Genomic DNA, 108,592 nt, shown 5'->3' on the forward strand with positions numbered 1-108,592 from the left:
ATCTCGAAATCAAGAACTCAAGTCCATTGCAGAACGTCAAACGGTGTAACCGCTTGCTTCATCCGATGATTAAGCAGGCCCACCTAACAGACGTTCCACGCCGAAAGCAGCCGAAGAAAGATTCGAGGTAGCGTCCGCGCGACCAGCGGTCCGAAGGCCCCGGTAGTAGCGTGAGAGCGCCGCTCTCACCGACTTATACTCTGCCTGCCGGCTTCGCGTGGAGTCGCCCGGTTCTTCCGAGCGCCGCAGGCGCTCGGGGTTTTTCAGCTGTGTTTTTGCGACGAGTGGTTCCCGCAGTGAGCGAAGCGAGCGAGGAAACCCGAGTCGGAAAAAGATGGTTTAGAAGAACTCGTCGAGGCCGCTCTGCATGTCGTCTTCCTCTGCCTCCTCGCTCTTGGCGGACTCGTCTTCCTCTTCGTCGACGAAGACGTCCTCCTCTTCTGCTTCCTCCTCGCTCTGCTCTTCGCCGTCCGTCGCCTCGGTTTGGCCCTCGAAGGCCCCACCTGAGTGCTCGACGGCGGCCGCCTCGCGCTTCGCCTCGGCGTCGGCGACGATGTCCTGCACCTTGTTCGTGTCCTCCCCGCTGCCCGTGATGAAGGAAACGTGTTCTTCCTCCAGTTCGTAGGTGGCGGCCATCGCGACGGTGAGGTCGCGGGGCTTGCAGTGATGCGTCATCGCGGCGAGGAACGGCATGACCTCGCGGCGGGCCGTGGCCATCGAACAGCCGGACTGCTCGGCGATTTTCCGCGCGATGTAGTCGCGGGTGTTCCGGGTCCCCTTCGTCCGGCCGAGCTTCGACCAGAACGACGGCGGGCCGTAGCGCGTCCACCCGCCCTTCTGTTCGCGGCGGGCAGCCGCGGTGCCGGCGGCGACGTTGTCGGTGGCGTAGCGCCAGTAGGAGTAGTCCTGTGTCGCGCGCACGCGCCCGAGCCATTTGTCGGCGTTCGCGAGGAAGGCGTAGGCGTCCGCGAGCTCCGAGCCCGAGTAGTCCTTCGGGACGTTGTCCTCCACCCAGTTGAGCAGGTCGTCCGGCGTCTCGTCGACGTCGTAGGCCGCGTAGAGCGACTCCTCCGCGCCCTTCTCCTTGAAGACGTCGTCGAGGAAGTCGAAGATGCCCTCGGTGGTGTCGCGGTCGCCGGTGACGATGTCGTCCTCGGTCAGGACTTCGGTTTCCTCGGCGAGTGCCTGCAGGTCGTTGATGGCCGAGCGGAGGTCGCCCGAGTTCTTCTGCGCGAGCGCGTCCAGCGCGTCGTCCTCGTACTCGATGCCCTCGCGCCGGCAGATGTCCCGGAGGACGGGAACGATGGAGCGCCGCGAGACGTCGCGGAACTCGATCTCCTGGCAGGCGTTCCGGAGGGCGTTCGACATGTCGTAGTAGTCGTTCGCGATGAGCACCATCGGCTGGGTCGCCTCCTTCACGAGGCGCGTGACGGCGCGCGCACCCCCGCGGTCGGCGTTCCCGTGGATGTTGTCCGCCTCGTCCATGACGACGAGCTTCTTCCCGCCGGAGCCACCCCCGAGCGTCCCCGACTTCGCGGCCTCGCCGGCGACGCGCTCGATGACGTCCTTCGTGCGGGTGTCGCTCGCGTTCAACTCGATGACGTCCCAGCCCATGTCGTTCGCGAGCGCGTGCGCCGCCGACGTCTTCCCGACGCCCGGGCTCCCGTGGACGATGACCGCCTCCCGGTGGTCCTCCCAGGTTTGGGCCCACTCCTTCAGGGCGTCGCGGGCCTTGTTGTTCCCGCGGACCTCGGAGAGGGTGCTCGGGCGGTACTTCTCCGTCCAATCAACCATTAGGCGAAAAGAGGCGCGAGACGCGTTTAGTGGTTCCGTTCGCCTACTGGCCGTCGGCGGCGACGTAGGTGACGGGGCAGGGCGCGTTGAGGATGACGGACTGGGCGGTGGAGCCGAAGACGGCCTTCCCGGTGGGCGAGCGCGGGCGGCCGGCGACGAGCACCCGGTCGGCGTCGACGTCGCCGGCGATTGCGACGACTTCCTCGGCGACCACGCCGACGGCACCCCGAATCTCGTGGGCGACGCCGTGCGCCGCGAGCGTCTCGGCGAGCGACCTGAGGCGTTCGTGGTCGGCGAGGACGTCGTCGATGTCATCGCGGCTCGCGTCCGGGTGGCCGAGGCGTTTCGCGGTGTCGATGAACTGCTCGCCGGAGAGGACGTACGCGAGGACGACGGTGGCGTCCGCGGGCCCCGCGACCTCTATCGCGGTGGCGAGGAGGCGCTCCGCGGCCACATCGCTGACGTCCGGGTCGAGTGCGACGACGACGGTGTCGAAGTCGGTGTCCATACGACCGGGTCGGTGCCGGGAGGAGTTAACGCTACGCCTCGACTCTCAGCGCTCTACGATGGTCCCGTTCGCGCCGACGGCGACGTGCGGGTCGCCCATGACGACGCCGTGGAGCGTCGTCTCGACGGGGGAGGCCTCGTCCCAGAGACCGAGCCAGCGCGCGACCGTGACGCCGCCCGGAATATCGTGGCCGGGCCGGTGGAGGATCGTCCCGCCGGCGCCGACCGCGTGGATGCAGCCACACGACCCCATCTCGATGTCGTAGAGCGTCTTCTGGGTCGGGTCGGTGCGCCCCCATCCACCGTCGGCTTCGAGGTGGAGCGCGCCGCCGGCGACGCGCGTCTGCCCGCCGGTGACGGTGACGTCGTAGAGTCCGCCGTCGACGTCCTCGACGCCGACGCGCTCCCAGCTCGTCCCGTCTGTCGTCTCGAAGACGCTGCCGTTCGCGTCGACGAGCGCGCCCGTCGTCGCGTCCCGCATCGCGAGGCCGCGAACCGACGCGCCGCTCCCGGGCGTGACGTGTGTCCACGTCCGCCCGTCGTCGGCCGACCCGGTGGAGACGTGGACGTGGCCGGAGGCGTCGCCGACGTGGACCGCGGCGTCGGCGCCCGAACCGGAGACAGCGACGCTCGTGAACTCGTTCGTCACGTCGTCGGGTGCGCGATAGGACACGAATTCGTTCGTCGAGACGTCGAGTTCCGCGAGCGCGCCGCTCGCGCCGACGACCCAGAGGCGCGTCCCGTCGTCGGTGGCGGCCGCCGCGGCGAGGTTCGACCCGTTCCCGTCGGGGCCGTTCGCCGTCACGGTGCGCCAGGCCGCCTCGCCCGGCGCACGCTTCCCGTTCGACTCGCGTTCGATGACGACGCCGCCACCGCCGACGGCGTACGTCCCGCCAGCAGTGTGCGCGACGTCGGTGAGCGTGCGGTCGGTCGGCGACTCGACTGCCTGCCACCCGCCCGTGTCGCTACTCGCGGCGCTCGCGGTACCGGCCCCAGCGGTGCTGGCGGCGACGCCGGTGCCGACGGCGCGCAGGACGTCGCGGCGGGAGAGTTCGGTCATCGTGTCCAGCGGTTGTGCCCCGCCGCGTTTCAGGATGGCGGCCGTCCCGACACAGTCCTGTCCGACAGCTGAAACCGCGCGCGCCGATGTCGCGAGAGCGTGCCCGCACCGGTTGCCTCCCGACGTTTCCGAGTTGACACGTAGCCACAAACGATTTCGACGCGCACCGCGAACGACCCACTCATGTCCGCCTCCACACAGGACCGCGACGTCCCGTGGGTCCCCGCCGCCGTCACCGGCATCGTCGCGTTCGTCGTCGAGTACCTCGTGGTCTATCTCTGGCAGGCCAACCGCGTGCGAGAACAACTCTCCGGGCTGAACGCCATCATCGAGCTCCTCGGTGGACAGGCCATCCCGGCGTGGAAAGCCGTCGGCTGGCTCTTCTACAACGCCCACTTCGTCTCGTTCACTCACCCCGCCCTCGGGGGCGGTCGGACGGCCACGAACCTCATCGCGAACGGCGACGCCCCCCAGTTGCTCTACGTCCTCCCGCCGCTCGTCCTCGTCGTCGCGGGCTACCTCCTCGTCCGCTACGTCAGCCTCGGCGACCCGACCGAGGGTGCGCTCTGTGGCACCGTCCTCTCGCTCGGCTACGCGATTCCCGCGTGGGCCGGCGTCTTCGCCGTCCGCATCACCACCGACAGCAGCTGGATGGGCCCGGACCTCGTCACCGGCCTCGTCCTCGCCGGCGTCGTCTATCCCGTCGTCTTCGGCGCCATCGGCGGCGCGATTGCCGCCGCGACGAGCGACTGACCGCCAGCCTCTCTTTTCCAGTCCCCGAATTCAGTTCCGGCGCGTGACGCCTCCGGTCCCGCCACCGATGTCGGCACGCGTCGACTAACGGGTTCGACAGGTCCGATACGACTTAGGCCCCGCGGCGGATGGGAGTGGGTATGGACTCGGACGCGCGCGCCGGCCTCGCCGAGCGCATCGCCGGCGAAATCACGCTCAGCGACGACCCCGGAGCCACCCTCCGTAAGTGGCGCACCGACTTCGACGTCTCGCAGACCGAACTCGCCGACCAACTTGACGTCTCCTCGTCGGTCATCTCCGACTACGAGAGCGGACGGCGCGAGAGCCCCGGTATCGGCCTCGTCTCCCGCCTCGTCACCGCGCTCCTCGACATCGACGAGCGCCGGGGCGGCGACCGCATCCGCCAGTACGCCCGCGTACTCTCCGCCGGCTTCGAGAGCGACGTCGTCCTCGACCTCCGCGAGTATCCGACCGCCATCCCTCTCGCGGACGTCTACGACGCCATCGACGCCACCGAAATCGTCGAAGGCGACCGCGACCGCGTCAGTGGCCACACCATCATCGACAGCATCCGCGCCATCACGCGCCTCTCCAGCGACGAGTTCTATCGTCTCTACGGTCAGTCCACCAACCGCGTGCTCGGCTTCACCGGCGTCTCCCGCGGTGAATCCCCGCTCGTCGCGCTCCGCGTCGTCAACCCGACGCCGAACGCCGTCCTCCTCCACGGCCTCGAGGAGGAGGACCTCTGGGAGCACGCACCCAAACTCGCCCAGCGCGACGGCTTCTCGCTCGCCGTCTGCAACACCCCCATCGACGAGATGCTCGACTCCCTCCAGGCGCTCGCGGAGTAGTACCTCGGCGTCGACCCTCGGAAAAAATCGCCCGGCCGTTCGGTCGCGCGGAGCCCGCCTTATTGCACAGGCAACTCCCGAGTTGCCTGTGCGGTTCGCGAGACGCGGAGCGTCTCGCGTTATTCCACGTACCGGTACTTCCGCTCGTTCATCGGGCCCCAGCCGTCGAAGACGAACTCGTCTTCGGGGGTCGTGAACGGTTCGAGTTCGGACTGCTTCTCGTGGTTGTGGCGGTCGTGGACCTGCTCGTACTCCTCGAAGGTGAGGTCGTAGCGACGGTCGATGCGGTCGAAGATGGCGAGGTCGTCGAGTTCCTCGCGCCAGCCGTCCTGAACTGTCTCGGCGTGAATCTCGGCCTGCGCGCCGGAGCCGTAGGAGCCGACGAGCAGTTCCTCGCCGGCGAGGTCGCGGTCGGCCTCGGCGGCGTGATAGAGCGCCGCCATCCGCGCGAGGTGGACGGAGCCGGTGTACCAGTTGCCGACGTGCTCGCTGATGGCGAGCGTCGGCTCGATGTGCGCGTCGTACCACGCGCGGTACTCCGGTTGCTCCTTCAGGTCGTCCATGTAGTCGCGGATGGCGTCGTCGAACGCCTCCTCGTCCTCGTAGTCCTCGCGGCGGGGCTGGCGGCCGATTTCGTCGGCGAGGTCGTCCTCGACGTCGGTGTCGCGAATCGTGTGCCGGTAGGCGAGGAGCGCGGCCTTCCGCACCATCCCCGGATAGGGCGTGTGGAACGGCGCGTAGGCGTAGTCGTCGGGGCCGACCTTGCCGGCGACGCTCTCGAAGTCGACGAGCGCCTCGCGCATCCGCGCGAGATACACCTGAATGGAGCGCTTGCCATCAACGCTCGGGAACTGCTGGTTGGGCTTGAGGAAGTCCGTCTCGTCGGCGGAGCCGTAGCCCTGCTCGGTGGAGAGCGTGACGAGACTCGGGTCCTCGGTAACCCACATCGCGACCGCACCCGCGCCCTGCGTCGCCTCGCCGGCGTCGCCGCGCGCGTAGAGCGCCGTGTCGCTCGCGATGACGAGCGCGCCCCGCCCGCGGTTGCGTCCGGCGCGAATCCAGTTGCAGGCGTCATCGAGGCTCTGCGTGCCGGCGATGCAGGCGAACTTCCGCTCGCCCTTGTTCGCGTGGTGGAAGTCGCCGTCGTAGACCTGCTCGAGACAGCCCGCGATGTACGTCGAAACGGGCTTGGAGTTGTCGAAGGCGGACTCGGTGGCGACGTCGATGCGCCCGACGTCCTCGGGTTCGAGGTCCTTACGCTCCATGAGGCGATAGGCGGCGTTCGCACCCATCGTCACGATGTCCTCGTAGGCGTCGGGGAACGAACTCTCGTAGAGCCCGAGCCCCTTCGTGTACTTCTCGGGGTCGTCGCCCTTCCGCGGGGCGAACGTCTCGGCGAGGTCGAGCGCCAGTTTCCCGGTCCAAATCTCGACCGCGTCGATGCCGACGGCTGTCATGGCCGAGTATTCACGAAACGCGCATATGGGTTTGTCGATGAGACGCTTCGACGGACGACGAACCGGGTCAGGACGGTGTGACGGTGTATGACTTCGTCGTCCGTGTCCCGTTTACGTCGAAGATCACGCTGACCGTCAGCGAGGTCCCCTTCATGTTCACCTTGCTCCCGTCGCTCCGCTGGAAGGCGTAGAAGGAGAGGGACGCGGCGTCGCCCGGTTCGACCGTCACCGGCCGAGTGAGTGAGCGTGTCGTCCCGATGACGTAAGCGTCGCTGCCACCGTCGCCCGCCTCGTAACGGCCGCTAGTCGTCGGCGACTCGACGAAGATTTCGTGCTGGCCGAGTTCGTTCTGACCGCCGTTCGTCTCGCGGATGCGGTCGGCGCTCCCGGCGTCCGTCACGTTCAGCGCGACGATGTTGACCGTGTCGTCACCGACGTTCGCGAGGTCGAAGGTCACACCGTCGTTCCCCCAGAACGTCCGGGCGTTCCCGGTGGTCATCGAGGCAGTCCCCCCACCACCCGAGCCACCGCCGCCGTCCGTCGACCGGTTCGTCACCGTCATGTCGATGGCGACGCGCTGGCGTGGTGCGTTGTTCCACACCGACTCGTTCCCGAACCCCGCGTAAATCGTCACGGGTGTGTCGCCCGGCACCGAGTCCGGCGCGTGATACTTGAGCGTTACCTCGCCCTTCGCGTTCGTCACGTCGCCGTTCGGGAACGTGATTTCGCCGTCCTCGGGCGTCGAGGTGTTGACGTCCACGCCGCCCACCGGGTTGTTGTAGCGGTCCCGGACCTGTATCGTCGCCGTCGCCGACCCGCCCTCGGGGAGCGTCGCACCGTTGCCCGAAACCGTCGTCACGTACTCCGGACCCGGGTCCCGAACGTTCCGTCCGACGCCGACGCGCGCGAGCTGCAGGACGTACGTCCCGGGTTTCAGCCGCACCTCGACGGTGGCGTTCGTGCCGTCGCTGACGTTCAGGACGCGTCCCTCGGGTGCCGTCTGGTCTTCGAGCAGCTTCGCCCACCGTGATGCCGGAAGTCGTGACGGGATCGAGAGCACGAGCGGGCCGGCGCTCCGGTTCGTCACCGTCACCTCGTGGTAGGGCGCGCTCGAGGGCTGCGGGTCGACGCTCTGCGCGCGCACGCCCGACTCCCTGTAGTCGCCGGTGAGCGTCACGAGCGTCACGCGATTGCCCGCCAGCATCGACTGGTCGGTCACCGTCAGATTCGTGCGCCCGAAGTCGTTGTAGACGAGGCCGTTCGCGTAGACGGTCCGGGGCGCCTCCCGGTACTCGTTGTAGTCGGCGTCATACGCGAGGCGTTTCGTGTCGAAGGAGAGCGTCCCGTTCACGTACTGCGCCGTCTCCTCGTCGGTCGCGCGGATGTTCCGGACCGAGAGGTTTGCCGTCATCGGCTGCGTCCGTAACGTCCCCGTGACGGGCGGCGGGTTGACGAAGAGCACGCGCGTCGGGTAGCGCATTCCGAGCGTCACAGAGACCGGCTGGGCGTTCCCCGACGCGGCCGTCCGCAGGATTCCGTTCCGGACGTCCACCAGCTGGTCTTGGACCTGCTGGCTGTGCTGATACTCGAGTTGCTTGTTCTCGGCGGGGACGACCTGCGCCTGATAGAGCGAGAGCGAGATAACGAGGATGCCGAATAGTAACACGGCTCCGACGACGCCGGCAACGGCCCTCCTGTCCCTCATCGCCCGAAGGCAGCCACGCCACGCTCGTAAAACCCGTGGCCCGGCCGCGCTACTCGTCTTCGTCCTCGATGACTTCAGGGTCGGCGAGGGCGCTCTGGAGGCTGTCGAGGCCGCTCAACCAGTCCGTCAGCGGGCCGTACTCAAGTTCTTCGGTGATGCCGAGGTCGATTTCCTCGCCCTCGAAGAGGCGCGAGCCCGCGCAGGCGGCGAGTTCGAGCGCGCGGTCGAACTCCTCTTCGCGCTCGGCGGACGCCGCCGCCTCGACGTACTCGTCGACGCTCGCCTCCTCGGCGGGACCGTTCGAGACGTAGACGTCCGCGGAGTAGAACACCGCGACGAGGCTCGTCTGGACGCCCTCGACGAGCATCTTCTTGTCCTGGTCGTCGAATTCCGGCTCCTCGAGGACGACTTCGCGGATGGACGCAAGTTCCTCGAGCGCCTCCTCCTCGTCGAGTTCGTCGTTCTGGTAGGCGGAGACGATTTTCGCCACCGCGATGGCGACGTCGTCCTGCAGGTTGTAGAGGAGTCGCGCGGAGTCCTCGTCCTCGGGGTCGAGTTCCTCGTCGCGGAGTCGGTCGAGCCAGTTCTGCCAGCGCTCGTCGGAGTAGAATTCCTCCTCGATATCGCTCATACCCATACGTCCTGCGCGCGGGACAAATGCCTTTCCTATGTGGGACGGACCTGTGGGCGTCGCGCACGCCGCTGCCCGCCAGCCGCCTACGCGAGCGTCCCCTCGGTGTCGATTCCGTAGACGGCGTCGGGAGTCTCGACGTGCGCGTGCCGCACCGCCTCCTCGTGGCCGTTCTCCAGCAGCCAGTCCACGCGCCGCGGGACGGTCTTCGGCCCCATCACCGCACCCGGCCGGTCCGGGTCGTCGACGTAGTCCGTCTCCATCAGGAACGGCTCGCCCGACTCGACGGCTTCCGTGAGGTAGCCCTTCTCGCACATTACGGAGGGCGTCACACCCGCGCACTCGCCGCTCGCGTAGTGTTTCACGACGCGCTCGGGCGGCTGGCCGGCGTCCTCCGCCCACGCCTCGACGTCCGTCAGGTCGTCGGTGGCCTCCGTGTGGAGTTGGAGCGCGACGCCGGTCTCCGCCGCGCGCTCGAGCGCGTGCCGGAGGACGCGGTTCGACGCCTCCCACACCGCCTCGGAGACGTCGTAGTGCGGGCGGCCCGACTTCAGCGCCACCGCCGCCCCGTCGGCGGCGTACTCCGCGGCGACGTCGAGACCGGCACACATCAGCTCTGCCGCCTCGTCGGGCGTGAAGTCGCGCTCGCCGACGAGCCGCGAAATCAGGGTCGGATGGACGCCGAGGACGGGCCACGCCGTCCCGCGCAGCTCCTCGCTCGCGTCCGCAACGACGTCGAGCGTCTCCTCGAATACCGCGCGGAAGTCCTCGCCGACGTCGGCCTCGACGCCGAGGTGCCACGACGGCTTGTTCACCACGAGCAGGTGCGTCCCGCCCGAGCGCGCGAAGTCCTTCACCGCCTCGACGCCGCGGGCGTGCCGCGGGTCGAGATGCAGGTGGTCGTCCAGTACGGGCGTTCCGAGGTCACGCATACCCGGGCGGACGCGCGCCCGGCGTGAAAAAGAACCGTTCCCTCACTCCTCGCGCGGCGACCCGCCGAGCGCCGCCGCGAGGTTCTCGCGCATCGCCGCCACGTCCTCGACCTCCGTGCGCAGTTCGCGGACGTCCGCCCGGAGCGCGCGCACGTCGGCGCGGATGTCGTCCTGCCCCTCCCGGACGTCCGACGCGAGCGCGCCCAGGTCGTCCTCGACGCGCGAGACGCGCCGGTCGAACTGCGCTTCGAACTCCTCGCGGGACTCCCGATCGTCCACGACGTCCGCGTGCAGGTCGGCGAGCGACTCCTCGACGGACTCGAGCTCGTCCGTGGACGCCAAGTCGTCGCGCTCCTCGAGGCTCGCAATCTGGCTCCGGAGCGACCCGACGTGGGCCTCCAACTCCTCGAGCGAGTCCTCCGTCTCGCGCACGAACCCGTCGGCCGCCCCGTAGTCGTCGATGACGTCCTCGAGCGCGTTCGCGTACGCGCCGAACTGCTCGACGCGCGACTGCAGGTGGTCGAGGCGGACGCCGAGACTCGCCGTACCGGACTCCGCGTCCGCTTCGTCGTCGGCGTCGGCAGCCTCATCCGCGTTGTCCTCCAAGATCGCCGCGCGCAGCGCCTCTCGATCCGACTCGGAGATGTCGCCCGCTTCGAGCTCCGCGACGAGGCGCGCGACGACGCTGTCCGAATCCTCCTCCGTGCCGGCGTCGACGGACTCGGTTTCGGCGGCTTCGGCGTCCGCGTCGCTCACGTCGGCAGCGGCGGTATCGGTGTCCGGGTCGGCCGCCTCGCTCTCGGCGGGTTCGGTGTCGGGTGCCGCCTCGGTTTCGTTGCTCTCGTCGCCGGACGCCTCCTCATTGACTTCGCTGGACGCCGACACTGGCACTTCCTCGTCGGCGACGGGTTCGGCGTCGTCCTCGTCAGGGAGGTCCGACAGCGACGAGTCGGTTGCTTCGTCTTCGGTGCTTTCGGCGTCATCGACGGTTTCGGTGTGCGTGTCCACGTCTGTGTCGGCTTCGGCGTCCGCGTCAGTCTCGGCGTCGGTCTCCGCGCTCGTCTCGGCTTCGGTGTTCTCGTCGGACTCAGCGTCGCTCGCTGCCCCCTCGCCGCGCCCCGTTTCCGTCTCGTCTTTCGCATCCGCGTCGGGGCTGTCGTTGGCTTCCTCCACTTCGTCGGGGACGACGGTGACGCCGCTCCCGTCGGCCTCAGCGCCGTCCGGCTCCACCTCGGGTTCCGCCTCGACGATGAGGCTCCCCTCGTCCGGCGTCTCGACCGGATCGGTGACGACTTCGTTCGTCGGGTGTTCGGCTTCCGGCGCGGTCCCGCCGAGCGCCTGTCGAATCCCGCCGAAGAAGCCGGACTCGTCTTCCTCGGGGAACAGCGACACGCCCTCATCGATGGTCGACGGCGACACCGGTACGACGGCCTCGATGACCGGGACCGTCTCGAAGCCCGCATCAGCGGCGACGACGCCGAGCACGACCGTCGTCGACGTCTCCGGACGGACAATAGCCTCGAACGTCACCTCGTCGCCCTCGAACTCGGAGACGTGCGGGCTGAACTCCGGGTGGAAGCCGACGTCGTCCCCGCCGAGACCGGCCGGCAGGTCGTCGCGCACGCGGACGCCGACGGCCTCGTCCTCCGTCGAGAGGTCGTACGTCGCCGTGACACCCGACGATTTCCGCTCGACCGTGCGGGTCAGCGTGACCGGGCCACCGGAGACTGCGACCGGTGCGTCTTCAGAGTGAACTCCCTCGCTCATGTATATGAGAAGGAATGACAGGAGCAAAACCCTCGGCTGAGTATCAGAATTCGATACGGGCGCCGATAGGCCCGCAGTCGCCCGATTACTCCTCGGGTGTCTCCAGGACGAGCGCGTCGTCGGCGGCGTTCCGCAGGGCGTCCGAGCGGCCGTGCTCGCCGGGCGCGATGGCGAGTGTCTCGACGCCGTTCGCCGACGCCTTCTCGAGGACGGGCTTGAAGTCGGTGTCCCGGGAGGCGACGGCGAGCAGGTCGACGTGCTCGCTCAACACGAGTTCGGTGGCGTCGACGGCGAGTTTCACGTCCACGTCGCCGCTCGTCACGCGGACGTCGTAGCCCCGCGCCTCGCCCGCCTGAATCAGGCCGGGGGTGGCGTGCTCGTCGAGGTAGAGGCGTGCGACGACGAGTCGCCCCTCCTCGCGCGCCGCCTCAAGCACGTCGTCGAGGTCGACGTCGAACTCGTCGCGGAGGACGTTCGGGCCGTCCACGAAGAGCGCGACGCCGCGGTCCGAACCGCCGCCCGAGAAGGCGTCACGGAGCCGTTCCATACACCCCCTGGGGCACCGTCGGGTAAAGCCATGACGAATCGACCGGGCGCGTCAGCGTGCGACGCGCACGCCGTAGTCGTCCCGCACGTACCAGACGCAGAAGAGCGCGATGAGCACAGCCGTGCCGACGAGGAACGTCATGCCGCCCGGCGACTCGAGGAAGTTGAGGCCAACACCGAGGAGTTGCTGGAGAGCGTCCGTTATCGTCCTGAGGAGCGTGGGGTCGCCGGCGGGTTCCGTGGAGGTGGCGGAAACGCTGTAGGTATCGGCGGACCCAGCGCTGGCCTGCACCTCGGGCCCGCTCGCTGCGGGCGCGAGGACGTCGGCGAGGCCGTTCACGAGGACGCCGAGGAGCGCGAGAACGCCGACGGCGCCGAACAGCCGTGAGAGCGACGCCGAGAGCGAGCGGCCGTCCTCGCCCTCTCGTGCGCCCGCGTAGACGACGAGTGGGCCGTTCGTCGGCGCGTACACCTTCATCTCGCGGCCCTGCGCGGAGTACCACGTCTCCGAGACTTCCACGAGGCCGGCGTCCCGGAGCTTGTTCACGTGGTACGTCGCGTTCTGGAGACTCGTGTCCACCTGCTCGGCGACGTCCGAAGCCGTACACGGCTCCTCGTAGAGCGTCTCGAGTACCGCGCGCGACGTCTCCGAGGAGAGCGCCGCGAACACCGAGTCGGCCTCAGACTCCCCGATGCCAACGAGTTTCGGCTCCCGTTCGCGCTCGGTGCCCTCCGAAGTGGGTTTGAGCGGGAACAGTTCCTTCATGCTCATACAGGGACGTATCGCCGTCACCGCGTATAAGGTGTCGCGAGGGTTCAACGACGACTGTAGTCCCATCGGCGGGGGTTCAGTAACGGCTGTCGTCCCGTGGCTCCTCTGGAACTACGAGCGGCGAAAACGTTAGGGCGCCTCCGCCCGCGCTTCCCGTATGGCTTCCCGGACGCCGCCGCTCCACGACCGGCACGCCGAGGCGGGCGCGAGGTTCACCGACTTTGGCGGGTGGGAGATGCCCGTCGAGTTCGACGGCATCCGCGACGAGCACGCGGCCGTCCGCGAGTCTGTCGGCGTCTTCGACGTCTCGCACATGGGCGAAATCACGGTGTCGGGCCCCGACGCCGCCACGCTCGTCCAGCGTCTCACCACGAACGACGTGGAACGCCTCGACCCCGGCGACGTCCAGTACGCGATGCAGACCGACGAGGACGGCGTCATCGTCGACGACACGCTCGTCTCCCTGCTCCCGGACGGCGAGACCTACCTCTTCGTGCCGAACGCCGGCCACGACGCCGAAGCGATGGAGCGATGGACGGACCACCGCGACGACTGGGGGATCAAGGCCGACGTCGACAACGTCAGCGACGAGCGCGGGATGCTCGCCGTGCAGGGCCCGGACGCCGTCGACGCCGTGGCGGCCGAGACGGACGCCGACGTCGCGGCGCTCTCACGTTTCGAGGCGGCGACCGCCACCGTCGCGGGCGTCGAGTGTCTCGTCTCCCGAACGGGCTACACGGGCGAGGACGGCTTCGAACTCGTCTGCGACGCCGGAGCGTCCGAGACGCTCTGGGACGCCTTCGTCCCCACCGCCCAGCCCTGCGGGCTCGGCGCACGCGACACCCTGCGGACGGAGATGGGCTTCCTGCTCTCCGGGCAGGACTTCCACCGCGAGGAGAACCCGCGGACGCCCTACGAGGCGGGCGTGGGCTTCACTGTCGACCTGTCCCACGAGTTCGTCGGGCGTGCCGCTCTCGCCGCCCAGAAAGAGGCGGGTGTCGCGGAGCGCTTCGTCGGTCTCGTGCTGGCGGAGCGCGGCGTCCCCCGGCACGGCTACACCGTCACGGCGGACGCGGACGGCGAGGCGGAAATCGGTGAGTTGACGAGCGGCACGATGAGCCCGACGCTCGGCGAGCCGATCGGCCTCGGCTACCTCGAGACCGACTACACCGACCCCGGCACGACCGTCTACGTCGTCATCCGCGGCGAGACGAAGCGCGCAACTATCACGGAGCCGCCCTTCATCGACTAACAGTATGAGCTTCGACGTTCCCGAGGACTGCTACTACCTCGAGTCGCACGAGTGGTACCGCCCAGCCGACGGCCGCGTCGGCATCACCGACTACGCGCAGGACGAACTCGGCGACGTCGTCTTCGTCGACCTCCCCGAGGTGGGCGACGCCGTCGAGGACGGCGAGCAGTTCGGCGTCGTCGAGTCCATCAAGGCCATCAGCGACCTCTACGCACCCGTCACGGGCACCGTCGCGGCCGTGAACGACGGACTGGAGGGCAAGCCGGAACTCGTCAACGACGACCCCTTCGCGGACGGATGGCTGCTCGAACTCGAGGACGTCCCGGAGGACGCCGTCGAGGACCTGCTCACGCCCGCGGAGTACCGCGAGCAGATCGAGTGAGAATCTCGGGCTGACCCGAGGTATCTTGGTGCCTCCGCTCGCAGACACCCGCATGCTTCCGCGGACGCACGCGGCGACGGGGAGTGATGCGGCGTGAGTAGTGCCGGCCGGAGTCCGGCTGACCCATGCTCACCTACGAGGGGGTTCGCGTGAGCGGAACACCGTACGCCCCGCACACGGCCGAGGACGTCGAGACGATGCTCGCGGCGCTCGACGCCGAGAGTGTCGATGCGTTGTTCGACATTCCCGACTCAGTCTGGTTCGACGGCGAGTTCGGCATCGAAGGCCGCTCCGAGCAGGCGGCGCGACGCGACGTGGGGCGAACACTCGCGGAGAACGCTGACCTGACGGAGTTCCTCGGGCGCGGCCACTACGAGCACTACGTCCCCTCGCTCGTGGACGATTTGGCCTCGCGCTCGGAGTTCCTCACCTCCTACACGCAGTATCAACCTGAGGTCGCGCAGGGCTTCCTGCAGGCGCTCTTCGAGTACCAGTCGCTCCTCGTGGAGTTGACCGGTCTCGACGTGGCGAACTGCTCGATGTACGATGCGGCGACGGCGCTCGCAGAGGCGGCGCTCCTCGCCGCGCGCGTCCGCGAGACGACGGGCGACACGGTGGTCGTGCCGGACAGCCTTCGCTCGGAGCACGAGAGCGTCCTGCGGAACTACCTCGAAGGCGCGGACCTCGGCATCGAGACGGTGCCGATGGCGGGCGGGACGGTGGACGTCGCGGCGCTGGAGACCGTCGTGGACGACGACACCGTGATGGTCTACGCGGCGACGCCGACGACGCGTGGGACCATCGAGGAGGAACTAGACGCTATCGGTGCCGTCGCGCACGAGCACGACGCGCTCTTCTGCCTCGGCTCCGACCCGGTGGCGCTCTCGGTCCTCCAGCGCCCCGCGGACGTCGGCGCGGACGTCGTCGTCGGCGACGCGAGCGTCCTCGGCCTCGGTGCCGCCTACGGCATGGGGCTCGGGCTGTTCGCCTGCCGCGAGGCGTACGTCCGGCAGGTACCCGGACGGCTCGTCGGCGCGAGCACGGACGCCGCGGACAAGCGCGCGTACACGCTCACGCTCCAGACGCGCGAACAGCACATCCGCCGGGAGCGCGCCACCTCGAACATCTGCACGAATCAGGCGTGGCTCGCGTTGCGCGCGGCGATACACGCGGCGTGGCTGGGGCCCGACGGTCTCGTGGACCTCGCGGAGCGGATGGTCGAACTGCCGCGCGAGCTCGCCGGCGAGTTGGACGCCATCACGGGCGTCCGTGCACCCGTCCACGACAGACACCACTTCCGGGAGTTCGTCACGCACACCGACCAGCCGGCGGGCGCGGTGGCGGACTCGCTCGAAGCCGCGGGGTTCGCCGTCCACGTCGTCGGCGACCACGAGGTACAGGTCTGCGTGACCGACGCGAACGAGGCGCACACCGACGAGCTGGTCGCCGCCTTCGAGGAGGCCGCATAATGGACGAGTACGAGCAAGCCCGCTATGCGGGCGACGAGGCCTACGAACCCCTGCTCTCGGAGAAGGACGAGACGACCGTCGCCGTCACGGACTCGCCGCTCCCCGACGACCTCACACGCGACGAGGTGACGCTCCCGAAGCTCTCGGAACCCGAACTCGCGCGCCACTACGTCCGACTCTCCCAGATGAACTACGGCGTCGACACCGGGCCGTACCCGCTCGGGTCGTGTACGATGAAGTACAACCCGACGTTCACCGAGGACGTCGCCGCCCATCCGGGCGCGGCCGTCCACCCAGACCGCTCGGCGGGGAGCGTGCAGGGGACGCTCGAACTGCTCCACTCGCTGCAGGACTACCTCGGGCGCATCGGTGGGATGGACGCGGTGACGCTCCAACCGCCCGCGGGCGCGGCGGGCGAGTTCGCGGGCATCGCGGTCGCGCGCACCTACCACGAGGCGAACGGCGAGGGCGACCAGCGCCGCGAAATCGTCGTGCCGGACAGCGCACACGGGACGAACTTCGCGACCGCGGCGCTCGCGGGCTACGACGTCGTCTCGCTTCCGTCCGGGGCCGACGGTCGCGTCGACCTCGACGCACTCGAGGCCGCGGTCGGCGAGGAGACGGCGGCGCTGATGCTCACGAACCCGAACACGCTCGGGCTCTTCGAGCGCGACATCGAGGCAATCGCCGACGTCGTCCACGACGCCGGCGGGTTGCTCTACTACGACGGCGCGAACCTGAACGCGCTCCTCGGGCGCGCCCGGCCGGGCGACATGGGCTTCGACGTGATGCACTTCAACGTCCACAAGACGTTCGCGACGCCGCACGGCGGGGGCGGCCCGGGTGCGGGCCCGGTCGGCGTCACCGACGAACTCGCCGAGTTCCTCCCGCGGCCGCAGGTCCGCGAGACGGATGACGGCGATTACGAGCTGTTCGAACCGGCCAACTCCATCGGGAAGGTCCACGGACAGGTGGGCAACTGGCCGGTGCTCGTGAAGGCCTACGCCTACCTCGTGCGCCTCGGTGACGCGGGGCTCCGGGACGCCTCGGGGAAGGCGGTGTTGAACGCGAACTATCTCGCGGAGCAGATCCCCTACGAGGTGCCCTACGGCCCGTTCCACCACGAGTTCGTGGCGTCGGCGGGCGAGCAGGACGCGGCGGACGTGGCGAAGCGGATGCTCGACTACGCAGTCCATCCGCCGACGACGAAGTGGCCGGAGACGGTGCCGGAGGCGTTGATGACCGAACCCACGGAGTCTGAGGGGGTGCGCGGCCTCGACCAGCTCGCGACGGCGTTCAGCCGGGTGGCCGCGGAGGACGAGGAAACGGTGGCGAGCGCGCCCGAGAAGACGGCGGCGCGGCTCATCGACCAGACGTCGGCGGCGCGCAACCCGCGGCTCTCGTGGCACGCGCTCGGCGAGAACGAGTGAAGCGAGTGTGCCTAGGCGGTCAGCACTCGCAGGCGGCGTTCGTGCTGCATTGGGTGCCACACGAACACGCCGAGACGGTTTCGCAGGTGCATTCGCAGGTCGTACACTGACAGTCGCCGTCGTTCGTACAACAGCAGGACATTGGTGGATTCCTCCACCCGTTCCTACCCCGCTCACGTATTTAATTCTCTAGACTAACTGTTGAAAATTATCCGTCGGCGAGCGTATTTAACCCGGTCGCGGGCGTAGTGCCCGACGCCCCCCATGTCCAAAGTCCGCATCCGCATCCTCTGGGAAGACAACGGCGTCACCGAGCAGGCCCGCGAGCACGCGAAGACGGCCGCCCGCCACGTTGCCGACCAACTGCCCGACGGCTACGTCACCTACGACGGCATCGAACGCTACGACGGGCCGGAGACGCGCCTCACCGACCGCGTCGGCCTCGCGAACACCGTCGACGAGTACATCCAGTCCCAGTACGACCCCGCAGACGTCGAGGACGTCGTCTTCTGCTTCCTCACCGAGGGCAACCCCTTCGAGTACCTCGAGGACGCCATCAGCTCGCTCACCGTCTCGAAGCTCATGGGTGCGGGCTACGCCTCCCGGACCGTCGGCGCGCCCGACGAGGACTACTCCTACGGCCTCGCCGTCGTCAACACCTACGTCGAGTCCTTCGTGCAGGCCGTTCCCGTCCCCTACGACCCCGCGAACGCCGTCCCCGTCACCACCGTCCACGAGATCGGCCACTCGCTGATGTCCGGCGTCGACGCCCCCACCGAACACCACCTCGGCACCGAGAAGTACGCCGAGAACGGCGACCACGGCGTCGTCACGCCGATGTCCTACTGGTACGACCACCAACTCCACACGTGGGCGAACAACCCGCTCGAAGTCGAGGACACCGACGTCGAACCCTCCGACCTTACCGAGAGCACGACCGCCTTCTCACAGCGCTCCCGCGACGAAATCGTCCAGCACATCGACTACTGGTTCTCGTAGCCCGAATCCGCACGCTGAAACCCCTCGGGCCCCTTCGAGTGGGTAGATGGCGCACCGATTCCGCTGGACGCACACCCTCGCCGACGGCTCGGAGAGTACCGTCACGCGCGTCGTCGGCGACCACGAAACCGGCGACGCGCCGGCGACCGACGACACGGGCAGCGACGCCGCTCCGGACGTCGAGTCGGGCCCGCGCCGCCGCTACGACTGGCGCCTCCCCGAGTCCCTCCCCGTCGAAACGCCGGCCGACGACGTCACGCTCGAGCGCGACGGCGCGCGCGTCACCGTCATCGTTCCCGACGGCGTCGGCGCCGCGCACGTCCGCGTCACCACCGACGCCGGGACGAGCCGCCTCACCCTCCTCGACCCGACAGTCGGCGGCCACCTCACGGACGCCCTCCGCGGCGACGATGAGGCGGCGCACGCCCTCGCGAACGCCTTCGGCTCCGCGGTCGCCGCCGTCCACGCCTGCGCGGCCACCCTCGACATCGAGGGCATCGTCGACCTCGTGGACGCCCTCGCGAGCGCCGACGGCGACGCCTCCGACGACCTGCACGCGCGCCGCTACGCGCTCTGTCGCGCCGCCGCGCTCGGGACGAACGGCCTCGCGCTCGCTCGGGCCGCCGAGTTCGAGCGCCTCGCGGAGGGTCTCGACTCGGTCGCCGACATCGGGGATGTGGACACCCTCGATGCCCTCGGCGACCTCGTCGCCGTCCACGGCCTCGAACCCGTCCGCGACCTCGGTTACGACCTCGTTCGGCTCGCCCACCGCGAGGACGGCCGCTTCGAGGCATACTGGCTCGCCGCCGTCGCACGCGGTAGGCCCGACGGGGCCACCGAACGAGCGAGCGCGAGCAACGCAACACGCGAGCAAGACGGCCTTGAGGCTGCCCGCGACGTCGCGAGCGGCCGCGGTGCGGACGGGGAGTACGGCCGCCTGAAGGACCGCGCCGCCGACGCCGACTACCACGAGCGCGGGGCCGCGTGGCGCGCGCTCTGCGGGCCCGCGAGCCGGCGCTCGCGCTCCGAGTTCGCCTACGTCCTCGCGAACGCCTGCTACTGGACGGGCGAGGTCGGGCGGACGGACGCCCGCGCGGACGAACTCTGCTACGACGGCGCAATCGCGGCTGCGCGGGCGGAGGGCATCGAGTGGATTACCGCCCACGCCCGCTACGAGCGCGCCCGCGCCGTCGGCCACCGCCATCGGAGCGCGCGCAACCACGCCTTCGCCGTCGCGGCGTTCGAGCGTGCTCGGGCCGTCGCCGTGGAGTACGACTACGACGGGCTTACGCCGTGGGACCCGCTCTACAGTCGCACCGTCGTCGCGTCGAACGCGGCGTCCGCGCGCGGCGACCACACGGCCGCCGTCCGCATCCTCGAGGAGGGGCGCGACGAAATCGCGGCGCTCGACCCGCCGGCGGAACGCTTCGAGGAAATCCGGCATCACCTCGACGGCCAGCGGCACGAGCGTCTCGCGCTCGTCGCGCGCACCGAGGAGGACGGCGCCGTCGAGACTCACCTCGAGGCCGCGCGCGAGCACTACGCGGCCGTCGGCTTCGAGCGTTCGCGTGAGCGCATCGACTCGAAACTCGAGGACGCCCGCCGCGAGGACACGAGCGACCGTCGCGCACGCGCGACGGGCCGCGCCGGGCCGAAGCCACGCCCGCCGACCGACACCCGCGGGCCGTCGCTCGCGGACATCCCGGACCTCCACGACCGCCTCACCGAGACCGACCCGACCGCCGTCGGGAGCGCCGACCCCGGCGTCGTCGAGCGCGACCCGTGGGACGACCCCGAACCCGGCCCGGGACGGGGCTACTGACGTCCCGTCAGGTCGCCGACAATCGTTCTTCGTCGCCGCACCGCCGCGAGCGACGGCGCCCGTTGCCGTGCGCGTCGCTGACCGCCCGGATCGGATTTTGTATCGTCACATGAGGTGTACGGCTGTCGGAAGCGGTGGTGAGCACCGAGACACTCGCCCTCTTACTTACCCCGGTACTTACACCGAAAGATGGCAGACGCAGACTCCACCGGAGCGCCGTCCCGCCTCGGGCGGCTGCTCTTCGCGGGCGGTCTCACCGTCCTCGCGGCACTGAACCTCAAGAACCTCGACGGGCGTATCGCCTACGCGGACGCGAAGGGCGTTCCGAAGCCCGACCAACTCGTCCCCGCCGCGAGCGGCCTGCTCCTCGGCGGGAGCCTCGGAATCGCGAGTTGGACGCTCCCCCGTCTCTCCGCGGCGAGCATCGCGACGTTCTTCGCCGGCGTCACCCCGATGATGCACGACTTCTGGAACGTCGAGGACGGCACGGAAGACGAGTTCATGTCGTTCCTGCAGAACCTCGCGATGTTCGGCGCCGCCGTCGCGTTCTTCCGGCGCGCGAACGAAGAATAGGGCTGTCGCTTCTTCTCCCGTTACGCCGTCGAGCTGTCGATGTCGCCGTTGACGCGGACGAACCCGTAGTCACACTCCGGGCAGTACCACTTCGTCTTCAGACCGATGTGGAGGTTCGTCGCCGCGGCGCGGTAGAACGTCTGCTCCTCGTCGCACTCGGGGCAGGTGTGCTCGAGTTCGGTGGCCATACGGACGCATCGGACAGGCAGGGTGTTTAACGTATCGGGACTCCGCGACGGCCGACGGGTCGCCTCGGGGAACACCTATGGGTGCGGCGTCCCTCCCGTCGCGTATGAGTCTCACGCTCTACGCACTCGAGGGCTGTCCGTACTGCCAGAAGGTCCACGACGCCCTCGACGAGCACGGCATCGACTACGAGACGGAGTGGACTGGAGCGCTCCACTCCGAGCGCGACGAGGTGAAACGCGTGAGCGGCCAGCGCGCCGTCCCCGTCCTCGTCGACGAGGAGCGCGGCGTCACGATGCCCGAGTCCGCGAACATCCTCCAGTACGTGGAGAAGACGCTCGCGGGGGACGCGTGACCGTATCTTCACCGTGCGGTCGCGAAGCGACCGTGCGCATGCTCCCGTCGCATCCGATGGTGGAGAAGACGCTTGCGGGGGACGCCTGAGAGACGTGACGATATACACGGGCCGCGGCGACGAAGGCCGCACCGACCTCCGGGGTGCAGAACGCGTCTCGAAGACGGACGCCCGCATCGAGGCCTACGGGACGGTCGACGAGGTGAACTCGCTGCTCGGCGTCGTCGCGCCGACGGGCTACGACGACGTGGACGAAGCACTGACCGCCGCGCAGAACCACCTCCACATCGCGCAGGCGGACCTCGCGACCCCCGACCCGGACAATGGTGACCACCGCGTGCAGGAGTCCCACGTTGAGGAGGTCGAGTCGTGGATCGATGACGCCGACGAGGAACTCGACCCGCTCACGAACTTCGTCCTCCCGGGCGGAAGTGAGGCGGGCGCGAAACTCCATCACGCGCGCTCGGTCGCGCGCCGCGCGGAACGCCGCGCGGTCGCGCTCGCCGAGGAAGAGGCGGTCAACGAGACGGTGGTCGTCTACCTGAACCGCCTCTCGGACGCGCTGTTCACGCTCGCGCGCCTCGTGAACGCCCGCGAGGGCGTCCACGAGGACGAACCGACCTACTGATTCTCCCGCGTCGGCGCGAGCCCCCGTACCTCGCGCTCGACGACGTCCGCGTATCCCCCGAACGTGAGTTTGCGCCGCGGGACGCCCGTGAAGGTGAGCGTCTGCACGCCGAGGAGCGGGCGCTCGGCGTCCGACCCGAGGCGACGCACCGCTTCGCCGACGGCAGTCAGCAGTTGACCGGTCTCCTCGACGTCGCGCGCCGCCGCGACGCCGCCCACGGGATAGGGGAGTTCGACGAGCACCTCGCCGTCGCGGACGACGGCCCACCCGCCGCCCATCTCCTCGACGCGCGCGACCGCGTGCCGGAGGTCCGCGTCGTCGACGCCGAGGCCGAGAATGCCGGGTGTCTCCCACGTCACCGTCGTCGCGAGCGCGCCCGCCTCGATACCGAACCCGGTGCAGAAGCCGACGAACCCGGTGTCGCCGTCGAGCCGGTCGAATAAACCGATTTTCGCGATATCGTTCGCGGGGTCGGCCCGCAACTCGGCCTCAACGTTGCGGGGTTCGACTGTCGCCGGCCCGGAGAGGAGGCCCTCGTCGTACGCGATGGCCTCGACCTGACCGTCGGTGGCGGCGGCCGCGGGGACGCGCCACGCCTCGGGGTCGGGTGCCTCGACCGCGTCGTAGAACTCCTCGGGGTAGTCGTGCGGGCGCGGGCCGACCTGCACGTCGTGGTTGTGGACGACCACCTCGCCGTCCGCGACGACGGTGGCGACGTCCACCGTCTCGAGGTCTTCGAGCACCACGACGTCGGCGTCGCTCCCCGGCGCGAGCGTCCCCTTCCTGTCGAGGCCAAAATGGCGCGCGGGGTTCAGCGTCGCCATCCGGAGGGCGTCCGCCGGGTCGATGCCGGCGTCGATGGCGCGCTCGAGGACGGCGTCCATCCAGCCCTGGTCGAGCAGGTCGTGGGGCCACATCCCGTCCGTGCAGAGCGAGAGCTCGGCCGCGCCAACCGTCTCGTAGGCCTCGGCGAGCGCGTCCAGGTCGTCGCGAATCGACCCACAGCGCCCGACGGCGTGCACGCCGTTCTCGACGCGCTCGATTACTTCCTCGGCGGTAATGGCCTCGTGGTCGTCCGTGACGACGCCGGCGAACGCCTGATACGTCGCGCCGCGACAGCCGGCGCCGTGGCCGGTGACGGTCTTCCCGAGGTCGCGGGCGCGCTCGTAGAGCCGCTCGGCGGGCGGGTCCCGGCCGACGACGTGGACCCACGCGCTCTCGCCGACACCGACCACGCGCGGGTCCTCGAGGAGGGGTTCGAGCGCGTCGCCCGCGTCTTCCTCCGCGGGCCCGAACGTGTCGAAGAGCTGCTGGGGCGGAATGGCGGCACGCACGGTCACCGGGAGGTCGGCGACGGCGTCGAGGAACGCCTCGACGCCACGGGCGCCGTACGCGGGGCCGAAGCCCGAGACTTCCGTGACGACCGATGTCGTTCCCCCGCGGAGCGCGTAGTGGTAGGCCGACTCGAACGTCTGGTGGAGGTCGAGGTGGGTGTGCGCATCGACGAACCCCGGGACGACCGCGCGGTCCGTCGCCTCCACGACCGTCGTCTCGGAGCCGATGACGTCCGCGGCGTCCTCGGGGAGCGCCGCCACCGTCCCGCCGACGACGGCGACGTCCACCGCGTCGAACGTCCGGGACTCCGGGCGGAACACCCGCCCGCCCCGAACGACGAGGTCCGCGTTCGCCTCGCCGAGTGCCACTGCCTCCACGTCGGTCACGTCCGTCCCTCCGTCAGTCGCGTCTGCGTCATACCCGAGGCCACACCCGACACCGACAAACCGCTTGTGGGGTCACCTCGGCGCGACGACACGGCCGAACACTCCTGTCGCCTCTGTGGCGACCCGAAGGACTTCCGAAGACACCCGTTCCACCTCGGTGTGCTGCCTCCCACGCCCTCACCGGCGTCGTCGCCCGCCGGGCCGAATAAGACAGCCTTAAGTTTTCGCTCCCGCTACCGAGACACAGCGGGTCGGTGGTCTAGTCTGGTTATGACGGCTCCTTCACACGGAGCAGGCCGGCGGTTCGAATCCGCCCCGACCCATTCGTTCTCCTGACGCTTCCGAAGGAGCGACTGCGTCCCCTCGTCTAGTCACAGCGGCACGCGTTTCGGCGGCCAGACTTTTCCCGCATCCCTGAGTCCCACCGGATAATGGCTCTGCCACCGATATCGACGGGTATGCTGGTCGTCTTCGGCCTCGTGCTCGTGGCGCTGGTGTTGTTCGTCACGGAGGCGGTGCCGTCGGACATCACCGCTGTCGGGGTGTTGGTGGCGCTGGCGGTGCTCGAACCGTACACGGGCGTCTCGGCGCGGGACGCGATTTCGGGGTTCGCGAGCTCGGCGACCATCACCATCGTCGCGATGTACATTCTGAGTCGGGGCGTACAGGAGACGGGTATCGTGGAGCGCCTCGGCGTCCATCTGGCGCGCGTGACACGCGGCGACGAGGGCCGCCTGTTGGCGGCGACGGTGGGGACGACGGGCGTCTCGGCGGGCATCGTGAACAACACGCCGGTCGTGGCGGTGTTCATCCCGATGGTGTCGGGGCTTGCGGAGCGCGCGAACGTCTCGCCGTCGAAACTCCTCCTGCCGCTCTCGTATGCGGCGATGCTCGGCGGGACGCTGACCCTCATCGGGACGTCGACGAACCTCCTCGCGAGCGATTTCGCGCGCCAGATTCCGGGGCGTGGCGCCATCGGGATGTTCGAGTTCACGCCGCTCGGCATCGTCGTGTTCCTCGTGGGCGCGGCCTACCTCCTGACGGTGGGGCGGCGCCTGACGCCGGCGCGCGTGCCGGTGGACGCGGAGCTGACCGAGGAGTTCGACGTGGAGCGCCACCTCGTCCGCATGGACGTCCCCGAGGCGTCGTGGCTGGTGGGGCGACGCGTCGACGAGGTGCGCGAGGAATTCGCGGAGCAGGGCGGCCTCGACGTCGACGTCCTGCTCCTCGAGCGTGGCGAGGAGGCGTTCCACGCGCTGGCGTCCGACCAGACGTTCGCGGCGGACGACGTGCTGACGATGCGCGCGAGCGAGGAGACGGTCGACCGGCTCGCGGACCGTTACGGTCTGCGGCGTCGCCGGCAGGAGGAAGTCTCGACGGCGGACTTGACGACGGAGTCGAGCACGCTCGCGGAGGTCGTGGTGCTCGCGGACTCCCGGCTCGTCGGCGAGACGCCGGCGAGCGCGCGGCTCACGGAGCAGTTCGATTCGACGGTGCTGGCGCTTCAACGCGGCGACACCCTCATCGCGGACGTGGAGAACACGGAGTTCCGCGCGGGCGACTCGCTCCTCCTGCACACGACGCTCGCGGACGTCGAACACTTGCAGGACAGGGGGGACGTCGCGCTCGCGCATCTCCCGGAGGGCGCGCTGGACGTCATCGAACCGGAGGCGGACGAGGAGGAAGTCGCGCCGCTCAGCCCCAAAACCCCAATCGCGCTCGGCATCATGGGCGCGGTCGTCGTGCTCGCGGCGCTCGGCCTCGTCCCCATCGTCATCGCGGCGCTCGGCGGCGTCGTCGCGATGGTCGTCTCGGGCTGTCTCTCACCGTCGGACGCCTATGATGCGGTGAGCTGGAACGTCATCTTCCTGCTCGCTGGCGTCCTGCCGCTCGGCATGGCGATGCAGCGGACGGGCGGCGCGGCGTTCATCGCGAGCCTGCTCGTCCAGAGCGCGGACGTCCTCCCGGCCGTCGCGGTGCTCGCGCTCTTCTACCTCCTGACGGGTGCGTTCGCGAGCGTCATCACGCCGGTCGCGAGTGTCGTCCTGATGAGTCCCATCGCCATCGACACGGCGACGCGCATCGACGCCTCGCCGTTCTCCTTCCTGCTCGCCGTGATGTTCGCGGCGTCGGCGGCATTCTCGACGCCCATCGGCTACCAGACGAACCTGATGGTGTACGGGCCGGGTGGCTACACGTTCACGGACTACGTGCGCGTCGGCGGGCCGCTCCAGTTGCTCCTCGCCGTCGTCGTCACGCTCGGCATCGCGGTCTTCTTCGGCGTCTAGCGCGCGGCAAGCTCGAGCGCGAGCGATTCGAGGCGCTCGCGTTCGTCGATGACGTCGAGCCAGCGCTCAGGGAGCGCGTCCGCGCCGAAGCGCGCGCCGGCGACGGCACCCGCGACGGCACCCACGGTGTCGGTGTCGCCGCCGCGGTTGACCGCGGTGACGATGGCGTCCTCCGCACTCTCGGCGCAGAGGGCGTCGTGGAGCGCGGTCTGGAGCGTGTGGACGACGTAGCCCGTCGTCCGCAACACCGCGATTTCTCGGCCGTCGGCGACGGGAGCGAGGGCGTCGAGGAGTTCCGCGGGTGCGTCCCCGCGCACGGCGTCGAGCGCGTCGGCGAGCGGGTCGGCGGCGTCGCCGAGGAGGCCCGCGATGGTTCGGTCGAGAACGACACAGCCGTACGTACAGCGTGGGTCGGCGTGCGTGATGCGCGAGACGTCCCGACTTACCCGGTCAAGCGCCTCAGGGTCGTCGTGGTAGGCGACGGCGACCGGTGGGGTGCGCATCACGCTCCCGTTGCCGGCGTTGCTCCCTTCGGGACTCGCCTCCCAGACGCGTTCGCCCGCCTCGTCCCACGCGTCGCCGCGCTGGAGGCGCTGGAGCGCGCGCCGCGTCATCCCTCCGACGTCGAAGGGCCCCGACTCGTACCACGCGACGAAGCGCTCGGCGACGTCGGCGCCGTCGAAGCCGTCGCACGCGCGGAGGCTCTCGGCGACGCAGAGCGCTTGGTCGGTGTCGTCGGTGAGCGTGCCCGCGGGCTTGTTCCACGTGCCGTGGCCGACCATCTCGGTGAGCGTGCCGTGTCGCTCGGCGATGCGCGCGCCGCTCTCGAACTCGACGGGACGCCCGAGGGCGTCGCCGCACGCGAGTCCGAGGAGCACGCCGCTCGCGCGGTTCTCGTCCATGTCGTCCCGTCTCGTGTCACGAGACAAAAGTGTACGGTCCGTCCGCGGACGGCGCGCGTGCGAGGCGAGCTATCTCTCGACGGGGTCGTGGCGCGTGCGATAGCCCCACTCCGTCTCCGCGACGTCGCGCACGCTGTAGAGGAGGAGGTCGCGCTCGCGCTTCGTCTTCACGGGGACGTCGTAGTGGGTGGCGTCGTAGGCGAACTCGCCGTCGAACTCCGAGACGAACTCGCGGTGGCGCTCGAGGCGCTCGCGGGCGACGCGCTCCGTGAACGCCTCGACGTCGGTGAGCCGGTCGGCGAACGCCGCGACGAGACCCTCGTCGAGCTCGTAGCCCACGGAGTCGCGCGCGCCCGCCATCGCCGCGAGCGTCGTCGTCCCGGTGCCCCAGAAGGGGTCGAGAACAGTGTCGCCACGGACGCTGAACATGTGGACGAGTCGATAGGGAATCTCGAAGGGGTAGGCGGCGGAGCGTTCGCGCGCGCCGCGCGCCGCCGGGAGGCCCTGTCGGGTGCCTGTGACGTCCGTCCAGACGTCGCTGAACCACGTGTTGCGCTCCTCCCAGAAGTAGGCGGAGGCGTAGCGGTCCGGGTCGTTCGGCGGGAACGAGCGGCTCTCGGGCCCGTTGCGGAAGACGAGGACGTGCTCGTGTTCGAGCGTCACGTAGGCGTTCGGCGGGAGCGTTCCCGATCCCATGAACTTCGTCGCGCTGTTGGTGGGTTTGCGCCAGAGCACCTCGGGGAGCGGGTCGAACCCGCGCTCGCAGAAGGCATCCGCGACGCGCGCGTGGTTGCGGTAGACTCGAAAGGAGTCCGCAATCGTGCGGGTGGCGTCGCCGACGTCGACGCAGGCGATGCCACCGGGGACGAGGACGCGCTCGACTTCGTCCCAGACGGCGTCGAGGACGCCGTGCATCGCTTCGTAGGCACGCTCGCCGTCGCCGTCGTCGAGGGCGTCGGCGACGGCGGGGTCGGCGTCGGCGAACAGGTCGTCCCACATCTCGACCATCGGGTAGGGGGGCGAGGTGACGACGAGTTCGACGCTGTCGTCGTCGAGGGCGGCGAGGTCCCGCGCGTCATCGGCGACGACGCGGTGGGTAGTCTCCATACGTTCAGCGTGGCGCGGCCGCAGGGTTAACGGTTCGGGGTGCTATCGCCGCGCGCCCGGTTCGGGCTTCTCCCAGTCGAGGACGCCGAGGACGTCCCGGAGGAGCCACAGGCCGAGGAGGTAGACGACGACGGCGGCGATGACGAGGACGCCGAGCGCGCCGACGACGCCACCGTAGTAGAAGAGTGCGTAGGCCGTCGTCGGGTCGCTCGGCCGGAGGGCGACGCCGACCCCGGCGAGGACGAAGCCGGCGAGCCAGAGGACGGCACCGGCCGTGCTGACGACTGCGAGTTCCGGGTGGGCGAACCGGTAGAAGAACCCGGGGAGGCGACGCCGTTCCGACGAATCCGACATACGCGACGCTCGGGACGCGAGCGCCTTCAACCTCCCGGGACGGGGGCGGCCTAACTATGTTGGCCCGGAGCACTTCACTGCTCCAGCCGTACACGTTTGACACGATGCCCACGGACGAGAGCCGTCGCCACGAGACCCGCGCGGCGTTCGCCGTCCGGACGGGTACGACGCCGGCCCAGTTCGTCCTCGATGCGCTCGCCGAGAGCAGTGGACGGCTGTGCCAGCGTACCCTCGTCGAGCGCTCCGGACTCACCGAATCAGCCGTCTGCTGCGTCCTCGCCGACCTCGAGGACCGCGGCCGCATCACCCGAGTCCGCGTCGGTGGGCGAAACCTCGTCTTCCTCCCCGAGCACGCACCCGACTCGCTCGACGACTGAGTCGCCGTCCACGCGAGCACACGAAATATGACCACGTATCCCTCGACCGACGCCCTCCCGGACCTCCTCACGGACTCGGGGGTCCTCCAGTCGTTCGTCCGCGACGCCGACGACGCCCTCATCCTCCTCGCACCCGACGGAACGGTCGTCTACGCGAACGACGCGACCAGCGACCTCTGGGGATACGCGCCCGCTTCACTCACCGGGGGCCCCGTCGCGTCGCTCCTGCCGGGCACCGAGGCTGGGGAGGGGTACGACCGCTTGCGTGCGCTCGCGCGCGACCCCGACGACGTCGAGTGGGGCGACGGCGAACTCACTCTCGAAGACGCCGACGGGGAGGCCGTCCACGCGTTCGTCGACCTCCACGATGTCGCGGAAGCAGACGGCGACTATCTCCTCGCGCGCTGGCGCGACATCACCACGCGCCGTCGCCGCGAACGCACGCTTGAGCGTCTCGAACGCGTCGACGCGCTCGTCCGGGACGTCACGCAGGCCGTCATCGACGCGGACGACCGGGGAACCGTCGAGGAGACCGCGTGCGAGCAACTCGTGGCGACCGACCCGCACGTCTTCGCGTGGTTCGGCCGGCCGCGTCTCACCTCCGCGGACGTCGAACCGGTCGCGTGGGCGGCCGGCAACGCTCGCGCGTCGAACTACCTCGACGTCGTGGAGGTGACGACGGACGACACGGCCACCGGACAGGGGCCGACCGGGCGCGCGCTCCGTACGAAGTCAGTCGTCACCGTCGACGACGTGGATACGGACCCACGCTTCTCGCCGTGGGCGGGCACCGCGCGCGAGCACGGCTTCCGGTCGAGCGCCGCGGTTCCCGTTGCGACCGGCGACACCGTCTACGGCGCGCTCTCCGTCTACGCGGACGAGGCTCACGCGTTCGACGAGGTAACGGACGCACTCGCCGAACTCGGCCGCCTCGTCGCGAGCGCCATCGAGGCGAGCGAGCAGCGCAAACTCCTCTACGCCGACCGCGTCCTCGAGCTCGAACTCCGCGTCACCGACACCGGCGGCCTCATCGGCGCGACGGCCGCCCTCGACTGTACGCTCACGCTCGAGGGGTTCGTCCCCGACGACCCCGCCGTCCTCTACGTCGACGTGGACGGCGTCGACCCGCAGCGACTCCTCGACCATGCCGGCGACGCCCTCGAACACGGCCGCGTCGTCCACACGCACGAGGAGCGCGCCGGCGGCCTCGTCGAGGCGGCGCTCGCCGACGGCGACATCGTCGCCACGCTCGCGGACGCCGGCGCGCGCGTCCAGTCCGCCGTCGTCGCGAGCGGCGACGGCCACTTCGTCGTGCGGGCCGCCCCGGACGCGGACGTCCGGGGTATCGTCGACCACGTCCGGCGCATCCACCCGAACGCCGACCTCGTCTCGAAGCGCGAAGTCGACCGCCAGCGCCGCCCGTTTACGGACGTCCGCGGCGAAGTCCACGACCGCCTCACCGACCGCCAGCACACCGCCCTCCAGACCGCCTACTACGCGGGCTACCTCCGGTGGCCCCGCGAGTCCAGCGGCGAGGACGTCGCGGAGACGATGGGTGTCTCCCCGCCGACTTTCTACCAGCACTTCCGCGCCGGCGAACGGAAACTGTTCGACGCGTTCTTCGGGGAATAGGTCGTGCTACGCGCGACCAGACGCCGACCGCTGAGCGACGGGAGCGACCCGCTCGGTTGCCTCCTGCACGCACAGCGCCGCCGCTCGGCGTGCGTTGAAAGAAGTGAGACAGTCGGGTGAGGACCTCTACAGGAGGTCTTCGACGTGCTCGGCGACTTCCTCGGGGGTGTCGCCGACGGGGACGCCCGCGTCGTTGAGGGCGTTGATCTTGGACTCCGCGGTGCCCGTACCGGAACCGGAGACGATGGCGCCGGCGTGGCCCATGCGCTTGCCCGGGGGCGCGGTGCGGCCGGCGATGAAGCCGACGACGGGCGTGTCCATGTTCTCCGCGATGTACGCGGCGGCCTCCTCCTCGTCCTCGCCACCGATTTCACCGCACATCGCGATGACGTCGGTGTCGGGGTCGTTCTCGAACTCCTCGAGGGCGTCGATGAACGACGTGCCGATGATGGGGTCGCCGCCGATGCCGATGGCGGTGGTCTGGCCGATGCCGCGCTCGGTGAGGCTGTCGACGACCTGGTAGGTGAGGGTGCCGGAGCGGGAGACGAGACCGACGTTCCCCTCGGAGAAGATGTTCCCCGGGAGGATGCCGAGCTTCGCCTCGCCGGGCGTGATGATGCCCGGGCAGTTCGGTCCCTGCAGGCGCGTGTCGACTTCCGTCAGACGCTTGTTGACCTTCGCCATGTCCTGCGTCGGGATGCCCTCCGTGATGGCGACGACGAGGTCGAGGTCCGTGTCGAGGGCCTCGAAGATGGCGTCACCGGCGAACGCCGGCGGCACGAAGACGACGGAGGCGTCGGCGTCCTCCTCCTCGACGGCTTCCTCGACGGTGTCGTAGACGGGGACACCGGCGACTTCCTGGCCGCCCTTGCCGGGCGAGGTGCCGGCGACGATGTTCGTGCCGTACTCGATCATCTGTTCGGTGTGGAACTTCCCCTCGCCGCCGGTGATACCCTGAACGACGACGCGGGTGTCTTCGTCGACTAGAATGCTCATTGTTCGTCCTCCGCGTATTCGACGGCGCGCTGAACGGCGCCTTCGAGGGTTTCTTCGACCGTGACGAGCTCGTCGTTGAGGATTTCGCGTCCCTCCTCGGCGTTCGTCCCGGCGAGCCGGACGACGACCTTCTTCGGAATCTCGTCGAACTGCTCGAGGGCCTCGTTGATGCCCTTCGCGACTTCGTCACCGCGCGTAATACCGCCGAAGATGTTGAAGACGACGGCGTCGACGTTCTCGTCGGAGAAGACCATGTCGAGGGCGTTCGCGACGCGCTCGGCCTTCGCGCCGCCGCCGATGTCGAGGAAGTTCGCGGGCTTCCCGCCGTAGTAGTCGACGAGGTCGAGCGTCGTCATGACGAGACCCGCGCCGTTGCCGATGATGCCGACGTTGCCGTCGAGGCGGACGTAGTCGAAGCCGTACTCGTTGGCCTTGGCTTCGAGTTCGTCCTCGGCGGCCTCGTCCTCCATCTCCGCGAGGTCGGGGTGGCGGAAGAGGGCGTCCTCGTCGATGTTGAGGACGGCGTCCGCGGCGATGACCTCGTCCTCCTCGGTAATCATGAGGGGGTTGATTTCGGCGTCGGAGGCGTCCTTGTCCTCCCAGAGGTCGTAGAGCGTCGTGAGAATGCTCGCGACGTCGCGAGCGACTTCCTTGGGGACGCCGGCGTCGTAGACGACCTTCCGGGCCTGATAGGGATGCATGCCGAAGGCGGGGTCGATGTGCTCCCGGGCGATGGCCTCGGGGTTCTCCTCGGCGACCTCCTCGATGTTGACGCCGCCCTGCGTGGAGACCATGGCGACGGGCTTGCCCTCGCCGCGGTCCATCGTGACGCCGACGTAGAGTTCGTTCTTGAAGTCGACGGCGCCCTCGACGAGGACCTTGTCGACGGTGTAGCCCTTGAGGTCCATACCGATGATGTCCTCGGCGGCCTCGCGCGCTTCCGTCGCGTCCTCGGCGAGTTTGATGCCGCCAGCCTTCCCGCGTCCACCGACGTGGACCTGTGCCTTCACCGCAACCGGGTACCCGATTTCCTCGGCCTGCTCGACGACCTCGTCAACGGTGGTCGCGAGCGCGGACGGGGGCGTCGGGATGCCCGCGTCGGCGAAGACGTCCTTCGCCTGGTATTCGTGCAGCCTCATTTGTGACTCGCCTCGTAGGTTTCCGAGAGGGTGAGTTAGTGTTTCCGGAACGGACCGAGCGCGGCGGTGCACGTCCGTCCGGAGACGCCGGGCGAATCGGCGCCGACGGCCACCTCCTCGTCGCGGGCTCGTGGCCCCGCAGACGTGTCTCCGTCCCAAACATTATGGTTCGATGGCATTGACTCGGCAGTGCATGTCACGGATACTCAAGGTGTCCGGCTTCGCCGGGCTGACGGTGCAGATGGTGTGGGGAATCGGCAACGTCGCGGGCCACATGGTGGGCGTGCCGCCATACTGGGGACAACTCGTCGGCGCGCACGCGCACTTCGGCGTGCTCGGCATCCTCGCGGTGGTCACCGGCCTCGCAATCGACCACTACGGCACCACGGGCAAGCGGCGGAGTATCGCCACGTGGGGCTTCATTGCGGGCCAGTGGCTCCTCCCCGGAACGCTCGTCGTGCAGGCGACGCTCGGCATCCCGCAACTCGGCATGCTCGCGTTCCTCTGGGGCATCCTGCTCGCCGCCGCGATGGCCGTCATGACGCTCGAAGCGCTCGCCGAGCCGGCCTGACGGGTTCGCCCACACTTATCTCCCCGCGCCGCCATGCCCCTCCCATGCGCGCTGTCCGCTACCACGAGACCGGCGGCCCCGACGTACTACAGGTCGACGAGGACGTCCCGAAACCGGAACCGAGCGCGGGCGAAGTCCGCATCGAGGTGAAGGCCGCGGGCGTCAACCCCGTGGACACCTACTTCCGTGAGGGGGACTACGAGCCACCGGACCTCCCGATGATTCCGGGCTCGGACGTCTCCGGCGTCGTGGACGCCGTCGGCGACGACGTCACGGAATGGTCGGTCGGCGACCGCGTCTTCGGCACCGGCCTCGGCAACTGGAACCAGGGCTCCTACGCGGAGTACGCCGTCGCGCCCGCGGACTCGCTCGCGCCGCTCCCCGCCGGCGTCTCCTTCGCCGAGGGTGCGGCCGTCGCGCTCGTCGGCGTCACGGCGTGGCGCGCGCTCGTCCACCACGGCGACCTCGAACCCGCCGAGACCTGCCTCGTCCACGGTGGCTCCGGTGGGGTCGGTCACGTCGCCGTCCAACTCGCGGACGCCGCGGGCGCGACGGTCACGACGACCGCGAGCGAGGAGTACCACAGCCGCCTGCGGACGCTCGGCGCGGACACCGTCCTCGACTACCGACGCGACGACCTCGCGGACGCCGTCGTCGAGGCGGGCGCACCCGACGTGATACTCGACCACCGCGTCGACGACTACTTCGGCTTCGACGCCGAGGTCGCCGCGCCCGGCGCGGACGTCGTCGCCATCGGGAACACCGAGAACGCCGCGACGCTCCCGGACGTCCCGGGTGCTCGCGCGAAGGAACTCTCCGTCTCGCTGATGAGCATGTACAACACGCCGGACCTCGGCGCGGTGCTCGGCCGGCTCGCCACGCTGCTCGCGGACGGTCGCCTCGCGCCCGACATCGAGCGGAGCTACGCCCTCGCGGAGGCCGCGGACGCCCAGCGCGCGGTGCTCGAGGAGTCCTTCTTCGGCAAACTCGTCGTCGAACCGTAATCGACCCACCCCGAGCGGGCCGGAAATCGGCGGAGTATGCCGCCGACTGACACGTATCGTGCGTGTGCGAAACGCACGCTTATTAGGCCGGACCACTCACACCATGACTGGACATGGCACAACGAGAGACTTGGACGACCCGCGCGGGGTTCATCTTCGCCGCGGTCGGTAGCGCAGTGGGGCTGGGGAACATCTGGTCGTTCCCGTTCCAGACAGCATCGAACGGCGGGGCGGCCTTCCTCGTGGTTTACCTCCTCGCCGTCTTCCTCATCGGCTTCCCGACGATGCTCATCGAGTTCGTCATCGGGCGGCGCTCGAAGCAGAACGCCGTCTCCGCCTTCGAGGAACTCGGCTACGGGAACTGGACGATTGCGGGCGCGACGGGCGTCCTCGCGTCGTTCATCACGCTCTCCTTCTACAGCGTCGTCGGCGGCTGGGTCATCAGTTACATCGTCGGGAGCGTGACCGGGGGCTACCTCGGGAACGCGAGCGGCTACTTCGGCGGCGTCTCCTCCGGACTCATCGCGGTCGGCGCGCACGCGCTCTTCATCGCGATTACCATCGGCATCGTCGCGTTCGGCGTCGCGGACGGTATCGAGCGCGCGACCAAGTTCATGATTCCCGCGATTCTCGTCCTCCTCGTCGGCCTCGCCGCGTGGGGCGCGACCCTCCCCGGGGCGGCCGCGGGCTACAGCTACTACCTCTCGCCCGACTTCTCCGTCATCGCGAGCAACTTCAGCTCCATCGTGCCCAACGCGATGGGGCAGGCGTTCTTCACGCTCTCGCTCGGGTTCGGCGTGATGATCGCCTACGCGTCCTACCTCGGCCGCGACGACAGCCTCCCGGGTGACAGCGCCATCATCGTCATCCTCAACACCGTCGTCGCACTCCTCGCCGGCTTCGCCGTCTTCCCGATTCTCGCCGCGACGGACACGCTCACCGGCTCGACTGGCGCCGGGACCGCGTTCATCGCGCTCGCGGGCGCGTTCGGGCAGGTGCCCGCCGGTCAGGTCATCGGCTTCGTCTTCTTCGTCGTCCTGCTGTTCGCCGCGCTCTCCTCCTCCATCAGCCTGCTTGAAGCGCCGACGTCCTACATCGTCGACTCGCGGGACACCGACCGGCGGACTGTCGCCGTCGGCATCGGCGCCGTCGCCTTCGTCCTCGGCATCGCGCCGGCGTACGGCTACGTCGGGCTCTTCAACGACTTCGTCTTCAACATCATGCTCCCCATCGCGGTGCTGCTCATCGCGCTCTTCGCGGGCTGGGTCGCCAACCGTGAGGCCGTCGACGAGCTCGGCCGCGGGAGCACGCTCGGCGAGGGCGCGACGACGGTCTGGCTCTGGTGGGTGCGCATCGTCGTCCCCATCGCCGTCATCGTCACGCTCTACCTCGGCGTCATGAACTTCGGCGGAAACCTGCTGTCCGGCGCCTACTTCTGAGGCGCTGACAGCCGTCTCGCCGATTTTCTCGCATCACTGTATCGACACAATGGCTGTCTCGCGGCCGTTACTGCCGCTTTTTCGCCGTTGCGTCATGCGAAACCCTCTTGAATACCTGCGTGTTACCCCGTGTCAATGGCACGAGAGACATGGAAAACACGCGCGGGGTTCATCCTCGCGGCCGTCGGCTCCGCGGTCGGCCTCGGGAACGTCTGGCGCTTCCCGTGGATGACCGCGAACAACGGCGGCAGCGCGTTCCTCCTCCTCTACCTCGGTATCATCCTGCTAGTCGGCGTCCCCGGACTTCTCGGCGCGTTCGTCATCGGCCGGCGCTCGAACCGGAACCCCGTCGGCGCGCTCCACTCGCTCTCGGGTGGCTCGCGCCTCTGGGCGGCCTTCGGTCTCTTCGCCGTCGTCACCACGCTCCTCTTGGTGTCGTTCTACAGCGTCGTCGGCGGCTGGTTCGTCCGCTACACCGCCGCCTCCGTCGCCGGTAGCTACTTCGGCCAGTCCGGCGCCTACTTCTCCGCCATCAGTTACGGCCCTGGCGCGCTCGCGTTTGGGTTCGCGTTCCTCGGCGCCACCGCCGCCATCGTCTACGGCGGCGTCGAGAAGGGCATCGAGCGCGCGACGAAGGTGATGATGCCTGCCATCATCCTCCTGCTCATCGCGCTCGCCGGCTGGACGTTCACCCGGCCGGGCGCCATCGACGGCGCGACGTTCTTCCTCTCTCCCGACATCGCCTACCTGCGCGCGAACTTCCTCGACATCCTCCCGGCGGCCGTCGGGCAGGCGCTCTTCACGCTCTCGCTCGGCACCGGGACGATGATCACGTACTCCTCCTACCTCGGCGAGGAGCGCTCGCTCCCCGGCGACGCCACCACCATCGCCGTGCTCAACACAGCCGTCGGCGTCCTCGCGGGCCTGCTCGTCTTCCCGCTCCTGTTCAGCTTCGGCCTCGACGTCGGGAGCGGCGGCCCCGGCGCCATCTTCGTCTCCGTCGCGAGCGCGTTCGCCTCCCTCGGCCTGCTCGGGCGCGCCCTCGGCGTCCTGTTCTTCGCCGTCGTTCTGCTCGCCGCGCTCTCCTCCTCGATTAGCATGCTGGAGATTCCCGTCGCCTATCTCGTCGACGAACACGGCGTCTCCCGAGCGAAAGCGACCGGCGCCGTCACCGGCCTCGTCGCCGTCGGCGCCGCGGCCTGCGCGCTCGACAAGGCGACCTTCGGCCTACTCGCGAACACCCTCGTCAACCTCCTGATGACCGCCGGCCTCGCCGGCTTCCTCCTCTTCGTCGGCTGGGTGCTCGGCTCGCGCGCCCTCGATGAGTACCGCGCCGGCGCAGGCGAGTTCGCCCGCTCGCTCGCGACGCCGTGGCTCCTCTTCGTCGGCGTCCTCATCCCGATCTTCCTCGTCTTCACGCTCATCACGGGTCTCCTCTCGGCCCTCGGGGTCACCGTCGGCCAGCTCGATGTGCTCGGCGTCCGCGTGGCGTCCTCGACGCTCGCGCTCGCCGCCGCCGTCGTCGGCGTTCTCCTCGCCGTCGCCGGTCTCCGGCGTCCGGACTCCGTCTTCTGAAGCACGCGCGCAGACTCCGTCATTCGGTGTTCTTTTGACGACGACCGGTGAAACGGGATTCAACAAATGACGATGGAAGAGCGCATCGAGGAACTGCGCGAGCGGAAACGCCGCGCCGAAAAGGGCGGCGGCGAGGCCCGCATCGAGTCCCAGCACGAGAAGGGCAAGATGACGGCGCGCGAGCGCATCGACTACTTCCTCGACGACGGCACCTTCACGGAGTTCGACCAACTGCGGACGCACCGGTCGCATAACTTCGGGATGGAGGAGAACAAGATTCCCGGCGACGGCGTCGTCACCGGCTACGGCGAAGTGAACGGCCGCAAGACGTTCGTCTTCGCCCACGACTTCACGGCCTTCGGCGGGTCGCTCGGCGAAGTCTTCTGCCAGAAGGTCTGTAAGGTGATGGACAAGGCGATGGAAGTCGGCGCGCCCGTCATCGGCCTCAACGACTCCGCCGGCGCGCGCATCCAGGAGGGCGTCGAGTCCCTCGGTGGCGTCGGCGAAATCTTCCACAAGAACCAGCAGGCGAGCGGCGTCATCCCCCAGATATCGGCCATCATGGGGCCGTGTGCGGGCGGGGCCGTCTACTCGCCCGCGCTCACCGACTTCGTCTTCATGGTCAAGGAGACGAGCCACATGTTCATCACCGGCCCGGACGTCATCGAGACCGTCACCGGTGAGGAAGTCGGCTTCGACGAACTCGGCGGCGCGACCACCCACACCTCCACCTCGGGCGTCGCGCACTTCGCCGAGGAGTCCGAGGAGGACGCCCTCGACGACATCCGCCGGCTCCTCTCCTACCTCCCGCAGAACAACGTCGAGGACCCGCCCCGGGTCGAGCCGTGGGACGACCCCGACCGGCGACCCGAGGCCCTTGAGGACATCGTCCCCGACGAGCCGCGCAAGCCCTACGACGCGACGGACGTCGTCGAGGAAGTGATGGACGAGGGCTCCTTCTTCGAGGTCCAGGCGGACTTCGCGAAAAACCTCGTCGTCGGGTTCGCGCGCCTCGACGGCCGGTCCGTGGGCGTGGTCGCGAACCAGCCGCGGGTGAACGCCGGCACGCTCGACATCGACGCCTCCGAGAAGGCCTCCCGGTTCGTGCGCTTCTGTGACTCCTTCAACGTCCCAATTGTCTCCTTCGTGGACGTCCCGGGCTTCCTCCCCGGCACCGACCAGGAGCACGAGGGCATCATCCGGCACGGCGCGAAGCTCCTCTACGCCTACAGCGAGGCGAGCGTCCCACTCCTCACCGTCATCACGCGCAAGGCCTACGGGGGCGCGTACGACGTGATGGCCTCGAAGCATCTCGGCGCGGACGTCAACTACGCGTGGCCGACCGCCGAAATCGCCGTGATGGGGCCGCGCGGCGCCGTCAACGTCCTCTACCGGAAGGAACTCGCGGAGGCCGAGGACGAGGACGAACTCCGGGACGCGCTCGTCGAAGAATACCGCGAGGAGTTCGCGAACCCCTACACCGCCGCCGACCGCGGTTTCCTCGACGACGTCATCGAGCCGGCGGACACCCGCCAGCGGCTCATCAGCGACCTGGAGATGCTGTCGACGAAGCGCGAGTCCGGGCCCGACAAGAAACACGGCAACATCCCGCTATAGATGCAGGTCGACGCACCCGAGAGCGCGAGCGCGGAGGAGGCGGCCGCCGTCGTCGCCGCGATCGAGGCGCACCTCAGCGAGCAGCGCGCCCGCCTCGCCGCCGCGGCGCGCGCCGCCCGACAGGACGAACCGTCGTGGGACGGCGAGAAGTGGCGCTTCGCGGGTCGCCTCGAGGCCATCGGCGCCGAGGGTGGGCGCGTCCCCGACGGCGCGCCGACGGACGCGTGGAGCGCCGCGGGTCGGGCGGACCGGTTCTGAAGTTCGAGGCTTTTTCCGCACGCCCTGCCTCTCACGGCGTATGATCGAACGCATTTGGCACGCACGTGCGGAACCCGAGGACGCTGACGAGTACGAGCAGATGCTCGAACACGAGATCGTCCCGGAGTTCGAGGCGCACATCGACGGCCTGCTCGGCTTCCGGCTCGGCCGCCGGGAGACGGCGAGCGGGATGGTCGAGCTCGTGACGACGATGACCTTCGAGGACTGGGAGGCCGTCGAGGAGTTCGCGGGCGAGGACTACGAGGCCGCACACGTCCCCGAGATCGCCCAGGACGTCCTGAAGGACTGGGAGCCGACGGCGCGCCACTACGAGTGTGAGGACCTCGTCTAGACGCTGGTGAGATAGCCGCCGGTGCGGAGGACGAAGTAGCCGGCGAAGAGGAGCGCGAGCACCCACTGGCCGACGTGGACGTCGTCCCACTCGCCCGCGAACGCCTTCATCACGGGGTAGGTGATGACGCCGGCGGCGATGCCGTAGGCGATGGAGTAGGTGAACGGCATGACGATGACCGTGAGACCGGCGGGCACGGCGTGCGTGGGGTCGTGCCAGTCGACGTCGCTGACGTTCCCGAGCATGAGGACGGCGACGACGACGAGGGCGATGTGGCTGGCGTACTGGGGAATGGCGGCCGCGAGCGGGACGAACGCGACGGCGGCGAAGAAGCCGAGCGCGACGACGAGCGCGGTCATACCCGTTCGACCGCCTTCCTCGATGCCGGTGGCGGACTCGACGTAGGTGGTGACGGTGGAGGTGCCGAGCATCCCGCCGACGGTGGTGCCGACGGCGTCAGCCATCAGCGGCTTGTCCATGTCGGGGAGGTCGCCGTTCTCGTCGAGGAAGCCGCCGATTTGGCCGACGCCGGTGAGCGTCCCGGCGGTTTCGAGGAAGTCCACGAAGAAGAACGTGAGGACGACGAGCGTGAACGCGAGCGCGTCGAGGTCACGGAACCCGGCGAGGAACGCGCCGACGAGCGGCGTGATGTCCCACGTGGGTGCGGGGAGACTGGGCGCGAGCGGGACGGAGTCGTGGGGGCTCGTGTAGCCGAGCGCGGCCGCCCCCCATCCGAGGACGCTCGTGACGAGAATGCCGACGACGATGCTGCCCGTCACGCCCCGGACGTAGAGGCCGAACGTGAGGAAGAGGCCGAGCACGCTGATGATCGCGACGGGGTCGGAGGCGACGGCGCCGAGCGTGAGGAGCGTGGAGGGGTCGCTGATGACGATGAACGTCTTCTCGAGGCCGATGAGTGCGAGGAAGAGGCCGAGCGCCGCGCCGACGGCGAACTTGACTGGTTCGGGGAAGAGGTTGATAACGTACTCGCGGGCGCCGACGAGCGTGAGGAGGATGAAGAGGACGCCCTCGACGACGATGGCGGCGAGCGCCGTCTGCCAGGGGACGCCCATCGCGCCGACGACGGTGAAGGCGAAGAAGGCGTTGAGACCCATCCCGGGCGCGAGGCCGAACGGCCGGTTCGCGTAGAACGCCATCACGAGCGTCGCGGCCCCCGCGGAGAGCGCGGTGACGACGGCGAGCATCTGGAGCGTCGCGGCGTCGCCCGCGCCCGTGTCGATGGCGGCGACGAGGATGGCGGGGTTGACGACGACGATGTAGGACATCGTGAGGAACGTCGTGATGCCGGCCACCACCTCGGTGCGGAGGTCGGTGTCGTGCGCGTCGAACTCGAAGACGGCCGCGAGCCTGTCGCTGAGAGTCATGCCCCTCCGCGGGGAGCGGCCTCGTGGATATAGAGGTGTCGTCTCGACGCGCGCGGCGGACCGACAACGTAAGGTGGCCGCTGCCGGAAAACCCCGGTATGTTCGAGAAGGTTCTCGTCGCGAACCGGGGCGAGATCGCCGTTCGCGTGATGCGGGCGTGCGAGGACCTCGGCGTCGAGACGGTCGCGGTCTACTCCGAGGCGGACAAGCACTCGGGTCACGTCCGGTACGCGGACGAGGCCTACCGCGTCGGCCCGGCGCGCGCCGCCGAGTCCTACCTCGACCAGGAGGCCATCGTCGAGGCCGCCCTCGAGGCTGGTGCGGACGCCATCCACCCGGGCTACGGCTTCCTCGCGGAGAACGCCGAGTTCGCGGCGCTCGTCGAGGAGACGGAGGGTCTCACGTGGGTCGGCCCCTCCAGCGACGCGATGGAGCAGCTCGGCGAGAAGACCGGCGCACGCACCGTGATGGACGCCGCGGACGTCCCCATCGTCCCCGGGACGACGGACCCCGTCGAGGACGCCGACGAGGTCCGGGCGTTCGGCGAGGAGCACGGCTACCCCATCGCCATCAAGGCGGAGGGCGGCGGCGGCGGGCGCGGCATGAAGGTCGTCGAGGAGGAGAGCGAGGTCGAGGAGCAACTCGAGGCCGCGAAACGCGAGGGCGAGGCCTACTTCGGGAACGACTCCGTCTACCTCGAGCGCTACCTCGCGGACCCGAAGCACATCGAGGTGCAGGTCATCGCGGACGAACACGGCAACGTCCGGCATCTCGGCGAGCGCGACTGTTCGCTCCAGCGCCGCCACCAGAAGGTCATCGAGGAGGGCCCGAGCCCCTCGCTGGACGCGGATATGCAGACCGAGATTCGGGAGGCTGCACGGCGCGGCGTCGAGGCCGCGGACTACGTGAACGCGGGCACCGTCGAGTTCCTCGTCTCCGGTGACGAGTTCTTCTTCCTCGAAGTGAACACCCGGATTCAGGTCGAGCACACCGTCACCGAGGAGATTACGGGCGTCGACATCGTGAAGTGGCAGCTCCGGGTGGCGGCCGGCGAGGAACTCGCGTTCGCCCAGGAGGACGTCGAGATTGAGGGGCACGCGATGGAGTTCCGCATCAACGCGGAGAACGCTGCGGAGGACTTCGCGCCCGCGACGGGCGGCACGCTCGACGTCTACGACCCGCCCGGCGGCATCGGCGTGCGCGTGGACGACGCGCTCCGGCAGGGCGACGATCTCGTGACCGACTACGACTCGATGGTCGCGAAACTCGTCGTCTACGGCGCCGACCGCGAGGAGTGTATCGCGCGCTCGAAGCGCGCGCTCGCCGAGTACGACGTCGAGGGAATCGTCACCATCATTCCGTTCCACCGGCTGATGCTCGAGGACGAGACGTTCGTCGCCGGCGAGCACACGACGACGTACCTCGACGAGGAGTTCGACGAGACGCAACTCTACGACGCCCAGGAGCGCTGGGGCTCCGAACCGAGCGAGTCCGAGGGCGAGGAGACGGCCCGCGAGCGCGAGTTCACCGTCGAGGTGAACGGGAAGCGCTTCGAGGTGAACCTCGAGGAGCACGGCGACGTGCCGGCGATTCCCGACGTCGAGGCCGACGACTCCGCGGCGCCGTCCGCGCCCGTCGGCCCCGGCGGCGACGAGTCCGAGGGGGAGACGGTCGTGGAGGCGGGCGGCGAGACCGTCGAGGCGGAGATGCAGGGCACCATCCTCTCCGTCGACGTCTCTGCGGGCGACGTCGTCGAACCCGGCGACGTCCTCGTCGTCCTCGAGGCGATGAAGATGGAGAACGACGTCGTCGCCTCCCACGGCGGCACCGTCTCGCAGGTGGCCGTCGAGGAGGGCGAGAGCGTCGACATGGGTGACGTCCTCGTCGTCATCGAATAGGCAAGGTTTGCCGCCCGAACGCCGAACGACGTTCAGTTTACTGCCGATTTCGCCCAAGTTTTTATACACAACTACATCCTATCAACGAGTGTACAGAGTCGGCCGACCGACGACGGATAGGGGATCACGAGGGAGGGGAACATGTCCTCGTTCACCGAAACACTCCGCCGATACAAGCGCGACGGGTGTTCGATACTCGTCACCGGCGCCGCGGGAGCGAGCGCGACGGCACGCGCGACCCGGAAACTGCTCGGGTCGCCAGCGGAGCGACGCGTTCGTCTGCTCGCGCTGACCGACCCGGCGTTCGACGACCCGAGCACACTCCTGCCGGGCGGCGTCGACACCGACGACGAGGCACTGCGCGTCCTCGACTACCGGGACACCGCCCGCACCGCCGTCCTCGCAGACCGACCCGGCGACGGCTGTGCGGACACCGACATCGAGCGCCTCCCCGACGTCGCCGCCGACACCGCCGAACGCGCCACCACCGCCGACGAGGGCGCGTTCCGCGCGGGCCTCGTCTCGCTCGACCCGCTCATCGACGCGCGCGGCGTGGACGAGACAGCGAACCTCGCCGCCACCGTCGGCACTACCGTCTCGGACGCACAGGGAATGTTCCACGCGCACCTGCGCGTCCCCGACGACGACGCCCTCGTCGCCGAGTTCGCGCCGCTCTTCGACGCGCGCATCGAACTCCGTCGGCGCCGCGGCCACGTCCCCGAGCAACGCTGGCACCTCCCCGAGGAGACGTCGCCGTGGCTGGAACTCTGAGACGTTTTTACGCCACCCACGTCTACACCGCAGCGTGAACGAGACACGCCGCGCCGTCCTCGACGCGCTCGCGGACGGCCCCGTCTCCGGGCCGGAACTCGCCGACGCGCTCGACGTCTCGCGCGCCGCGGTCTGGAAGCACGTCGAGGCGCTGCGCGACGCCGGGTTCGGTGTCGAGAGCACCGGGTCGGGCTACGTCCTCTCCGAGATACCCGAGTACGGCGGTCTCGCCGTCGAATACGGCCTCACAGCGCCGTTCGAGGTCGAGTACCACGACAGCGTCCCGAGCACGAACGACCGGGCGCGCGACCTCGCCGCCGACGGCGCGAGCGACGTCGTCGTCCTCGCGGACGAGCAGACTGGTGGACGTGGCCGCCTCGAGCGCGAGTGGGCGTCGCCCTCCGGCGGCGTCTGGATGAGCGTCGTCTGCCGGCCGGACCTCCCGCCGGCACGCGTCACCCTCCTGACCGTCGCGATGAGCGCCGCCGTCTGCGGGGCGGTCCGCGAGGCCGGCGTCCCCGCCGAAATCAAGTGGCCGAACGACCTCCTCGTGCCCGACCCCGACGCGGAACGCGGCGGCCGGAAGCTCGCCGGGATTCTCACCGAGATGGAGGGCGAGGCCGGACAGGTGTCGTGGGTCGTCGTCGGTGTCGGCCTGAACGCGAACGTCCCGGCCAACGACCTCCCCGAGGGCGCGACCAGCCTCCTCGTCGAGCGCGGCGACCCCGTCGAGCGCCGCACCCTCGTCCAGCGCGCGCTCGAGCGCTTCGTCGAGTTGCGCGCGGACCCGGCGGCGGCCCGCGAGGCGTGGCGCGAGCAGGCGGCGACGCTCGGCACCCGCGTGCGCGTCACGCTCCCGACCGAGACAGTCGTCGGCGAGGCCGTGGACGTCACGGACGTCGGCGCGCTCGTCGTGGAGACGGACGCCGGCGAGGAGCGCGTCGTCCACGCCGGCGAGTGCGAGCACCTCCGACCCGTCTAGTTAGGTCGAGTGGACGACGTTCGTCACGTCACTCTTGCTCGCGCGCCGCACGGCCGCCCGAACGGGGTCCTGGTAGCCCGCGAGGTTGTGCGAGTCGCCGTCGAGCACGAGGAGGTTCGCGTCCCGACCCTCGGCGATGAGGCCGTCGTTTCGGCCGGCGATGTCCGCGCCCGCCGTCGTCGCCATCCGCAGCACCTCGACGGCGCTCACGTCGTATCGTTTCGCCGTGTAGGCCATCTCGCGGAACATCGACGGCGAGTTCAACATCACGTTGTCGGTACCGAGCGCGACCGTCGTCCGCTCGAGGAGTTCTGGGACGTCCGGCAGGCCGACGTTCGTCACAAGGTTCGAGCGCGGACAGACCGCAATCGGCACGTCCGAGTCCGCGACGCGGTCGAGGTGGACGTCGTCCGCGTGGACCATGTGGACGAGCAGGTCCGGGTCGAGGTCGAGTGCGGGATGGATGTCGCTGTCGTCGACTTCGCCCGCGTGGATGGCGAAGAACTTCCCGGCGTCACGGGCGGCCTGCCGTTCGCGCGTGAAGTCCGCGTCGTTCGCGCCGCTCGCCCCATATCCGTCGGCGACGTCGAGGACGTTCGGGTCGTCGCGGCCGAGGATGAACGTGTCGACGTCGATGCCGGCGGTGGCCTCGCGGAGTGCCTCGGCGCCCGCGACGCCGCCCTCGCGGAATTCGAGCGTGGCAGCGGTGCCCGACTCGGCCATGTACTGCAGGGAGCGACGCATCCCCGCGACGAGTTCCTCGCGGTCGGCCTGTCGGAGCAGGCGGTGCTTGAGGCCGTCCGGCGGCGCGACGAGCTCCTCGAGCGAGAGGCCCCGACCCGCGTCCTTCGCGATGGAGTCCCCGAGATGGGTGTGCGCGTTCACGAACGCCGGGAGGACGATGTCGTCGCTCTCGACGCTCGCCTCCTCGACGGCGACGATTTCCCCGTCCTCCACGACCACGCGACCCTCCACGGCCGCGAAGTCGCGGCCGGCGAGGATGGTGCCCTCGATTTCCATGGTGGGAGTGTGGGGCGGACGGGCTTAGTTCTCCGCGAAGTCGAACTGCGTGCCGGGGCGTCCCGCGTGCGCCGTCGCTTACGCGCCGTCGAATAGGTGCGAGGCAGAGCCTCGCGTACTCGACAGCGCTACGCGCCGTCGAACTCCGCAGGACGTGGGTCCTGCGTGCCCGCCGTCGCTTACGCTCCGTCGAACTCGTCCAGACTGTACTGGCCGCTCGTCGTCTCGCGGACGAGCGCGCCGTCGATGTCGAGGCCGAGGACGTCCACGGCGGCGCGGCCCACCGGCTCGGTGTGCGCGGCGGGCGCGTAGACGCCGAGGCGCCACTGCTCGCGCTGGGCCATCTGGAGGGCGCGCACGAGCGTTGATTGCTCGTCGAGGCGCCGGACGTCGCCGTTGACGAGGACGCGCGAGTCGGACTCGCGCATCCGCGGGCGCGACTGGACGTCGAGGAGGACGGCATCGGGTTCGACGCCCGCCCGGTCGGCGATGGCGCGCTCGTACTCGCGGAGTTCAGCGTCGTCGGCGTCGATGACGGTGTCGTCGGCGAAGACGTCGTCGTCCACGTCTCCCATCTCCGCCCAGACGGCGCGCTTGTAGAGGTCGCGCTCGTCGAGGCGGCGGGCGAACTCGCTGGTGGCGTCGCACTTGCGGAGCGCGACCTGTAGGGCGGGGTCGTCCATCCGCCGGAGTTCGTTCGGCGTCGTCTCCGTCTCGGCGAGTAGGCGTTCGGCGGCGCGCCGCAGCATCGTCTTCGAGATGCGCGCGACGTGGTGGTTGTAGACGGTCGGGTTCATGAGCGCACGCGCGAGCAGGAGCGACTCGGCGGTCTGGACGTTCCCCTCGTCGAGGACGAGCCGGCCGTCGTGGATGGTGAGTTCGCGGACGAGGCGGCCGTGGTCGATGGTGCCGTAGGGGACGCCGGTGTGGTGGGCGTCGCGCACGAGGTAGTCCATCCGGTCGACGTCGAGTTCGCCGGCGACGACCTGCCCGAGTTCGCCCTCGCCGCGCACCATGCCGGCGACGCGCGCCGGGTCGAGGCCGTGCTCGTCGAGGACGTGTGCGACCTCGCCCTCGGTCAGGAGGTCGGCGACGTCGTCGTGGTACTTCCCGGTGTGCTCGTGGATGAGGTCCTCGATGGTGTGACTGAACGGGCCGTGGCCGACGTCGTGGAGGAGCGCGGCGGCCTGCGTGCGCTTCGCGCGCGGCCCCTCGATTCCGAGGCCGTCGAGCGCCTCGCAGGCGAGGTGGTAGACGCCGAGACTGTGCTCGAAGCGCGTGTGGTTCGCGGAGGGGTAGACGAGGTTCGCAGTGCCGAGCTGGTGGACGCGGCGGAGGCGCTGGACGGGCGGGGTGTCGAGGAGGGCGGCGGCGACGCCCGTGACCTCGATGTGGTCGTGGACGCTGTCCTTGATGGTCGTCATGGCTCGTGGTTCGCGCGTGACCGTACAAAAACGGCAGGGGGCTCGACCGATGAGTGAGTCGTCAGCTACTACCTCCCCCGGCCCGACGTCCGAGTGTGCGAAAGACAGAGACGCTCGTCACTCTCGGCATCGTCGCGCTCGTCGCCCTCGCGGGCTGTAACGGCGCGATGACCGGCGGGAGCGACGAGAAGCCCTACGAGACCCCGCTGAACGGCTCGGAAATGGACGCACAGCACGCGGCCGCCCTCCAGGAGGCCGGGAGCTTCACCTATCTCCTCTCGCTGAACACCACGATGGGTGACTCGACGTCGAGTCAGAACCTCGCCGCGAAGGTCGACTCCGACTCCGGCGCGTACTCCCTGACGACGTCGACCGGCCTCGGGACGGTGTCGCTCTACACGAGTCCGAACGGCACGTCCTACACGCGCGTCAACTCCTCGAACGGCGTCTTCTACCGCCAGGGGAGCATGTTCACGTACAACGTCTCGACGTTCACGCGCGTCGGCCTCACGAACATGACCGAGCGCGCGAACTTCACCTACGAGGGGACGAACACGCTCGGCGGTGACACCGTCCACACGTACGTCTCCCACGTGAACGCCTCGGCGAACGCGAGCGCGAGCGGGTTCCTCGGGAACGTCTCCGCGGACGCGAGCGCGAACGCCACGGTCCGCATCGACGTCCGCAGCGACGGCGTCGTGAAGCGCGTCCAGTACGACGTGCGAACGCCGGACGGCACCGCGCAGGTGACGATGCGCTACACGAACATCGGCTCCACCGACCCGACGCCGTCGTGGCTCGAGGCGGCGAAGTCGAACACGACCGCGCAGAACGGCACGAACTAGCGCCGGGACGGTAAGCGTTTACCCGCCCGCGTCCCTCCCTTCATTTATGCCGACGTTCCTCTCCGGGGGGACCGGGACCCCCAAGCTTCTCGCGGGCGCGACAGACGTCTTCGACCCCGCCGACACCACCGTCGTCGGGAACACGGGCGACGACGTCGAACTCGGTGGCTTGCTCGTCTGCCCGGACCTCGATACGGTGCTCTTCGAGCAGGGTGGCGTGCTCGACCGGGAGTTCTGGTGGGGCATCGACGGGGACACCCACGAGACGCACGACGAGTTAGAGCGGCTCGCCGACGCCGCCGACATCGACGCGGGGCCACGCTATCTCGACGCGGAGGCGCAGACCGCGGGCCGCGACATCGCGCGCTGGCGGCGCTTCTCGGCGGCGCGCGAGTTCATGACCATCGGCGATAGGGACCGCGCCGTCCACGTCCTCCGGACGAGCCTCATCGACGAGGGGCAGTCGCTCACCGAGGTCACGCGGACGCTCGCGGACGCCTTCGGCTTGACCGTGGACCTCGTGCCGATGAGTGACGACCCCGTGGCAACGATTATTCACACATCGGAAGAAATCATGCACTTCCAGGAGTTCTGGGTGGGTCGGCAGGGCGATGTCGACATCGCGGACGTGGAGTTCCGCGGTGCCGAGGACGCCGAACCGACGGACGCGACGCTCGACGCGCTCCGCGAGGGACCCGTGATCATCGGGCCGTCGAACCCCGTGACGAGTCTCGGGCCGATGCTCGCCCTCGACGGCGTGCGCGAGGCGCTCGAAGAGGCGCGCGTCGTCGCCGTCTCGCCGTTCGTCGAGGACGAGGTGTTCAGCGGGCCCGCGGACGACCTGATGCGCGCGACGGGCCGCGAGCCGAGCACGGCGGGCGTCGCCGAGGCCTACGACTTCGCGGACGCGTTCGTCCTCGACGAGGCGGACGGCACGGAACTCGACCGGCCCGTGGTCCGCACGGACACGCGGATGGACGACGACGCCGACGCCGAGCGCGTCGCGCGGGCCTGCGCGGACGCGCTGGAGGTCGTCGATGACTGACGCGGGCTTCCGGCCGCGGGTCGCGGTCGCGAGCCTCTCCGGGCAGTCCGACGCGGCGTGGGCGCGCGAGGCCAGCGGCGAGGCCGGCCTCGCCTTCTTGGGCGGCGTCGCGCTCGACGAACCCACCAGGACAGCGGCCGAGCGGATGGCTGCCGACCGGAACCGCACCGAGTTCCTCCCCGCCGACCCCGTGGCGTTCGTCGCCGACGAACTCGACGCGCTCGCGGACGCCCCCATCGACGCCGGCGTGAACGTCCGCTCGACGGCACCCGGGCCCGTTCTGCCCGTCGCAGCCGTCTGCGCGGAGCGCGACGCGATACTCGAGGTGAACGCTCACTGCCGCCAGTCCGAGATGTGCGCGGCGGGCGCGGGCGAGACACTCCTGCGCGACACCGAGCGCCTCTGTGCGGTCGTGTCGGCGGCCGCCGACGAGGGTGCGACGACGAGCGTGAAGGTGCGGGCGGAGGTGCCGGGCGTCGACCTCCCAGGCCTCGCGCGCGCCCTCGACGACGCGGGCGCGGACGTCATCCACGTCGACGCGATGGACTCGGAGGGTGTCGTCGCGAGCGTCCGGGAGGCGTTCGACGGCGTGCTCATCGCGAACAACGGCGTTCGGGACCGCGCGACCGTGCGCGAGTACCTCGCCTACGGCGCGGACGCCGTCTCCATCGGCCGGCCGAGCGACAACCCGCGAGTCAGGGCGCGCGTTCGGGACGCCGTCGCGGAGTGGTTCGATGACGCGTAGCGCCGCCGCGAACGCCGAGCTCGCCCTCCTCCTCGAAGTCGCGGGGACGCCGAAACCCGGAAACGTCGACCGCGAGCGCGACCTCGCAGACGTGCGCTTCGAGCACTTCCTCGCGGGCGCGGTGGGTGCGCGCCCCGGCCTCGAACGCGCCGAAGCGGGCGCGCCGGTCGGCGAGGCGTTCGAGACGGCGGTCGCGGGGATGGCCGAGCAGGACGGCGGCAACACCCAGTTCGGCTGTCTCCTCCTCCTCGTACCGCTCGTCCGCGCCCGGAGTGCCGGCGACCTCTCGCCCGCAGGGGTCTCCACGGTGGTCGCGGACACCACCGTCGCGGACGCCGCGGCGTTCTACCGGGCGTTCGAGCACGTCGACGTCGCCGTCTCCGACCCGCCGGACGACATGGACGCCCTCGACGTCCGGCGGGGGGCGGACGCGATACCCGAACTCGAAGCGCGCGGCCTGACGCTCGCGGACGTCCTCGCCCGCGGCGCGCCCGCGAACGGCGTCGAAACGCTCCGTGGGAACCCGGACTCACTCGCCGACCTCGGAGACGGGAACGCCGCCGAGTGGGGGAATGGCTTCGCGCGGTCGTTCGCCGCCGCCGAGCGCATTCTCGACGGCGAGGGCTCGATACTGGAGCGGACGGCGGACGCCTTCCTCGCGCTCCTCGGCGACGGCCTCGACACGCTCCTCGCCAAACAGCACGGCCTCGAGGCCGCGCTGGAGGTCCGGGAGCGCGCCGCCGCCCTGCACGAATCGGACGCGAGTCGCGAGGAGGTGAGCGCGTTCGGCGACGAACTCGTCGCGCGCGGGTGGAACCCCGGGACGACGGCGGACGCCGTTTCGGCAGGCCTGTTCGTCGCGCTCGAACGCGGGGTGTCGGTGTGAGCGAGTGGCCCGCCCGCCTGCGCGGGGTGACGGAGACAGTGGTGACGACGCAGGGCCCGAACGGGCTGTGGAACGTCGCCGCACTGGGAGTCCACGCGCCGGAGCGTGGCGACGGCGCGAACAGCACGAGCGCTGACGGCGCGAACCACGCGCTGGCGACGGCGAAGACGTTCGGCCGGACGCGGACGTGGCGGAACTTCCGCGAGCGCGGGAGTGGCTACGTGCAGTTCGTAGACGACCCGGTCGTGTTCGCGGACGCGGCGCTCTCGGTGACGGAGCACGAGGAGCCGATACTGCCGGAGGCGGCGGCGTGGGCGCGCGTGGACGTCGAGCAGGTCGACACGGAGGAGCGCGGCGGGACGCGGGTGACGACGTGGGAATTGCGACCCATCGAGTCGGACGTCGTGCGCGAAGTCGTGCCGACGACGAACCGCGGGTACTACGCAGTCGTCGAGGCGACGGTGGCGGCCTCGCGTCTCGACGTCCCCGGCTACGACACGGAGACGCTCCGCGAGCGCCTGCAGTACTTCGAGGCGGTCTGCGAGCGCTGTGGCGGGCCGCGGGAGCGCGAGGCGTTCGCGCGCGTCCGTGAGCACGTCGAGTCGCGCTAGTTCTGCTTTTGCTCGTCGAGGCGGAGTTCGCCGCTCGCGTTCTCGAAGCGGACGGTTCGGTCCCACTGCGTGCCGGTCCGTCCGTCGCCGCTGCCGCTCTGGCCGGAGTCGCCGCTCGACTTCCCGCCGGAACCCGTCTGCCCGTCGCCGTTCTTGTCGCCACCGCTGTCGCCGTTCTTGGAGTCGCTCGAGCCTTGCACGGTGGCGGCGTAGTCCGCGATGCCGTGGCGGTCGCGCTCGGTGCCTTCGAGGTTGCGGGCGTGCTTCACGAAGTCCTCGCGGACGCGCTTCGGGTCGGTGTCGGGGTGGCGTTCGAGGTAGCGCGCGACCATCCCGGCGACGGCGGGCGCGGAGAAACTCGTGCCGGAGGCGACGGTCCAGTCGGGCGTCTGCGGGTAGCCGAACTGGGAGTTGTCGGCGCGGGCGAGACGCGCGTACTTCCCGACGGCGACGACCTCGGGGTTCTCGCGGGGGTTGTAGGAGGAGAACTCGGCCATCGTCGCGTCGTCGGTACACGCGCCGACGGCGAACGCCCGGTCGGCGGTGGCGGGCGACCCGCCTTTCGCGCCGGTGTTGCCGGCGGCGGTGGTGTCCCGGACGCCCTGCGAGACGAGGCGGGTGTGGAGGCGGTTGATGGAGCGGACGTCCTTCCCGGCGCCCCACGACATGTTGACGGCGTCGATGTCGCTGGCGTTGTTGAGGAGCCACTGGTAGGCTCGCAGGACGTACTTGCTGGTGGTCCGCCCCTTGTCGGGGAAGACCTTGATCATGGTCAACTCGACGTCGGGGGCGATGCGGGCGATTTGGCCGGCGCTCGCGGTGCCGTGGCCGACGGCGTCGCCAGTTCCGGTGCCGGTGACGTCGACCTGGTTGACGGTGACGCCCTCGAAGGCGGGGTGGCTGGTGTCGACGCCGGAGTCCACGAGGGCGACGTGGACGCCGTCACCGGTGGCGCCGGTCTTCGGGACGTTCCCGACGTGCTCGACTTCGCGGAGGGTGGCGATGGGCGAGTCCTCCTCGACAGCGAGGTCGGCGACGCGGTGCTCGAAGATCGTTTCGTGTTCGACGTGCTGGACGCCGGGGGCGCCCGGGTCGGCGTCCGCGCCGTCTGCGAGGCGGAGTGCGCCGTCACCGCCGAAGTCGTAGGTCTCCGCGACGTCGTGGTGCTCTGCGGCCCGGTAGGGGGCGCCGCTGGTGAAGACGTATTTCGTCATGGTGAGTGGGCCACGTCGTGTGGCTGTGCGATGCTACGCCGTCCGGTGACTTAATTCGAGTAGTACACAAAGTGATGAAAAGTCTGCAGAGGGGCACCGACCTCGCTGGCGAACGGGTTCAATACAGAACGTTTTAACGCCCACCGGCCGAACGCGCACCCATGGCCATCAAGCCCGACTACGTCAAGAAGACGGGGAACATCCTCCTCGAACGATACCCTGACGCCTTCAGCCGCAAGGACTTCGAACACAACAAGGAAGCCGTCCAGGAGCTCACGAACATCGAGTCCAAGGAAGTCCGTAACCGCATCGCGGGCTATATCACGCACAAGCGCAACTAGGCGCCGTCTCCGAAACCGAAGGCACTTTGTCCTCCTCATACCTGTAGTGAGGTAATGACTCGCGTAGCCGTACTGGGAGCGACTGGTGCCGTCGGCCAGCGCTTCATCCAGCTGCTCTCCGAGCACCCGGAGTTCGAAATCGCCGCACTGACCGCCTCGAGTTCCTCCGCGGGCAAACCCTACCACGAGGCCGCGAAGTGGCGCGTCGACACGCCCATCCCGGAGGACGTCCGCGACATCGAGGTCGTCGAGACGGACCCCGACGCCATCCCAGACGACGTCGAGTTGGTCTTCTCCTCGCTCCCCTCCTCGGTCGCCGAGCGCGTCGAGCACGGCTTCTGTGAGGCGGGCTACGTCGTCTCCTCGAACTCCTCGAACGAGCGCGCCGCCGACGACGTCCCGCTCGTCATCCCCGAGGTCAACGACGACCATCTCGACCTCATCGAGGTCCAGCGCGACGAGCGCGGCTGGGACGGCGCGCTCGTTAAGAACCCGAACTGCTCGACCATCACGATGGTCCCGACACTCGCCGCGCTCGACGGCTTCGGCCTCGAGCGGGTCCACGTCTCCACCCTGCAGGCCGTCTCCGGTGCCGGCTACTCCGGCGTGACGTCCATGGAGATTCTCGACAACGTCATCCCGTACATCGGCGGCGAGGAGGAGAAGATGGAGACCGAGTCCCGCAAGCTCCTCGGCGACTTCGACGGGAGCGAGGTCCAGTGGCACGACATGGAGGTTTCGGCCTCCTGTAACCGCGTCGCGACGCTCGACGGCCACCTCGAGAACGTCTGGGCGGAGCTCTCCGAGAACCCGACCGTCGAGGAGGTCTTCGAGGCCTTCGAGGCCTACCCCGCACAGGACCTCCACTCCGCGCCCGACCCCCTCATCGAGACGTTCGACGAGCCCGACCGTCCGCAGCCGCGGCTCGACCGGTTCCTCGGCGACGGCATGGCCGTCGCGGCCGGCGGCGTACAGGAGACGCCTGCCGGCATCCAGTACAACTGCCTCGCGCACAACACCATTCGCGGTGCCGCCGGTGCCTCCGTCCTGAACGGCGAACTGCTCGCCCGGGACTGGCTCTAGTCGACGCGCTCGAAGAAGTGGACGACGGCGTTCCCGTCCTCGTCGGGAACCTCTAGGTCCGCCGCGTCACGTACTTCTACGGACGTTATTTCGAACGTCGCCCCGTGTACCTCGAAGGTATCGCCGGGGTCGGCGACGCGCTCATGGAGCGTCAGCGTCTCGATCGCCCCGGAGAGCAGCTGGCGCTTGAGGTACTCGCTCGGCACGTACCGGTCGACGTCGAGCTGCGTCTGTGGCATGCATACATATTGTGTGTGAATGCCTATCAACCTTTGCGTCGGTACGGTGACGGTGGACGAACGTCTACTTCGCGGGCCTCGCGCTCGCCGTTGACCGACGGAGCGTGGGAGTTACGGTCCCCACCCGCGACTCACGGGTATGGAGCGAGAGTCGCTCGTCACGGCCGTCTGCGTCGCGCTCGCCGTCGGGGCGTGGCTCGTCGCCGCCCAGTTCACCGACGATGATGCCGTCCTCTGGGTGCTGCTCTTCGGCGTCGGACTCGGCGGCCCCGCCCTCTACCGATACGCGACGCGGCAGTCCTAGGCGTCGGTCGTACGCCTCGGCGGACGCTGTCCTCGCCGGTAAGCCAAGGGTTTTTGGCGGGCATCGGTAAACTCGCGGTATGAGCGGTACAGTCACCCTCTCGTGCCACGCGAAGCTCGCCCGCGTGGTCCTCGACAACCGCGGTCCACTCTCCCCCGCCGAAGTCGCGAGCGAAGCCCGTATCGGCGAGGAGGAGGCGCGCGACGCCCTCGCGGAGCTGGCGGAAGTCGGCCTCGCGGAGTGCGTCTGCGGGGTCTGCGCCACTCGCGAGCAGGTCTATCAGCTCCGCGAGGACGCGGCCGACGCCGACGGTGTCGGCGACGCCGAGGCGTAGCCCTCAAACGCGCACGCCCCCTACGGAGTCCTGCGCGCCTCTAGTCCCCGCCCGAGCACACCCACTCCGGGCGCGATGACGAGCGGAGAACCCGGGCGCGCAATAGCCGGTGTTCCACGCGAACACCGATGAGGCGGCGTCAGCCGCCGACCCGGAGACTCGCGTCTCCAGTCTGAGACACTGCACGTCTCACGCGGGACCAACTGACCCCGCGCGACCCTGCCCGGCACGAGGGTTTCCCGGCCGACGCGGCACGCCGCCTCGGGATGAGGCCGGTCGTTAGTGTTCCGGGCAGTACATTTCGACGCGACCGTTTTACTACGCGAGCAGCGGCGTCGCCCCCGTTACACGACCACCGGACCCGAAACGGAGCGGCCGCGCTATTCTGCGTCGCGCTGACGGACGACGAGCACGGGCGCGACGGCGCCTTCGGCGACGCGCTCGGTCTCCTCGCCGAAGAGCGACGCCCAAAGTGACTCCTCGCTTTCGCCCATGACGATGATGTCGAAGTCCGCGGAGCGCGACACGATGTCGTAGACGGGCGACTCGGCGACGGTGGTTTCCGTGGTGATACGTGACTCGTCGAGGCCGCGCTCGCGGAGGCCCTCGGCGGCGGCGTCGACGGCCTGCTCGGCGTCGAAGTCGCCCTCCTCGGTGGCGAGTCCCCAGAGCGTCACCGTGCCGTTGCCCTCAGCGAGGAGGGTGGCGACGAGGTCAGCGAGGCGCTCGCGGTCGACAGCCCCGCGAATCGGGACGAGAACGTCTTCGACCTCGCCGACGGGGTTCGGGAGGAGGACGGCGGTCGCGCCGACGTTCGCGGCGACGCGCTCGACGGTCTGCTCGCGGTCGTGGGTGAAGGCGACGCGCGTCTCGACGTCACGGCCGGCCACCTCGAAGGTACGCGCGATGTCGTCGACGGCTTCCTGTGCGCGGTCCTCGAACTGCATGCTCGCCTGTTCCGTCGGCGTCTGCTCGGGGAGGACGTGATACCCCAAGACGACGATTTCGGCGGGCGAGAGGAACTCGGCGAGCGACTCGGAGACGGACTCGCCTTCGAGCACTTCGACGGGCACGAGCACGCGCGGCGGTTCACGGATCGAGAGGTCGTCTTCTGTCTGGCTCATCGTTAGAGCACCCCCTTGAGTTCGACGTCGCTCGCGTAGTACTTGTACCACCCGGCGGCCGCGAGCATGATGACAGCGCCGATAATCTGCGAGGTCAGCTGCATGAACGCGATGAGGCCGAAGCTCGCGATGGCGCCGAGGCCCGCGACGACCGGGTAGGCGGGCACTCGGAAGTCCGGGTCGTACCACTCGGGTTCGTCGCGGCGCATCGCGATGAGCGCGACGCACATCAGGCCGTACATGATGAGGTGGAGGAAGGACGCGACTTCCGCGAGCACCTCCGTCTCGCCGAGTGCGACGAGCACGAGGACGGGCCCGCCGGCCATCGCGAGCGCGACGTGCGGCGTCCCGTACTTCATGTTCATTCGGCTGGCCTGCTGCGGGATAAGCGCGTCCTTGCTGACCGCGAACACCGCCCGCGACGTGGAGAGGATGGAGGCGTTCGCGGAGGAGACAGTGGCGAGGAGGCCGGCGAGCAGGATGGCGACGACGCCGAGCGTCCCGAGGAACTGGTTCGCGACGTTCACGATGGCGGTTTCGCCGGCCCGCATGAGTTCCTGTGACCCCATCGCGCTCGTCGCGATGAAGATGGTGGCGACGTAGAGGACGCCGACGATGAGGACGCTGCCGACCATCGCGAGCGGGAGGTTCTTCCCGGGGTTCTTGATGTCGCCGGCGACGGTGGCGACTTGCGCGAACCCGAGGTAGGAGGTGAAGACGAGCGCCGCCGTCGTGAAGACGGGCATGGGCCCGAACGGCATGAACGTCTCGGGCGTCGAGGAGCGCCCGAAGACGCCGACGGCGTCGAGGCCGCCGTAACTGAGGAACAGGACGAGAATCGTCAGCAGGAGGCCGACGACGTAGTTCTGGAGTTTCGCGGCGTTCTCCGTCCCGAAGAGGTTGAGGCCGGTGAGGAGCACGCCGAAGACGAGCGCGAGCGGCGTGACGACGCCGAGGCCGCCGAAGCCGACGGCGATGCCGGCCTGCTGGAGCATCTCGGCGGCGTAGTTCCCGAAGCCGACGAGGTAGAACGCCGTCGCGAACACGAGGCCGAGCCAGATGCTGATGCCGACGACGGCCCCCGGGAGTGCGCCGAGCGCCCGCGAGATGAAGTAGTAGCCGCCGCCGGACTTCGGCATCGCGGTCGCCAACTCCGATGCGGGGAGCGCGACCAGCAGGGCGATGACGGCACCGATGGCGAACGACCCGGCGGCCGCCGGCCCGGCGCGCCCGGCGGCGAGCCCGGGGAAGACGAAGATGCCGGCGCCGATCATCGTCCCGACGCCGATGGCGATGCCACCAACGAGGCCGATGGAGCGTTCGAGCTCCGTCCCTTCCTCGGTGACGGTCGTTTCCTCCTCGACGTCGGCGGGATGGCCCACCTGCGTGGGCGTCTCACCCGCCTTGTTCGACGCGTTCGCCCCTGGCTCCTGAGACGCTCCCATGTGCGAACCCGGACGCGGGTGATAGATTAGTGTAGTGGCCGGACCGGGATTCCCCTCGTCGGCCCACATTTATGGTGGTCCTTCACGACCCCCCGGTATGGAGACTCGTCCGCTCGGCGCGACCGGCCACGACAGCACCGTGATGACGTTCGGCGCGATTGCGCTCAACTGGCTCGAGCAGGAGGGCGCGAACCAGATGGTCGAGCACGTGCTCGACGCCGGCGTCAACCACTTCGACGTCGCCCCGACGTACGGCGACGCCGAACTCAAACTCGGCCCGAAGCTCCGCCAGCACCGCGAGGAAATCTTCCTCGGCTGCAAGACCCAGGAGCGCGACTACGAGGGGGCGCGCCACAAACTGGAGCGCTCGCTCGACCGACTCGGTGTCGAGAAAATCGACCTCTATCAGGTCCACGGCCTCGAGTACGAACACGAGCTCGAGGAAATCACGGGCGACGACGGCGCGCTCGCGGCCATCCGCGACGCGAAGGAGGAGGGGCTCATCGACCACATCGGCCTGACGAGCCACGCCGACCCCGGCCTCATCCTGGACGCCATCGACCGCATCGACGACCTGGAGACGGTGATGTTCCCGATGAACCCCGTCGTCGTCGGGAAGGACGGCGAGGAGCACGACTACGAAGCGGTGCTCGAGCGCGCCGCCGAGGAGGACATCGGGACGCTCGCCATCAAGGCGTTCGCGCGCGGGCCGTGGGACGACCGGCCCGAGCACGACCGGCCGTTCGCGAACTGGTACGAACCGGTGGACACGCCCGCGGAAATCCGCGAGCGCTTCGACTTCGCGGCCGCGCAGGGCGTGACGAGCGTCATCAACCCGGGCGACCCGAAACTCGTCGCGATGGTGCTCGACGCCGCCCGCCGCTACGGCGGCATGGAGGAGGCCACGCAGCGCGCGCTCGTCGAGAAACTCCGCCACGAGGAGACGCCAGTCCCCGAGCAACTGCACCACTAAATGGTCCCGACGACGGTCCGCGAAGCGCTCGCCGACCAACCCGTCTCGGGCGCGGTCTGTCTGGAGGCCGGCGCGGGCGTCGGCAACACCACCGAGGGCCTGCTGGCCGCGGGCGCCGAGCGCGTGTACGCGGTCACGAACGACCCCGAGCACGCCCGGACGACGCGCGAACGCGTCGCCGACGACCCGCGCGCCGCCGTCTGCGAGGCCGACCTCCGTGCGACGCCGCTCCCCGACGACTCGATTGAGGTAGTGACGGCGCACGGCCTCTGTAACGTCCTCACGCCTGCCGCGCTCGACGCCGTCGTGGACGAGCTGACCCGCGTCGCCGCGCCGGGCGCGCGGCTCGTCGTGGACGACTACGACCCGCTCCCGCCGGACGCCCGGATGCGCGAGGTGGTCGCCGTCGAGAACGCCGCGCACGCGCTCGCGGACGCCGAGGACGCGCTGACGTTCTACCCGGCGAGCCACCTGCGCCGCCTCCTCGCGGGCGCGGGGTGGACGTTCGAGCGCGAGACGACGCTCCTCGACCCGGTGCCGTGGACGACGACGCACGTCCGCGCGCACCTCGGCGCGGCACGGGCGGCGACCGAGCGCCTGCCGGACGACGTCGGCGTCGGCCTGCGCGGGCGCATCGACCAGCTCGACGCCGACCTCGAGCGCGAGGACGCCGGCCGGATGTACAGCCTCGCCTTCCGCTTGCCAGCGGTAGCGTAACGGTTTACCGCCGCCCTCCCGACGTATCGAGTATGACTATCGACCCAGAGGCGCTCGCGGACCTCGGGCCGGCGCGCCGCCGCGCGCTGTTCGAGCGCGACGCCGGCATCGACGCCGTCCGCGGGGACGTCCGCGACATCGTCTCGCGCGTCCGCGAGGAGGGCGACGCGGCGCTGCGCCAGTTCGCGAGCGAGTTCGACGACGTGGAAGTCGGGAACATCGACGTGACCGACGAGGCCGAGCGCGCCGCCGACGACATCGACGACGACGTGCGCGAGGCCATCGAGACGGCCGTCGAGAACGTCCGGGCGTTCCACGAAGCGCAGATGCCCGAGGACTGGACCGAGGAGTTCGACGGCCGCGAACTCGGGCGGCGGTTCCGCCCGGTGGAGCGCGTCGGCGCGTACGTCCCCGGCGGGGCGGCCGCCTACCCCTCCAGCGTCGTGATGACCGTCGTCCCCGCGAAAGTCGCGGGCGTCGATCAGGTCGCCGTCGCGACGCCGCCCGCCGAGGAGATGAACCCCGTGACGCTCGCCGCCGCGCACATCGCGGGCGCGGACCGGGTGTACGCCGCCGGGGGCGCGCAGGCCGTCGCCGCGCTCGCCTACGGCACCGAGACCGTCGACCGCACCCAGCTCGTCGTCGGCCCCGGGAACAAGTGGGTGACCGCCGCGAAGGCCGAGGTGCGCGGCGACGTCGAAATCGACTTCCTCGCGGGCCCCTCCGAAATCTGCGTCGTCGCCGACGAGACCTGTGAGCCGTCCTTCGTCGCCGCGGACCTGCTCGCACAGGCCGAGCACGACCCGAACGCCTCCGTCGTCGCCGTCACGGACGACGAGGCGACCGCGAGCGAAATCTGTGCGGCCCTCGATGCGGGCCTCGTCGAGCGCGAACGCGCTGACGTCATCGAGGAAGCGCTCTCCTCGGACGCGAGCGGCGTCTTCCACGCGCGCTCGATGAGCGAGGCCGTCCTCTTCGCCGAGGAATACGCCGCCGAACACCTCTCCATTCAGGCGGAGGACGACGAGGAAATCCTCGGGCGCATTGACAACGCCGGGAGCGTCTTCCTCGGCCCGTACACGCCCGTCGCGGCCGGCGACTACGCCACCGGGACGAACCACGTCCTCCCGACGAACGCCACCGCGAAGGTCCAGGGCGGCCTCTCTGTCGACACCTTCCTCCGCGCGAGCACCGTCCAGCGACTCGACGAGGACGCGCTCTCGGACCTCCGCGACACCGTCACGACGCTCGCCGACGCCGAAGGCCTGGAGGCCCACGAATACAGTGTCGACGCCCGCTTCTCCGGCGAGTAGTCGGGAGACCTGATGCACATTCCCGGCCCCAGTAGCCATAGGCGGCCCGGTGCTCAGTAACTAGTGGAGCGATTCAGGGTGTCCCGACCGAACACGAACCGACCGCGGCGGACGCCGGCAGCATCATCGCCGAGCACGTCCGGTCCCGCAGGTGGCGGCTGATGGTCGCGCTCACCGACCCGGTCGTGTTGCTGTCGGGCGCGTCACTCGCCGCCGTTCCACCGATTCTCGCGCTCATCGCGTACCTCCAACGGCATCGTGGGCGGCCGGGAGTCACGTGGTTCATCGCGACGCTGGTCGCGCAAGCGGTGTGGTGTCTCGCGTACGGTCTCGGGGTGCACGTCGCCGCACTCGAGGTGCGCGTCGCACTCGAACTCCTCATTCTCCTCGCGATGGTGTGGCTCGTCTACACCTTCCTCGGGTTCGCCTTCGAGTACACTGGCTATGGGGTCCCGAAACACTCGCGACTCTTCCATACGCTCGGCATCGTGCCGGCCGTCGCGAGCGTGCTCTTTCTCACGGCACCGTTTCACGATCTACTCTGGACCGACCTGCACGTCGTCTCAGCGTTCGGAACGGTCGGCCTACAGTACACGTTCACGGTCTGGGGGCTCGCCGCAATCGGGATTAGTCTGCTCTACGGCCTCCTCGCGATACTGTTGTTGATCGACACGATACGGAGCTACGGCCCGCTCTACCGCTACGAGTCGCTCGCGGTCGCGGTCAGTACCCTCCCCCTCATCACCGGCGTCCTCGTCTGGCTGTTCGGCCCCGGCGAGCTGTCGGCCGTCCACTGGGGTGCGGTCCTCTCCCTTCCGCACATCGCGCTGGACGCGTACGCGTTCGTCGGCAAGAACATGTTCGAGACGAACCCCACGACGCGACGCGTCGCCGACGCGCAGGCGATTGACACGGTCCCGGACCCCGTCCTGATTCTCGACCCTGACGGTCGTCTCATCGACTTCAACGACGCCGCAGCGAACATCTTCGTCGATGTGAGCCGGGACGTGATCGGTCACGTCGCCGACGACGTCCTGGACACGGACCTGCGTGCGGTGACCGGAGACGACCCGTACCTGCACGTCACCACTGACGACCGCCACTACGAGTTCGCCGTCCAGCACTCGCCGCTCGTCACAGCCGGCGGGATGCAGGTCGGTTCGACGATGCTGTTCCGCGACATTACGGACGAACGCGAGCGCGAACAGCGTCTACAGGTGTTCAACCGCGTCCTCCGGCACAACCTGCGGAACGAGCTAACGACCATCGGCGGATCGGCGTCGATGATCGCGGAGCGCTCGGACGACGAGGAGGTCCGCGAGCTCGCGACGATGATTCGTCGCGCTGGCGAGTCCCTGGCCGCCATCGGCGAGAAGGCGCGACGCTTCGACCGCCTGCAGCAGGCACCGTTCACCCCCGTGCGAATCGACGTCGCGGCACTCGTAGACGAGGTCACGGCGACGTTCGCAGACCGGGCGAGGTTCGAGACGCACGTCGAGACCGACGTCGTCACCGACCGCGCGCACCTGCAGTTCGTCCTCGAGAACCTCGTCGAGAACGCCGTCGAGCACACGGATGACCCGAACCCACGCGTCGAGATCGGCGTCGAACTGGCCGACCGCGACGACTACGCGACAGTCATCGCGGTCAGCGACGACGGGCCCGGTATCCCGCAGTCCGAGATCGACGTGTTGACGCGGGGTGCGGAGAGCGACCTGGCCCACGGGAGCGGGATCGGCCTCTGGACGGTCGCGTGGTGTCTCACCCGAATCGGCGGCGACGTCACCTTCGAGTGTGACCAGACGGGGACGACTGTCCGCCTCTGGCTGCCCGCGTCCGCCACGGAGAAACCGGCGGGTTCGTGACCCGCTGTAACGCACCACTACTGCTCGCAGCCGACGTAGCGTTACATACCCAGAGACCGAACGGTCTCGTATGTCCCTCCACGCGCTCACTCGTCGCCTGCCGGACCGCGCCGTCGCACGACAGGTCGCACTCGTCTCCGCGCTCCTCGCCCTCACCGCCCTCTGGCAGCACGCCGTCCGCGCGGCGACGCGCGCGCTCGTCCCCGCCGTGCCCGTCGAGAGCGTCCTCGGCAGCGGCCTCCTGAGTGCCGTCCTCTTCCTCAGCGGCCTCGTCCTCCTCGCGTCTGCCTACGTGTCGTATCGCGGCGTCACGGTCGGCCTCCGTCGGCCGTCACCGCCCGACCGACTGGGACTCCTGCTCGCCATCGTCGGCCCCGTCGTCCTCGTCGGACTGACTGCCGTTGTCGGCACGCTCACGAGCGTCCCGTACGGGGCGCTCGCGATGATACAGTACGGGAGCGTCGCCACACTCAGGCCGATACTCGCTATCGCCGGCCTCGGCGTACTCGTCACTGTCCCCGGACTCCTCGTCGTCTGTCAGGTGTTCGTGCAGACGCCGCTCCGCGAGGCAGTCGGCGGCCGTGGCGCGGTCGTCGCGACGACGCTCGTCGCGGGCGTCGCACTCGTCTCCGACACGGGCGGGCTGGCCGTCGCGCCGGCGCCCGGCCGGCTCGCCGCCGTCGTCGTCCTCGCCCTCTTCGTCGGTGGCGGGGCGCTGGCGAACGCGCGCCTCGACGGCGAGCGGGGCCGCGCGTTCGTCGCGCTGCTCGTGCTGGCCGGTGGCGCACTCGTCGTCACGTCCGCGCTCCTCGACGTCGGTTCGCTCGCCGGCGTCGCGTACGTCCTCGCACGGCTCGGCGTCCTCGCGATTGCGGCCTCAACCTACGAGCGGGCGGACTCGCTCCTCCCGCCGGCGCTCGCCTACCTCGCGTTCTCGCTCGCGGAGTTCTCTGTCCTCCTCGCCGGTGCGGGCGGGCCGGCGCCGTTCTGAGGCATCTCGCAGAAACCGGCGGACGTGTGAAGCGACGCCACAGTTAACCCGCTGGGCAACGTGGCACTATCTATGAGCACGACTGCCGACGGTGGCGCGGAGACCCGAACGGTCACCGTCACCGAGGACGCCGCCGAGCAGGCGCTCTCGCTCCTCGAGGGCGAGGGCATGGACACGGACATCGCGGGCCTGCGCCTCTTCGTCCAGCAGGGCGGTTGCGCCGGCCTCTCCTACGGGATGCGTTTCGACGACGCGCCCGAGGACGACGACACCATCGTCGAGGCCCACGGCCTTCGGGTCTTCGTCGACCCGTCGAGCGAACAGTACATCGCGGGCAGCGAACTCGACTACGAGAACGGCCTGCAGGCCGCCGGCTTCCACGTCGAGAACCCGAACGTCGAAGCCGAGTGTGGCTGCGGCGAGTCCTTCCGCACCTGATTTAGGCGTCCCCTTCTTTCTCGCGGTATGCCCACGTCGCGAGCGGACGCCCTCGGCACCGTCGCCGGCTACGCCGAGGCCGCCCGCCACACACACGAGGGGACGCTCGAGTCGTTCACAGACCGCCACGGCGCGAGCTGCCGTGGCTACCGTTTCATCACCTCCAGCGAGGAGCCCTTCCTCGTCTACGGTCCGGAGAGCGCCGAATACCTCTACGTCACCTCCCACCACGCGCCCGTGCAGGCGCTCACCTTCGAACTCGGCGAGGCCGACGTCGAGGAGTATGCCTCGCGCGACGTCGCCTACGAGGACGGCGACGAACCCGAGGCGCGCGTCGCCGCGCGTGCCGTCCTCGATTCGGCCGACGGGATGCGTGACGTCATCGAGGAAATCGAGGCGAGCTGCGACACGAGCGAGGTCGCCTACGAACCCCATTACACGCACAACGGCGCGCTCTCCGAGTTCTACTTCCACCGGCGCCTCTTCCCGGACGGCCGCTTCGCCGCCGAGGACTTCGACGCCGCCGTCCGCGCCGTCACGTCCGCCGTCTCGCGCGCCTACCACACCTACTACCGACTCCTCGACCTCCCGGTCCTCGAAGGCGAGGAGGAGGAGCCGACGACACACCGCGACTACGTGAGCGGCGGCCGCGGGTTCCAGTGAACGCGACGCCGATCGGACGCGAGTAACTCCGACGCCGAAAAAACCGGTCAGGTCTCAGTCGCCGCTTTCGAGGCCGAACGCGACTTCGACTTCGACCTGATACTGTCGCTCCTCTCGGCCCTCGATGCCGACGCGCTGGTCGACGACTTCCGCCCACGAGACGTTGTCGAGCGTCTCGTCCGCGCGGTCGAGGGCATCCTCCACGGCGGCCTCGAAGCTCTCCGTGCTGGTTCCGACGAGGTCGATTTTCTTGTAGACCATACCGATTCTTCAGACGGCTGTCTGTTAAAGGTGGTCGCCGGGTACGTGGAACCTCGCTTCGCTCGGTTCCACGGGAAGGCGAACGCCGACCGAGGGAGGCGTGAGAATCGGCGTCGAGCGAAGCGACCGCAGTCGTCGCCGTCAGTTCTCCAGTCGTGCGTCGAGTCGTTCGGTGAGTTCGTCGACGACGCCGGAGAGGTAGGCGGTCCCCCAGACGGCGACGACGAGCGCGCCCGCGGTGTCGAAGAGGAGGTCGAGCATCGTGTCGGTGACGCCGTACTGGGTGAGGACGCTCTCCATCCCGAGGAACGCGGCGACCTCGGAGATGACGAACTCGATGACCTCCCAGAAGACGCCGAACGCGAGCGTGATGGCGAACAGGAGCGCGAAGAGGAACGCCGGCGGGAAGTAGACGGCCTCGGTGTGCTCGTCGATAGCGCGGACGGCGGCGTAGCCCGCTGCGGCGACGACGGAGGAGGAGAGCGTGTGCGTGAGGTGGTCCCACCACCAGACGTTCTGGTAGAACGACCCGGTGCCGGGGACGCCGAGCGTCCCGAGGGCGTGGAGGAAGACAGCGAGCGTCACCCAAAGGACGAGCGCAGGGTCCATCGGGACGCCGTAGTCGCGCTCGAGTATCGCTGGGAGATAGGAGACGGCAAGGCCGACGGCGGCGTTCACGACGACGCCGAGTTGTCCCTCGTAGAAGCCGACGAAGACGAACCCGACGAGACAGAGTTGCAGGACATGCGCGAGTTGTTCCTGATGGCGCTTCGAGACGCCGAGGCGCTCACGAATCTTCATGGGCGCACCTCCTCGGTGAGTCGCTGTTCGGGCGCGACGCGCCGACGGAAGTAGAGCACGAAGAGCACGCCGCCGAGCAGTCCGCAGACGGCGGCGGCGACGAAGTCCCACATGAGCGCTTCGAGCGACGCGGCGTCGACGGCGGGCGTGACCGGCCGGGAGAGGTAGACGAGCGTGGTGTCGAGGTAGAGGTCGCTGAGCCACTGGACGACGGCCCAGAGACCCGCGACGGCCATCGTGATGACGACGACGACGAAGGCGGCGACGCCGTCGGTCATGCGGACGCTCGTGAAGACGTCGAACTCGACGACGACGACGAGGGCGAGTGCGGCGACGGAGAGGTAGGTCGCGAGCGCAGTGGTGAGCCACCACGTCGCGAGCGCGTGCCCGAGGACGGGGAGGAACGCCACGAGCAACACCTCCCACGGGAGCATCACGCGGGGGTCGCGGTAGACGGCGGGCGGGACGACGGCGAGGGCGGCGACGCCCGCACAGAAGGCCATCCACGCGAAGTCGCCGTCCCAGAGGCTCGCGAGCGCGACGCCGACGACGAGGCAGACGAGCGCCCATCCGAGGAGGGCGTTCGTCCGCGCCGTCTCGAGGACGCGCCCGAGTCGCTGCTCGTCTCTCATTCACCGACGGTTCGCCCCGGGGTGATACAAAACCACCGGGCGACGGCGCTACAACAGGAGGTAGGCGAGCGTGTAGCCGACGCCCGCGGTGGTCACGGCGGCGAGGCCGGTGACGAGCGCCGTCTCGGCGTCGGGACGGCGGCGCTGCAGCGGTTGGACGGCGCCGACGACGCCGATAGCGACGACGCTGAAGACGAAGTGGTAGGAAACCTGCAGGGTGGGTGGCGTGATGACGAGCGCCGCGAGCGCGTAGGCGCCGCCGGCGGCCGCACGGCCGTGGAGGTGGCGGCGAATCGGGGTGCCCGACACGCGGTAGTAGGCGTAGACGCCGGCCCAGATGCAGGCGAGTTCGAGCGCGAACGCGGCGAGCAGGTCGAGCGTCGGGTCCGTCGAGAGCGCGGGCCGCGCGGCGAGCAGGTGCTGGTCGAGCGGGTAGAGGAACTGTGGCGGTTCGCCGGTGAGCAGGTCGCCGAACGGATGGGTGAGCAGGCCGACGAGCGCCGTGCCGGCGAGCGCGCGCGGACCGAGACCGGCGTAGCGCCGGGCGACGACGGCGACGGCGAGGCCCATCGCGCAGTAGAGCGCCATGACGGCGGCGCCGATACCGCCGGAGACGACGGCGGTGACGCCGACGAGGCTGAGCGTCCCGACGCCCGCGAGCATGCGGTAGCGGCGGCTGGCGGCGAGTGCGAACGTCACCGCGGCGGCCGGCGCGAGGACGAGCGAGTGCGTGACGGCGCGGTGGACGACGGTACTCGCGCTCCAGAAGGCGTTCGCGGCAGCGAGCGCCGACGTCGAGTCGACGGCGAGGAGGCCGAGCGGGGCGTAGGCCATGTCGACGTCCGGCACGGCCGCGAAGGCCCCAGCGGCGACCCCGAGCGCGAGCGCGCGTTCGCGCGATACCCCGTAGCGGTACGCGAGCAGGGCGACCAGCGCGAACGCGAACGTCTCGTGGCCAACGAACATCACGTCCGATAGGTGCCGGACGTATGAAAACCTTCTACTCGTGTGTTATTCGGTGTCGTGACTCTCCGTGTCGCCCTTCTTCGTCCACTTCTTCTCGACTTCGGCGTTCGCGCGGACGACGGTGTCCTCGCCGACGTCGAAACGGGTCTTCCGGAGCTCGATCTCCTTCACGACGCCGTTGGTGTCGCCGGCGACGACGTGGTCCCCGGGGCTGAAGTCGGGGTCGCGCAGGAGGTAGATGCCGGCGACGGCGTCCGCGAGCATCCCGCTCAGCGCGTAGGAGACGCCGAGCGCGAGGAACCCGGACGCGGTGCCGAGGGCGGCGGCGATGCTCGGGAGGCCGACGAGCGTGAGGAAGGCGAGTATCGCGCCGAACCAGAGGAAGACGCCGACGAGCGTGCGGGTGAACTGGACGTATATCCGCTGGTCGGTCGTGCGCGAGACGACGACACCCACCGCCCAGAGGGCGGTACGGATAACGACGTAGGCGATGAGGAGGAAGACGACACCGGCGAGAATCTTCGGGAGCGCGGTGACGATACCGTCCACGAACCCGTCTACCGTGGCGCTGACGACGCTGCTCACTGTCGGCATGGTCGGGCCGTCGAACGGGTCGGATAAATAGCTACGGCCCGCGCGGGCCGAATCGAGTGACGCCTACGGCGTCGGCGGTGCGCGTGCGACCTGATAGTCCCCGTCTTCCGCGACGCCGATGACCGCCCACTCGTAGTCGTGGTCATCGGAGTCGAGCGCGTGTTCGAGCCGTTCGACGTGGTCGTTCCACGTCACGAAACAGCGCATGCGGTCGCCGTCGCCCGTACTCACGTCGTCGGTGACCGCGAGAACGTCCACCTCCTTCCACGCGCGTGCAGCGCGGAAGCTGTTCCCTGCATCGCCGGTGACCTCGTAGCCGAGGTCGGTGAATATCTCGCGGGCCTCGTCCGCCGGAGGCGTGTCACTCGGTACCATCCAACACACTCTTGGGGCTGATGGGTAATAACTGTTGTTCCGGACGTGCTAGATAGTCGACTGACGTGGTGCGTCGAGACGGACATCGTGACGAGGAGACGCCGTCGCTCGGCGTCTCGAGGCGTAGAGGAGCGACCGTGCTCGGGATTCGTCCCGTTCAGCGCTCGCGTTCCCGCGGAATCTTCGATTCCGCGTCTACTCGTGCGCGGCGTCCCACTCGTCCGGCTTCCGGTAGTTCCCGCAGACGTTGCACTCGATGCGGCCCATCGCGTCCATCGCGTTGTCCATCGACTCGCAGTTCGTACAGTACCAGCCGTAGCGGACCTCGCGGTCCGGCGTCCGGTAGACGACCATGAACGGGCCTTCATCACCGCGCTCGCCCTCGTCCTCGGCGACGTAGACCGTCTCGCCCGCCTCGGTCTCGATTTCGCGCATACCCATAGTCGGGACGAGGCGTCCTTTAGCCCTTCCGTCACCGTCCGCAGTGGGGAACGCTTAGGCGGGAGGCCCGCCTCAGGTCGGGTGATGACTACCGTCGTCGTGCCGGTCCGCTACCCGCTCACCAGACACTCGCGCGCGACGCTCCGTGCCGCCATCGACATCGCCGAGGAACGCGACGCCGGCCTCACCGTCCTCCACGTCGATCTCTACCAGGACGAACGTCACGTCACGTGGAGCGACCTCAAACACGCCGTCGAGCGTTCCTTCGGCCAACTCCCGCACGCGCGCTATGTCGTCCGGCGCTCCTTCCTCGTCGAGGAGACCATCCTCGACGAGGTCGCCGCCGACGACGCCGACGTCGTCGTCATCGGGACCGCGCAAGTCTCCCGGTGGCGTAGGGCGCTCCGCTCGCTCCTCGGCGAACCCGACATCGAGGCCTACCTCCGCGAGAAACTCGACTGCGAACTCGTCACTGCCGCCGTCTGAGTGCCACGTTCGCCTCGCCGCTCTCCTCGTCGAAGACGTGCTGGACGTGCGGGTAGGCGAACTCGACGTCGTCGCGCGTCGCGAACTCCTCGCGAATCGCCTGCTGGACGTTCGAGCGGATGCCCGGGAGCCGATAGGGCTGTTTCGCCCAGTAGCGCAGCGTCAACTCGACGCCGCTGTCGGCGTGGGCGTCGATGTAGCACGTCGGCTTCGCCGGGTAGCGCGCGCTCCCAATGCGGATGTCCGGGCCGCCCTCGATGACTTCCTCGCAGGTGGCCGCCGCACGCTCCATCGCCGCGCGCGCCGCCTCCACGTCGCTCTCGTAGGTCACTTCCACGGACAGCGAGAGGCGCGTGCGCTCGTCCTCCGCGGAGTAGTTCACGATGTTCATCTCGCGCATCTCGCCGTTCGGCATCACGAGGAAGGTGTTGTCGAGCGTGAACACCTTCGTGTAGCGCAGTGTGATGTCCTCGATGAATCCGCGCTGGCCGGTGTCCGTGAACTCGATCATGTCCCCGATCTCGTAGGGTCGGTCGGCAATCACGAAAATGCCGTTGATGACGCTCCCGACGATGGGTGCGAGTACGAGACCGAGCACCGCCGAGAACACCGTCACGGAGACGAAGAGGTTCCCGATTCCGAGTCCGAGCGTCCAGAGCGCGACGAGGATGCCGACGAAGAGCGTGCCCGTCCGGATGAGACGGAGGACCGTTCGGGTCACCGACGGGCGCATGAACCGTCGGGCGACTCGGCGCCCGAGCACGCCCGTGAGGACGCGCCCGGCGTACCAGCCGGCGACGATTGCGAGAATCGCGAAGACGAGGCCGAAATCGTGGACGAACTGCGTGGCCTGCGTGATGGTCTTCTGGAGTCCTGTCGGCCACGGCATACCCCAAACCGTCGGCGGCCCCTGCGAAAAGCGTTGTCCTCCGGTCGCCGAGAAACGAATAATTTCTGCCAAAGCGAGTGGTTTTTAGCCCGGCCGTCTCCCACGTTCGACCATGAGCGAATCCGACCTCCGCGACGTCCTCGAACACGTCGGGGAGGGGTTCGACCTCGGCGAGTACGAGATTGCGGCCTACCTCGCCGTCCTCGAACACGGCGAGATGACGGCGAGCGAGATAGCCGACAAGACCGACGTCCCCCAACCCCGCGTCTACGACACGGTGCGGAGCCTCTCCGACAGGGGACTCGTCGAACTCCGCGAGTCCCGGCCGATGGTGGTCGTCGCCGTCGACCCCGAGGAGGCGTTCTCGTCGCTGCGCTCCTCGCTCGTCGACCTCGTCGACGACCTCGAATCGCTCTACACCGCGCCCTCTCGCGAGACCGAAGCCGTCTCGCTCGTGAAGAGCCGAACCACGATCCTCCGATATTTCCGCGAGACCATCGAGGCCGCCGAGTACGAACTCGCGCTCTCGCTCACGCCGTCGCTCGTCGGGCGCTTCGAGGAGGAGCTGCAGGCCGCCCGCGAGCGCGGCGTGAACGTCGAACTCGTCGTCACGCCCGCCGCCGACGCTCCCGACCGGCGCACCTACGACTACGGCAAAATCGCCACCACAGCGCGCGCCCGTCGCGGTATCACGACGCCCTTACTCGCCGTCGCGGACGGTGACTACTCCGTCTACGCGACGCAGGACGCCATCGCCTCCGACCCGGACCGCTACGCGGTCATCTTCAACCGCTCCGCGCTCGGCTTCCTCGTGCTCGGCTTCTTCGGCACCGTCATCTGGACGACGGCGGAGACGGAGTTGCTCGAACACACCACTGAGACCGACCTCCCGCGGCGCTACGCCTCCATCCGGCGTTGCGTGAAGGACCTCCGCGAACTCGAGGGCGACCTGCACGCCACCGTCGAGGGCCGCGACGTCGAGACGGGCGACACACGCGTCGTGCGCGGGCGCGTCGTCCAGACGGAGTTCGCCGAATCCGAGGAGGTCGCGACGCTCGTCATCGAGAGCGAGGACGGCGACGTCGTCTCCATCGGCGGGCGCGTCGCCGCCTACGAGGACGTCGAGGCCTACGAAATCACGGTCGCGCGCGGGGACGCCCCCGCGACGGCGGACTAATCAGTACTCGCGGACGCCCTCGTCCGTGACGATTCTGTCGAGCAGCTCCACCGGCGTCGCGTCGTAGGCGGGGTTGCCGACGTCGAAGCCCTCCGGCGGTTCGAGGATGACTTCGCTCGGCGAGCGGAAGTCGTTCTCGAAGCGGAAGCCGCCCTTCTCGACGAGTTTCGCCGAGGACCCCGTGGCGACCATCGGGACGCCGGCGTCGTTCGCGACGGTGGCGATGGGGTAGGTGCCGACGCGGTTGTAGAGGTTCCCGTCGACGACGCAGTCCATTCCGACGAGCACCTCGTCCAGGTCGTCCATGTAGTGGCCGGCGGCGCCGTCCACGATGAGCGTCGCGTTCACGCGGTCGATGCCGGCGAGCGTGCGTGCCGTCTTCCGCCCGAGGTAGCGCGGGCGCGCCTCGGTGACGTAGACGTCGATGTAGGCGCCGCGCTCGGCGGCCGTCTCGATGGCCTCCAGCACCGTCGTCGAGTAGTCGTGCGTGAGGAGCGTCATCCCGTCTTCGAGGCGTTCGGCGACGCGCTCGGCGGCCTCGTGTTTCGCCGTCTCGACGCGCTCGACGACGGCCTCGATGGCGTCCTCGGTCACCGCCTTCGCCTCCTCGACGGTGTCGGGGTCGGCCGTCTCGACGGCCTCGACGATTTCGCGCTGGGAGGTGACCAGCGAGGCGTGCGAGGGGTTCGCCCGCCGGAGGGCGGAGCTGTTACGTTCGAGCGCCCGGACGTACTCCTCGACGGTCGGGAACTCCTCTCCGCCGAGCTCGGAGAGCGCGCGCGCGGCCTTCACGGCGACGGCCGAGGAGGAGTGTGTCTGCATCTCCGCGATCTCCTCGACGGTCTCGTCTATCATACCCGAGAGAGCGCCCCCCGTTCCCCTGAAACTTCCGACGGACGGCCGCAACTTATTTTCCCAACACGCTATATGGAATTTGCATGCAGCGTTCCAGCGAATCGATGACGCACGCCTACGACGTCCGCACCGCCGGCCCGCTCCGCACCGTCGCCGTCAGGGCCGTCGACGGCGCGCACACCACCTATCGGCTCTCCCGCGACGGAATCGCCGCCGCGCGTCGGAGCGCCGCCCGCGCACGCCTCGCGCTCGCCGACGCCGCCGGCGCGGCCTCCGCGTGAGCCAACGCTAACCGTTTTCGGCCCGTCCGCTCCCGTATGGTCGCCGTTCGCTACTACTGCCCGCGCTGTCGGACCGTCGCCGTCCTCGAACGCGACGCCTACCTCGATGACAAGTCCGTCACGCCCTACCCGCTCGAGGGCTGGGCGTACGCCGCGCCCGCCGAGGACTTCGAGGCCGACGATTACGACGGCGTCCGCCTCGTCTGCAGCGAGAGCGACGGCTGTGCATGGGAGCCACCCGCCGACGCCGACGACCGAGAGGACGCGGACGCCGAGGGCTGTGGCGAGCCGTTCTACCTCAACTTCGTGCGCTACGAGGACGGCGAAGAAGTCACCACGGAGAACGACCGGGAGAGCGAGTACGTCGAACTCGCCGAAGGCCGCGTCCCCCGTGGTCCGTCCGGTCCCAGCGGTCCCTCGGGGCCGGGCGGGCCGAGCGGTCGCTGACCGCGTCGCCGGAAGCCGGCGCTACCCCTTGATGTTCAGCACCGGGAAGGTGCGCGCCACCTTGTCGCCGATGTCGAGTTCGTCGCTCACCCGCACGACTTCGTCGACGTCCTTGTAGACGCCGGGCGCCTCCTCCGCGATGGTCGCGCCCGACTCGGCCTTCACGTAGACGTGCTCGTGCTCCTGCAGGTCCGACTGAACGGTCTCGCCGCGATATTCGCGCTTCGCCTGCGTCCGACTCATCAGGCGGCCTGCGCCGTGGGCCGTCGAGCCGAACGTCCGCTCCATCGACTGCTCGCCGCCCCGGAGGACGTAGCTCCCCGCGCCCATACTGCCGGGAATGATGACCGGCTGGCCGACGTCGCGGTAGGCCGTCGGGACCTCGGGGTGGCCCGCCGGGAACGCGCGCGTCGCGCCCTTCCGGTGGACGTACACCTCCGTGTCCTCGCCGTCGATTTCGTGGACTTCCTTCTTCGCGATGTTGTGCGCGACGTCGTAGAGGAGTTCCATCCCGAGCTCCTCCCACGGCGTCTCGAAGACCTCCTCGAACGTCTGGCGGACCTGATAGGTGATGAGCTGGCGGTTCACCCACGCGAAGTTGATGGCCGCACACATCGCGCCGTAGTAGTCCTCCGCGAGCTCGCTGCCCGCGGGCGCCGCCGCGAGGTTGTCGTCCGGCAGGTCATCGAGGAACTCCTCGTACTCCTCCTCGATGCGCCGGAGGTAGTCCGAGCAGACCTGGTGGCCGAGGCCGCGCGACCCGCAGTGGATGAGCACCACGAGCTGGTCCTCCTCGAGGCCGTACGCCTCCGCGACGTCGTCCCGGTAGACGTCCGTGACGCGCTGGACTTCGAGGAAGTGGTTCCCGGAGCCGAGGCTCCCGAGCTGGTTCCGCCCGCGGTCCTTGGCCTTCTGCGAGACTTTCTCGGGCTCGGCGTCCGGCCGGTAGCCCTCGTCCTCGCAGTGCTTCATGTCCTCGCGAGTCGCGTATCCCGCCTCGACCGCCCAGTCGAGGCCGCGCGAGAGCGCACCCCCCATCGTCTCCGCGTCGCCGTTCAGGACGCCGCCGCCGCCGAGCCCCGTCGGAACGGCATCGAAGAGCGCGTCTACGAGTTCCTCCTCGCGGCCCGCGACGCCGTCGTAGGTCAGGTTCGTCCGGACCATCCGGACGCCGCAGTTGATGTCGAAGCCGACGCCGCCGGGGCTGATACAGCCGTCCTCGGCGTCGATGGCGGCGACGCCGCCGACGGGGAAGCCGTAGCCCTGGTGGCCGTCCGGCATGCAGAGCGCGTGCTGTTGGACGCCGGGGAGGTGCGTGACGTTCCGAATCTGCTCAAGGGTGTCGTCGTTCGAAATCTCCTCGAGGAGGCTCTCGCTCGCGAGAACGCGCGCCGGCGTCCCCATGCCGTCCTCCTGCGCGATCTCCCAGACGTACTCCTCGACTTCCTCGAGGGTGACGTCGTCGGCGTCGAACGTAGTCATACCTCGCCCTTCCGCCGCCGGAGTCGTAAAAGGACCGTTCCGTCCGTCTCAGACGTCGAAGACGACGTAGGCCTCCCAGCCGTCCGCCGTCTCCTCGACGCGCATCTCGGAGAACGTCACCGCCTTCAGGTCGCGGGCGGCGACCTCATCGAGCGGAATCCCGGCCGCGGACGCCGCCAGCACCCACTCCGAACCCTCACGGGTCACCGACGCCTCGTGCTCGACGGGGAGGACGCCCCGCACGTCGCGCTCGTAGATGAGCGCATCGAGGTAGTCGAAGAGGAGGCGTTTCCTCGTCGAGGCGCGCGCCGTCACGTCGAAGCGCTCGGCGTCGGCGTCCGGAATCTCGTCGCACATCGCCACGGCCATCCCGTCCGCGACGGCGGCGAAGACGCCGCCGAGGCTCTCCGCGCGCGCCTCGACGGCGACGTCCGCGGTGTGCTCGCGCAACTCGAACGTCCGGCTCATCGTTCCTCCTCGTCGCTCGCGAGGTTCTCAGCGACGTTCACGCCGGCGAGCTGTTCGAGTTGCTCGCGGGAAAGGCCCTCGGCTTCCTCCGAGTCCGCGACGGCGACGCCGGTGGTGATGACGGTGCGCATCCCCTCCTCGACGGTCATGTCGACGTCCATGATGCGGCTCTCGGGGACGTGCGTTAGGTGCCCGCCCATTACGGGGTTCGGCGCCATCGGCAAGAAGAGCGTCCGCAGGCTCTCGTCGCCCGCCGCGGTCCGGATTGGTTCCGGCGTCTTCACCGTCTCGAAGCCCATCATGTAGGTGCCGTCCTGGGGGTACTCGACCAGCACCACCTTCCGGAAGTTCTCGGCGTCCGACTCGAGCATCACGTCGCTCATCTGCCGGAAGCTCGTGTAGACCGAGCCCAGCCCCGGAATCCGCTCGACGAGCAGGTCGAAGTACTCGAGGGCCTTCTCCCCGGAGCGGAACGTCGCGATGAACCCGACGGTGAGCGTCACCGAAATCAGCAACAGCGCGGCCGTCAGCTCGACGATGATGAAGCGCCGCTGGGGCGCGACGTTCAGCTCCTGGAGGCCGCGCGCCATCGGGTCGAGGATGTCCGTGAAGATGCCGAACGCCGCACCGAGGACGTAGAGCGTGATGAGGATGGGCACCATCACGGCGATACCGGTCAGGAACGCCTCCCGTATCCGTGCGACAACAGACTCGCCCGCGGCCTGCATCCGCTCGCGGCCGCCGCGGGACCCGTCGATGGACATTGCCTACGACTCCGCGAGGCGTGACCGAAAGGATTGTGGCACACGGTGGGGCTGACGGTGGAACTATATTCCGTGACGGGCTAGGAGTCGACAGTGAGTGTCACGGTCGAGAAACGGGTGGTCCCCCGCGGGAGCGACGACCTGCTCGAGGACGCGTGGGGCCTCAAGGAGCGCATCCGCGAAGAACACGGCCTGCTCCGACAGCGTCGGGGCTTCTTCGCGAACGCCTATCGGCGCGCCACCGTCTACGCCTACGTCACCCCCGAGGACGACCTCGTCGGGTTCGCGGCCGCCCGCCACGACGGCTACATACTCTTTCTCGCCGTCGACCCCGCCTATCAGGGCGAGGGGTTCGGCGAGCGCCTCGTCGCCGCCGTCGCCGAGGACGCCGACTCGGTCTCCTGTCACGCGCGCGTCTCCAACCAGAACGCCCTCGAGTTCTACCGACACCTCGGTTTCGAAATCGTTCGCGAGATAGAGAACTACTACGAGGACGGCGAGGCCGCCTACTACCTCCGACTCGGCGAGAAGGAGGGCATCCGCGAGAAACTCTCCGACTACTTCCGGCGCTGACGCCCAGACCGACACGTCTTTTTCCGCCGCCCGCCCTACGCTACGAGAGCCATGGAGGAGCGAACGCGAGCGTACCTTCGGGGGCGCTTTCGCGACCATTACCGGCGCGCTGACGTCGCGCTGCCGCCCGAGGCGGACGCGCGCGAATGGGGATACATCCCGTGGACGGAGGGGCCCGACGAGACGATGGTTCGCCATCGCGACCTCCTCGACATCGGGGACATGGAGGACTTCCTCCGCCGGAAGCGCCCGCGCCACGTCTACTTCTCCGCCGGCCACTACGAGACGCCGGGCGCCTCGTCGATGGCCGAGAAGGACTGGCGCGGCTCCGACCTCGTCTTCGACATCGACGCCGACCACCTGCCCGCAGTGACGCTCGGCGAGGACACCTACGCGGAGATGCTCGCGAAGAGCAAGGACGCGCTCGTGAAGCTCCTCGACTTCCTCGAACGCGACTTCGGCTTCGAGGACCTCAGCATCGTCTTCTCGGGCGGCCGGGGCTACCACGTCCACGTGCGCGACGACGCGGTCTTCCCGCTCGAGCGCGACCACCGACGCGAAATCGTCGACTACGTTCGCGGGAACGGCATCGAGTTCGAGGAGCTCATCACGGAGGAGACGGTCGCCGGTCTCGGCCTCCAGAACCCGACGACGCGCCGCACGCTCCCCGCCGAGGGCGGCTGGGGGCGGCGCGCCGTCGAGCACATCAACGCGTTCGTCGACGACCTCCTCGACATGGACGAGGCGGACGCCATCCTCCACCTCCAGACGTTCGAGGGCGTCGGTGAGGGCCGCGCGGAGAGCATTCTCAACGTCGTGCAGAACAACACTGAGGCGGTGCGCTCGGGGAACGTCGACGTCCACCCGGCGTTCCTCACGGTCGCGCGCCAACTCGTCGCGGAAGTCGTCGACGAGGAGGAGGCCCCCATCGACGAGCCGGTGACGACGGACACCCACCGGCTCATCCGCCTCCCGCGCTCGCTCCACGGCGGGAGCGGCCTCGAAGTGACGCCCATCGAGCGCGACGCTGTCGAGGAGTTCGACCCGCTCGACGACGCCGTCCCCGAGACGTTCGTCGGCCACGACATCCGCGTGGACGTCGAGCGCGAGTACGAACTCGGGTTCCGCGGCGAAACCATTACGGTGGAACCGGGCGAGCAGACACTACCGGAGTACGCGGGCGTCTTCCTCATGGCCCGCGGCTGGGCGGAAAAGGCGGCGGAATAACGATGAACATCGAAGAACTCCGCGCGGCGCAGACGCGCGAACGGACGTCGGACGGGCTACAGGACCTCCGGGACTCCTTCTACCAGGAGGTCGCGGACTACATCGCGGAACTGCGCGAGCGGCGCCAGCAGGCCGCGGACGCCGCCGATGACCCCTTCGGCGACGACGAAGTCCAATCGCTCACCGACGAAATCGAGACCGCGGAGCAGGTCGCGGAAGCCATCTACGAGCGCCGAATGGGGAAAATCGTCAAGCAGGCGAGCCTCTCGGCGGCGGGCATGGGTTCGGAGGCCACCGGTCTCACCGAGGAGGAGCGCGCGCTCTACACGGACCTCGTCGAGCGCATCGAGGCGAACAAGACGCGCGTCCTCGACGTCCTCGCGGGTGAGGCGGACGCGGCGACGGCCGCCGGCCCGGACGCACACGCACCACCGGAGGGCGAGACTTCGCCCGACCCCGCGGACGTCGTGAACGACCGTGCGTCCGGAATGGACGCGCCGACGCCGCCGCCCGAGGAACCGCTCCCGGACGAGCAGGCCGAGGACACGGAGAGCGACTCCGGGCCGTCCTCGGCGGCGGCCGCGATGGGCGGCGGCACCGACTTCGGGGGCGAGGCGGACGCGGAGAGCGAGGCGGCGAGCGCCGAGGCCCCAGACCCCGACGCCGGCGACGAACCGGACGAGCCCACGGTGGAGCGCTCGACCGTACGAATCACGCAGGACGTCGGCGAAATCCTCGGCGTCGACGAGCGCGCGTACACCCTTGAGGCGGACGACGTCGTCACCCTCCCCGCGGAGAACGTCGAACCGCTGCTCGCGCGCGATGCCGCGGAGAAACTCGACTGACTACAGCGGCTTCTTCATGTTCTGTCGTTCGACCCGGTAGCCGGCGCGCTCGTAGAGCACGCGCGCCGCCTCGTTCTGGACGTCGACGTTCAAATCGAGGCGCTCGCAGTCGTGTGCGCGCCCCCACTCCTCGATGGCCTCGAGCAGCGCCGTAGCCGCGCCGTGGCGCCGCACGGCGTCGTCCACGTAGAGTTCGCCGACGTGGCATTCGCGTATCTCCTCGTAGATGGGCGGCGGCGTCTGTACTTCGGCGTACACGTAGGCGACGAGCCGGCCGTCCTGCCGGCCGACGTAGGTGGCGAACCCGTCGGCGTCGCGGCGTTTGCAGTGGAAGGAAACGCCGTCCGAGCGGACGTCGTCGGCGAGCGTGTAGGACGTCATCGCCGCGAGCTCCCGCTGGGCGGGGAGCCATAACTCGTCGATGAAGGCCTCGAAGTCGACGTCGCGTAGCGGCGTAATCTCCATGCCCGCGCTACGGGCGTCGCGAAAAAACGGCTTACGGGCCGGACGCGCTCAGTAGTGGCGCTCTTTGGGCTCGTAGGTCTGGTTCTCGCCCTCGAGGAGGACCGGGCGGTACCAGAGTTCGGGCGTGCCGTCGTTCCAGGAGATGAGGGTGTGCTTGAGCCACTCCTCGTCGTCGCGCTCCTGGTGTTCCTTGCGCCAGTGCGCGCCGCGGAACTCCTCGCGGGCGAGCGCGCCCATCGCGATGGTTTCGGCGACGTCGATGACGTTCCGAGTCTCGATGGTGTGCTGGAGGTCGGTGTTGAACGTCCGGGACTTGTCGGCGACGTAGACGTCCTGGTACTCCTCGCGGGCCTCGCGAATGACTTCGAGGGCTTCCTCGATGCCCTCCTCGGTCCGGAAGACGTTGACGTTGTCCGTCATCGTCTTCTGAATCTTCGAGCGGACGTCGGCGTGGTTGACGCCGTCCTCCTTCTCGAGGAGTTCCTCGATGCGCTGCGTCTCGGCGTCGACGGCGTTGTCGATGACGTCGTCGGGGGAGTCGCCGGAGACGACCGCGGAGGACGCGCTGAGCGCGCCGGGCTCGACGGGGAAGTCGACGTCACTCTCCTCGATGCCCTCGGACTCGTCGGTCTTGCCGACCGGAATCTCGGGTTCGCCGACGTCCTCGCCGGCGGCGTGCTTGCCCGCGCGAGCGCCGAAGACGATGAGTTCGGGGAGGGCGTTCCCGCCGAGGCGGTTGGAGCCGTGGACGGAGACGCAGGCGGCCTCGCCGACGGCGTACAGACCGTCGATACAGGTCTCGCCGTTCTCGTTCGTCTCGATGCCGCCCATCTCGTAGTGGTGCCCGGGCTTGACCGGCATCGGCTTCTCGAGGCCATCGACCCCCTCGAAGTCCTCCGCGAGGTGGAGGATGTTCTCGAGGCGGTCCATGATGCGCTCCTCGCCGAGGTGGCGCATGTCGAGGTGGACATATTCGTCCTCGACGCCGCGGCCCGCGTTGATTTCGGTGAGTTCGGCGCGGGAGACGACGTCGCGGCTGGCGAGTTCGCCGTCGTTCGTCGCGTAGCCGTACTCGAACATGAGACGTTCGCCCTCGTCGTTGTAGAGGATACCGCCCTCGCCGCGGGTCCCCTCGGAAATCAGGACGCCCGTGGAGGGAAGCGTCGTCGGGTGGAACTGGACGAACTCCATGTCCTCGATGGGGACGCCCGCACGGTAGGCCATCGCGACGCCGTCGGCGGTGTTCGCGACGGCGTTCGTCGTGTGGTCGAAGACCTGCCCGTCGCCGCCGGTGGCGAGGATGACGCCGTCGTTCCCGCGGAAGCCGGCGATTTCGCCGGTCTGGATGTCCCAGGCGACGCAGCCGTAGCATTCGCGGTCGTTCGGGTCGTCCTCGTCGGTGACAGCGAGGCGGGTGACGTACCACTCGTCGTAGACCGTGATGCCTCGCTTGACGACCTGCTCGTAGAGCGTGTGGAGGAGGTGGTGACCCGTCTCGGCGCCCGCATAGGTGGTGCGGGGGAAGGAGAGGCCGCCGAAGGGGCGCTGGCTCATCCGGCCGTCCTCCTCGCGACTGAAGGGCATCCCCCAGTTCTCGAGTTGGACGACGTTGTCGGGCGCGTCCTGCGCGAGCGTCTCCGCGGCGGGCGCGTCCGTGAGGTAGTCGCCGCCCTTAACGGTGTCGTAGGCGTGGAGCTCCCAGTCGTCGCCCTCGCGGAGCGCCGCGTTGATACCCCCCTCGGCGGCGCCCGTGTGCGAGCGCACCGGGTGGAGCTTCGTGACGATTGCCACGTCCGCGCCGGCTTCGTGTGCGCCGATGGCCGCGCGGAGACCCGCGCCGCCGCCACCGACGACGATAACGTCGTGTTCGTACATTAGTTATATCACCAGAATTTGAGGTTCTGCTTGACGGCTTCGCGCTTCAGTTCCTGAATGTGCTCGGTGAGCGGAATGTCCTTCGGACAGACCGTTGTGCAGGAGAACTGGGTCTGACAGCGCCAGACGCCGTGCTCCTGCTCGATGATCTTCAGGCGCTCCTCCTGGCGCTCGTCGTCCTCGCGCTCGTCGAAGTAGAAGCGGTAGGCCTTGTTGATGGCTGCCGGGCCGAGATACTGGTTGTCGCCGGCGGCGATGTTACAGGAGGACATACACGCGCCACACCAGATGCAGCGCGTGCTCATCTTGATCTTCTCGCGGTTCTCGCGGCTCTGCAGCTGTTCGCCCTCGGGCTCCTCCGTCGGGGAGAAGTAGGGCTCGACGGAATGCATCTGGTCGTAGAAGTGGTCCATGTCGACGACGAGGTCCTTGACCACTTCGCGGTGCGGGAGCGGCTCGACGCGCACCGTATCGGAGTTGTCGAGGTCCGCGATCTGCGTCTGGCAGCCGAGGCGCTGCGAGCCGTTGATGAACAGCGCGTCCGACCCACAGACGGCCTGCCGGCAGGAGTGCCGGAAGGTCAGGCTGGAGTCGTACGTGTCACGCGCGTAGATGAGCGCGTCGAGGACGGTGATCCCGGGTTCGCGGGGGACGTGGAACGTGTCGAAGCGCGGTTCCTGTTTCTCCGCGATTTCGGGGTCGTAGCGGAAGACCTTGAGCGTGATCGCGTCCTCGCCAACGTCGGGCGTGGAGGACGCGCTCTCGCGCTCCTCGGCGCGCGCTTCCTTGCGAGCCATCCGTTCGGCCTGCGGGTCCGTCTCGTCGGTGTCGGTGTCAGGTGTCTGTGTGCTCATATAGTGTTAGGCCCCCATGAGGACGAGTGCGACGCGAACGCCCTGCACGAAGACGAGGACGCCCGCGACGGCGAGTATCCACTTCGCGGCGCGCTTCGGCGTGCCGGTGACGCCCTGATTGACGAGGGCGTTGTAGACGCCGTTCACGCCGTGGAACGTCGCGGCGGCGAGGAACAGCACCATCGTGATGAAGTACGCTGGGACGCTGAAGCGGGCGGCGCTCCCCGCGAAGGTGATTTCCGGCGCGTGGTTCACGAAGTGGAGGAGGTAGAAGTGGAAGGCGAGCGTGACGACGAGGAACGCCGCCGTGACGCGCTGGAGGAACCAGCGCGTGCCACCACGGTTGAACGAGGAGTAGCGTTCGGCCATGGTTAGAACGCCCCCTCGATGAAGACTGGCACGCTCGCGACGACGATGATCCCGGTGAGGATCAGCGACGCGTAGAAGCTCTTCTCCTGCGTTTCAAGGTCGAGACCGACTCCGAGGTCGACGAAGAGGAGCCGGATCCCGTTGAGGATGTGGAAGACGGCGACGGCGAGGAGGCCGACCTCCAGCACCCGGACGACGGCAAGCGCTTCGAGGCCCTGAAGAGTGTTCGTGTAGGCGGTGGCGCCGTTCAGCGCAGAGCTGAGTACGGCGACGTGGGTGAACAGGTACCCGATGAGTACCCATCCGGTGAACTTGTGGAACACCCAGGCCCACATACCGGCGGAGAACTCCCTCCACCGGCCGAAGTCCTCGACGAGGCCCCGGTCGTACGACTGACTCATACCGTTCGCACCTCCTTACCGGGCGCACATAGAAGTTTCTAAGCGAGCACGCTGTGACGGAATCACGAACGGCGGCCGAAACAGCAGAATACGGCGCTATCGCGGCCGCTCAGGGAGGTCATCGTTGCGCGCGCGGTCGTACGCCCGGATGGTCGGTTCGTCGAGTTCGACGAGGTGGCAGAGGGGGTTGCCCGGGTAGACGACGGGGTTCTCGAGGACACCGACGAGCAGGCCGTCGAAGGGCGCGGTGACGCGCACCGTCTCGGTCTTGAAGGGGTTGGTGATGGTGGCGACGACGTCGCCCTCGCGGACGAGTTCGCCCCGGTCGTGGAGCATCTCGACGATGCCGCCGGCGTCCGCGCGGAGCCACGTCTTCTCGCTCCGGTCGACGACGGTCCGCCAGCCCGGCCAGCGGACGGGTTCGGCGGGGTGGCAATCGTACTCGGCGAGGACGGACGCGACGCCGTCGAGCGCCCGGTCGATGAACTCGCGCTCGAAGCGGTGGGCTTGGCCCATCTCGACGGTGATGGTGGGCGTCCCGTTCTCGGAGGCGGCGCCGCGGAGCGACTTGGAGGGGCCGGCGCTGTCGATGATGACGTTCGACCCGAAGGCGCGCGCGAGGCGGGCGACGTCGCGGTCGTCCATGTCGGCGCGGACGTGGAGCATGTTGGTCCGCCCGCGCGTGGAGGTGTGGAAGTCGATGCCGTAGTCGCAGGGCTCGATGAAGTTCTCGTAGAGCTGGGCGGCCATCCGGCTCGCACTCGTGCCGTCGGCGTTCCCGGGGAACGACCGGTTCAGGTCGCGGTCGTAGACGGGGAGGTAGCGCTGCTGGGCGATGAAGCCGGGGACGTTTAGTACAGGAAGGCAGACGAGGGTGCCCCGGAGGTTGCCGTGCGGCCAGTCCTGCGCGACGGTCCGGACGACTTCGATGCCGTTCAGTTCGTCGCCGTGGATGGCCGCGGAGAGGAAGACGGTGGGCCCGGGTTCCTCGCCGTTGAGAATCGTGACGGGCACCCGGATGGGGTCGCCGAGATACGTCTCGCTGATGGAGTACCGGAGGTTCTGCGCCTCCCCGGGGTCGACCCGGCCGCCCTGATAGGTGAACGCTCCGTCTGCCATACCCGCCTTCCGGCCGGCGCGCGTATAAATGGGGCGGCGGAATCACCGGGCGACGCCGAGGTGCGCGTGCGAGCGCCACACACCGCGCCGGCAGGCCGGCACCGTTTTGGCACGTCCGACGCGACTACGGTGCAATGACCGAGGAGCCCGTCACAGTCGGTGTACTCAGCCTCCACACGAGCAAGGAGTCGAAGGCCATCCTGAACGCCGTCGAGGCGCTCGGGCACGAGGGGGTGTGGCTCCGGGAGGAGAACCTGACCGTCTCCGTCGAGGGCGGCGAGGCGGTCCTCGAGCCCGACGTCGACGTCGTCGCGAACCGGATGTTGCTCTCGAACACCGAGCAACCCTGCGAGCTGCTGGGCATCGCGAGCACGCTGTCGAGTCTGCGCCCGACGCTGAACGAACCCCAGCACGTCATGACCGCGTTCCACAAGTTCGCGACGGCGGCGGCGCTCGCCGAGGCGGGCATTCAGGTGCCGGACGCGCTGCTCGCGCTGGACGCGGACAACCTGAACGAGGCGCGCGGGCGCTTCGGCGACGAGGCGGTCTACAAGACGGCCATCGGGACGCACGGCGGCGGCACGTGGAAGGTGGGCCGCGAGGAGCAGGTCAACCCAGTCGTCGGGGAGCGCTACGCCTTCCTGCAGAGCCTCATCGAGCGCGACGGCGAGAAGCACGCGGACCTCCGGGTCTACGTCGTCAACGGCGAGGTCGTGGCGGCGATGCGCCGCTACGCCCCGGAGAACGACTGGCGGACGAACGTCGCGCTCGGCGGGAGCGTGGAGGCCGTCGAGGACCTCCCCGCGGAGGTCGCGGAGATGGCCGCGGAGTCCGCCGAAGTCGTCGGCCTCGACTATGCGGGCGTCGACATCGTCGAGGGCGAGGACGGCTGGTTCGTCCTCGAGGTGAACCCGACGGCGGGCTTCAAGGGCCTGTTCAAGGCGACAGGCGTCAGCCCCGCGCCCCACATCGCCCGTCTCGCCATCGAGGAAGCCGGCGGCGCCGTCGAGGAGGAGCGTGTCGCGGAGCTCAGCGCACGCTTCGACACCTCGATGCCGAGCGGGATGCCCCGGAAAGCGATGGAGTCCGTCGAACCCAGGCAGGTCGTCGGCTACACCGAGGAAGTCCTCGTCTCGGGGACGAGCGGCACCGAGCGCGTCGTCGCGAAGTCCGACACCGGCGCGTCGCGCACCAGCATCGACACGACGCTCGCCGCGAAAATCGGCGCCGGCCCCATCAAGTCGATGACGAAGGTGAAGTCCGGGAGCGTGAAGTCCGGGAAGTCGCGGCCCGTCGTCGATATCGTCGTCGGCGTCGGCGGCGACCGCCACACCGTCGCGGCCTCCCTTGAGGACCGCTCACACATGGAGTACCCGCTCCTGCTCGGGCGCGACATCCTCGAACACTATCAGGTGGACGTCACGCGGCGCTTCGAGGAGCCCGCGGCGGACGCCGGCGAGCGTGAGGAGGAATAGCTAGATCGGCTCCTCGAAGTAGCAGTAGACGCCGATGGCGGCGGCGACGACGACGGCGACGACGAGCCCCCACGTCCCCTCCTTGCGGAGGAGGAGGAACCAACTGGCGAGGAAGACGGCGCGCCCCAACCAGACGAGGTCGAGGGCGCGGTGGTACCAGCCGTGGAGTTCCCGTTCGTACTCGTCGGCGAGGAAGAAACCGACGACGGCGGCGAGACCGACGGCGGGCACGTAGACGAGGAGTGACGTCTCCACTCACCGACACCCCCGGTCCCGCACGTTCCCATCCATCACGTCGAGGTGACGCACCCCGTCGCACTAAAAGAGGGGCTTCACCGCGGACGCCTACTGGGTCGGAGGATGGCGGGCGTGCCGGCGGCCCTTGAACAGCGAGAGGTCGACGGCGTTCGCCATCGCCTCGTAGCCGGCGTCGCCGGGGTGGAGGTGGTCGCCGCTATCGTACTTCGGGAGCATCCGGTCGGGCCGGTCGGGGTCGCGGATGGCGGCGTCGAAGTCGATGACGCCGTCGAAGACGTCGCTCGTCCTGATGAACTCGTTGACGGCTTCGCGTTTGGCCTCGCCGGCCGCGGAGTCGTAGGCGTCGCCGTAGATGTCGCCGCTCCCGTAGGTCGGCGTGAGCGTCCCCGCGAAGACGTTGATGCCACGGGCGTGGAGTTGGACGGCAATCTGTCGCAGGCCGTCGATGATGGCGTCGGCGCTGACCGCGGGCGGCCGCTGACCGATGTCGTTGATGCCCTCGAGCAGGACGACGTCAGTAACGCCGGGTTGTGCGAGGACGTCGTGGTCGAGTCTGGCGAGTGCGTTGTTCCCGAACGACCCGGAGGCGAGCGAGTCGTGCAGGACGCGGTTCCCGGAGATGCCGGCGTTCACGACCGAGCGGTGGATGTCGTCGCGTTCGGTGAGGCGCCGCGCGAGGTAGTCCGGCCAGGTGTGGTCGGCACCGTCGGTCGAGTTGAAACCGTCGGTGATGGAGTCGCCGAGCGCGACGATGGTGCCGACGTTCTCGCGCGTGACGACGTCGACACCCTTCAGGAAGAACCAGGAGTGGCCGACGCTCGAGAAGCCCGCGCCACCGGTGGCGGCGGCACGGTCGCCGTCGGCGGCGTAGGCGGTGTGGAGCGCGAGCGGGTGGAACGTCGCCGGCCCGGTCGCGTCGGGCGTGTAGAGGCTGACGAGGAGGTCCTGGTCGGCGGCCACGTCGAGGCGGACCGGGTCGCTGTAGGCCTCGGCGCCGGCCGGGACGAGGACGGACTCCTCGCCGCCGAAGGTGAGCGTCCGGGTCGTCCCGGGGACGACGCTCGCGCCAGCGTCGCGGACGCCGACCGTCACCCGGTCGAACGTGACCGGCCGGTCGCCGTACTGGTTGGTAAGGCGGATGCGGACGCCGTCGCCGCCGACGCTCGTGTGGACGACCTGTCGGAGCGTCTGGTCCGAGAAGCCGGTGCTCGACGGCCCGGCGTCGGCCGGTGGAACGGGTGCCGCGCTCCACGTTCCGACGAGGCGTTCGTTCGGCTTGACTGTGTTCGCGTCGTCGGAGTCACCGTCGGACTGTGCTGCGGCGCCGGACCCGACGAGCCCGAGGCCCGTGGCGGCGCCGACCGTCTTGATGAACGAGCGTCGTTCGACCATCGCCTGAGCCATAAACATAACGGATAATAATTTTGTCTAAAGATGGCCTAGAATAGATTTATTAGCCGGGTTGCCGACGAGAAGTCGCACCCGTCGCCGTGCCGAATCGCCGCGCCGTCCCAGTTACTCCTCTGCCTTCCAGACGTAGCGTGTCGCGTAACTCCGGTAGGGCACCCAGCGCTCGGCGTAGTCGCGCATCTCGGCGCGCGTCTCGTGGCCATAGAGGTTCGTCATGCCCTTCCGGACGCCGAGGTCGCCGACGGGGAAGACGTCCTCGCGGCCGAGGGCGAAGAGGAGGAACATGTCGGCGGTCCAGTCGCCGACGCCGTACACCTCGCCGAGTTCGGCGCGCACCTCGTCGTTCGTGTGGTCGGCGAAGTCGCCGTGGTCGATACCCTCGGGATAGCGCTCGGCGAGTTCGCGGAGCGCGCGGACCTTCGTGTCGCTGAGGCCGGCCTCGCGGAGGGCGTCCGGGTCGGCGTCGCGGATGCTCGCCGGTGCGAACTCCACGACGTCGCGCAGACGCTCGCGGACGGCGGCCGCGGATTCGAGCGAGACGGACTGGTTGGTGACGGCGACGACGAGACGCTCGAAGGGGTCGTCGGCGCGCTCGGGGCCGAGTTCACCGTGCGTCTCGTAGAGCGGGCGGAGACCGTCGTCGTTCCGGACGACAGCATAGGGGTCGGTGGTGTCCGAATCGTCCATACCGACGGCAGGCGTTCCGCGCGGCTATGCTTGTCGGACGGTGCGAACACCGTTCCGCCGACCGTGTAGACAGTGGGGTTTGGTACCAGGCCAATCCATCGTGGGCATAACGTTCACGGGGGCAGGTGGCGAGTGTCCGCCATGGACGTCGAGGACATCGAGACAGTCGCGGTTCTCGGTGCCGGCACGATGGGGCACGGCATCGCCGAAGTCGCCGCGCTCGCCGGCTTCGAAGTCGCCCTCCGCGACATCAAGGAGGAGTTCGTACAGGCGGGCTACGAGGAGGTCCGCTGGAGCCTGGAGAAACTCGTCGAGAAGGACGAACTGACCACCGAGGAGGCGGACGCCGCGCTCGAGCGCGTCGACCCCGTCGTCGACCTGGAGGAGGCGGTGGCGGACGCGGACGTCGTCGTCGAGACGGTGCCGGAGAAGGTGGACGTGAAGAAGAACGTCTACCGGGAGGTGAGCCAGTACGTCGCCGAGGACGCACTCATCGCGACGAACACGTCTGCGCTCTCCGTGACGGAGCTCTCGGAGGTCGTCGAGCGCCCGGAGCGCTTCTGCGGGATGCATTTCTTCAACCCGCCGATTCGGATGCAACTCGTGGAGGTGATTCCGGGCGCGCACACCCACGACGAGACGGTCGATGCGGCGATGGAGTTCGCGCGGGCGATGGGGAAGACACCGATTCACGTCAACCACGACACGCCCGGGTTCGTCGTCAATCGCGTCCTCGTCCCGCTGCTGAACGAGGCGGCGTGGATCGTCCATAACGGCGATGCGACGGTCGAGGAGGTCGACTCGACGGCGCGCTACGGCATCGGCCTGCCGAACGGCGCGTTCCGTCTCGCCGACCAGATCGGCCTCGACGTCGCGACGGACGTCCTCGACTATCTCCACGCGGAACTCGGCGCGGCCTACGAGCCTTGCCCGCTCCTCCACGAGCACGTGCAGGCGGGCGACCTCGGGCGGAAGACCGGGCGCGGGTTCTACGACTACGAGGACGAGGATGGGCCGACCATCCCGACGGACGAGGCGCGCGACGACGTCGAGCGCCGCCTGCTCGCGGTGATGGCGAACGAGGCGGCGAAGCTCGTCGGCGACGAGGTGGCGACGCCCGAGGAGATAGACGAAGCGATGATGCTCGGCGCGGGCTTCCCCGAAGGCCCGGCGAAGCTCGCCGATCGCGCGGGCCTCGTCACTCTCTATGAGACGCTCGCGGAACTGCAGGGCGAGACGGACGCGGCGCGCTACGCGCCCGCCGAGGAGCTCGTGCGGCGGGCGGGCGCGGGCGAGAACTTCCACCACGAAATCTCCGAAATCGAGGAGGAAACGGCGTTCAACGACATCACGCTCGACATCCGCGACCGAGTCGGGCACATCACGCTCGACCGCGAGCATCGGATGAACACCATCACGGCCGAACTCCTCGACGAACTCGTGGAGGCCGTCGACGCCCTCGAGGACGACCCGGAGGTCCGGGCGATTCTCGTGACGGGCACGGGCGAGGCGTTCAGCGCGGGCGCGGACGTCCAGCGCATCGCGGGGAACGCGGACGCCGTCGAGGCCGTCGAACTCGCGCGGCAGGGCCAGCAGGCGTTCGCGCGCTTCGAGGAGTGCGAGATGCCGGTCGTCGTCGGCATCGAGGGCTACTGTTACGGCGGCGGGATGGAGCTCGCGGCCTGCGCGGACCTCCGGGTGGCGAGCCACGACTCCGAACTCGGGATGACCCAACACGACATCGGCCTCCTGCCGGGGTGGGGCGGCACCCAGCGCCTCCCGGACATCGTCGGCGAGGGCCGCGCGAAGGAGATGATTCTCACCGCCGAGCGCTATCCACCGGAAGAGATGGCGGACTACGGCTTCCTGAACGAGATCGTGGAGGCGAACCACCTCGAGGAGCGGGCGTTCGAACTCGCGCGCGACCTCGCGGCGGGGCCGCCGATTGCCCAGCGCTACACGAAGCGCGCGATTCGCGCGGGCCGCGAGAGCCGCGAGGCCGGCCTCGAAGCCGAGGCACAGGCGTTCGGCCAGTTGTTGAACACCGAGGACCTCATGGAGGGCATCACGGCGTTCATGGGCGAGCGCGAGCCCGAGTTCGAGGGGAACTGAGCGTCAGTCGGCGCCCGCGACGGCCTCCTCGGGCGCCGCAACGGCCCGCCGGAGCGAGTCGCCCCGAACGAGCAGGCCGAGGACGGCGAGCGCGACGAGGCCGGCGCCGAGGAAGAACGGCGTCTCGACGCCGTAGTGGCCCCCGAGGTAGCCGGAGAGGACGGGCGCGAACGCCGCACCGAACCAGCGCAGGGAGTTGTAGGACGCCGAGGAGACCGAGCGCGAGTAGGGCGAGACGTCGATGGCGAGCGTCGTGAGGACGGCGTTCGCGACGCCGCAGAACAGCCCGGAGAGCACGACGAGCGCGAGCCGACCCTGTGGGCCGACGAGCCCCATCGCGGCGAGCACGCCGACGAACCCGGCGAGCGTCGCACCGATGGTGGTGACGGCGCCGTAGCGCGCGACGAGACGGTGGGAGACGCCGACGGACCCGACGGCGAGGAGCGCGCCCCAGCCGAAGAAGGTGAGGCCGAGACCGACGGCGGAGAGGCCGTGGAGCGTCAGCGGCGTGTACGCGAGGACGACGAAGAAGCCGAACGTGTAGAGCATGCCGACGAGCGCGTTCCCGACGACACCGGGGTCGCGGAGCGCGCCGAGGACGTCCGCGACGGACTGGTCGCGCTCCTCGCCCTCGGGGGAGTCGACGGCGAACAGCGTAATCAGGAGCCCGACGGTCGCCATCGCGGCGGCGGCGTAGAAGGGGTAGCGCCACGAGAGCGACCCGAGGAAGCCCCCGAGGAGCGGGCCGGACGCGATACCCATGCCGAGCGCGCCCTCGAAGAGCGTGATGGAGGAGCCGGTGTCGCCCCGCGAGAGGCCGACGACGATGGCGAGCGCCGTCGTCGTGAAGAGGGCGTTGCCGAGCCCCCAGCCGCCCCGCAGGATTGCGAGCGCCTCGACGTTCGGCGCGAGGCCACAGAGGCCCGCGAAGACGGCGACGAGCGCGACGCCGAGCGCCATCGTCCGCTTGTCGCCGATGCGCGTCGCCACCGCGCCGGAGGCGAGCATCGCGAGCGACATCACGAGGATATAGCTGGTGAAGAGCAGTTCGACCATCGTGTGCGAGGCACCCATCGACTCCGCGATCGTCGGGAGGACGGGGTCGACGACGCCGATACCGAGGAACACGACGAAGGTCGCGAACGCCGCGGCGAGGACGCCGGGCCGGAACCGCCTGAGAGAGGGGAGAATCGTCATCCGTCGGACAGTCGTCCGTGTCGAACAAAGGGCCCGCGGAAACCACCCGCGTTGCCGAGAACGGGGTGGTGACAGGCCACACGGACGCGACGCCGGACGCACGTCGAGAAACCCCTGTGAAGGGGGACCAGTGCTGGTCTGGTTCGACGGGTTTATTATTTCCCCGCCGGAATCAGAGAATGCGCTCGGTTGGTGTAGTCCGGCCAATCATGTTGGCCTTTCGGCAAAATACAGCCGGTTTCGGCCTGAGCTGAACTGGCTGGTTTTGGAAGACAGCCGACGACCAGGGTTCAAATCCCTGACCGAGCATCCATTTCCTCACGACACTACTCGGCGAGCGACGGCCGTGTTCTCGGTATTCACGATTCGTGACCGACAGGGCTTACCGGCGTCGCGGCCCACCCTCGCGTATGTCGTTCGACGAGCTCCCCGAGGGGTGGGTCGTGTGGCACGACGACGGCGGGCGGGCCGTCGTGGTGTTCCGCCCGGACGTCTTCGAGGGCGCAGCCTACGATTCGGCGCACCTTCCGACGCTCTACGTCTCGACGCGCTCCCCGGACGTGCCGATGCGGCGCGGCGACGAACGAACCGACGAGTGGCACGTCGCGTGTACGCTCGAACCGGAAGTCCACGTCGAGGCGCTGGAGTCGAGCCACGAGACGCGCGTGGACGCCGTCGAGGCCGCCGTCGAGGCGGCGCGACGCTTCTCGCGGGGCGACGTCGACTTCGAGGGCGTCTACGCGGCGGCGCCACCACAGGAGTACCTCAGTCGGCTCGCCGAGCTAACGGGCTGACCTCGCCTCCCCGTCGCAGGTCGTACCACGACGTTACTTTCGCCTCGAGGAGGTCGAGCGCCGTTGCCACGGGGAGTATCTCGGTATCCAGCGTGAAGTCTGCGTCCGGCGGGTCCGCTTCGAGCGCGCTGTAGACGGCTTCGACGCCGGCGCGCCCGATGCCGTCGCGCTCCCAGTCGCGCCGGAGGCAGGTGTCGCGGTCGGCGGTGACGTGGACGAGACGGGCGTCCGCAAAGTCACGGAAGCGCTCGCGCCACTCGGGGCGGTGGAAGGTGCCGTCGACGATGCAGTCCCGTGGCTCGCGGGCGCGCTCGTAGAGGCGCTCGTAGGTCCGGGTGCGGTAGGCGTCGGAGTGATAGAGTGCGACGCCGACGCCGCGGCGGGCGAGTCGCCACTGGAGGCGGCGGGCAAGCGTGCTCTTGCCGGCGCCGGGCGGCCCGCAGAGCAGGAGGCGCACGGCGGACATCGGCGCGGCGGGCGCGAAAACCCTGCGGCCGCCGGCGCACGGCGGGCGCGGCGGACGGGACGCTTAACCACGCGGAGGCCGAACGACGATGTATGATTACCCTCCTCGGGACGGCGCTCGCTGAGGTGGGCGCCGAGTTCGTCTATCGTGGCGAGTCGGACGCCTGCGAGGGCTGTCCGTACCGCAAGCAGTGTCTGACGCTCGACGAGGGCGTCCGCTACGAGGTGACGGACGTGCGCGAGGGCGGGCAGACGCTCGACTGCGCGGTCCACGACGACGGCGTCCGCGCCGTCGAGGTCGAGCGCGCCTCGATTACGGCGGCGGTGCCGTCGAAGGGCGCGTACGCGGGGAGCAAGGGGAAGCTCGCAGGGCCGTGTCCGCACGTGGACTGTCCGGGCCACGAATACTGCGTGCCGAAGGGCGCGAGTCAGGACGAAGAGTACCAGATTCGGGAAATCGTCGGCGACCCGCCGCAGGACTACTGCGCGCTCGACCGGGAGTTGACGCTCGTGGAGTTCGCGCCGTCCGAGGGCGACTGACCGATGTTGGGCGCGGGTTCGCCCTCGTAGCCGAACTGGTCCTCGTAGCCGTAGGGCGAGACGAGCACGGGCCAGAAGTCCTCCTCGGCGACGACCGGGTCGCCGTCGGCGGCGGCGAACGTCTCGCCAGCCTCGACTTCGGTGAAGTTCTCGACGAACACCTCGTACTCCTCCGCCTCGGGTTTCGGAATCGGGTCGCCCATCGCGAACGTCGGGAGTTCGCGCGAGACGGTGTCACCGGGGAGCGCGCCGGCGGCGGTGAGGAACTCGCGGGCGAGCGTGTAGGCGTTCTCGGCGGCGGTCTCGGTCCCTTGGAGGCCCGCCTCGACCTCGATGATGTCGGCGTTCGCGGCGAAGAGCCGACCCTGGCCGAAGTCCTCGGTGTCGACGAGCGCCGCGACCGAAAGTTGAGGAACGTACTCCCGGACGTGGTCCTGGCGCCCGTCGGAGACGGCGAAGGGGTCGGCGTGGCTCTGCGTCGAGTGAATGGAGAGCGCTGTCGTCCCCTCGACTTCCTCGGCGAGCGCTTCGGCGACGCGCCGCTCGTGGGCGTCGTCGGGTGTGTCGTCGCCGAACGCCCGGTTCAGGTCGGCATCGACGTACCGGACGCCGTAGTCGAGCGCCAGTTCGTTGGCGACGATGAGCTTCACTGGTCGCTCGACGTCGGGGTCGTCGGCCTCGAGTCGCTCGATGGCGCGCACGCCACATGGCTCGTCGCCGTGGACCCCACCCACGACTGAGAGTTCAGGCGTGCCGTCACCCAACTGGACTACGCGCATTCGGAACCGGCTAGGCGACGGACGCTCAAGTGCGTTCGGGCGTTTCGTTCGTCGCGAGACAGGCTTTATATATCTCTATTTATAATTGACGTGACCGAAACACTCTATAACAATCATGAATGATTCCGAGCTAGCCATACGCATGGTTTCTCAAGACTCGGAATGGACGGGGAGTCGGCGTCGCTACGTGACCACGCTCGGTGCGCTCGGTGCGGCCGGACTCGCGGGCTGTTCGAGTTCCGGCGGCGGTGGGGGCGGCGGCAACGACACCGACGGGGGAAACGAGAGCAACGGCAGCGGCGGTAGTTCCGGCGCGCCGCTCGAACTCCTGCACGGCTGGCTCGGCGGCGACGGCGCGGCCGCCGTGCAGGCGCTCGAACAGGACTTCAAGAACAAGCACCCGGACATGCCGGTCAAGTTCAAGGGTATCGGCGGTGGCGCGAACGTCAGCCTGAACGCCACCATCACGCGCCGTCTGGCGAACAACAACCCGATGAGTTCGTTCGCCAACTGGCCCGGGAAGAACCTCGCGCGCTACGAGGGCGCGCTCTGGGACGTCGAGGAACAGGTCTGGAACGCCGCCGGCCTGAAGGACAAAATCCACGACGCGACCGTCGAGGCGTGTACGGTCAACGGGAAGATGCCGGCCGTCCCGCTCGGCTCCCACCGGATGAACAACCTGTTCTTCAACACGAAGCTCTTCGAGGAGGCGGGCGTCGATGCCTCCTCGCTCGACAGCGTCGATGCGCTCATCAGCGCGCTCGAGAAGGTCAACCAGAACACGGACGCCGCGCCAATGGCGCAGGCGATGAAGGCGCCGTGGACGAACCTCCAGCTGTTCGCCCAGATTCTCACCAGCCAGTCCGGCGTCGAGGCGTACACGAACTTCATCGAGGGGAATCCCGACCGGGCCGCCATCGTCGACGCGCTGGAGTCTCTCAAGACGATTCTGACCAACTACATCAACGACGACTCCTCCTCGATCAGCTTCACGACGGCGAACTCGAAGGTCATCTCCGGGGAGGCCGCCTGTATCCACCAGGGTAACTGGGCGTACGGGATGTACCGCTCCGACGATAGCTTCAACTACAAGGAGGACTGGGACTGGGTGCCCTTCCCGGGGACGGAGGGAATGTACTTCTTCCACCTCGACTCCTTCGTCGTCCCGAAGAACAACCCGACGCCCGAGAAGAGCATCACGTGGATGAAGTACGTCGGCTCGAAGGACGCCCAGATCGCCTACAACAACCCGAAGGGCTCGGTGCCGCTCCGGACCGACGTCGACCCGAACGAGCTCACCGACTTCCTGAAGATGAACTACAACCACCTGCTCTCCGCGGAGCAGCTGCCGCCCACCATCGCACACGGCCTCGCGGTCACGCCCGAGACGCTCGGTGCGTGCAAGAGCGCGTTCGGGAACAACTTCATGGGGCCGTTCAACGTCGAGAAGACCGCTGACGCGCTCGTCGACGCCGTCAGTAGCTAACGCCGTCCTCACCGATTATTTATGGCTACACAGAACACGACAAGCGTCGGGTCGGACTCCGGCGAGGCGTCCCTGTGGACGAAGCTCCGATACGTCCTCAACGGCCAGTTCGTGCGCTCGCTCCCGTTCTGGGGGATTCCGTTCCTCATCATGGGGAGCGCTGTCTACGCCGGTATCGGCTGGAACGTCGCCATCTCCTTCACCGACTACGAGGGGCTGGCGTCCGCGAGCTACGGCCAGCTCGACTTCGAGATGTACAAGCGGGCGTTCCAGAGTGAGACGTTCCAGATGGCGGCCCAGAACACGCTGGTGTTGCTGGTGGTGTTCACCGTCGTCTGTCTCGTCCTCGGCCTCGCGCTCGCCATCCTGCTCGACCGGAACGTCCGCTACTCCGAGTCGATACAGACGATCTACCTGCTGCCGATGGCGCTCTCGTTCGTCGTCACCGCCCAACTCTGGGTGTGGATGTACGACCCGAACAGCGGCATCGTCAACCTCATCGTCACCGGACTCGGGTTTTCCGCGATCGACTTCCTCGGGAACCCGAAGCTCGCGCTCGCGGCGGTCATCTTCGCGCTCGTCTGGCAGTTCAGCGGCTACGCGATGGTCGTCTACCTCGCGGGCCTCCGCTCGATACCCACCTCGCAGTTCGAGGCCGGGATGATCGACGGCGCGAGCACCGCGCGCATCTACTGGCGGGTCATCATCCCGCAGTTGCGCGCGTCCTCGGTGAGCGCCGCCGTCGTCCTCATGGTGTTCGCCCTGAAGGCGTTCACCTTCCTCTACGCGTTGACCGGCGTCTTCCGCCCGCCGACCGGCACCGACATCCTGGCGACGCTAATGGTCCGTCAGGCGTTCAAGTACACGCAGTGGGCGTACGCGGCCGCCATCGCCACGATGCTGCTCATCATGGCGCTCGGCGTCATCGCACCGTACCTCTACTACCAGCACAAGCACGGGAGCCTCTGAGATGTCCGTCTCCACACCCACATCCGACGACGTCGTACAGTGGTACACGAACCTCTCGTGGAAGCGCGCGGCGCTCTACGCGCTCGTCGTCTTCTTCGTCGCGTTCTTCCTCGCGCCCCTGGAGACCGGCGTCATGACGGCGTTCAAGTCGGACGCCGCCGTCTCGCGAACCCTGCCGTTCCTCCCGCCGTTCGGCGACGGGTTCGCGCTCGACAACGCGCAGTTCGCGTGGAACCGGCTCAAGGGCCCGCTCGTCAACTCGCTCGTCATGTCGATCCCGGCGACGATACTCACCGTCATCTTCGCGAGCATGGCGTCCTACGGGCTGACGATGGTCGAATGGCGCGGCCAACTCGCCGTCCTCAGCCTCTTCATCGTCGGCATCTTCGTGCCCTACCAGGCCGTCCTCGTCCCGCTCGCGCGCTTCTGGAACAACATCTTCCCGCTCGGGTCGATGATCAGCTCCTCGGTCGCGGCGTTGCCGTTCTTCACCACGGAGCACGCCGTGCTCGTGCCGCTCATCATCACGCACGTCGCCTACGGCATCCCCATCATCACCATCCTCTTCCGCTCCTACATGCAGACCCTGCCGAGTTCGCTCGTCGAGTCCGCGATGATCGACGGCGCGAGCGTGACGAAGATCTACTACCGCATCATCGTCCCGCTCTGCAAGCCGATGTTCGGCGTGGTCTTCATCTACCAGTTCACCCAGATATACAACGAGTTCCTCTTCTCGCTGACGCTCATCGGGAACGCATCGAGCGAGGCGGCGACAGTGACGCTCGTCCTGCCGGCGCTCGGCGCGTCCATCAGCGGCGTCGACTACGGTATCCGGATGGCCGCGTCGTTCCTCGCCGCGCTCCCGACGCTGATCATCTACGTCGCGTTCGCCGAACAGTTCGCGAAAGGACTCGCTACGGAGGCCTGACACTATGGGAGAAATCAACATCTCGAACCTGACGAAACGCTTCGGTGACGTGACCGCAGTCGACGACTTCGACATCGACATCGAGGACGGCGAGTTCCTCGTGCTCGTCGGCCCGTCGGGCTGTGGGAAGTCCACGACACTGCGCTGTATCGCCGGACTGGAGTCGCCCTCGGAGGGCAACATCTACTTCGACGGTGACGACGTCACCTATCGCGTCCCGCAGAACCGCGACGTCGCGATGGTCTTCCAGGACTACGCGCTCTACCCGCACATGACCGTCCACGACAACATGAAGTTCGGCCTCGAGGAGGAGCCGGACTACACGGACGAGGAGCGCGACGCGCGCGTCGAGGAAGTCGCGGACCTCCTCGACATCTCCGAACTCCTCGACCGCAAGCCCACAGAACTCTCCGGCGGCCAGCAACAGCGGGTCGCGCTCGGTCGCGCCATCGTCCGTGACCCCGCGGTGTTCCTCATGGACGAGCCGCTGTCGAACCTCGACGCGAAGCTCCGCGCGACGATGCGCACGGAGCTCCAGCAGCTCCAGGAGGACCTCGGCGTCACCACCGTCTACGTCACCCACGACCAGACGGGGGCGATGACGATGAGCGACCGGATGGCCGTCATGGACGGGGGCGAACTCCAGCAGGTCGGCGAGCCGCTCGAGCTCTACCACGAGCCGGCGAACCTCTTCGTCGCGGAGTTCCTCGGCGAACCGAACATGAACCACGTCGCGGGCGAGATCGACGGCGAGCGCTTCGTCAGTGAGGAGTTCACCTACGAGTTCGACGCGGACATCCTCGACGCCGTCGGCGACACCGGGGACGTCGTCTTCGGCGTCCGCCCGGAGTCCATCGAGATTCGCGAGGAGCACGCGTCCTCGCCCGGCCCCCACGAGTTCGAGATGACGGTGGACGTCGTCGAGCCGATGGGCAACGAGCACGTCGTCCACCTCGACTTCGGCCGGGAGCGCTCGATGGACGACTCGCTCATCGGCATCGCGGACGGCATGCGCCGCATCGAGGAGGGCGACACCGTCACCGTCCACCTCCCCATCGACGCCGTCCACGTCTTCGACGCCGAGACCGGCGAGGCGCTTCACAACCGCCGCGTCGACTTCTCGGAGAAGTCCGAGGACGGGACGAGTACCGCACGCGTCTGAGGCTCCCGCGGCCCCGGCGATAGCGTTAGGGGCTCGGAGCGGCAATCCGTCGGCGTGAGCGACCACACCCGCGACGACGCCGTCGCCCCGCCCACCACTGGGTCACCGACCGGGTGGGACCGCGAGCGCATGGCGTCGAACGGGTGGGCGCACGGCACGCTCCGGCGAGCGACCCTCCACGGCGTCCGCCTCTACAACGCCGGCGACTACCACGCCGCCCACGACTGTTTCGAGGCGGAGTGGTACAACTACGGCAGCGGCACCACCGAGAGCGCGTTCTGCCACGGGATGGTGCAGGTCGCCGCCGGCGCGTACAAACACGTCGACTTCGACGACCAGGCCGGGTTGCGCTCGCTCTTCGACACCGCACGTCAGTATCTCGCCGGCGTCCCCGACGATTTCTACGGCGTCGACGTCCGGGACGTCCGCGCGACGCTCGCCACCGCACTCCAAGACCCGGGTGAGATCGAGGGCTGGCGCATCACCCTTGACGGCACCCGTCCGGACGCGACAGAGCGAGACTACGCCTACGCCGAGCGCGTCGAGTAGAGCGAAACCGCGTCGTTTAACCCACCGCGCACGTACCCTCAGAGTGCGCGCGAGGGTAGCCAAGCTCGGCCAACGGCGACGGACTCAAGATCCGTTCCTGTAGAGGTTCAAGGGTTCGAATCCCTTCCCTCGCACGTCATGGTGCGGCGACGCACCCATCGTGCGGAAGTCCAGGACGGACTTCCCTCGCACAACCTTCCTACTGACCCACTCGGCGAGCGACGGCGTCGTCGTCTGCGCGGACCCGAACGTTTTCGAGACGGCGGGCGTTCTCTCGGGGTATGGACGAACACGCGCGTGTCGCGGAGGCGGCGGCGACGGCCGGTGCGGAGGTCGCCCTCGGCGGCTTCCGCACGGAGATGGACGTGGAGACGAAGGAGTCGAAGACGGACGTGGTGACGGCGTTCGACCGGGATGCCCAGCGGGCGGTCATCGACATCGTCCGGGAGTCCCACGCGGAGGACGCCATCGTCGGCGAGGAGGAGGACGAACTGAAGGAGATTCCCCAGTCGGGGCCGTGTTGGGTGGTCGACCCCATCGACGGCACGAGCAACTTCGTGACCGGGATTCCGCTGTGGGCGACGAGCGTCGCGGCCGTCGAGGACGGCGAGCCGGTCGCGGCGGCGAACGTCCTGCCGGCGGTGGACGACGTCTACGCGACGGACGGCGAGACGGCGACGCTGAACGGCGAGGAAATTTCGGTGAGCGCGGCGGACGACCCGGAGACGTTCACGGTGGCACCGACGCTCCGGTGGTCGCGCGCGAAGGCCGAGCGCCTCGGGGGGGTGTGCGGCGAAATCGTCGCGAATTACGGCGACCTGCGGCGCTTCGGGAGTGCGCAGGTGACGCTCTCGATGGTGGCGGCGGGCCAGATCGAGGCGGCGGTCTCGGCCGAGGTGAGCAACCCGTGGGACACGGTCGCGGGCGTCGCGCTGATCCGCGCGGCGGGCGGGACGGTGACGGACGTCCACGGTGAGCGCTGGACGTCGACGAGCGAGGGGCTCATCGCGTCGAACGGCGCGGCCCACGACGCGCTCGTGGAGACGGCGCGCACGGCGCTCGACTAGGGCCGGACCGGAATTAGTAAGGGACGTCTCGTCCGTTACTCGGGCATGAGCTTTCCCGAGTCGGACGCGGAGCGAGCGTGGACGGCCGCGCTCGCCGTCGCCGTCGTCGCCCTCGTCGGCGGGTCGCTCGTCTTCCCGGACCGCGTCTACGGCGGGTTCGTCTGGCACTACTTCTGGGGGCCGGTGTACGCCGACGCCCACAGCGCGAGTTGCGCGGTCTGGAACGGCGGCGCACAGACGCTCCTCTACGAGAGCGCGGAGTGCGCGGCAGCCTCGGGCATCGTCGCGGAACCGGGCTACACGCTCGTCTCCGAGGTGGGCTACGCGCTCACGCTCGTCTTCATGCTCACCGGCGTCGTCTTCCTTCTCCGGCGGCTGAACGTCGGCGAGTCCTACAGTTTCCTCTACGCGCTCTTCCCGTTCATGCTGTTCGGCGGGGCGCTCCGCGTCGTCGAGGACGCGAACGACGCCGTCGCGGGCGCGTTCCTCGGCTATCCGCTGAACGCCTTCCTCATCAGCCCGATCATCTACTTCACGGTGTTCTTCCTCACGGTCGCGGCGCTCCTCCTCGCGGTGTGGCTCTCGCGCGCGGGCTACACGGACGGCTACGACCGCCCGCTCTTCGCGTTCGGGACGGCGTTCCTCGTCCTGACGATTGCTTACCTCTGTGTGCTCGTCGTCGTCGACTCGAGCGTCGAATTCCACCCCGTCTTCACGGTGCTGACGTTCGTCATCGCCGGCCTCGTCACCGCCGTCGACTACTGGTTGCTCACGAACTACGCCCCGGACGTCCTCTCCGGGACCCGTTTCGCGGGCATCGTCATCGTCTTCGGGCACGCCGTCGACGGCGCGTCGAACGTCCTCGGCCTCGACTTCGGGAAGGAACTCGGCCTGCAGTACGACCTCTACCCGAAGCACCCCGTGAACAAGTTCGTCGTCGACGTGACGAGTCAGTACCTCCCGACGTCCGTGACGCAGGTGACGGGGAACGCGTGGCCGTTCCTCCTCCTGAAACTCGTCGCCGCGACGTTCGTCATCTCGCTGTTCGACGAACGCATGTACGAGGAGAACCCGCGCTACACGGTCCTCCTCCTCGTCGCGGTGCTCGCCGTCGGCCTCGGTCCGGGCACACGCGACATGCTCCGCGCGACGTTCGGGGTGTAATCCGACTCGGAGAGTCGGACGGAAACGCGAGCGCGTCGCTTCGCGAAACTGCGATTCTTACGGGAACGGGTGGTGGCGTCTGTCCGGTCGCGCCTCGAAGCCCAGTTGTGCTGGCACGTCGCGTGCGCGCTCGCCGAAGTAGGCGTCGCCGAAGAAGAGCGGTTGGGCCCCGGGCACGAGTACGCGGACGGCGCGGAAGCCGACGCTCGCGACGTCCCGCGTGGTGAGGTCGCTCGCGTAGGCGCCGAGGCCGGCGTCGGCGAGCCGGTCGAGCACCGCGTCGAGTTCGGCGGTGCCGGTCGGCGGGTCGGCAGGGCCGACGTCCGCGAGCGCCACCGTCGCGTCGGCGTCGATGAAGTCACGTGCCTCCCGGGGGAAGTCGGCGTACTCGCCGATGGCGCCCTGCTCGCGTGTCGCGCGCTCGCGGCCCATGTCCCGGAGTTCGACCCAGTTCTGGACGGCCTCGCAGAGCGCGCCCCGGGCGGCGTCGGCGGCGTCGAGGCTCGCGGCGCTCCCGAGTGCGAACTGCGGCCAGTCGCCCTCGCGATGGACGGCGACGGCCACCACGGGCACGTCGACGTCCTGCGTGCAGAGGAGCGCGGTCACGTCCAGCCCCTCCGCGCCCGCGCGGCGCGCGAGCGTCCGGTATGCGTCGTCGGCGACGTCGAGTTCGAGCGGCTCGAACGTCGAGTACCACGCGAGCATCGTCGCGTCGCGCTCGACCGTCTCGTAGAGCCCGGAGAGGAGGGCTTGGGTCGGGTCGTTCCCGAGGCCGAGGCCGGTCGTGAGCGCGGGACGGTGTGTCTCCTCGGGCGGTGGGAAGTGGACGAACTCCGCGGGAAGGAGGGCGTCCTCACGGGTCGTGAGGTCCACGCCGGACACCCAGCGGAGCGTCGCCTCGGGGTCGACGTTCGGCGCGTCGTCGGGGCGGACGAACGCCTCGGGGGAGAGCGCGTCCGGGTGCGTGGGTTTCGCCACCTCGAAGTCCTGTCCACGGTAGACGGCCGCACAGTAGCGTTCGAGGCCCTCGCCGGCGGCCTTCACGAAGGCGTCGTCCCAGTCGAGGCCGACGCCCGCCGCGAGGCCCTGACTGCTCGCCTCACCCACGACGCCGGTGTCGGCGGTGGTCGCCATGTAGTAGGGTGCGGGGTAGGTCTCGCGCTCGCCGATTTCGGTGACGATGCCCGTCCGAGCGTCGACGGCGGCCTCGGCCTTCGCGACGGCGTCGTCGAGTGTCGTCTCCTCATGGGCTCGACCGGGGTCGCCGTAGCGTTCGTGGGTCCCGCAGTCGCAGAACGGCACGGGCGTGAACGCGTGCTCGGCGTGGGGGACTTCGACGGCGATGCCGGCGAGCGATGGGTCCTCGAGGAGGTCGAGCGCGCGCTTCCCGGCGAGCGCGCCGGCGTAGCGGACGCTGGAGCGCGCGGCGCTCGGGTCCTCGGCGGTGTCGGGCCCGGTCGCCGCGACGCGTTGGTGGAGGCAGGCGAAACAGCCCGAGTCGGGAGAGAAGGCGGAGACAGCGGCGTCGACCGCGTCGAGGGCGTGGCCGCCGAGGCCGCCGACTTCGAGGGCGACCCACGGGGTGTCGCCGACGCGGGCGCGCTCGTTCGCGGTGAGGAAGCCCTCGTTGCCGGCGAGGCCGACGACGACGGCGACGTCCGCTTCGGTGACGGCGGCGAGGTCCGTGCCGGCCGACTCGAAGTCGGCGTCCGCGAACGCGTCACGGGCGGCGTCGGCGGCCGCACCGCTCCCGACGACGGCGTAGGTGCGTGGCATGGCTAGCACTCACTGGGCAGGAGCGCGCCAAAAAACGGGTGGATGTGGTGCGACGAGTTAGCGGAGGATGGTCTGCGCGACGTTCGCCAGCTCGGACGGCGGGGCGTCCTGCAGGCGGTCGTCGGCGAGCTTGAGACGCAGGCGCGGGCGGCCGACGTCGATGGGGACCTTCTCGGTGTCGATGAGGCCCATGTCCTCGAGCTTCGTCTTCGTGCGGCTGAAGGTCGCCTTCGAGGCGATGCCGACGTCCTCGCCCCACTTCGAGATGTCGTAGAGGAGGACGCGGTTTTTCGCCGCGACGAGGAGGCTCACGGTGACCTCGTCGAGGCCGTCGCCGTCGCCACGGGCCGTCTCCATCGAGGCCATGACGTCGTCGAAGTCACCCTCGACTTCGGGGCTGATTTCCTCGTCGAGCGTCTGGCGGACCCGCGAGATGGCGGGCGTGCGGAGCGTGTACTCCTCCGCGTCGTCCCAGTCGCCCTCGACGGCGCCGAGCGCCACGGGGACGAACTCCGCATCGTCGGTGACGAGGCCGGCGGTCTGGTCGCCCGCGGTGACGAGCGCGACGACGCGGTCGTCGGTGACGAGGAGCGAGGAGCGCGAGAGGTCGTCCGCCGTACGGAGCGTGAGTACGTCGTTCTCGATGAGGTCGGCGGTGTTGCTCGCGACGAGGAAGTCGTCCATGACGTCCTTCAGCAGTCGGTCGTCGGCGAGCAGCCGCGTCTCCGGGAGCGGGCCCTCGAAGTGGGTGGCCGCGTCGACGAAGCTCTCGATGGCGTCCGCCGACGGGTTGACCACGAAGAGCTCGTCGGGTTCGTCGTCGAAGACCTCCCCCAGGATGTCCTCGACGCTGGTTCCGAGTAGATTCGCTGTCATGCCTGTCTACGACTAAGACTTCCCGACATATATAATTTTATCCTATAGACTATGAACTGAACATCCGGGACCGCTGTATAATCGGTCTTGACGGGCTAGCACGCCGTTAGACGATACGGCCTTCGCGCAGCATCGAGAGCACCTCGTCCGACCAGTAGAACTCGCCCTCGTAGATTGTCGGGACCTCGACGTGTTCGAGGAGCGAGCAGGTGTCGTCCCACGAGAGTTCCACCGTCGTCTCGTTCCCGCAGAGGCGGAAGGCCTCCTCGCCGGGCGCGAACACCTGATAGGTGGCGCCGTGTGACCACGGCGACCCCGCCTCGTAGGTCACCTCGAAACGCCCGGTTTCGAGGCGTTCGACCGTGAGCGTCGCCGGGATGTAGGCGTCGGACTGCGTGACGACCTGCGTGCCGTCGCCGACGACGGCGTAGTCCTTACCCATCATGATGCGCCGGCGCGCGAGCCGAATCGCGCGCTCGATGCTGAAGCCGTTGACGAGCATCCGCGCGAACGCCGTCCCGACCTTCGCCGCCTGCTCGTCGAGCACCTTGCGGAACGTTACCGCGCCCGCGACGCTCCCCTTCTCCACGAGGTCGAGTCCCTCGTAGTAGGAGCCACAGGCGTTCAGGAAGAAGGTCTGGGCGTTCGACTCGTCGATGTCCGAAATCGAGAGGTTGCCGTCCGCACAGCGCAGTCCCTCCACCTCACAGTGGCCGATGTAGTGGACGAAGTCGTTCGGCTGTGCGAACAGCTCCGCGAGCTCGTCGCACGTCAAGTCCTCGACGAGCGTCAGGTCCATCGGGACGTCCTCGGCGCGCTCCCGGTAGATTTCGGCGACCCGGGAGTGCTCGCCCGACATCTCGGCGTCGTTCAACACGACGGTGACGGAGATGGTGTCGTCGTCCGCGCCGAGGTAGGAGAGCTTGTTCTCGTAGGCCGCCGGGCGCGTCTTGAAGACGTCGATGGGGGTGCCGTCGGCCATCCAGCCGTGGACGCGGCCGCGCCGGAGTCGCGGTTTCACCATGTCGATGCTCGCGATGGGGCCGGGCGCCTCCCGGTAGAAGTCGTCGAGCGAGCGCTCCATCAGCTCCTTGCCCTCGAGCGCCGCTGTCTCCGGCGGGTAGACGTGCGAGAGTCGATTGAGGAGGAAGGGGAGCGACTGGGCGTGCTCGAAGGACGGCTCGACGTACATCGCGAGGTGCCAGTCCGGCAGCTCCGACTTTACGAGGTTGTACGGGACGTTGAGGTAGGTCTGGAGGCGCTCGCCGATGGACTGGTCGTAGACGGCCTCGGCATCGATGTCGAGGCGCTCGAGCAACTCGGACTCCTCGACGGTCATCCCGTGTGGGCCGCTCCCGCGAACGAGCGCGTCCAGCCAGAACAGCCGTTCGACGAGTTCCGGCACCTGCTCAACGGGGTCGATGAAGTCGTGGCGCACCCCCAACTCGTCGACGCGGACGTGCGGGGAAGCGCCCGCCTCGACGTGGACGTCCGCGGAGAGGTAGAACGCGAGCGGCGAGGCGACGAACAGCGTCTGCATGTCGTCCGGCAGGACGAGCTCGACGCCGGTGTCGGGCATCTGTTCGGCGACGGAGTCGGGGACATGGGTCTCCTCGCCGAACTCGACTGTCGGCGGGTGGCGACGCATCGTCTGGAAGGTCCGGTCGGGCGTCGTCGTCCGGTGGGCGGCGCCGAACGTCGAGAGGGCCGTCGCGAGGCCCTCGGTGGTCTTCGGGACGGTGACCGTCTCCGTGGGTGCGCGGACGAAACTCCGGAACCCGATGGTGACGGAGCGTTTGAACGGGAAGGACACCTCGACCTCGTAGCGGTCGCCGTGGCGCACGACGGTGGCGGGGCCGTCGAAGCGCACGTAGGCCTTGATGCTGGCGTCGATGTCGAGGACGTAGGTGCCGGTATCGAGCGAGAGGCGGTCGCGGTCGGCGCCGATTTCGTAGGACTCGCCGCTGTCCACCTCCAGAATGGAGACGAACATCGACGGGAGGACGAAGGAGCTGACCGTGCCGGTGGCTGTGGCGTCGACAGGCTGTGAGATGGTGCGGGGGACCCCACCGGACTGCCAGTCGGGTGCGCGCACGACTAACTCGCGTTTCGCACTGTCGACCGCACGGACACCGTCGTCAGTCACCTCCCACTCGATCACGCGGTGTGGGACTACAGGGACGGCGCATATATTTCTGTCGAGGACGGCCCGTGATTTAGTACGCTTCGTGAGCCAGTGACATTATGCCGACGGCGGTTTCGGCCGGAGTCAGGTGGGTTTAAGCTTGCCGCGGGGCCTGTCTGTAGCATGAGCTACGACCGGGTTCGGGCAGCGGACGAGGAGGTCGCCGACGCGCTCGTCGGCGAGCGCGAGCGGCAGAACGACACCCTCGCGATGATCGCGAGCGAGAACCACGTCAGTGAGGCCGTCCTCGAAGCCCAGGGGAGCGAACTCACGAACAAGTACGCCGAGGGCTACCCCGGCGAGCGCTACTACGGCGGCTGTGAGTACGCCGACGAGGTCGAGGAACTCGCCATCGAGCGCGCGAAGGAGCTCTGGGGCGCCGAGCACGTCAACGTCCAGCCCCACTCGGGCTCCTCCGCGAACATGGGCGTCTACTTCGCCGTCCTCGAACCCGGCGACAAGATTCTCAGTCTCGATTTGACCCACGGTGGGCACCTCTCGCACGGTCACTCCGTCAACTTCGCGGGCAAACTCTACGAGGTCCAGCACTACGAGGTCGACGAGGAGACGGGCCGCATCGACTACAACGACCTCGCGAGCATCGCCGAGGAGTTCCAGCCGGACATGATCGTCTCCGGCTTCTCCGCCTACCCCCGGCAGGTCGACTGGGAGGCCATCCAGGAGGCCGCCGACCGCGTCGGCGCCTACCACATGGCGGACATCGCGCACATCACCGGCCTCGTCGCCGCTGGCGAACACCCCTCGCCGGTTGGCGTCGCCGACTTCGTCACCGGCTCGACCCACAAGACGATTCGCGCGGGTCGCGGCGGCATCATCATGTGCGCTGATGAGTACGCGGACGCCATCGACACCGCCGTCTTCCCCGGCGCGCAGGGCGGCCCGCTCATGCACAACGTCGCCGGCAAGGCCGTCGGCTTCGGCGAGGCCCTCGAACCCGAGTTCAAGGAGTACGCCGCGCAGGTCGTGAAGAACGCCGAAGTGCTCGGCGAGACCCTCAAGGAGAACGGCTTCTCGCTCGTCTCCGGCGGGACGGACACCCACCTCGTCCTCGCAGACCTTCGCGAGTCCCACCCGGACACCACCGGTGGCGAGGCCGAGGAAGCCCTTGAGGAGGTCGGCATCGTCCTCAACGGCAACACCGTCCCCGGCGAGACGCGCTCGGCGTTCAACCCGTCGGGCATCCGTGCGGGCACGCCCGCGCTCACGACGCGTGGCTTCGAGGAGGAGGAGATGCGGAAAGTCGGCGACCTCATCACGCGCGTCGTCGACAACATCGGCGACGAGGAGGTCTACGCGGAGGTCGCCGCCGAAGTGCAGGAACTCTGCGACGACCACCCGCTGTACGAGTAGACGCGGCCCCTCACTTCGTTCGGGCCCGCGACGTAACGAGCGCGAAGTCGCTGGCGCGACTGAGACGCGAGCAGACGCGACGACTTCGTCGTCGCGGAGAAAGAGCGCGAGCACCGCGAGACGCGACTAGACGCGCTCTGAGTACCGCGAAAGGCGGTACCGAACGTTTTCCTGCGGTTTTCGCCGTTCTCCGGTCGACGCCGGCCTGTGGCGTGACGCCTCGACAGCAGGTGCTCCGTGACGGGCGGGGAACGGACGCGACCGGTGGAGAGGTGCGGGGTTAGTCGCGCCGGTGGACGAGGAGCGCGCCGGCGGCGAGTGCGACGAGGGCGAGGCCGGCGTCGACGCCGGGACTCCCGCCGCTCGTCGTGGACTGCGTGGTCGTGCTCGCGGCTGTAGTGGACGTTGTGGCCTGCGTCGTCGTGCTGGTCGTGGACGTGTCGGACGCGGTGGTGCTCGTCGTGGTCGTGTTGGTGGTGTCGCTGCTGCTGGCGCTCCCGGACTCGCCGCCGGTACCGCCACCGGTACCGCCGAGGCCGCCGCCGGTGCCGCCGACGCCGCCGGTGCTACCCGACCCGCGCTCGACGGTGATGGTGCCGGCGTCCGTCGCGGGGTTCATGTCGTTCCCGTTGTCGTTCTGAATGGGCGAAGGCGTCGCGGTGAGTGTCGTTTCGCCGCTGGCGTTCCCCTGCACGGTGACGGTGGCGATGGGGACGCTTGTCGAGTCGTTCTGGTAGTTCTTGTTGACGTCGACGGCTTTCACCCACGCCGTCGTGCCGTCCGCGCTGACGCCCGACTGTTTGAGCTGGTACTCCCCTTCGGGGGAGGCGGACGTGATGGCGGCGACCGTGCCGTTCTCCACGGTGAAGGTGACGTTGAACCCGCTGACGCCGTTGGGGGCGCGCGTCAGCGTGACGTCGACGGTGGTCGTCTCGCCGGGCGAGGTGGTGCCGTTCTCGACGGTGAGCGTCGGTGCTTGCTGGGCGGTGGCGGGCGTCGCCACGGCGCCGAACGCGATGGCGGCGAGGACGACGGACAGGGCGACGGCGCACGCGCCGAACGCGCGGACGCCGGAGAGCCGTACTGGGGCGGATGTCATCGACAGCCACCGCTTCTCGCGGGTGTGGTATTAAAATAATGGGAGGACGGCTCGGAAGGTGGACGGGTCTCAGACGTCGTCGTAGAGCGAGACGATGTCCGCGAAGTCCACTTCGCCGTTGTCGTTCCAGTCGAACTGACTGGTGTGGTTCGTGACCGCGGGGTCGTTCATGTTGTCGAAGAGGGTGACGACGTCGTTGAAGTCCGCTTCGCCGTTCCCGTTGACGTCCTCGTACTGCGGGTCGTCGTCGGGGTTCGTCGGGACGCTGTCGTTCACGACGGGCGCGAGCACCTCGACGGTGAGGTTCGCGCCGTCGGTGACGAACGCGACGTCGCTCCCGTTCTCCGTGTCGAGGTTCGTCTCGCTGAACGTCACGGAGACGTTCCCGGCGGCCTCACCCGTGAGGGCGATGCGCGCGAGGTGGACGTCCTCGGCGCCGGGTTCGGTGGTGTTGTTCAGGTCGAGGCCGCGCAGCTGAATCGTGTCGTTGTCGACGCGCTCGACGCGCGTGAGGTTGAACGCCTCGGAGACGCTCGTCTCCGAGACGTTGAACGCGGCGGCGCTCGCGTTCGACACGGTGAGGTTGACGCTGAAGCCGCTGAGACCGTTCGGCACCGTCGAGAGCGTCAGGTTCGCGCTCGTCGTCTCGTTGACGGTCGTGGTGCCGGCGTCCGCGCCGTCGAAGGCGACGTCGAGCATCGGCGCGTCCGTGTCGTTCCGGACGACGATGGTCGTCGTGTCGTTCCGGTAGTCGACGCCGGGGCCGTCCGTCTTGTTGACGACGACGGTGTACTCGCCGGCCTCACTGAAGTTCAGCACGACGGTGCCGTTCGCGTCCGTCGTGTAGGTCCGGTTGTCGGCGAGCACCGAGACGTTCGCAACGCTACCCTGCGTGACCTGCTTCGAGACGTTGAGCGTCACGTTCTCGCCGGTCTGGACGTGTCGGTCGTCCGCGGTGACGTTCAGGCCGACGACACAGCGCACGACGTTCACGCGGAGCGCGGACGTCCGCCACGTGTGCGTGCCGTCGCCGGACTTCTCGCTCGTCAGCGTGAACTCGCCGGACGCGTTGAACCGGAGGTAGGCGATGCCGTCCGCGTTCGTCATGTCGGTGCCGTTCGGGCCATGGACGGCGGCGTCCTCGACGGGGTCACCGCTGACGGCCTTCACAACGCGGAACGCGGCGACGTCACCGGCCTGAATCTCGCTCTCCGTGACGCGCCGGAGGTCGAGCTGGATGCCCTCGTAGCGCGCGGTGACGTTCAGCGTGTCGGTGCGGTACTGGACGTCACTGCCGTTCTTCGTGGCGGTGAGCGTGTACTCCCCGATTTCGGGGAAGGTGTAGGTCACGTACCCGCTCGCGTTCGTCGTGCGGGTCGCGTTCGTCTCGGTGACGGAGAGCGTCGCGTTCGCGATGGGGTTGCCGGAGCCGGATTCGGTGACGCGGAACGTCGTCACGTTGTCCGGGCGCGCGGCCGAGGAGACCATCGAGAGTTTCGGCTGGATGACGACGGGGTCGAGACGAACGGTGATGTTGTCGTTGTGGACGTCCACCGTCGCGGTGTCGTTCATCGTCGTCCGCACGGTGTGGTTCCGGCCGGTCGTGAAGTTGAACGAGGCCATCCCGCCATCACCGGTCCGGACGGTCCGGTTGTCGTCGAGGCGGAGCGTCGCGTTCGGGATGATGGTGCCGTTGGTCGCGTACTTCACGGTCACCGTGACGTTCTCGCCGGGCGC

The 108,592-nt window shown here is 68.9% G+C and carries 112 protein-coding genes and 3 tRNA genes (1 of these 115 cut by a window edge); 62 read left to right on the top strand and 53 right to left on the bottom strand.

The genetic code is table 11. The features are described 5' to 3' along the window. Window positions 1-339: 339 nt before the first annotated feature. Genes ACQUS8_RS00005 through ACQUS8_RS00015 form a run of 3 tightly spaced genes read right to left on the bottom strand, consistent with a single transcriptional unit; the run spans window position 340 to window position 3,361 of the window. Window positions 340-1,794: a replication factor C large subunit gene (locus tag ACQUS8_RS00005; RefSeq protein ID WP_435095110.1), complete on the bottom strand. Its 1,455-nt coding sequence runs from the start codon at window positions 1,792-1,794 to the stop codon at window positions 340-342. A gap of 43 nt (window positions 1,795-1,837) precedes the next feature. After that, the gene (locus ACQUS8_RS00010) at window positions 1,838-2,302 is read right to left on the bottom strand and encodes a universal stress protein (RefSeq protein ID WP_435095111.1); all 465 of its coding nucleotides are present in this window, start codon (window positions 2,300-2,302) and stop codon (window positions 1,838-1,840) included. Window positions 2,303-2,347: 45 nt separating this feature from the next. Then, the gene (locus tag ACQUS8_RS00015; protein WP_435095112.1) at window positions 2,348-3,361 is read right to left on the bottom strand and encodes a WD40/YVTN/BNR-like repeat-containing protein; all 1,014 of its coding nucleotides are present in this window, start codon (window positions 3,359-3,361) and stop codon (window positions 2,348-2,350) included. A 183-nt stretch (window positions 3,362-3,544) separates the two neighbouring features. On the opposite strand from ACQUS8_RS00015, the gene ACQUS8_RS00020 reads away from it, so the two are divergent. Together ACQUS8_RS00020 and ACQUS8_RS00025 are read left to right on the top strand one after the other, a co-directional pair. Then, window positions 3,545-4,114, top strand: a complete 570-nt coding sequence (locus ACQUS8_RS00020; RefSeq protein ID WP_435095113.1) for a transporter — start codon at window positions 3,545-3,547, stop codon at window positions 4,112-4,114. 140 nt (window positions 4,115-4,254) lie between these two features. Continuing rightward, entirely contained in the window at window positions 4,255-4,965 is a 711-nt protein-coding gene (locus ACQUS8_RS00025) for a helix-turn-helix domain-containing protein (RefSeq protein ID WP_435095114.1), read from the top strand. A gap of 119 nt (window positions 4,966-5,084) precedes the next feature. Here ACQUS8_RS00025 and hmgB read toward each other — a convergent pair whose 3' ends face one another. The 7 genes from hmgB to ACQUS8_RS00060 all read right to left on the bottom strand — a co-directional run bounded on the left by hmgB (window position 5,085) and on the right by ACQUS8_RS00060 (window position 12,775). Beyond that, entirely contained in the window at window positions 5,085-6,422 is a 1,338-nt protein-coding gene (hmgB, locus tag ACQUS8_RS00030; protein ID WP_435095115.1) for a hydroxymethylglutaryl-CoA synthase, read from the bottom strand. Between the two features lie 67 nt (window positions 6,423-6,489). Further along, window positions 6,490-8,127: an Ig-like domain-containing protein gene (locus ACQUS8_RS00035; protein WP_435095117.1), complete on the bottom strand. Its 1,638-nt coding sequence runs from the start codon at window positions 8,125-8,127 to the stop codon at window positions 6,490-6,492. Window positions 8,128-8,176: 49 nt separating this feature from the next. Next, a complete protein-coding gene (locus ACQUS8_RS00040; RefSeq protein WP_435095119.1) occupies window positions 8,177-8,758 on the bottom strand; it encodes a DUF2150 family protein in 582 nt (193 codons plus the stop codon). Between the two features lie 86 nt (window positions 8,759-8,844). Next, entirely contained in the window at window positions 8,845-9,690 is an 846-nt protein-coding gene (locus tag ACQUS8_RS00045) for a TatD family hydrolase (RefSeq protein ID WP_435095121.1), read from the bottom strand. 42 nt (window positions 9,691-9,732) lie between these two features. Next, window positions 9,733-11,457, bottom strand: coding sequence for a hypothetical protein (locus tag ACQUS8_RS00050; RefSeq protein WP_435095123.1), 1,725 nt, complete (start codon window positions 11,455-11,457; stop codon window positions 9,733-9,735). A gap of 85 nt (window positions 11,458-11,542) precedes the next feature. Continuing rightward, the gene (locus tag ACQUS8_RS00055; RefSeq protein ID WP_435095125.1) at window positions 11,543-12,004 is read right to left on the bottom strand and encodes an NYN domain-containing protein; all 462 of its coding nucleotides are present in this window, start codon (window positions 12,002-12,004) and stop codon (window positions 11,543-11,545) included. Window positions 12,005-12,055: 51 nt separating this feature from the next. Next, window positions 12,056-12,775 carry an ArsR/SmtB family transcription factor gene (locus tag ACQUS8_RS00060; protein WP_435095127.1) on the bottom strand — a complete coding sequence of 240 codons (720 nt, stop codon included), beginning with the start codon at window positions 12,773-12,775 and terminating at the stop codon, window positions 12,056-12,058. A gap of 157 nt (window positions 12,776-12,932) precedes the next feature. Here ACQUS8_RS00060 and gcvT point away from each other — a divergent pair, with 157 nt between their 5' ends. The 7 genes from gcvT (at window position 12,933) to ACQUS8_RS00095 (ending at window position 20,702) form a co-directional block, all read left to right on the top strand. Then, the gene (gene gcvT / locus ACQUS8_RS00065; protein ID WP_435095129.1) at window positions 12,933-14,027 is read left to right on the top strand and encodes a glycine cleavage system aminomethyltransferase GcvT; all 1,095 of its coding nucleotides are present in this window, start codon (window positions 12,933-12,935) and stop codon (window positions 14,025-14,027) included. A 4-nt stretch (window positions 14,028-14,031) separates the two neighbouring features. Next, window positions 14,032-14,409: a glycine cleavage system protein GcvH gene (gene gcvH / locus ACQUS8_RS00070; RefSeq protein WP_435095131.1), complete on the top strand. Its 378-nt coding sequence runs from the start codon at window positions 14,032-14,034 to the stop codon at window positions 14,407-14,409. A 125-nt stretch (window positions 14,410-14,534) separates the two neighbouring features. Continuing rightward, window positions 14,535-15,878 carry an aminomethyl-transferring glycine dehydrogenase subunit GcvPA gene (gcvPA, locus tag ACQUS8_RS00075; protein ID WP_435095133.1) on the top strand — a complete coding sequence of 448 codons (1,344 nt, stop codon included), beginning with the start codon at window positions 14,535-14,537 and terminating at the stop codon, window positions 15,876-15,878. Further along, entirely contained in the window at window positions 15,878-17,308 is a 1,431-nt protein-coding gene (gene gcvPB, locus ACQUS8_RS00080; protein ID WP_435095135.1) for an aminomethyl-transferring glycine dehydrogenase subunit GcvPB, read from the top strand. The genes gcvPA and gcvPB overlap by 1 nt, the downstream gene beginning before the upstream one ends. 264 nt (window positions 17,309-17,572) lie before the next feature. Next, entirely contained in the window at window positions 17,573-18,307 is a 735-nt protein-coding gene (locus ACQUS8_RS00085) for a hypothetical protein (RefSeq protein WP_435095137.1), read from the top strand. 46 nt (window positions 18,308-18,353) lie between these two features. Next, a complete protein-coding gene (locus ACQUS8_RS00090) occupies window positions 18,354-20,129 on the top strand; it encodes a hypothetical protein (protein WP_435095139.1) in 1,776 nt (591 codons plus the stop codon). A gap of 189 nt (window positions 20,130-20,318) precedes the next feature. After that, the gene (locus ACQUS8_RS00095; protein WP_435095141.1) at window positions 20,319-20,702 is read left to right on the top strand and encodes a DoxX family membrane protein; all 384 of its coding nucleotides are present in this window, start codon (window positions 20,319-20,321) and stop codon (window positions 20,700-20,702) included. A 20-nt stretch (window positions 20,703-20,722) separates the two neighbouring features. On the opposite strand, the gene ACQUS8_RS00100 is transcribed toward ACQUS8_RS00095, so the two are convergent. Further along, on the bottom strand, window positions 20,723-20,890 hold the full coding sequence (locus ACQUS8_RS00100) for a hypothetical protein (RefSeq protein ID WP_435095143.1): 168 nt from the start codon (window positions 20,888-20,890) through the stop codon (window positions 20,723-20,725). A gap of 104 nt (window positions 20,891-20,994) precedes the next feature. Between ACQUS8_RS00100 and ACQUS8_RS00105 the strand changes: the two genes are divergently transcribed. Beyond that, the gene (locus tag ACQUS8_RS00105; protein WP_435095145.1) at window positions 20,995-21,243 is read left to right on the top strand and encodes a glutaredoxin family protein; all 249 of its coding nucleotides are present in this window, start codon (window positions 20,995-20,997) and stop codon (window positions 21,241-21,243) included. A 94-nt stretch (window positions 21,244-21,337) separates the two neighbouring features. Beyond that, window positions 21,338-21,871: a cob(I)yrinic acid a,c-diamide adenosyltransferase gene (locus tag ACQUS8_RS00110; RefSeq protein WP_435095147.1), complete on the top strand. Its 534-nt coding sequence runs from the start codon at window positions 21,338-21,340 to the stop codon at window positions 21,869-21,871. On the opposite strand, the gene ACQUS8_RS00115 is transcribed toward ACQUS8_RS00110, so the two are convergent. Further along, a complete protein-coding gene (locus ACQUS8_RS00115) occupies window positions 21,865-23,592 on the bottom strand; it encodes an adenine deaminase C-terminal domain-containing protein (protein ID WP_435095149.1) in 1,728 nt (575 codons plus the stop codon). The two genes, ACQUS8_RS00110 and ACQUS8_RS00115, sit on opposite strands and share 7 nt — an antisense overlap. A gap of 248 nt (window positions 23,593-23,840) precedes the next feature. On the opposite strand from ACQUS8_RS00115, the gene ACQUS8_RS00120 reads away from it, so the two are divergent. Together ACQUS8_RS00120 and ACQUS8_RS00125 are read left to right on the top strand one after the other, a co-directional pair. Then, window positions 23,841-23,915: transfer RNA gene (locus ACQUS8_RS00120), tRNA-Val, on the top strand. A gap of 108 nt (window positions 23,916-24,023) precedes the next feature. Continuing rightward, window positions 24,024-25,880 carry an SLC13 family permease gene (locus ACQUS8_RS00125; RefSeq protein WP_435095151.1) on the top strand — a complete coding sequence of 619 codons (1,857 nt, stop codon included), beginning with the start codon at window positions 24,024-24,026 and terminating at the stop codon, window positions 25,878-25,880. Here ACQUS8_RS00125 and ACQUS8_RS00130 read toward each other — a convergent pair. The 3 genes from ACQUS8_RS00130 to ACQUS8_RS00140 all read right to left on the bottom strand — a co-directional run bounded on the left by ACQUS8_RS00130 (window position 25,877) and on the right by ACQUS8_RS00140 (window position 28,243). After that, window positions 25,877-26,782, bottom strand: coding sequence for an ADP-ribosylglycohydrolase family protein (locus tag ACQUS8_RS00130; protein WP_435095153.1), 906 nt, complete (start codon window positions 26,780-26,782; stop codon window positions 25,877-25,879). The two genes, ACQUS8_RS00125 and ACQUS8_RS00130, sit on opposite strands and share 4 nt — an antisense overlap. Before the next feature lie 69 nt (window positions 26,783-26,851). After that, the gene (locus ACQUS8_RS00135) at window positions 26,852-27,889 is read right to left on the bottom strand and encodes a DNA-methyltransferase (RefSeq protein WP_435095155.1); all 1,038 of its coding nucleotides are present in this window, start codon (window positions 27,887-27,889) and stop codon (window positions 26,852-26,854) included. Between the two features lie 42 nt (window positions 27,890-27,931). Continuing rightward, a complete protein-coding gene (locus ACQUS8_RS00140; protein ID WP_435095157.1) occupies window positions 27,932-28,243 on the bottom strand; it encodes a hypothetical protein in 312 nt (103 codons plus the stop codon). Window positions 28,244-28,347: 104 nt separating this feature from the next. Between ACQUS8_RS00140 and ACQUS8_RS00145 the strand changes: the two genes are divergently transcribed. Together ACQUS8_RS00145 and ACQUS8_RS00150 are read left to right on the top strand one after the other, a co-directional pair. Further along, entirely contained in the window at window positions 28,348-28,620 is a 273-nt protein-coding gene (locus ACQUS8_RS00145; RefSeq protein ID WP_435095159.1) for a helix-turn-helix transcriptional regulator, read from the top strand. 27 nt (window positions 28,621-28,647) lie between these two features. Continuing rightward, window positions 28,648-30,252 (top strand): bacterio-opsin activator domain-containing protein, encoded by a 1,605-nt coding sequence (locus ACQUS8_RS00150; RefSeq protein WP_435095161.1) that lies wholly within the window; start codon window positions 28,648-28,650, stop codon window positions 30,250-30,252. Window positions 30,253-30,378: 126 nt separating this feature from the next. On the opposite strand, the gene sucD is transcribed toward ACQUS8_RS00150, so the two are convergent. Both sucD and sucC read right to left on the bottom strand, forming a co-directional pair. Further along, entirely contained in the window at window positions 30,379-31,248 is an 870-nt protein-coding gene (gene sucD / locus ACQUS8_RS00155) for a succinate--CoA ligase subunit alpha (protein ID WP_435095163.1), read from the bottom strand. Beyond that, window positions 31,245-32,387 carry an ADP-forming succinate--CoA ligase subunit beta gene (sucC, locus tag ACQUS8_RS00160; RefSeq protein ID WP_435095165.1) on the bottom strand — a complete coding sequence of 381 codons (1,143 nt, stop codon included), beginning with the start codon at window positions 32,385-32,387 and terminating at the stop codon, window positions 31,245-31,247. Before sucC ends, sucD begins: the two co-directional genes overlap by 4 nt. A gap of 193 nt (window positions 32,388-32,580) precedes the next feature. Here sucC and ACQUS8_RS00165 point away from each other — a divergent pair, with 193 nt between their 5' ends. From ACQUS8_RS00165 to ACQUS8_RS00195, 7 genes are all read left to right on the top strand, one after another. Continuing rightward, entirely contained in the window at window positions 32,581-32,958 is a 378-nt protein-coding gene (locus ACQUS8_RS00165; RefSeq protein ID WP_435095167.1) for a hypothetical protein, read from the top strand. Between the two features lie 44 nt (window positions 32,959-33,002). After that, complete coding sequence (locus ACQUS8_RS00170; RefSeq protein ID WP_435095169.1) at window positions 33,003-33,962, top strand: NADPH:quinone reductase; 960 nt, start codon at window positions 33,003-33,005, stop codon at window positions 33,960-33,962. Window positions 33,963-34,075: 113 nt separating this feature from the next. Beyond that, window positions 34,076-35,401, top strand: coding sequence for a sodium-dependent transporter (locus tag ACQUS8_RS00175; protein ID WP_435095171.1), 1,326 nt, complete (start codon window positions 34,076-34,078; stop codon window positions 35,399-35,401). Between the two features lie 135 nt (window positions 35,402-35,536). Then, complete coding sequence (locus ACQUS8_RS00180; protein ID WP_435095173.1) at window positions 35,537-36,976, top strand: sodium-dependent transporter; 1,440 nt, start codon at window positions 35,537-35,539, stop codon at window positions 36,974-36,976. A gap of 72 nt (window positions 36,977-37,048) precedes the next feature. Then, on the top strand, window positions 37,049-38,593 hold the full coding sequence (locus ACQUS8_RS00185; RefSeq protein WP_435099236.1) for an acyl-CoA carboxylase subunit beta: 1,545 nt from the start codon (window positions 37,049-37,051) through the stop codon (window positions 38,591-38,593). Then, window positions 38,594-38,851 (top strand): acc operon protein, encoded by a 258-nt coding sequence (locus ACQUS8_RS00190; protein ID WP_435095175.1) that lies wholly within the window; start codon window positions 38,594-38,596, stop codon window positions 38,849-38,851. Between the two features lie 40 nt (window positions 38,852-38,891). Continuing rightward, window positions 38,892-39,203 (top strand): antibiotic biosynthesis monooxygenase, encoded by a 312-nt coding sequence (locus ACQUS8_RS00195; RefSeq protein WP_435095177.1) that lies wholly within the window; start codon window positions 38,892-38,894, stop codon window positions 39,201-39,203. Here ACQUS8_RS00195 and ACQUS8_RS00200 read toward each other — a convergent pair. Then, a complete protein-coding gene (locus tag ACQUS8_RS00200; RefSeq protein ID WP_435095179.1) occupies window positions 39,200-40,588 on the bottom strand; it encodes an NCS2 family permease in 1,389 nt (462 codons plus the stop codon). The genes ACQUS8_RS00195 and ACQUS8_RS00200 overlap by 4 nt on opposite strands. 98 nt (window positions 40,589-40,686) lie before the next feature. Between ACQUS8_RS00200 and ACQUS8_RS00205 the strand changes: the two genes are divergently transcribed. The 3 genes from ACQUS8_RS00205 (at window position 40,687) to ACQUS8_RS00215 (ending at window position 44,239) form a co-directional block, all read left to right on the top strand. Then, window positions 40,687-42,486, top strand: coding sequence for an acetyl-CoA carboxylase biotin carboxylase subunit (locus ACQUS8_RS00205; protein ID WP_435095181.1), 1,800 nt, complete (start codon window positions 40,687-40,689; stop codon window positions 42,484-42,486). Window positions 42,487-42,627: 141 nt separating this feature from the next. Continuing rightward, window positions 42,628-43,257: a DUF7504 family protein gene (locus ACQUS8_RS00210; RefSeq protein ID WP_435095183.1), complete on the top strand. Its 630-nt coding sequence runs from the start codon at window positions 42,628-42,630 to the stop codon at window positions 43,255-43,257. A gap of 34 nt (window positions 43,258-43,291) precedes the next feature. After that, entirely contained in the window at window positions 43,292-44,239 is a 948-nt protein-coding gene (locus ACQUS8_RS00215; RefSeq protein WP_435095185.1) for a biotin--[acetyl-CoA-carboxylase] ligase, read from the top strand. On the opposite strand, the gene ACQUS8_RS00220 is transcribed toward ACQUS8_RS00215, so the two are convergent. Continuing rightward, window positions 44,240-45,259: an amidohydrolase family protein gene (locus ACQUS8_RS00220; protein ID WP_435095187.1), complete on the bottom strand. Its 1,020-nt coding sequence runs from the start codon at window positions 45,257-45,259 to the stop codon at window positions 44,240-44,242. It lies immediately after the preceding gene. A gap of 179 nt (window positions 45,260-45,438) precedes the next feature. Beyond that, entirely contained in the window at window positions 45,439-46,683 is a 1,245-nt protein-coding gene (locus ACQUS8_RS00225; RefSeq protein ID WP_435095189.1) for an HD domain-containing protein, read from the bottom strand. 95 nt (window positions 46,684-46,778) lie between these two features. Here ACQUS8_RS00225 and ACQUS8_RS00230 point away from each other — a divergent pair, with 95 nt between their 5' ends. The 5 genes from ACQUS8_RS00230 to ACQUS8_RS00250 are packed head-to-tail and all read left to right on the top strand — an operon-like array spanning window position 46,779 to window position 50,815. Continuing rightward, entirely contained in the window at window positions 46,779-47,528 is a 750-nt protein-coding gene (locus ACQUS8_RS00230) for a DUF7537 family lipoprotein (RefSeq protein ID WP_435095191.1), read from the top strand. Window positions 47,529-47,574: 46 nt separating this feature from the next. Beyond that, window positions 47,575-48,573: a 2-phospho-L-lactate transferase gene (gene cofD / locus ACQUS8_RS00235; RefSeq protein WP_435095193.1), complete on the top strand. Its 999-nt coding sequence runs from the start codon at window positions 47,575-47,577 to the stop codon at window positions 48,571-48,573. Next, window positions 48,566-49,318, top strand: a complete 753-nt coding sequence (locus ACQUS8_RS00240; protein ID WP_435095195.1) for a tRNA-dihydrouridine synthase — start codon at window positions 48,566-48,568, stop codon at window positions 49,316-49,318. The genes cofD and ACQUS8_RS00240 overlap by 8 nt, the downstream gene beginning before the upstream one ends. Beyond that, window positions 49,308-50,204 (top strand): triphosphoribosyl-dephospho-CoA synthase, encoded by an 897-nt coding sequence (locus ACQUS8_RS00245; RefSeq protein ID WP_435095197.1) that lies wholly within the window; start codon window positions 49,308-49,310, stop codon window positions 50,202-50,204. The genes ACQUS8_RS00240 and ACQUS8_RS00245 overlap by 11 nt, the downstream gene beginning before the upstream one ends. Next, on the top strand, window positions 50,201-50,815 hold the full coding sequence (locus ACQUS8_RS00250) for a DUF447 domain-containing protein (RefSeq protein WP_435095199.1): 615 nt from the start codon (window positions 50,201-50,203) through the stop codon (window positions 50,813-50,815). Before ACQUS8_RS00245 ends, ACQUS8_RS00250 begins: the two co-directional genes overlap by 4 nt. Here the strand turns inward: ACQUS8_RS00250 and ACQUS8_RS00255 are convergent. Then, on the bottom strand, window positions 50,812-52,029 hold the full coding sequence (locus ACQUS8_RS00255) for a S8 family peptidase (protein WP_435095201.1): 1,218 nt from the start codon (window positions 52,027-52,029) through the stop codon (window positions 50,812-50,814). The two genes, ACQUS8_RS00250 and ACQUS8_RS00255, sit on opposite strands and share 4 nt — an antisense overlap. A 161-nt stretch (window positions 52,030-52,190) precedes the next feature. Here ACQUS8_RS00255 and ACQUS8_RS00260 point away from each other — a divergent pair, with 161 nt between their 5' ends. Together ACQUS8_RS00260 and asd are read left to right on the top strand one after the other, a co-directional pair. After that, window positions 52,191-52,370, top strand: a complete 180-nt coding sequence (locus ACQUS8_RS00260) for a 30S ribosomal protein S17e (RefSeq protein ID WP_123075753.1) — start codon at window positions 52,191-52,193, stop codon at window positions 52,368-52,370. Window positions 52,371-52,424: 54 nt separating this feature from the next. Beyond that, window positions 52,425-53,453 carry an aspartate-semialdehyde dehydrogenase gene (gene asd / locus ACQUS8_RS00265; protein ID WP_435095203.1) on the top strand — a complete coding sequence of 343 codons (1,029 nt, stop codon included), beginning with the start codon at window positions 52,425-52,427 and terminating at the stop codon, window positions 53,451-53,453. Here asd and ACQUS8_RS00270 read toward each other — a convergent pair. Continuing rightward, entirely contained in the window at window positions 53,450-53,692 is a 243-nt protein-coding gene (locus ACQUS8_RS00270) for a hypothetical protein (RefSeq protein ID WP_435095205.1), read from the bottom strand. The genes asd and ACQUS8_RS00270 overlap by 4 nt on opposite strands. Window positions 53,693-53,831: 139 nt before the next feature. On the opposite strand from ACQUS8_RS00270, the gene ACQUS8_RS00275 reads away from it, so the two are divergent. Beyond that, complete coding sequence (locus ACQUS8_RS00275; protein ID WP_435095207.1) at window positions 53,832-53,996, top strand: hypothetical protein; 165 nt, start codon at window positions 53,832-53,834, stop codon at window positions 53,994-53,996. A 79-nt stretch (window positions 53,997-54,075) separates the two neighbouring features. Beyond that, window positions 54,076-54,330 (top strand): hypothetical protein, encoded by a 255-nt coding sequence (locus tag ACQUS8_RS00280; protein WP_435095209.1) that lies wholly within the window; start codon window positions 54,076-54,078, stop codon window positions 54,328-54,330. Window positions 54,331-54,710: 380 nt separating this feature from the next. On the opposite strand, the gene ACQUS8_RS00285 is transcribed toward ACQUS8_RS00280, so the two are convergent. Both ACQUS8_RS00285 and ACQUS8_RS00290 read right to left on the bottom strand, forming a co-directional pair. After that, complete coding sequence (locus ACQUS8_RS00285; protein WP_435095211.1) at window positions 54,711-55,454, bottom strand: universal stress protein; 744 nt, start codon at window positions 55,452-55,454, stop codon at window positions 54,711-54,713. A 2-nt stretch (window positions 55,455-55,456) separates the two neighbouring features. Beyond that, window positions 55,457-56,899, bottom strand: a complete 1,443-nt coding sequence (locus ACQUS8_RS00290) for an APC family permease (RefSeq protein ID WP_435095213.1) — start codon at window positions 56,897-56,899, stop codon at window positions 55,457-55,459. Between the two features lie 97 nt (window positions 56,900-56,996). Between ACQUS8_RS00290 and ACQUS8_RS00295 the strand changes: the two genes are divergently transcribed. From ACQUS8_RS00295 to ACQUS8_RS00325, 7 genes are all read left to right on the top strand, one after another. Further along, on the top strand, window positions 56,997-57,872 hold the full coding sequence (locus ACQUS8_RS00295; RefSeq protein WP_435095215.1) for an aldo/keto reductase: 876 nt from the start codon (window positions 56,997-56,999) through the stop codon (window positions 57,870-57,872). Next, on the top strand, window positions 57,873-58,589 hold the full coding sequence (locus tag ACQUS8_RS00300) for a class I SAM-dependent methyltransferase (protein WP_435095217.1): 717 nt from the start codon (window positions 57,873-57,875) through the stop codon (window positions 58,587-58,589). Between the two features lie 38 nt (window positions 58,590-58,627). Continuing rightward, entirely contained in the window at window positions 58,628-59,902 is a 1,275-nt protein-coding gene (gene hisD, locus ACQUS8_RS00305; RefSeq protein WP_435099238.1) for a histidinol dehydrogenase, read from the top strand. Window positions 59,903-60,063: 161 nt separating this feature from the next. Then, window positions 60,064-61,767, top strand: a complete 1,704-nt coding sequence (locus ACQUS8_RS00310) for a histidine kinase N-terminal 7TM domain-containing protein (RefSeq protein ID WP_435095219.1) — start codon at window positions 60,064-60,066, stop codon at window positions 61,765-61,767. A 70-nt stretch (window positions 61,768-61,837) separates the two neighbouring features. After that, window positions 61,838-62,758: a hypothetical protein gene (locus tag ACQUS8_RS00315; RefSeq protein WP_435095221.1), complete on the top strand. Its 921-nt coding sequence runs from the start codon at window positions 61,838-61,840 to the stop codon at window positions 62,756-62,758. Between the two features lie 72 nt (window positions 62,759-62,830). Continuing rightward, a complete protein-coding gene (locus tag ACQUS8_RS00320) occupies window positions 62,831-63,196 on the top strand; it encodes a HesB/IscA family protein (RefSeq protein WP_435095223.1) in 366 nt (121 codons plus the stop codon). A 27-nt stretch (window positions 63,197-63,223) separates the two neighbouring features. Then, window positions 63,224-63,859, top strand: a complete 636-nt coding sequence (locus ACQUS8_RS00325) for a hypothetical protein (RefSeq protein ID WP_435095225.1) — start codon at window positions 63,224-63,226, stop codon at window positions 63,857-63,859. A gap of 54 nt (window positions 63,860-63,913) precedes the next feature. On the opposite strand, the gene ACQUS8_RS00330 is transcribed toward ACQUS8_RS00325, so the two are convergent. From ACQUS8_RS00330 to ACQUS8_RS00360, 7 genes are all read right to left on the bottom strand, one after another. Next, window positions 63,914-64,120, bottom strand: a complete 207-nt coding sequence (locus ACQUS8_RS00330; RefSeq protein WP_435095227.1) for a dodecin — start codon at window positions 64,118-64,120, stop codon at window positions 63,914-63,916. A 141-nt stretch (window positions 64,121-64,261) separates the two neighbouring features. Next, the gene (locus ACQUS8_RS00335) at window positions 64,262-64,921 is read right to left on the bottom strand and encodes a hypothetical protein (RefSeq protein WP_435095229.1); all 660 of its coding nucleotides are present in this window, start codon (window positions 64,919-64,921) and stop codon (window positions 64,262-64,264) included. Further along, on the bottom strand, window positions 64,918-65,553 hold the full coding sequence (locus ACQUS8_RS00340) for a hypothetical protein (RefSeq protein ID WP_435095231.1): 636 nt from the start codon (window positions 65,551-65,553) through the stop codon (window positions 64,918-64,920). Before ACQUS8_RS00340 ends, ACQUS8_RS00335 begins: the two co-directional genes overlap by 4 nt. 48 nt (window positions 65,554-65,601) lie before the next feature. After that, entirely contained in the window at window positions 65,602-66,519 is a 918-nt protein-coding gene (locus tag ACQUS8_RS00345; RefSeq protein ID WP_435095233.1) for a metal-dependent hydrolase, read from the bottom strand. 45 nt (window positions 66,520-66,564) lie between these two features. Then, entirely contained in the window at window positions 66,565-67,113 is a 549-nt protein-coding gene (locus ACQUS8_RS00350; protein ID WP_435095235.1) for a mechanosensitive ion channel domain-containing protein, read from the bottom strand. A 63-nt stretch (window positions 67,114-67,176) separates the two neighbouring features. Then, the gene (locus tag ACQUS8_RS00355) at window positions 67,177-67,488 is read right to left on the bottom strand and encodes a DUF7116 family protein (protein ID WP_435095237.1); all 312 of its coding nucleotides are present in this window, start codon (window positions 67,486-67,488) and stop codon (window positions 67,177-67,179) included. A 195-nt stretch (window positions 67,489-67,683) separates the two neighbouring features. After that, window positions 67,684-67,923 (bottom strand): DUF5816 domain-containing protein, encoded by a 240-nt coding sequence (locus ACQUS8_RS00360; RefSeq protein WP_435095239.1) that lies wholly within the window; start codon window positions 67,921-67,923, stop codon window positions 67,684-67,686. Window positions 67,924-68,013: 90 nt separating this feature from the next. On the opposite strand from ACQUS8_RS00360, the gene ACQUS8_RS00365 reads away from it, so the two are divergent. Next, window positions 68,014-68,415: a universal stress protein gene (locus ACQUS8_RS00365; RefSeq protein WP_435095241.1), complete on the top strand. Its 402-nt coding sequence runs from the start codon at window positions 68,014-68,016 to the stop codon at window positions 68,413-68,415. Here the strand turns inward: ACQUS8_RS00365 and ACQUS8_RS00370 are convergent. Continuing rightward, on the bottom strand, window positions 68,399-69,304 hold the full coding sequence (locus ACQUS8_RS00370) for a mechanosensitive ion channel family protein (RefSeq protein ID WP_435095243.1): 906 nt from the start codon (window positions 69,302-69,304) through the stop codon (window positions 68,399-68,401). The genes ACQUS8_RS00365 and ACQUS8_RS00370 overlap by 17 nt on opposite strands. 112 nt (window positions 69,305-69,416) lie before the next feature. Between ACQUS8_RS00370 and trmB the strand changes: the two genes are divergently transcribed. Then, window positions 69,417-70,481: an HTH-type sugar sensing transcriptional regulator TrmB gene (trmB, locus tag ACQUS8_RS00375; protein ID WP_435095245.1), complete on the top strand. Its 1,065-nt coding sequence runs from the start codon at window positions 69,417-69,419 to the stop codon at window positions 70,479-70,481. On the opposite strand, the gene ACQUS8_RS00380 is transcribed toward trmB, so the two are convergent. Beyond that, entirely contained in the window at window positions 70,482-71,336 is an 855-nt protein-coding gene (locus ACQUS8_RS00380) for a translation initiation factor eIF-2B (protein ID WP_435095247.1), read from the bottom strand. A gap of 83 nt (window positions 71,337-71,419) precedes the next feature. On the opposite strand from ACQUS8_RS00380, the gene ACQUS8_RS00385 reads away from it, so the two are divergent. Together ACQUS8_RS00385 and ACQUS8_RS00390 are read left to right on the top strand one after the other, a co-directional pair. Beyond that, a complete protein-coding gene (locus ACQUS8_RS00385) occupies window positions 71,420-71,617 on the top strand; it encodes a hypothetical protein (protein ID WP_435095249.1) in 198 nt (65 codons plus the stop codon). A gap of 36 nt (window positions 71,618-71,653) precedes the next feature. Beyond that, entirely contained in the window at window positions 71,654-72,064 is a 411-nt protein-coding gene (locus ACQUS8_RS00390) for a hypothetical protein (RefSeq protein WP_435095251.1), read from the top strand. Window positions 72,065-72,085: 21 nt separating this feature from the next. Here ACQUS8_RS00390 and ACQUS8_RS00395 read toward each other — a convergent pair whose 3' ends face one another. Genes ACQUS8_RS00395 through ACQUS8_RS00405 form a run of 3 tightly spaced genes read right to left on the bottom strand, consistent with a single transcriptional unit; the run spans window position 72,086 to window position 74,778 of the window. After that, window positions 72,086-73,546 carry an RtcB family protein gene (locus ACQUS8_RS00395; RefSeq protein WP_435095253.1) on the bottom strand — a complete coding sequence of 487 codons (1,461 nt, stop codon included), beginning with the start codon at window positions 73,544-73,546 and terminating at the stop codon, window positions 72,086-72,088. Window positions 73,547-73,594: 48 nt separating this feature from the next. Next, on the bottom strand, window positions 73,595-74,014 hold the full coding sequence (locus ACQUS8_RS00400) for an archease (protein WP_435095256.1): 420 nt from the start codon (window positions 74,012-74,014) through the stop codon (window positions 73,595-73,597). After that, window positions 74,011-74,778, bottom strand: coding sequence for a DUF502 domain-containing protein (locus ACQUS8_RS00405; RefSeq protein WP_435095259.1), 768 nt, complete (start codon window positions 74,776-74,778; stop codon window positions 74,011-74,013). Before ACQUS8_RS00405 ends, ACQUS8_RS00400 begins: the two co-directional genes overlap by 4 nt. Window positions 74,779-74,871: 93 nt before the next feature. On the opposite strand from ACQUS8_RS00405, the gene ACQUS8_RS00410 reads away from it, so the two are divergent. The 3 genes from ACQUS8_RS00410 to ACQUS8_RS00420 are packed head-to-tail and all read left to right on the top strand — an operon-like array spanning window position 74,872 to window position 77,423. Continuing rightward, window positions 74,872-75,351, top strand: coding sequence for a GNAT family N-acetyltransferase (locus tag ACQUS8_RS00410; protein WP_435095262.1), 480 nt, complete (start codon window positions 74,872-74,874; stop codon window positions 75,349-75,351). A 51-nt stretch (window positions 75,352-75,402) separates the two neighbouring features. Further along, complete coding sequence (priS, locus tag ACQUS8_RS00415; RefSeq protein WP_435095265.1) at window positions 75,403-76,578, top strand: DNA primase small subunit PriS; 1,176 nt, start codon at window positions 75,403-75,405, stop codon at window positions 76,576-76,578. A gap of 2 nt (window positions 76,579-76,580) precedes the next feature. Beyond that, on the top strand, window positions 76,581-77,423 hold the full coding sequence (locus ACQUS8_RS00420) for a hypothetical protein (protein WP_435095268.1): 843 nt from the start codon (window positions 76,581-76,583) through the stop codon (window positions 77,421-77,423). Here ACQUS8_RS00420 and ACQUS8_RS00425 read toward each other — a convergent pair whose 3' ends face one another. The 6 genes from ACQUS8_RS00425 to ACQUS8_RS00450 all read right to left on the bottom strand — a co-directional run bounded on the left by ACQUS8_RS00425 (window position 77,424) and on the right by ACQUS8_RS00450 (window position 82,506). Beyond that, entirely contained in the window at window positions 77,424-77,888 is a 465-nt protein-coding gene (locus tag ACQUS8_RS00425) for a GNAT family N-acetyltransferase (RefSeq protein ID WP_435095271.1), read from the bottom strand. A gap of 48 nt (window positions 77,889-77,936) precedes the next feature. Further along, window positions 77,937-79,763, bottom strand: coding sequence for an FAD-binding protein (locus ACQUS8_RS00430; protein WP_435095274.1), 1,827 nt, complete (start codon window positions 79,761-79,763; stop codon window positions 77,937-77,939). Between the two features lie 8 nt (window positions 79,764-79,771). Continuing rightward, entirely contained in the window at window positions 79,772-80,617 is an 846-nt protein-coding gene (locus ACQUS8_RS00435) for a succinate dehydrogenase/fumarate reductase iron-sulfur subunit (RefSeq protein ID WP_435095277.1), read from the bottom strand. A 6-nt stretch (window positions 80,618-80,623) separates the two neighbouring features. Further along, window positions 80,624-80,986 (bottom strand): succinate dehydrogenase hydrophobic membrane anchor subunit, encoded by a 363-nt coding sequence (locus ACQUS8_RS00440; protein ID WP_435095280.1) that lies wholly within the window; start codon window positions 80,984-80,986, stop codon window positions 80,624-80,626. Window positions 80,987-80,988: 2 nt separating this feature from the next. Continuing rightward, window positions 80,989-81,387, bottom strand: coding sequence for a succinate dehydrogenase, cytochrome b556 subunit (sdhC, locus tag ACQUS8_RS00445; protein ID WP_435095282.1), 399 nt, complete (start codon window positions 81,385-81,387; stop codon window positions 80,989-80,991). Between the two features lie 96 nt (window positions 81,388-81,483). Beyond that, window positions 81,484-82,506, bottom strand: a complete 1,023-nt coding sequence (locus tag ACQUS8_RS00450) for a succinylglutamate desuccinylase/aspartoacylase family protein (protein WP_435095285.1) — start codon at window positions 82,504-82,506, stop codon at window positions 81,484-81,486. A gap of 134 nt (window positions 82,507-82,640) precedes the next feature. Between ACQUS8_RS00450 and ACQUS8_RS00455 the strand changes: the two genes are divergently transcribed. Further along, window positions 82,641-83,981, top strand: a complete 1,341-nt coding sequence (locus ACQUS8_RS00455; RefSeq protein WP_435095288.1) for a RimK family alpha-L-glutamate ligase — start codon at window positions 82,641-82,643, stop codon at window positions 83,979-83,981. On the opposite strand, the gene ACQUS8_RS00460 is transcribed toward ACQUS8_RS00455, so the two are convergent. From ACQUS8_RS00460 to ACQUS8_RS00470, 3 genes are all read right to left on the bottom strand, one after another. Next, window positions 83,982-84,236 carry a hypothetical protein gene (locus tag ACQUS8_RS00460; RefSeq protein ID WP_435095291.1) on the bottom strand — a complete coding sequence of 85 codons (255 nt, stop codon included), beginning with the start codon at window positions 84,234-84,236 and terminating at the stop codon, window positions 83,982-83,984. A gap of 90 nt (window positions 84,237-84,326) precedes the next feature. Then, on the bottom strand, window positions 84,327-85,631 hold the full coding sequence (locus ACQUS8_RS00465; RefSeq protein WP_435095294.1) for an SGNH/GDSL hydrolase family protein: 1,305 nt from the start codon (window positions 85,629-85,631) through the stop codon (window positions 84,327-84,329). Between the two features lie 123 nt (window positions 85,632-85,754). After that, window positions 85,755-86,336: a DNA-3-methyladenine glycosylase family protein gene (locus ACQUS8_RS00470; protein ID WP_435095297.1), complete on the bottom strand. Its 582-nt coding sequence runs from the start codon at window positions 86,334-86,336 to the stop codon at window positions 85,755-85,757. Between the two features lie 141 nt (window positions 86,337-86,477). Between ACQUS8_RS00470 and ACQUS8_RS00475 the strand changes: the two genes are divergently transcribed. Next, on the top strand, window positions 86,478-88,448 hold the full coding sequence (locus ACQUS8_RS00475; protein WP_435095300.1) for a 3-hydroxyacyl-CoA dehydrogenase NAD-binding domain-containing protein: 1,971 nt from the start codon (window positions 86,478-86,480) through the stop codon (window positions 88,446-88,448). A gap of 3 nt (window positions 88,449-88,451) precedes the next feature. Here ACQUS8_RS00475 and ACQUS8_RS00480 read toward each other — a convergent pair whose 3' ends face one another. Further along, window positions 88,452-89,645, bottom strand: a complete 1,194-nt coding sequence (locus ACQUS8_RS00480; RefSeq protein ID WP_435095303.1) for an MFS transporter — start codon at window positions 89,643-89,645, stop codon at window positions 88,452-88,454. Between the two features lie 183 nt (window positions 89,646-89,828). Here ACQUS8_RS00480 and ACQUS8_RS00485 point away from each other — a divergent pair. Continuing rightward, window positions 89,829-89,954: transfer RNA gene (locus ACQUS8_RS00485), tRNA-Glu, on the top strand. A 101-nt stretch (window positions 89,955-90,055) separates the two neighbouring features. Continuing rightward, complete coding sequence (locus tag ACQUS8_RS00490; protein ID WP_435095306.1) at window positions 90,056-90,439, top strand: DUF5820 family protein; 384 nt, start codon at window positions 90,056-90,058, stop codon at window positions 90,437-90,439. On the opposite strand, the gene ACQUS8_RS00495 is transcribed toward ACQUS8_RS00490, so the two are convergent. Then, the gene (locus ACQUS8_RS00495) at window positions 90,411-90,905 is read right to left on the bottom strand and encodes an AAA family ATPase (RefSeq protein ID WP_435095309.1); all 495 of its coding nucleotides are present in this window, start codon (window positions 90,903-90,905) and stop codon (window positions 90,411-90,413) included. The genes ACQUS8_RS00490 and ACQUS8_RS00495 overlap by 29 nt on opposite strands. 92 nt (window positions 90,906-90,997) lie before the next feature. Between ACQUS8_RS00495 and ACQUS8_RS00500 the strand changes: the two genes are divergently transcribed. Next, window positions 90,998-91,444, top strand: coding sequence for a UPF0179 family protein (locus ACQUS8_RS00500; RefSeq protein ID WP_435095312.1), 447 nt, complete (start codon window positions 90,998-91,000; stop codon window positions 91,442-91,444). On the opposite strand, the gene ACQUS8_RS00505 is transcribed toward ACQUS8_RS00500, so the two are convergent. Beyond that, on the bottom strand, window positions 91,384-92,223 hold the full coding sequence (locus tag ACQUS8_RS00505; RefSeq protein ID WP_435095314.1) for a succinylglutamate desuccinylase: 840 nt from the start codon (window positions 92,221-92,223) through the stop codon (window positions 91,384-91,386). The two genes, ACQUS8_RS00500 and ACQUS8_RS00505, sit on opposite strands and share 61 nt — an antisense overlap. 142 nt (window positions 92,224-92,365) lie before the next feature. On the opposite strand from ACQUS8_RS00505, the gene ACQUS8_RS00510 reads away from it, so the two are divergent. The 8 genes from ACQUS8_RS00510 to ACQUS8_RS00545 all read left to right on the top strand — a co-directional run bounded on the left by ACQUS8_RS00510 (window position 92,366) and on the right by ACQUS8_RS00545 (window position 99,548). Beyond that, window positions 92,366-93,709 (top strand): ABC transporter substrate-binding protein, encoded by a 1,344-nt coding sequence (locus ACQUS8_RS00510; RefSeq protein ID WP_435095317.1) that lies wholly within the window; start codon window positions 92,366-92,368, stop codon window positions 93,707-93,709. Window positions 93,710-93,730: 21 nt separating this feature from the next. After that, window positions 93,731-94,678 carry a carbohydrate ABC transporter permease gene (locus tag ACQUS8_RS00515; RefSeq protein ID WP_435095320.1) on the top strand — a complete coding sequence of 316 codons (948 nt, stop codon included), beginning with the start codon at window positions 93,731-93,733 and terminating at the stop codon, window positions 94,676-94,678. Window position 94,679: 1 nt separating this feature from the next. After that, window positions 94,680-95,606, top strand: coding sequence for a carbohydrate ABC transporter permease (locus tag ACQUS8_RS00520; RefSeq protein ID WP_435095323.1), 927 nt, complete (start codon window positions 94,680-94,682; stop codon window positions 95,604-95,606). Window positions 95,607-95,610: 4 nt separating this feature from the next. Next, on the top strand, window positions 95,611-96,768 hold the full coding sequence (locus tag ACQUS8_RS00525; protein WP_435095326.1) for an ABC transporter ATP-binding protein: 1,158 nt from the start codon (window positions 95,611-95,613) through the stop codon (window positions 96,766-96,768). Window positions 96,769-96,822: 54 nt separating this feature from the next. Then, complete coding sequence (locus ACQUS8_RS00530; RefSeq protein WP_435095330.1) at window positions 96,823-97,317, top strand: DUF309 domain-containing protein; 495 nt, start codon at window positions 96,823-96,825, stop codon at window positions 97,315-97,317. 49 nt (window positions 97,318-97,366) lie between these two features. Further along, window positions 97,367-97,451 (top strand) — tRNA-Leu (locus ACQUS8_RS00535). Between the two features lie 147 nt (window positions 97,452-97,598). Beyond that, on the top strand, window positions 97,599-98,384 hold the full coding sequence (locus tag ACQUS8_RS00540) for an inositol monophosphatase family protein (RefSeq protein WP_435095333.1): 786 nt from the start codon (window positions 97,599-97,601) through the stop codon (window positions 98,382-98,384). A 45-nt stretch (window positions 98,385-98,429) separates the two neighbouring features. Further along, entirely contained in the window at window positions 98,430-99,548 is a 1,119-nt protein-coding gene (locus ACQUS8_RS00545) for a DUF63 family protein (protein ID WP_435095336.1), read from the top strand. Between the two features lie 57 nt (window positions 99,549-99,605). Here ACQUS8_RS00545 and ACQUS8_RS00550 read toward each other — a convergent pair whose 3' ends face one another. From ACQUS8_RS00550 to ACQUS8_RS00560, 3 genes are all read right to left on the bottom strand, one after another. Then, complete coding sequence (locus ACQUS8_RS00550) at window positions 99,606-101,324, bottom strand: YcaO-like family protein (protein WP_435095339.1); 1,719 nt, start codon at window positions 101,322-101,324, stop codon at window positions 99,606-99,608. A 57-nt stretch (window positions 101,325-101,381) separates the two neighbouring features. After that, window positions 101,382-102,200: a transcriptional regulator TbsP gene (gene tbsP / locus ACQUS8_RS00555; protein WP_435095342.1), complete on the bottom strand. Its 819-nt coding sequence runs from the start codon at window positions 102,198-102,200 to the stop codon at window positions 101,382-101,384. A gap of 106 nt (window positions 102,201-102,306) precedes the next feature. Further along, complete coding sequence (locus tag ACQUS8_RS00560) at window positions 102,307-104,361, bottom strand: hypothetical protein (RefSeq protein ID WP_435095345.1); 2,055 nt, start codon at window positions 104,359-104,361, stop codon at window positions 102,307-102,309. 147 nt (window positions 104,362-104,508) lie between these two features. Between ACQUS8_RS00560 and glyA the strand changes: the two genes are divergently transcribed. After that, entirely contained in the window at window positions 104,509-105,756 is a 1,248-nt protein-coding gene (gene glyA / locus ACQUS8_RS00565) for a serine hydroxymethyltransferase (RefSeq protein WP_435095348.1), read from the top strand. A 280-nt stretch (window positions 105,757-106,036) separates the two neighbouring features. Here the strand turns inward: glyA and ACQUS8_RS00570 are convergent, their stop codons facing one another. Further along, complete coding sequence (locus ACQUS8_RS00570; RefSeq protein WP_435095351.1) at window positions 106,037-106,855, bottom strand: hypothetical protein; 819 nt, start codon at window positions 106,853-106,855, stop codon at window positions 106,037-106,039. 69 nt (window positions 106,856-106,924) lie between these two features. Further along, window positions 106,925-108,592, bottom strand: partial view of a hypothetical protein gene (locus ACQUS8_RS00575; RefSeq protein WP_435095354.1) — the 3' portion only. The gene runs 1,503 nt beyond the window's last position; only the last 1,668 of its 3,171 coding nucleotides appear in the window; its start codon lies off the right edge, out of view; it ends in the stop codon at window positions 106,925-106,927.

The organism is Halarchaeum sp. P4 (assembly GCF_051195175.1).
Taxonomy (GTDB): domain Archaea; phylum Halobacteriota; class Halobacteria; order Halobacteriales; family Halobacteriaceae; genus Halarchaeum.

Excerpts from the sequence above, each read along its gene's own strand:
- ACQUS8_RS00060 (WP_435095127.1), bottom strand. The coding sequence starts at position 12,775 with ATGAGCATGAAGGAACTGTTCCCGCTCAAACCCACTTCGGAGGGCACC.
- ACQUS8_RS00045 (WP_435095121.1), bottom strand. The coding sequence starts at position 9,690 with ATGCGTGACCTCGGAACGCCCGTACTGGACGACCACCTGCATCTCGAC.
- ACQUS8_RS00525 (WP_435095326.1), top strand. The coding sequence starts at position 95,611 with ATGGGAGAAATCAACATCTCGAACCTGACGAAACGCTTCGGTGACGTG.
- ACQUS8_RS00345 (WP_435095233.1), bottom strand. The coding sequence starts at position 66,519 with ATGTTCGTTGGCCACGAGACGTTCGCGTTCGCGCTGGTCGCCCTGCTC.
- ACQUS8_RS00025 (WP_435095114.1), top strand. The coding sequence starts at position 4,255 with ATGGACTCGGACGCGCGCGCCGGCCTCGCCGAGCGCATCGCCGGCGAA.
- ACQUS8_RS00370 (WP_435095243.1), bottom strand. The coding sequence starts at position 69,304 with ATGCCGTGGCCGACAGGACTCCAGAAGACCATCACGCAGGCCACGCAG.
- tbsP (WP_435095342.1), bottom strand. The coding sequence starts at position 102,200 with ATGACAGCGAATCTACTCGGAACCAGCGTCGAGGACATCCTGGGGGAG.
- ACQUS8_RS00420 (WP_435095268.1), top strand. The coding sequence starts at position 76,581 with ATGAACATCGAAGAACTCCGCGCGGCGCAGACGCGCGAACGGACGTCG.
- ACQUS8_RS00475 (WP_435095300.1), top strand. The coding sequence starts at position 86,478 with ATGGACGTCGAGGACATCGAGACAGTCGCGGTTCTCGGTGCCGGCACG.
- ACQUS8_RS00435 (WP_435095277.1), bottom strand. The coding sequence starts at position 80,617 with ATGAGCACACAGACACCTGACACCGACACCGACGAGACGGACCCGCAG.
- ACQUS8_RS00270 (WP_435095205.1), bottom strand. The coding sequence starts at position 53,692 with ATGCCACAGACGCAGCTCGACGTCGACCGGTACGTGCCGAGCGAGTAC.
- ACQUS8_RS00470 (WP_435095297.1), bottom strand. The coding sequence starts at position 86,336 with ATGGACGATTCGGACACCACCGACCCCTATGCTGTCGTCCGGAACGAC.
- ACQUS8_RS00315 (WP_435095221.1), top strand. The coding sequence starts at position 61,838 with ATGTCCCTCCACGCGCTCACTCGTCGCCTGCCGGACCGCGCCGTCGCA.
- ACQUS8_RS00185 (WP_435099236.1), top strand. The coding sequence starts at position 37,049 with ATGGAAGAGCGCATCGAGGAACTGCGCGAGCGGAAACGCCGCGCCGAA.
- ACQUS8_RS00275 (WP_435095207.1), top strand. The coding sequence starts at position 53,832 with ATGGAGCGAGAGTCGCTCGTCACGGCCGTCTGCGTCGCGCTCGCCGTC.
- ACQUS8_RS00495 (WP_435095309.1), bottom strand. The coding sequence starts at position 90,905 with ATGTCCGCCGTGCGCCTCCTGCTCTGCGGGCCGCCCGGCGCCGGCAAG.
- ACQUS8_RS00325 (WP_435095225.1), top strand. The coding sequence starts at position 63,224 with ATGCCCACGTCGCGAGCGGACGCCCTCGGCACCGTCGCCGGCTACGCC.
- ACQUS8_RS00360 (WP_435095239.1), bottom strand. The coding sequence starts at position 67,923 with ATGCGCGAAATCGAGACCGAGGCGGGCGAGACGGTCTACGTCGCCGAG.
- ACQUS8_RS00220 (WP_435095187.1), bottom strand. The coding sequence starts at position 45,259 with ATGGAAATCGAGGGCACCATCCTCGCCGGCCGCGACTTCGCGGCCGTG.
- sucC (WP_435095165.1), bottom strand. The coding sequence starts at position 32,387 with ATGAGGCTGCACGAATACCAGGCGAAGGACGTCTTCGCCGACGCGGGC.
- gcvH (WP_435095131.1), top strand. The coding sequence starts at position 14,032 with ATGAGCTTCGACGTTCCCGAGGACTGCTACTACCTCGAGTCGCACGAG.
- ACQUS8_RS00050 (WP_435095123.1), bottom strand. The coding sequence starts at position 11,457 with ATGAGCGAGGGAGTTCACTCTGAAGACGCACCGGTCGCAGTCTCCGGT.
- ACQUS8_RS00340 (WP_435095231.1), bottom strand. The coding sequence starts at position 65,553 with ATGAGAGACGAGCAGCGACTCGGGCGCGTCCTCGAGACGGCGCGGACG.
- ACQUS8_RS00190 (WP_435095175.1), top strand. The coding sequence starts at position 38,594 with ATGCAGGTCGACGCACCCGAGAGCGCGAGCGCGGAGGAGGCGGCCGCC.
- ACQUS8_RS00200 (WP_435095179.1), bottom strand. The coding sequence starts at position 40,588 with ATGACTCTCAGCGACAGGCTCGCGGCCGTCTTCGAGTTCGACGCGCAC.
- ACQUS8_RS00400 (WP_435095256.1), bottom strand. The coding sequence starts at position 74,014 with ATGAGCCGGACGTTCGAGTTGCGCGAGCACACCGCGGACGTCGCCGTC.
- ACQUS8_RS00310 (WP_435095219.1), top strand. The coding sequence starts at position 60,064 with ATGGTCGCGCTCACCGACCCGGTCGTGTTGCTGTCGGGCGCGTCACTC.
- ACQUS8_RS00225 (WP_435095189.1), bottom strand. The coding sequence starts at position 46,683 with ATGACGACCATCAAGGACAGCGTCCACGACCACATCGAGGTCACGGGC.
- ACQUS8_RS00545 (WP_435095336.1), top strand. The coding sequence starts at position 98,430 with ATGAGCTTTCCCGAGTCGGACGCGGAGCGAGCGTGGACGGCCGCGCTC.
- ACQUS8_RS00170 (WP_435095169.1), top strand. The coding sequence starts at position 33,003 with ATGCGCGCTGTCCGCTACCACGAGACCGGCGGCCCCGACGTACTACAG.
- ACQUS8_RS00175 (WP_435095171.1), top strand. The coding sequence starts at position 34,076 with ATGGCACAACGAGAGACTTGGACGACCCGCGCGGGGTTCATCTTCGCC.
- asd (WP_435095203.1), top strand. The coding sequence starts at position 52,425 with ATGACTCGCGTAGCCGTACTGGGAGCGACTGGTGCCGTCGGCCAGCGC.
- gcvT (WP_435095129.1), top strand. The coding sequence starts at position 12,933 with ATGGCTTCCCGGACGCCGCCGCTCCACGACCGGCACGCCGAGGCGGGC.
- ACQUS8_RS00300 (WP_435095217.1), top strand. The coding sequence starts at position 57,873 with ATGGTCCCGACGACGGTCCGCGAAGCGCTCGCCGACCAACCCGTCTCG.
- ACQUS8_RS00095 (WP_435095141.1), top strand. The coding sequence starts at position 20,319 with ATGGCAGACGCAGACTCCACCGGAGCGCCGTCCCGCCTCGGGCGGCTG.
- ACQUS8_RS00385 (WP_435095249.1), top strand. The coding sequence starts at position 71,420 with ATGCAGCGTTCCAGCGAATCGATGACGCACGCCTACGACGTCCGCACC.
- ACQUS8_RS00135 (WP_435095155.1), bottom strand. The coding sequence starts at position 27,889 with ATGGAGACTACCCACCGCGTCGTCGCCGATGACGCGCGGGACCTCGCC.
- ACQUS8_RS00020 (WP_435095113.1), top strand. The coding sequence starts at position 3,545 with ATGTCCGCCTCCACACAGGACCGCGACGTCCCGTGGGTCCCCGCCGCC.
- ACQUS8_RS00205 (WP_435095181.1), top strand. The coding sequence starts at position 40,687 with ATGTTCGAGAAGGTTCTCGTCGCGAACCGGGGCGAGATCGCCGTTCGC.
- ACQUS8_RS00210 (WP_435095183.1), top strand. The coding sequence starts at position 42,628 with ATGTCCTCGTTCACCGAAACACTCCGCCGATACAAGCGCGACGGGTGT.
- ACQUS8_RS00505 (WP_435095314.1), bottom strand. The coding sequence starts at position 92,223 with ATGCGCGTAGTCCAGTTGGGTGACGGCACGCCTGAACTCTCAGTCGTG.
- cofD (WP_435095193.1), top strand. The coding sequence starts at position 47,575 with ATGCCGACGTTCCTCTCCGGGGGGACCGGGACCCCCAAGCTTCTCGCG.
- sdhC (WP_435095282.1), bottom strand. The coding sequence starts at position 81,387 with ATGAGTCAGTCGTACGACCGGGGCCTCGTCGAGGACTTCGGCCGGTGG.
- ACQUS8_RS00540 (WP_435095333.1), top strand. The coding sequence starts at position 97,599 with ATGGACGAACACGCGCGTGTCGCGGAGGCGGCGGCGACGGCCGGTGCG.
- ACQUS8_RS00130 (WP_435095153.1), bottom strand. The coding sequence starts at position 26,782 with ATGGACGAGAACCGCGCGAGCGGCGTGCTCCTCGGACTCGCGTGCGGC.
- ACQUS8_RS00010 (WP_435095111.1), bottom strand. The coding sequence starts at position 2,302 with ATGGACACCGACTTCGACACCGTCGTCGTCGCACTCGACCCGGACGTC.
- hmgB (WP_435095115.1), bottom strand. The coding sequence starts at position 6,422 with ATGACAGCCGTCGGCATCGACGCGGTCGAGATTTGGACCGGGAAACTG.
- ACQUS8_RS00515 (WP_435095320.1), top strand. The coding sequence starts at position 93,731 with ATGGCTACACAGAACACGACAAGCGTCGGGTCGGACTCCGGCGAGGCG.
- ACQUS8_RS00570 (WP_435095351.1), bottom strand. The coding sequence starts at position 106,855 with ATGACATCCGCCCCAGTACGGCTCTCCGGCGTCCGCGCGTTCGGCGCG.
- ACQUS8_RS00125 (WP_435095151.1), top strand. The coding sequence starts at position 24,024 with ATGGCTCTGCCACCGATATCGACGGGTATGCTGGTCGTCTTCGGCCTC.
- gcvPA (WP_435095133.1), top strand. The coding sequence starts at position 14,535 with ATGCTCACCTACGAGGGGGTTCGCGTGAGCGGAACACCGTACGCCCCG.
- ACQUS8_RS00290 (WP_435095213.1), bottom strand. The coding sequence starts at position 56,899 with ATGGGAGCGTCTCAGGAGCCAGGGGCGAACGCGTCGAACAAGGCGGGT.
- ACQUS8_RS00480 (WP_435095303.1), bottom strand. The coding sequence starts at position 89,645 with ATGACGATTCTCCCCTCTCTCAGGCGGTTCCGGCCCGGCGTCCTCGCC.
- ACQUS8_RS00295 (WP_435095215.1), top strand. The coding sequence starts at position 56,997 with ATGGAGACTCGTCCGCTCGGCGCGACCGGCCACGACAGCACCGTGATG.
- ACQUS8_RS00195 (WP_435095177.1), top strand. The coding sequence starts at position 38,892 with ATGATCGAACGCATTTGGCACGCACGTGCGGAACCCGAGGACGCTGAC.
- ACQUS8_RS00105 (WP_435095145.1), top strand. The coding sequence starts at position 20,995 with ATGAGTCTCACGCTCTACGCACTCGAGGGCTGTCCGTACTGCCAGAAG.
- ACQUS8_RS00450 (WP_435095285.1), bottom strand. The coding sequence starts at position 82,506 with ATGGCAGACGGAGCGTTCACCTATCAGGGCGGCCGGGTCGACCCCGGG.
- ACQUS8_RS00255 (WP_435095201.1), bottom strand. The coding sequence starts at position 52,029 with ATGACGAAATACGTCTTCACCAGCGGCGCCCCCTACCGGGCCGCAGAG.
- ACQUS8_RS00035 (WP_435095117.1), bottom strand. The coding sequence starts at position 8,127 with ATGAGGGACAGGAGGGCCGTTGCCGGCGTCGTCGGAGCCGTGTTACTA.
- ACQUS8_RS00550 (WP_435095339.1), bottom strand. The coding sequence starts at position 101,324 with ATGCCACGCACCTACGCCGTCGTCGGGAGCGGTGCGGCCGCCGACGCC.
- ACQUS8_RS00285 (WP_435095211.1), bottom strand. The coding sequence starts at position 55,454 with ATGAGCCAGACAGAAGACGACCTCTCGATCCGTGAACCGCCGCGCGTG.
- ACQUS8_RS00100 (WP_435095143.1), bottom strand. The coding sequence starts at position 20,890 with ATGGCCACCGAACTCGAGCACACCTGCCCCGAGTGCGACGAGGAGCAG.
- ACQUS8_RS00240 (WP_435095195.1), top strand. The coding sequence starts at position 48,566 with ATGACTGACGCGGGCTTCCGGCCGCGGGTCGCGGTCGCGAGCCTCTCC.
- ACQUS8_RS00395 (WP_435095253.1), bottom strand. The coding sequence starts at position 73,546 with ATGACTACGTTCGACGCCGACGACGTCACCCTCGAGGAAGTCGAGGAG.
- ACQUS8_RS00330 (WP_435095227.1), bottom strand. The coding sequence starts at position 64,120 with ATGGTCTACAAGAAAATCGACCTCGTCGGAACCAGCACGGAGAGCTTC.
- trmB (WP_435095245.1), top strand. The coding sequence starts at position 69,417 with ATGAGCGAATCCGACCTCCGCGACGTCCTCGAACACGTCGGGGAGGGG.
- ACQUS8_RS00520 (WP_435095323.1), top strand. The coding sequence starts at position 94,680 with ATGTCCGTCTCCACACCCACATCCGACGACGTCGTACAGTGGTACACG.
- ACQUS8_RS00140 (WP_435095157.1), bottom strand. The coding sequence starts at position 28,243 with ATGTCGGATTCGTCGGAACGGCGTCGCCTCCCCGGGTTCTTCTACCGG.
- ACQUS8_RS00425 (WP_435095271.1), bottom strand. The coding sequence starts at position 77,888 with ATGGAGATTACGCCGCTACGCGACGTCGACTTCGAGGCCTTCATCGAC.
- ACQUS8_RS00260 (WP_123075753.1), top strand. The coding sequence starts at position 52,191 with ATGGCCATCAAGCCCGACTACGTCAAGAAGACGGGGAACATCCTCCTC.
- ACQUS8_RS00145 (WP_435095159.1), top strand. The coding sequence starts at position 28,348 with ATGCCCACGGACGAGAGCCGTCGCCACGAGACCCGCGCGGCGTTCGCC.
- ACQUS8_RS00005 (WP_435095110.1), bottom strand. The coding sequence starts at position 1,794 with ATGGTTGATTGGACGGAGAAGTACCGCCCGAGCACCCTCTCCGAGGTC.
- ACQUS8_RS00465 (WP_435095294.1), bottom strand. The coding sequence starts at position 85,631 with ATGGTCGAACGACGCTCGTTCATCAAGACGGTCGGCGCCGCCACGGGC.
- ACQUS8_RS00320 (WP_435095223.1), top strand. The coding sequence starts at position 62,831 with ATGAGCACGACTGCCGACGGTGGCGCGGAGACCCGAACGGTCACCGTC.
- ACQUS8_RS00405 (WP_435095259.1), bottom strand. The coding sequence starts at position 74,778 with ATGTCCATCGACGGGTCCCGCGGCGGCCGCGAGCGGATGCAGGCCGCG.
- ACQUS8_RS00245 (WP_435095197.1), top strand. The coding sequence starts at position 49,308 with ATGACGCGTAGCGCCGCCGCGAACGCCGAGCTCGCCCTCCTCCTCGAA.
- ACQUS8_RS00510 (WP_435095317.1), top strand. The coding sequence starts at position 92,366 with ATGGTTTCTCAAGACTCGGAATGGACGGGGAGTCGGCGTCGCTACGTG.
- ACQUS8_RS00380 (WP_435095247.1), bottom strand. The coding sequence starts at position 71,336 with ATGATAGACGAGACCGTCGAGGAGATCGCGGAGATGCAGACACACTCC.
- ACQUS8_RS00365 (WP_435095241.1), top strand. The coding sequence starts at position 68,014 with ATGACTACCGTCGTCGTGCCGGTCCGCTACCCGCTCACCAGACACTCG.
- priS (WP_435095265.1), top strand. The coding sequence starts at position 75,403 with ATGGAGGAGCGAACGCGAGCGTACCTTCGGGGGCGCTTTCGCGACCAT.
- ACQUS8_RS00180 (WP_435095173.1), top strand. The coding sequence starts at position 35,537 with ATGGCACGAGAGACATGGAAAACACGCGCGGGGTTCATCCTCGCGGCC.
- ACQUS8_RS00015 (WP_435095112.1), bottom strand. The coding sequence starts at position 3,361 with ATGACCGAACTCTCCCGCCGCGACGTCCTGCGCGCCGTCGGCACCGGC.
- ACQUS8_RS00440 (WP_435095280.1), bottom strand. The coding sequence starts at position 80,986 with ATGGCCGAACGCTACTCCTCGTTCAACCGTGGTGGCACGCGCTGGTTC.
- ACQUS8_RS00355 (WP_435095237.1), bottom strand. The coding sequence starts at position 67,488 with ATGGTACCGAGTGACACGCCTCCGGCGGACGAGGCCCGCGAGATATTC.
- ACQUS8_RS00490 (WP_435095306.1), top strand. The coding sequence starts at position 90,056 with ATGTCGTTCGACGAGCTCCCCGAGGGGTGGGTCGTGTGGCACGACGAC.
- sucD (WP_435095163.1), bottom strand. The coding sequence starts at position 31,248 with ATGAGCATTCTAGTCGACGAAGACACCCGCGTCGTCGTTCAGGGTATC.
- ACQUS8_RS00055 (WP_435095125.1), bottom strand. The coding sequence starts at position 12,004 with ATGGAACGGCTCCGTGACGCCTTCTCGGGCGGCGGTTCGGACCGCGGC.
- ACQUS8_RS00500 (WP_435095312.1), top strand. The coding sequence starts at position 90,998 with ATGATTACCCTCCTCGGGACGGCGCTCGCTGAGGTGGGCGCCGAGTTC.
- ACQUS8_RS00335 (WP_435095229.1), bottom strand. The coding sequence starts at position 64,921 with ATGAAGATTCGTGAGCGCCTCGGCGTCTCGAAGCGCCATCAGGAACAA.
- glyA (WP_435095348.1), top strand. The coding sequence starts at position 104,509 with ATGAGCTACGACCGGGTTCGGGCAGCGGACGAGGAGGTCGCCGACGCG.
- ACQUS8_RS00430 (WP_435095274.1), bottom strand. The coding sequence starts at position 79,763 with ATGTACGAACACGACGTTATCGTCGTCGGTGGCGGCGGCGCGGGTCTC.
- ACQUS8_RS00350 (WP_435095235.1), bottom strand. The coding sequence starts at position 67,113 with ATGCCGACAGTGAGCAGCGTCGTCAGCGCCACGGTAGACGGGTTCGTG.
- ACQUS8_RS00455 (WP_435095288.1), top strand. The coding sequence starts at position 82,641 with ATGACCGAGGAGCCCGTCACAGTCGGTGTACTCAGCCTCCACACGAGC.
- ACQUS8_RS00390 (WP_435095251.1), top strand. The coding sequence starts at position 71,654 with ATGGTCGCCGTTCGCTACTACTGCCCGCGCTGTCGGACCGTCGCCGTC.
- ACQUS8_RS00150 (WP_435095161.1), top strand. The coding sequence starts at position 28,648 with ATGACCACGTATCCCTCGACCGACGCCCTCCCGGACCTCCTCACGGAC.
- gcvPB (WP_435095135.1), top strand. The coding sequence starts at position 15,878 with ATGGACGAGTACGAGCAAGCCCGCTATGCGGGCGACGAGGCCTACGAA.
- ACQUS8_RS00165 (WP_435095167.1), top strand. The coding sequence starts at position 32,581 with ATGTCACGGATACTCAAGGTGTCCGGCTTCGCCGGGCTGACGGTGCAG.
- ACQUS8_RS00090 (WP_435095139.1), top strand. The coding sequence starts at position 18,354 with ATGGCGCACCGATTCCGCTGGACGCACACCCTCGCCGACGGCTCGGAG.
- ACQUS8_RS00280 (WP_435095209.1), top strand. The coding sequence starts at position 54,076 with ATGAGCGGTACAGTCACCCTCTCGTGCCACGCGAAGCTCGCCCGCGTG.
- ACQUS8_RS00040 (WP_435095119.1), bottom strand. The coding sequence starts at position 8,758 with ATGAGCGATATCGAGGAGGAATTCTACTCCGACGAGCGCTGGCAGAAC.
- ACQUS8_RS00085 (WP_435095137.1), top strand. The coding sequence starts at position 17,573 with ATGTCCAAAGTCCGCATCCGCATCCTCTGGGAAGACAACGGCGTCACC.